Source organism: Enterobacter cloacae complex sp. P40C2 (genome assembly GCF_014930695.1).
GTDB classification, from domain to species: domain Bacteria; phylum Pseudomonadota; class Gammaproteobacteria; order Enterobacterales; family Enterobacteriaceae; genus Enterobacter; species Enterobacter pasteurii.
Genome location: NZ_JADBRP010000002.1, coordinates 115,344 through 230,686 on the forward strand (window position 1 = coordinate 115,344; position 115,343 = coordinate 230,686).

General features: G+C 56.7%; 100 protein-coding genes, 2 pseudogenes, 1 riboswitch and 1 other annotated feature (1 of these 104 only partly in view). Of the genes and pseudogenes, 35 read left to right on the plus strand and 67 right to left on the minus strand.

Going from position 1 to position 115,343, the window contains the following annotated elements:
- Positions 1-167: 167 nt before the first annotated feature.
- The 20 genes from lpxC to leuO all read right to left on the minus strand — a co-directional run bounded on the left by lpxC (position 168) and on the right by leuO (position 23,333).
- Complete coding sequence (lpxC, locus tag IM304_RS05810; protein WP_006810110.1) at positions 168-1,085, minus strand: UDP-3-O-acyl-N-acetylglucosamine deacetylase; 918 nt, start codon at positions 1,083-1,085, stop codon at positions 168-170.
- A gap of 101 nt (positions 1,086-1,186) precedes the next feature.
- A complete protein-coding gene (gene ftsZ, locus IM304_RS05815; protein ID WP_003856338.1) occupies positions 1,187-2,338 on the minus strand; it encodes a cell division protein FtsZ in 1,152 nt (383 codons plus the stop codon).
- Between the two features lie 60 nt (positions 2,339-2,398).
- Positions 2,399-3,655 (minus strand): cell division protein FtsA, encoded by a 1,257-nt coding sequence (ftsA, locus tag IM304_RS05820; RefSeq protein WP_003856340.1) that lies wholly within the window; start codon positions 3,653-3,655, stop codon positions 2,399-2,401.
- On the minus strand, positions 3,652-4,494 hold the full coding sequence (gene ftsQ, locus IM304_RS05825; RefSeq protein WP_148420081.1) for a cell division protein FtsQ: 843 nt from the start codon (positions 4,492-4,494) through the stop codon (positions 3,652-3,654). Before ftsQ ends, ftsA begins: the two co-directional genes overlap by 4 nt.
- Position 4,495: 1 nt before the next feature.
- Entirely contained in the window at positions 4,496-5,416 is a 921-nt protein-coding gene (locus IM304_RS05830; protein WP_193354734.1) for a D-alanine--D-alanine ligase, read from the minus strand.
- Positions 5,409-6,884 (minus strand): UDP-N-acetylmuramate--L-alanine ligase, encoded by a 1,476-nt coding sequence (gene murC / locus IM304_RS05835; protein ID WP_193354735.1) that lies wholly within the window; start codon positions 6,882-6,884, stop codon positions 5,409-5,411. The genes IM304_RS05830 and murC overlap by 8 nt, the downstream gene beginning before the upstream one ends.
- Before the next feature lie 59 nt (positions 6,885-6,943).
- Positions 6,944-8,008, minus strand: coding sequence for an undecaprenyldiphospho-muramoylpentapeptide beta-N-acetylglucosaminyltransferase (gene murG / locus IM304_RS05840; RefSeq protein WP_193354736.1), 1,065 nt, complete (start codon positions 8,006-8,008; stop codon positions 6,944-6,946).
- The gene (gene ftsW, locus IM304_RS05845) at positions 8,005-9,249 is read right to left on the minus strand and encodes a cell division protein FtsW (protein ID WP_148420077.1); all 1,245 of its coding nucleotides are present in this window, start codon (positions 9,247-9,249) and stop codon (positions 8,005-8,007) included. Before ftsW ends, murG begins: the two co-directional genes overlap by 4 nt.
- Positions 9,249-10,565, minus strand: a complete 1,317-nt coding sequence (gene murD / locus IM304_RS05850; RefSeq protein ID WP_148420076.1) for a UDP-N-acetylmuramoyl-L-alanine--D-glutamate ligase — start codon at positions 10,563-10,565, stop codon at positions 9,249-9,251. The genes ftsW and murD overlap by 1 nt, the downstream gene beginning before the upstream one ends.
- 2 nt (positions 10,566-10,567) lie before the next feature.
- The gene (gene mraY / locus IM304_RS05855; RefSeq protein ID WP_003856353.1) at positions 10,568-11,650 is read right to left on the minus strand and encodes a phospho-N-acetylmuramoyl-pentapeptide-transferase; all 1,083 of its coding nucleotides are present in this window, start codon (positions 11,648-11,650) and stop codon (positions 10,568-10,570) included.
- Positions 11,644-13,002, minus strand: a complete 1,359-nt coding sequence (gene murF / locus IM304_RS05860; protein ID WP_193354737.1) for a UDP-N-acetylmuramoyl-tripeptide--D-alanyl-D-alanine ligase — start codon at positions 13,000-13,002, stop codon at positions 11,644-11,646. Before murF ends, mraY begins: the two co-directional genes overlap by 7 nt.
- The gene (gene murE / locus IM304_RS05865) at positions 12,999-14,486 is read right to left on the minus strand and encodes a UDP-N-acetylmuramoyl-L-alanyl-D-glutamate--2,6-diaminopimelate ligase (protein ID WP_193354738.1); all 1,488 of its coding nucleotides are present in this window, start codon (positions 14,484-14,486) and stop codon (positions 12,999-13,001) included. The genes murF and murE overlap by 4 nt, the downstream gene beginning before the upstream one ends.
- Positions 14,473-16,239, minus strand: coding sequence for a peptidoglycan glycosyltransferase FtsI (locus IM304_RS05870; RefSeq protein ID WP_176608709.1), 1,767 nt, complete (start codon positions 16,237-16,239; stop codon positions 14,473-14,475). Before IM304_RS05870 ends, murE begins: the two co-directional genes overlap by 14 nt.
- A 15-nt stretch (positions 16,240-16,254) precedes the next feature.
- A complete protein-coding gene (gene ftsL, locus IM304_RS05875; RefSeq protein WP_148385983.1) occupies positions 16,255-16,620 on the minus strand; it encodes a cell division protein FtsL in 366 nt (121 codons plus the stop codon).
- The gene (gene rsmH, locus IM304_RS05880; protein WP_013095568.1) at positions 16,617-17,558 is read right to left on the minus strand and encodes a 16S rRNA (cytosine(1402)-N(4))-methyltransferase RsmH; all 942 of its coding nucleotides are present in this window, start codon (positions 17,556-17,558) and stop codon (positions 16,617-16,619) included. The genes ftsL and rsmH overlap by 4 nt, the downstream gene beginning before the upstream one ends.
- Positions 17,559-17,560: 2 nt before the next feature.
- Positions 17,561-18,019, minus strand: coding sequence for a division/cell wall cluster transcriptional repressor MraZ (gene mraZ, locus IM304_RS05885; RefSeq protein WP_014830641.1), 459 nt, complete (start codon positions 18,017-18,019; stop codon positions 17,561-17,563).
- A gap of 590 nt (positions 18,020-18,609) precedes the next feature.
- Positions 18,610-19,614 (minus strand): catabolite repressor/activator, encoded by a 1,005-nt coding sequence (cra, locus tag IM304_RS05890; RefSeq protein WP_013095565.1) that lies wholly within the window; start codon positions 19,612-19,614, stop codon positions 18,610-18,612.
- Between the two features lie 179 nt (positions 19,615-19,793).
- Positions 19,794-20,285: an acetolactate synthase small subunit gene (ilvN, locus tag IM304_RS05895; RefSeq protein ID WP_003856371.1), complete on the minus strand. Its 492-nt coding sequence runs from the start codon at positions 20,283-20,285 to the stop codon at positions 19,794-19,796.
- A 1-nt stretch (position 20,286) separates the two neighbouring features.
- A complete protein-coding gene (ilvI, locus tag IM304_RS05900) occupies positions 20,287-22,011 on the minus strand; it encodes an acetolactate synthase 3 large subunit (RefSeq protein ID WP_193354739.1) in 1,725 nt (574 codons plus the stop codon).
- 377 nt (positions 22,012-22,388) lie between these two features.
- Complete coding sequence (leuO, locus tag IM304_RS05905) at positions 22,389-23,333, minus strand: transcriptional regulator LeuO (RefSeq protein ID WP_193354740.1); 945 nt, start codon at positions 23,331-23,333, stop codon at positions 22,389-22,391.
- 638 nt (positions 23,334-23,971) lie between these two features.
- Between leuO and leuL the strand changes: the two genes are divergently transcribed.
- From leuL to leuD, 5 genes are all read left to right on the plus strand, one after another.
- On the plus strand, positions 23,972-24,058 hold the full coding sequence (gene leuL / locus IM304_RS22415; RefSeq protein ID WP_148420167.1) for a leu operon leader peptide: 87 nt from the start codon (positions 23,972-23,974) through the stop codon (positions 24,056-24,058).
- A gap of 91 nt (positions 24,059-24,149) precedes the next feature.
- Positions 24,150-25,721: a 2-isopropylmalate synthase gene (leuA, locus tag IM304_RS05915; RefSeq protein WP_193354742.1), complete on the plus strand. Its 1,572-nt coding sequence runs from the start codon at positions 24,150-24,152 to the stop codon at positions 25,719-25,721.
- On the plus strand, positions 25,721-26,812 hold the full coding sequence (leuB, locus tag IM304_RS05920) for a 3-isopropylmalate dehydrogenase (protein ID WP_176608713.1): 1,092 nt from the start codon (positions 25,721-25,723) through the stop codon (positions 26,810-26,812). The genes leuA and leuB overlap by 1 nt, the downstream gene beginning before the upstream one ends.
- 2 nt (positions 26,813-26,814) lie before the next feature.
- Positions 26,815-28,215 carry a 3-isopropylmalate dehydratase large subunit gene (gene leuC, locus IM304_RS05925; RefSeq protein WP_148420067.1) on the plus strand — a complete coding sequence of 467 codons (1,401 nt, stop codon included), beginning with the start codon at positions 26,815-26,817 and terminating at the stop codon, positions 28,213-28,215.
- Between the two features lie 10 nt (positions 28,216-28,225).
- A complete protein-coding gene (gene leuD / locus IM304_RS05930; protein ID WP_176608715.1) occupies positions 28,226-28,831 on the plus strand; it encodes a 3-isopropylmalate dehydratase small subunit in 606 nt (201 codons plus the stop codon).
- Between the two features lie 89 nt (positions 28,832-28,920).
- Here the strand turns inward: leuD and IM304_RS05935 are convergent, their stop codons facing one another.
- The 3 genes from IM304_RS05935 to sgrT all read right to left on the minus strand — a co-directional run bounded on the left by IM304_RS05935 (position 28,921) and on the right by sgrT (position 30,742).
- A complete protein-coding gene (locus IM304_RS05935; protein WP_063867447.1) occupies positions 28,921-29,073 on the minus strand; it encodes a Hok/Gef family protein in 153 nt (50 codons plus the stop codon).
- 217 nt (positions 29,074-29,290) lie between these two features.
- Positions 29,291-30,469: a sugar efflux transporter gene (locus IM304_RS05940; protein ID WP_193354743.1), complete on the minus strand. Its 1,179-nt coding sequence runs from the start codon at positions 30,467-30,469 to the stop codon at positions 29,291-29,293.
- 120 nt (positions 30,470-30,589) lie between these two features.
- Positions 30,590-30,742 (minus strand): glucose uptake inhibitor SgrT, encoded by a 153-nt coding sequence (gene sgrT / locus IM304_RS05945; protein WP_003856388.1) that lies wholly within the window; start codon positions 30,740-30,742, stop codon positions 30,590-30,592.
- Between the two features lie 88 nt (positions 30,743-30,830).
- Between sgrT and sgrR the strand changes: the two genes are divergently transcribed.
- The 4 genes from sgrR (at position 30,831) to thiQ (ending at position 35,909) form a co-directional block, all read left to right on the plus strand.
- Positions 30,831-32,486: an HTH-type transcriptional regulator SgrR gene (gene sgrR, locus IM304_RS05950; RefSeq protein ID WP_148420065.1), complete on the plus strand. Its 1,656-nt coding sequence runs from the start codon at positions 30,831-30,833 to the stop codon at positions 32,484-32,486.
- A gap of 36 nt (positions 32,487-32,522) precedes the next feature.
- Positions 32,523-32,623: riboswitch (TPP riboswitch) on the plus strand.
- A gap of 31 nt (positions 32,624-32,654) precedes the next feature.
- Complete coding sequence (gene thiB, locus IM304_RS05955; RefSeq protein WP_193354744.1) at positions 32,655-33,638, plus strand: thiamine ABC transporter substrate binding subunit; 984 nt, start codon at positions 32,655-32,657, stop codon at positions 33,636-33,638.
- A complete protein-coding gene (gene thiP, locus IM304_RS05960) occupies positions 33,614-35,224 on the plus strand; it encodes a thiamine/thiamine pyrophosphate ABC transporter permease ThiP (RefSeq protein WP_193354745.1) in 1,611 nt (536 codons plus the stop codon). The genes thiB and thiP overlap by 25 nt, the downstream gene beginning before the upstream one ends.
- A complete protein-coding gene (thiQ, locus tag IM304_RS05965; RefSeq protein WP_193354746.1) occupies positions 35,208-35,909 on the plus strand; it encodes a thiamine ABC transporter ATP-binding protein ThiQ in 702 nt (233 codons plus the stop codon). The genes thiP and thiQ overlap by 17 nt, the downstream gene beginning before the upstream one ends.
- A gap of 31 nt (positions 35,910-35,940) precedes the next feature.
- Here the strand turns inward: thiQ and IM304_RS05970 are convergent, their stop codons facing one another.
- Positions 35,941-36,708 carry a DedA family protein gene (locus IM304_RS05970; RefSeq protein ID WP_193354747.1) on the minus strand — a complete coding sequence of 256 codons (768 nt, stop codon included), beginning with the start codon at positions 36,706-36,708 and terminating at the stop codon, positions 35,941-35,943.
- A 128-nt stretch (positions 36,709-36,836) separates the two neighbouring features.
- A complete protein-coding gene (gene araC / locus IM304_RS05975) occupies positions 36,837-37,682 on the minus strand; it encodes an arabinose operon transcriptional regulator AraC (protein ID WP_176608722.1) in 846 nt (281 codons plus the stop codon).
- A gap of 337 nt (positions 37,683-38,019) precedes the next feature.
- On the opposite strand from araC, the gene araB reads away from it, so the two are divergent.
- The 6 genes from araB to rluA all read left to right on the plus strand — a co-directional run bounded on the left by araB (position 38,020) and on the right by rluA (position 48,122).
- Complete coding sequence (gene araB, locus IM304_RS05980; protein ID WP_193354748.1) at positions 38,020-39,729, plus strand: ribulokinase; 1,710 nt, start codon at positions 38,020-38,022, stop codon at positions 39,727-39,729.
- Positions 39,730-39,739: 10 nt separating this feature from the next.
- On the plus strand, positions 39,740-41,242 hold the full coding sequence (gene araA, locus IM304_RS05985; RefSeq protein WP_193354890.1) for an L-arabinose isomerase: 1,503 nt from the start codon (positions 39,740-39,742) through the stop codon (positions 41,240-41,242).
- Between the two features lie 47 nt (positions 41,243-41,289).
- Positions 41,290-41,985 carry an L-ribulose-5-phosphate 4-epimerase gene (gene araD, locus IM304_RS05990; protein ID WP_148420058.1) on the plus strand — a complete coding sequence of 232 codons (696 nt, stop codon included), beginning with the start codon at positions 41,290-41,292 and terminating at the stop codon, positions 41,983-41,985.
- Between the two features lie 73 nt (positions 41,986-42,058).
- Positions 42,059-44,416 carry a DNA polymerase II gene (gene polB / locus IM304_RS05995; RefSeq protein WP_193354749.1) on the plus strand — a complete coding sequence of 786 codons (2,358 nt, stop codon included), beginning with the start codon at positions 42,059-42,061 and terminating at the stop codon, positions 44,414-44,416.
- A gap of 127 nt (positions 44,417-44,543) precedes the next feature.
- On the plus strand, positions 44,544-47,450 hold the full coding sequence (gene rapA / locus IM304_RS06000) for an RNA polymerase-associated protein RapA (RefSeq protein ID WP_193354750.1): 2,907 nt from the start codon (positions 44,544-44,546) through the stop codon (positions 47,448-47,450).
- A gap of 12 nt (positions 47,451-47,462) precedes the next feature.
- Positions 47,463-48,122: a bifunctional tRNA pseudouridine(32) synthase/23S rRNA pseudouridine(746) synthase RluA gene (rluA, locus tag IM304_RS06005; RefSeq protein ID WP_193354751.1), complete on the plus strand. Its 660-nt coding sequence runs from the start codon at positions 47,463-47,465 to the stop codon at positions 48,120-48,122.
- A gap of 31 nt (positions 48,123-48,153) precedes the next feature.
- On the opposite strand, the gene djlA is transcribed toward rluA, so the two are convergent.
- Positions 48,154-48,969 (minus strand): co-chaperone DjlA, encoded by an 816-nt coding sequence (gene djlA / locus IM304_RS06010; RefSeq protein ID WP_176608728.1) that lies wholly within the window; start codon positions 48,967-48,969, stop codon positions 48,154-48,156.
- A 239-nt stretch (positions 48,970-49,208) separates the two neighbouring features.
- Between djlA and lptD the strand changes: the two genes are divergently transcribed.
- Genes lptD through apaH form a run of 6 tightly spaced genes read left to right on the plus strand, consistent with a single transcriptional unit; the run spans position 49,209 to position 55,938 of the window.
- Positions 49,209-51,560, plus strand: coding sequence for an LPS assembly protein LptD (lptD, locus tag IM304_RS06015; protein WP_193354752.1), 2,352 nt, complete (start codon positions 49,209-49,211; stop codon positions 51,558-51,560).
- A gap of 53 nt (positions 51,561-51,613) precedes the next feature.
- Positions 51,614-52,900, plus strand: coding sequence for a peptidylprolyl isomerase SurA (gene surA, locus IM304_RS06020; protein WP_148420052.1), 1,287 nt, complete (start codon positions 51,614-51,616; stop codon positions 52,898-52,900).
- Positions 52,900-53,886 carry a 4-hydroxythreonine-4-phosphate dehydrogenase PdxA gene (gene pdxA, locus IM304_RS06025; protein ID WP_370627069.1) on the plus strand — a complete coding sequence of 329 codons (987 nt, stop codon included), beginning with the start codon at positions 52,900-52,902 and terminating at the stop codon, positions 53,884-53,886. The genes surA and pdxA overlap by 1 nt, the downstream gene beginning before the upstream one ends.
- Positions 53,883-54,704 carry a 16S rRNA (adenine(1518)-N(6)/adenine(1519)-N(6))-dimethyltransferase RsmA gene (gene rsmA, locus IM304_RS06030; protein ID WP_148420050.1) on the plus strand — a complete coding sequence of 274 codons (822 nt, stop codon included), beginning with the start codon at positions 53,883-53,885 and terminating at the stop codon, positions 54,702-54,704. The genes pdxA and rsmA overlap by 4 nt, the downstream gene beginning before the upstream one ends.
- Positions 54,705-54,707: 3 nt before the next feature.
- Positions 54,708-55,085: a Co2+/Mg2+ efflux protein ApaG gene (apaG, locus tag IM304_RS06035; protein ID WP_003856425.1), complete on the plus strand. Its 378-nt coding sequence runs from the start codon at positions 54,708-54,710 to the stop codon at positions 55,083-55,085.
- A gap of 4 nt (positions 55,086-55,089) precedes the next feature.
- Positions 55,090-55,938 carry a bis(5'-nucleosyl)-tetraphosphatase (symmetrical) ApaH gene (apaH, locus tag IM304_RS06040; protein ID WP_148420049.1) on the plus strand — a complete coding sequence of 283 codons (849 nt, stop codon included), beginning with the start codon at positions 55,090-55,092 and terminating at the stop codon, positions 55,936-55,938.
- 48 nt (positions 55,939-55,986) lie between these two features.
- On the opposite strand, the gene folA is transcribed toward apaH, so the two are convergent.
- From folA to IM304_RS22225, 4 genes are all read right to left on the minus strand, one after another.
- A complete protein-coding gene (folA, locus tag IM304_RS06045; RefSeq protein WP_148420048.1) occupies positions 55,987-56,466 on the minus strand; it encodes a type 3 dihydrofolate reductase in 480 nt (159 codons plus the stop codon).
- 114 nt (positions 56,467-56,580) lie between these two features.
- Positions 56,581-58,446, minus strand: a complete 1,866-nt coding sequence (kefC, locus tag IM304_RS06050) for a glutathione-regulated potassium-efflux system protein KefC (protein ID WP_193354753.1) — start codon at positions 58,444-58,446, stop codon at positions 56,581-56,583.
- Positions 58,439-58,969 carry a glutathione-regulated potassium-efflux system oxidoreductase KefF gene (gene kefF, locus IM304_RS06055; protein WP_148420046.1) on the minus strand — a complete coding sequence of 177 codons (531 nt, stop codon included), beginning with the start codon at positions 58,967-58,969 and terminating at the stop codon, positions 58,439-58,441. Before kefF ends, kefC begins: the two co-directional genes overlap by 8 nt.
- A 356-nt stretch (positions 58,970-59,325) precedes the next feature.
- A complete protein-coding gene (locus IM304_RS22225; RefSeq protein ID WP_227009548.1) occupies positions 59,326-59,670 on the minus strand; it encodes a hypothetical protein in 345 nt (114 codons plus the stop codon).
- On the opposite strand from IM304_RS22225, the gene IM304_RS06060 reads away from it, so the two are divergent.
- Positions 59,612-62,254 (plus strand): autotransporter outer membrane beta-barrel domain-containing protein, encoded by a 2,643-nt coding sequence (locus IM304_RS06060; protein WP_227009535.1) that lies wholly within the window; start codon positions 59,612-59,614, stop codon positions 62,252-62,254. The genes IM304_RS22225 and IM304_RS06060 overlap by 59 nt on opposite strands.
- Before the next feature lie 48 nt (positions 62,255-62,302).
- Here IM304_RS06060 and IM304_RS06065 read toward each other — a convergent pair whose 3' ends face one another.
- The 6 genes and pseudogenes from IM304_RS06065 to IM304_RS06090 all read right to left on the minus strand — a co-directional run bounded on the left by IM304_RS06065 (position 62,303) and on the right by IM304_RS06090 (position 69,637).
- Positions 62,303-62,536 (minus strand): YgdI/YgdR family lipoprotein, encoded by a 234-nt coding sequence (locus tag IM304_RS06065; RefSeq protein WP_003856439.1) that lies wholly within the window; start codon positions 62,534-62,536, stop codon positions 62,303-62,305.
- A gap of 139 nt (positions 62,537-62,675) precedes the next feature.
- Positions 62,676-65,900 carry a carbamoyl-phosphate synthase large subunit gene (gene carB / locus IM304_RS06070; RefSeq protein WP_193354755.1) on the minus strand — a complete coding sequence of 1,075 codons (3,225 nt, stop codon included), beginning with the start codon at positions 65,898-65,900 and terminating at the stop codon, positions 62,676-62,678.
- A gap of 18 nt (positions 65,901-65,918) precedes the next feature.
- Complete coding sequence (carA, locus tag IM304_RS06075) at positions 65,919-67,067, minus strand: glutamine-hydrolyzing carbamoyl-phosphate synthase small subunit (RefSeq protein ID WP_148420044.1); 1,149 nt, start codon at positions 67,065-67,067, stop codon at positions 65,919-65,921.
- Between the two features lie 454 nt (positions 67,068-67,521).
- Entirely contained in the window at positions 67,522-68,343 is an 822-nt protein-coding gene (gene dapB / locus IM304_RS06080) for a 4-hydroxy-tetrahydrodipicolinate reductase (protein WP_193354756.1), read from the minus strand.
- A 122-nt stretch (positions 68,344-68,465) separates the two neighbouring features.
- Positions 68,466-68,816, minus strand: a pseudogene (locus IM304_RS06085) (glucose-6-phosphate isomerase); the annotation flags it as partial.
- A gap of 179 nt (positions 68,817-68,995) precedes the next feature.
- On the minus strand, positions 68,996-69,637 hold the full coding sequence (locus IM304_RS06090) for an alanyl-tRNA editing protein (RefSeq protein WP_193354757.1): 642 nt from the start codon (positions 69,635-69,637) through the stop codon (positions 68,996-68,998).
- Between the two features lie 92 nt (positions 69,638-69,729).
- On the opposite strand from IM304_RS06090, the gene IM304_RS06095 reads away from it, so the two are divergent.
- Positions 69,730-70,632, plus strand: a complete 903-nt coding sequence (locus tag IM304_RS06095) for a LysR family transcriptional regulator (protein ID WP_193354758.1) — start codon at positions 69,730-69,732, stop codon at positions 70,630-70,632.
- Between the two features lie 20 nt (positions 70,633-70,652).
- On the opposite strand, the gene ispH is transcribed toward IM304_RS06095, so the two are convergent.
- The 6 genes and pseudogenes from ispH to IM304_RS22230 form a co-directional block, all read right to left on the minus strand.
- The gene (gene ispH, locus IM304_RS06100; RefSeq protein WP_148420040.1) at positions 70,653-71,603 is read right to left on the minus strand and encodes a 4-hydroxy-3-methylbut-2-enyl diphosphate reductase; all 951 of its coding nucleotides are present in this window, start codon (positions 71,601-71,603) and stop codon (positions 70,653-70,655) included.
- Between the two features lies 1 nt (position 71,604).
- Positions 71,605-72,054, minus strand: coding sequence for an FKBP-type peptidyl-prolyl cis-trans isomerase (gene fkpB, locus IM304_RS06105; protein ID WP_148420039.1), 450 nt, complete (start codon positions 72,052-72,054; stop codon positions 71,605-71,607).
- Between the two features lie 96 nt (positions 72,055-72,150).
- Positions 72,151-72,651 carry a signal peptidase II gene (gene lspA / locus IM304_RS06110; protein ID WP_063867426.1) on the minus strand — a complete coding sequence of 167 codons (501 nt, stop codon included), beginning with the start codon at positions 72,649-72,651 and terminating at the stop codon, positions 72,151-72,153.
- Positions 72,651-75,467, minus strand: a complete 2,817-nt coding sequence (ileS, locus tag IM304_RS06115) for an isoleucine--tRNA ligase (RefSeq protein WP_148420038.1) — start codon at positions 75,465-75,467, stop codon at positions 72,651-72,653. Before ileS ends, lspA begins: the two co-directional genes overlap by 1 nt.
- A gap of 45 nt (positions 75,468-75,512) precedes the next feature.
- A complete protein-coding gene (ribF, locus tag IM304_RS06120) occupies positions 75,513-76,439 on the minus strand; it encodes a bifunctional riboflavin kinase/FAD synthetase (protein WP_148420037.1) in 927 nt (308 codons plus the stop codon).
- 7 nt (positions 76,440-76,446) lie between these two features.
- Positions 76,447-76,652: pseudogene (locus tag IM304_RS22230) on the minus strand (DUF2575 domain-containing protein); the annotation flags it as partial.
- A 115-nt stretch (positions 76,653-76,767) separates the two neighbouring features.
- Here IM304_RS22230 and rpsT point away from each other — a divergent pair.
- The gene (gene rpsT, locus IM304_RS06125; RefSeq protein WP_003856458.1) at positions 76,768-77,031 is read left to right on the plus strand and encodes a 30S ribosomal protein S20; all 264 of its coding nucleotides are present in this window, start codon (positions 76,768-76,770) and stop codon (positions 77,029-77,031) included.
- A gap of 58 nt (positions 77,032-77,089) precedes the next feature.
- Here the strand turns inward: rpsT and nhaR are convergent, their stop codons facing one another.
- The 4 genes from nhaR to dnaK all read right to left on the minus strand — a co-directional run bounded on the left by nhaR (position 77,090) and on the right by dnaK (position 82,542).
- Positions 77,090-77,989 (minus strand): transcriptional activator NhaR, encoded by a 900-nt coding sequence (gene nhaR / locus IM304_RS06130; protein ID WP_176608739.1) that lies wholly within the window; start codon positions 77,987-77,989, stop codon positions 77,090-77,092.
- Positions 77,990-78,046: 57 nt separating this feature from the next.
- Positions 78,047-79,222: a Na+/H+ antiporter NhaA gene (gene nhaA / locus IM304_RS06135; protein WP_193354759.1), complete on the minus strand. Its 1,176-nt coding sequence runs from the start codon at positions 79,220-79,222 to the stop codon at positions 78,047-78,049.
- Between the two features lie 173 nt (positions 79,223-79,395).
- A complete protein-coding gene (dnaJ, locus tag IM304_RS06140) occupies positions 79,396-80,541 on the minus strand; it encodes a molecular chaperone DnaJ (protein ID WP_148420034.1) in 1,146 nt (381 codons plus the stop codon).
- An 87-nt stretch (positions 80,542-80,628) separates the two neighbouring features.
- Positions 80,629-82,542 (minus strand): molecular chaperone DnaK, encoded by a 1,914-nt coding sequence (gene dnaK / locus IM304_RS06145; RefSeq protein ID WP_006810169.1) that lies wholly within the window; start codon positions 82,540-82,542, stop codon positions 80,629-80,631.
- A 295-nt stretch (positions 82,543-82,837) separates the two neighbouring features.
- Between dnaK and satP the strand changes: the two genes are divergently transcribed.
- Positions 82,838-83,404: an acetate uptake transporter gene (satP, locus tag IM304_RS06150; protein WP_148420032.1), complete on the plus strand. Its 567-nt coding sequence runs from the start codon at positions 82,838-82,840 to the stop codon at positions 83,402-83,404.
- Here satP and IM304_RS06155 read toward each other — a convergent pair.
- The 3 genes from IM304_RS06155 to tal all read right to left on the minus strand — a co-directional run bounded on the left by IM304_RS06155 (position 83,381) and on the right by tal (position 86,479).
- Positions 83,381-84,703, minus strand: a complete 1,323-nt coding sequence (locus tag IM304_RS06155; RefSeq protein WP_193354760.1) for an MFS transporter — start codon at positions 84,701-84,703, stop codon at positions 83,381-83,383. The genes satP and IM304_RS06155 overlap by 24 nt on opposite strands.
- Before the next feature lie 122 nt (positions 84,704-84,825).
- On the minus strand, positions 84,826-85,413 hold the full coding sequence (mog, locus tag IM304_RS06160; protein ID WP_176608742.1) for a molybdopterin adenylyltransferase: 588 nt from the start codon (positions 85,411-85,413) through the stop codon (positions 84,826-84,828).
- A gap of 112 nt (positions 85,414-85,525) precedes the next feature.
- Positions 85,526-86,479: a transaldolase gene (gene tal, locus IM304_RS06165; RefSeq protein ID WP_148420029.1), complete on the minus strand. Its 954-nt coding sequence runs from the start codon at positions 86,477-86,479 to the stop codon at positions 85,526-85,528.
- 262 nt (positions 86,480-86,741) lie between these two features.
- On the opposite strand from tal, the gene IM304_RS06170 reads away from it, so the two are divergent.
- Both IM304_RS06170 and yaaA read left to right on the plus strand, forming a co-directional pair.
- Complete coding sequence (locus tag IM304_RS06170; protein ID WP_193354761.1) at positions 86,742-88,172, plus strand: sodium:alanine symporter family protein; 1,431 nt, start codon at positions 86,742-86,744, stop codon at positions 88,170-88,172.
- A 66-nt stretch (positions 88,173-88,238) separates the two neighbouring features.
- Positions 88,239-89,012 carry a peroxide stress protein YaaA gene (yaaA, locus tag IM304_RS06175; protein ID WP_176608744.1) on the plus strand — a complete coding sequence of 258 codons (774 nt, stop codon included), beginning with the start codon at positions 88,239-88,241 and terminating at the stop codon, positions 89,010-89,012.
- Between the two features lie 31 nt (positions 89,013-89,043).
- Here the strand turns inward: yaaA and IM304_RS06180 are convergent, their stop codons facing one another.
- From IM304_RS06180 to yjjY, 7 genes are all read right to left on the minus strand, one after another.
- The gene (locus tag IM304_RS06180; protein ID WP_193354762.1) at positions 89,044-89,331 is read right to left on the minus strand and encodes a DUF2502 domain-containing protein; all 288 of its coding nucleotides are present in this window, start codon (positions 89,329-89,331) and stop codon (positions 89,044-89,046) included.
- Positions 89,332-89,575: 244 nt separating this feature from the next.
- Positions 89,576-90,862, minus strand: a complete 1,287-nt coding sequence (thrC, locus tag IM304_RS06185; protein WP_148420025.1) for a threonine synthase — start codon at positions 90,860-90,862, stop codon at positions 89,576-89,578.
- Between the two features lie 3 nt (positions 90,863-90,865).
- Positions 90,866-91,795, minus strand: coding sequence for a homoserine kinase (gene thrB, locus IM304_RS06190; protein WP_148420024.1), 930 nt, complete (start codon positions 91,793-91,795; stop codon positions 90,866-90,868).
- A gap of 1 nt (position 91,796) precedes the next feature.
- Complete coding sequence (gene thrA / locus IM304_RS06195) at positions 91,797-94,259, minus strand: bifunctional aspartate kinase/homoserine dehydrogenase I (RefSeq protein WP_193354763.1); 2,463 nt, start codon at positions 94,257-94,259, stop codon at positions 91,797-91,799.
- Positions 94,260-94,284: 25 nt separating this feature from the next.
- Positions 94,285-94,402 (minus strand) — a sequence feature (Thr leader region).
- On the minus strand, positions 94,341-94,409 hold the full coding sequence (gene thrL, locus IM304_RS06200) for a thr operon leader peptide (RefSeq protein ID WP_015572623.1): 69 nt from the start codon (positions 94,407-94,409) through the stop codon (positions 94,341-94,343). It overlaps the preceding feature by 62 nt.
- 211 nt (positions 94,410-94,620) lie before the next feature.
- On the minus strand, positions 94,621-95,307 hold the full coding sequence (locus IM304_RS06205) for a tRNA/rRNA methyltransferase (protein ID WP_148420022.1): 687 nt from the start codon (positions 95,305-95,307) through the stop codon (positions 94,621-94,623).
- A gap of 399 nt (positions 95,308-95,706) precedes the next feature.
- On the minus strand, positions 95,707-95,847 hold the full coding sequence (yjjY, locus tag IM304_RS06210) for a protein YjjY (protein WP_001303782.1): 141 nt from the start codon (positions 95,845-95,847) through the stop codon (positions 95,707-95,709).
- Positions 95,848-95,942: 95 nt separating this feature from the next.
- On the opposite strand from yjjY, the gene arcA reads away from it, so the two are divergent.
- Positions 95,943-96,659, plus strand: a complete 717-nt coding sequence (arcA, locus tag IM304_RS06215) for a two-component system response regulator ArcA (protein ID WP_013367683.1) — start codon at positions 95,943-95,945, stop codon at positions 96,657-96,659.
- A 49-nt stretch (positions 96,660-96,708) separates the two neighbouring features.
- Here arcA and creA read toward each other — a convergent pair whose 3' ends face one another.
- The gene (gene creA / locus IM304_RS06220; RefSeq protein WP_148420021.1) at positions 96,709-97,179 is read right to left on the minus strand and encodes a protein CreA; all 471 of its coding nucleotides are present in this window, start codon (positions 97,177-97,179) and stop codon (positions 96,709-96,711) included.
- A gap of 214 nt (positions 97,180-97,393) precedes the next feature.
- On the opposite strand from creA, the gene robA reads away from it, so the two are divergent.
- Positions 97,394-98,263 (plus strand): MDR efflux pump AcrAB transcriptional activator RobA, encoded by an 870-nt coding sequence (gene robA / locus IM304_RS06225; protein ID WP_148420020.1) that lies wholly within the window; start codon positions 97,394-97,396, stop codon positions 98,261-98,263.
- Here robA and gpmB read toward each other — a convergent pair.
- Complete coding sequence (gpmB, locus tag IM304_RS06230; protein ID WP_148420019.1) at positions 98,260-98,907, minus strand: 2,3-diphosphoglycerate-dependent phosphoglycerate mutase GpmB; 648 nt, start codon at positions 98,905-98,907, stop codon at positions 98,260-98,262. The genes robA and gpmB overlap by 4 nt on opposite strands.
- A gap of 49 nt (positions 98,908-98,956) precedes the next feature.
- Between gpmB and yjjX the strand changes: the two genes are divergently transcribed.
- Positions 98,957-99,472: an inosine/xanthosine triphosphatase gene (gene yjjX, locus IM304_RS06235; RefSeq protein ID WP_193354764.1), complete on the plus strand. Its 516-nt coding sequence runs from the start codon at positions 98,957-98,959 to the stop codon at positions 99,470-99,472.
- Here yjjX and trpR read toward each other — a convergent pair.
- Complete coding sequence (trpR, locus tag IM304_RS06240; RefSeq protein WP_176608751.1) at positions 99,463-99,792, minus strand: trp operon repressor; 330 nt, start codon at positions 99,790-99,792, stop codon at positions 99,463-99,465. The two genes, yjjX and trpR, sit on opposite strands and share 10 nt — an antisense overlap.
- Positions 99,793-99,847: 55 nt before the next feature.
- Positions 99,848-101,785, minus strand: coding sequence for a murein transglycosylase (sltY, locus tag IM304_RS06245; protein WP_176678656.1), 1,938 nt, complete (start codon positions 101,783-101,785; stop codon positions 99,848-99,850).
- A gap of 226 nt (positions 101,786-102,011) precedes the next feature.
- Between sltY and ettA the strand changes: the two genes are divergently transcribed.
- Entirely contained in the window at positions 102,012-103,679 is a 1,668-nt protein-coding gene (gene ettA / locus IM304_RS06250) for an energy-dependent translational throttle protein EttA (protein ID WP_006810191.1), read from the plus strand.
- Positions 103,680-103,769: 90 nt separating this feature from the next.
- Here ettA and IM304_RS06255 read toward each other — a convergent pair whose 3' ends face one another.
- A complete protein-coding gene (locus tag IM304_RS06255) occupies positions 103,770-104,669 on the minus strand; it encodes a LysR family transcriptional regulator (RefSeq protein WP_193354765.1) in 900 nt (299 codons plus the stop codon).
- Positions 104,670-104,777: 108 nt separating this feature from the next.
- Between IM304_RS06255 and IM304_RS06260 the strand changes: the two genes are divergently transcribed.
- A complete protein-coding gene (locus IM304_RS06260) occupies positions 104,778-105,779 on the plus strand; it encodes a zinc-binding alcohol dehydrogenase family protein (protein WP_193354766.1) in 1,002 nt (333 codons plus the stop codon).
- A gap of 116 nt (positions 105,780-105,895) precedes the next feature.
- Here IM304_RS06260 and nadR read toward each other — a convergent pair whose 3' ends face one another.
- From nadR to serB, 3 genes are read right to left on the minus strand one after another with little or no spacing between them, the layout of a single operon-like run.
- The gene (gene nadR / locus IM304_RS06265; protein WP_148421962.1) at positions 105,896-107,128 is read right to left on the minus strand and encodes a multifunctional transcriptional regulator/nicotinamide-nucleotide adenylyltransferase/ribosylnicotinamide kinase NadR; all 1,233 of its coding nucleotides are present in this window, start codon (positions 107,126-107,128) and stop codon (positions 105,896-105,898) included.
- A 35-nt stretch (positions 107,129-107,163) separates the two neighbouring features.
- On the minus strand, positions 107,164-108,549 hold the full coding sequence (gene radA / locus IM304_RS06270; protein WP_014882467.1) for a DNA repair protein RadA: 1,386 nt from the start codon (positions 108,547-108,549) through the stop codon (positions 107,164-107,166).
- A gap of 11 nt (positions 108,550-108,560) precedes the next feature.
- Entirely contained in the window at positions 108,561-109,529 is a 969-nt protein-coding gene (gene serB, locus IM304_RS06275) for a phosphoserine phosphatase (protein ID WP_148421964.1), read from the minus strand.
- A 117-nt stretch (positions 109,530-109,646) separates the two neighbouring features.
- Here serB and IM304_RS06280 point away from each other — a divergent pair, with 117 nt between their 5' ends.
- The 3 genes from IM304_RS06280 (at position 109,647) to IM304_RS06290 (ending at position 112,189) form a co-directional block, all read left to right on the plus strand.
- Entirely contained in the window at positions 109,647-110,291 is a 645-nt protein-coding gene (locus IM304_RS06280) for a YtjB family periplasmic protein (RefSeq protein WP_193354767.1), read from the plus strand.
- Between the two features lie 39 nt (positions 110,292-110,330).
- The gene (gene lplA / locus IM304_RS06285; protein WP_193354768.1) at positions 110,331-111,347 is read left to right on the plus strand and encodes a lipoate--protein ligase LplA; all 1,017 of its coding nucleotides are present in this window, start codon (positions 110,331-110,333) and stop codon (positions 111,345-111,347) included.
- Positions 111,348-111,499: 152 nt separating this feature from the next.
- Positions 111,500-112,189 carry a DUF1120 domain-containing protein gene (locus IM304_RS06290; RefSeq protein WP_176608757.1) on the plus strand — a complete coding sequence of 230 codons (690 nt, stop codon included), beginning with the start codon at positions 111,500-111,502 and terminating at the stop codon, positions 112,187-112,189.
- A gap of 52 nt (positions 112,190-112,241) precedes the next feature.
- Here the strand turns inward: IM304_RS06290 and deoD are convergent, their stop codons facing one another.
- From deoD to deoA, 3 genes are all read right to left on the minus strand, one after another.
- Positions 112,242-112,964: a purine-nucleoside phosphorylase gene (gene deoD / locus IM304_RS06295; protein ID WP_032643987.1), complete on the minus strand. Its 723-nt coding sequence runs from the start codon at positions 112,962-112,964 to the stop codon at positions 112,242-112,244.
- Between the two features lie 129 nt (positions 112,965-113,093).
- The gene (gene deoB / locus IM304_RS06300; RefSeq protein WP_148421971.1) at positions 113,094-114,317 is read right to left on the minus strand and encodes a phosphopentomutase; all 1,224 of its coding nucleotides are present in this window, start codon (positions 114,315-114,317) and stop codon (positions 113,094-113,096) included.
- Positions 114,318-114,370: 53 nt separating this feature from the next.
- On the minus strand, positions 114,371-115,343 hold the 3' portion of the coding sequence (gene deoA / locus IM304_RS06305) for a thymidine phosphorylase (protein WP_193354769.1). The gene runs 350 nt beyond the window's last position; only the last 973 of its 1,323 coding nucleotides appear in the window; its start codon lies beyond the right edge, outside the window; the stop codon is at positions 114,371-114,373.

A 115,343-nucleotide genomic window follows, 5' to 3' on the forward strand; every position in this document is an offset into this window, starting at 1 on the left:
GGTAAAAACGGTCAATAATGCAGCGAACACACCGTTATTCGGCACCCGACGCAGGCCAGGCAGAGAGGGACAAATCAAAGAAGTGCAGAAATAAAAACGACTGGCTTCCCTGGTCGGAGAGAGTACCAGGTGAACCAGTCGCTTTTCTTACGAAACGGCTTGAACCGTTACGCCAGGACCATAGTCGGTGCTTTGAACGCCAGCGGCAGTTCGGCTTCGTCTTCGAAGGTCACATATTCCCAGGCTTCCTGTTTTGCCAGGACTGCCTGCAACAGTTTGTTGTTCAGCGCATGACCGGATTTAAACGCGGTAAATGCCCCAATAATATTGTGACCACACATGAAGAGGTCGCCGATCGCGTCCAGCATTTTGTGACGAACAAACTCATCTTCAAAACGCAGGCCGTCTTCGTTCAGTACGCGATAATCGTCAACAACGATGGCACAATCGAAGCTGCCGCCCAGGCACAGGCCGCGGGACTGCAAATATTCGATATCGCGCATGAAGCCGAAAGTACGTGCTCGGCTGATCTGACGCATAAACGCATCAGCAGAGAAGTTCATCGCATAGCGCTGGGTGCTGGAATCAATCGCCGGATGGTTAAAGTCGATGGTAAAGTCCAACGAAAAACCATTGTACGGTTTGAATTCAGCCCACTTGTCGCCATCTTCGACGCGAACGGTCTCTTTAATGCGAACAAATTTCTTCGCGCAGTTCAGTTCTTCGATGCCGGCATCCAGCAACAGATAAACGAACGGAGCAGCACTTCCGTCCATGATCGGGATTTCTGGCGCATCGACTTCAACAATGATGTTGTCGATACCCAGACCCGCCAGGGCGGCGTTCAGGTGCTCTACGGTAGAAATCCGCACGTCATGCTCGTTCACCAGACAAGTACAGAGCATAGTATCACGCACAGATTTGGCATCGGCCGGAAAATCTACCGGTGGATTCAAGTCGGTGCGACGATAGATGACCCCGGTATTGGCCGGCGCAGGGCGTAACGTCAGTGTGACTTTCTTGCCGGTATGTAAACCGACACCAGTCGCCTGAACGATACGTTTAAGTGTCCTTTGTTTGATCATCGTATAATCTCGCCAAATTAACTATCCAACCGAGAGTGTATATCACTAACGGTGGGCCAGTTTAGCACAAAGAGCGCAAATCCCCAAATTCCAGCCAATTCTTAGTCAGCTTGCTTACGCAGGAACGCCGGGATGTCCAGATAATCTGGCTCTTTTGCCGTTTGTGGAGTCGGGTCGTTCACCACTTTCGCAGCTGGTTTTTGCTCCTGAGTCAGAGGCGCCATACCGTGCTGCTGGTAACGATCCATCACAGGCTGCTGAGTCTGTTTGTTGGTCACCAGAGTGATCTCAGGACGCTTGTCCATACCGATACCGGTCGCAACAACGGTCACACGCAGTTCATCGTTCATTTCCGGGTCAAGGGAAGTACCGATTACCACGGTCGCATTGTCAGAGGCGAATGCACGGATGGTGTTACCCACGGTTTCGAACTCATCCAGACGCAGGTCAAAGCCAGCGGTAATGTTGACCAGCACGCCGCGCGCACCAGACAGATCGATATCTTCCAGCAGCGGAGAAGAGATCGCCATTTCAGCGGCTTCTTCCGCACGGTCTTCACCGCTCGCCACGCCAGAGCCCATCATCGCGTAGCCCATTTCGGACATCACGGTGCGAACGTCTGCAAAGTCAACGTTCATCAGGCCAGGACGGGTAATCAGTTCGGCGATACCCTGAACCGCGCCTTTCAGCACGTCGTTTGCTGCGCCAAAAGCATCCAGCAGAGATATACCGCGACCCAGCACTTTCAGCAGCTTGTCGTTCGGGATGGTAATCAGAGAGTCCACGTGCTTAGACAGCTCGGTGATACCCTGCTCCGCGAAAGCCATACGCTTCTTGCCTTCAAAGTTGAAAGGCTTGGTCACGACGGCAACGGTCAGAATACCTAAATCTTTAGCGACTTCCGCCACAACAGGTGCTGCACCGGTACCCGTACCGCCGCCCATACCTGCTGCGATGAAGACCATGTCTGCACCGTCCAGTGCAGCGCGCAGGGCTTCACGATCTTCTTCAGCCGCATTGCGGCCCACTTCAGGGTTAGCCCCAGCGCCCAGACCTTTGGTGATGCCACCGCCAATCTGGATCGTCTGGCCAACAGCCGTTTTACGCAGTGCCTGCGCATCGGTGTTCACCGCGAAGAATTCAACACCTTCAATGCGCTCGCGCACCATATGCTCTACGGCGTTACCGCCGCCGCCACCGACGCCGATGACTTTAATCACCGCGTCGTTGGTTAATTCCATTGGTTCAAACATAGTTTCTCTCCGTTGTGCCTGTCGCCCGAGACCGCTAATTCTCTCCGGTCTCTTAAAAAATTAAAATTCTTTTCGCAACCAGGTGTTAAGTCGTTTGACCCACGACCCCACCGAGACGCGTTTTTCCACCTCTGCTTCACCACTTAAATGGGATTCTTTCCCGTAGTGCAGCAGGCCCACCGCCGTTGAATAGTACGGCTCCTGAGCATAATCCGTTAAACCGGTGATATTCAGCGGCGCACCAATACGCACCTGCGTATGGAACACGCGCTGAGCGCAGGCCGCAAGACCTTCAATTTGCGCTGCCCCGCCGGTTAATACAATCCCCGCCGCGAGATGATGTTTCACACCCTGCTGGCGAAGCTGTTCCTGTAGCTGCAAAATCTCTTCGTTGACCAGGTTGAGCAGCTCGGTATAGCGCGGCTCGATCACCTCTGCCAGCGTCTGGCGTTGCAGGCTGCGCGGCGGTCGTCCACCAACGCTCGGCACTTCAACGCTCTCATCTTTACCGACGATAGAGCCCAGCGCACAACCATGGCGCACTTTGATCGCCTCTGCATCGCTCGGTGGCGTACCAAAGGCGTAAGCGATATCGCTGGTCACGACGTTCCCGGCGTACGGGATCACTTTGGTGTGGCGCAACGCACCGCCGGTATAGACAGCCATGTCCATTGTACCACCACCAATATCGACCACACAGACGCCCAGTTCACGTTCGTCTTCGGTCAGCACGGAATAGCTCGCGGCCAGACCGGCGAAAATAAGTTGGTCAACTTTCAGGCCACAACGTTCAACGGCTTTTACAATGTTCTTCGCCATATCGTTGTGACATGTGATCAGGTGCACTTTTGCCTGCATGCGTACGCCAGACAGGCCGACCGGATTCTTGATCCCTTCCTGATAGTCGATCGCATATTCCTGCGGGATCACATGCAGTACGCGGTGCTCGTCGCGCACGCGCACGGATTTCGCCGTGTGAACCACGTTCTCAACGTCTTCCTGCGTCACTTCTTCTTCAGAAATCGGCACCATACCGATCTCGTTCTGGCAGCTAATGTGCTTACCAGAGAGGGCCAGATAGACAGAGGAAATCTGGCAATCTGCCATCAATTCAGCCTGGTCGATGGCGCGCTGAACGCATTTCACCACCGACTCAAGGTCGTTTACCCCACCTTTATCCATACCACGGGACGGGCAACTGCCCACGCCAATGATATTGACCATACCGTCGGGCAGAACTTCCCCTACTAAAGCGGCAACCTTCGCGGTGCCAATCTCCAGTCCTACTACCAATTTTCTGTCCGTCGACTTGATCATTGTTGTTCTGCCTGTACCTGTGCCTGATTCTGTTGCTGATTAGGTTCCTCGACCGGAGCCGGCTCCCAACCGACTGCTGCGCCTGAGTCATAGCGCAAATCAACGTAGCTTATCCGTTTGCCATCCGTCTGCGCCTGCTGCTGTAAAACCGGGTAAAGTTCTACAAAACGCGCCAGACGTTTCATTGTGTCGCCGCGGCCAAGGTTGAGCTTAATGCCATTCGTTAAGGTCAACTGCCAGGAGCGGCGCGCCGTCATCGCGGCATCTTTTAACGTAAAGCGGTCCTTAGCCAGCACCTTTCCCATCTCACGAAAACCCTGCAATACTTCGTTTTCGCTGCCTTCCGGGCCATACAGCATCGGTAAATTCTGCTTATTGACACGATCGCTCGGGACGCTGAACGAATTTCCGTCTACGTCAACCATGTGCTGATCATTCCAACGCGCAATGGGCACATATTCAACCAGATGAATCTTCAATTCATCAGGCCATTGCTTTCTTACACTCGCCTGTTTTATCCACGGCAGACGTTCAATCTGGCTCTGGATAATATTGACGTCCTGCGTCATAAAGGTGCCGGGCGATCCCAGCGCCAGTATTGACTGGCGAATATCATCGTTACGCGTGTAATGACGCTCCCCGGTCACAACCAGCTTCGACAGCGGCAACCGCTGCGCATCTTCCATCCAGCCCAGCACCATCCAGCCGCTGATAAACACGGTGCACAGCACCCCGAGCAGGAAGATTATCCCTGCAAGACGCGTTCCATTACTCCGGCGCGAAGAAGAATATTCTTCTTCGTCATCGCGGTTGCGCGTGTTCAATGCAGCCTGAGACATATCAGCCCGCCTGGTCCAGTATACGTACGACTAATTGCGGGAAGCTCATTCCCGCCTGACGCGCCGCCATTGGCACAAGGCTATGGCTGGTCATGCCTGGAGAAGTATTTGCTTCCAGCAGATAAAATTGCCCGTCGCCATCGAGCATCACGTCGATGCGCCCCCAGCCACGACACCCAAGAACATGCCATGCTTTAAGCACCAGAGACTGTAATTCGGCTTCACGTTCATCTTCAAGACCACTTGGACAGAAATATTGCGTCTCATCAGAGAGATACTTCGCCTCATAATCATAGAAGACTCCGGCGGGTTGGATGCGAATTGACGGTAAAATTTCTTCGCCAAGCATCGCGACGGTAAATTCCGGTCCGCTGAGCCATTTTTCAATCAGAACTTCATCATCATGTTGAAATGCCAGCGCTAAAGCGTCCGCCAAATGTGCAGCTTTATCGACTTTAGACATCCCGACGCTTGACCCTTCGCGGCTCGGCTTAACAATAACCGGCAAGCCGAGCGCGGCAATGCGGGCATTAACGCTATCCGACAGCCCTGATTCATATTCACGACGCGTCAGCGCAACCCATGGCGTAACGGGCAGGCCCGCCCCCTGCCACAGCAGTTTGCTGCGCAGTTTATCCATGGAGATAGCGGATGCCATTACGCCGCTGCCGGTGTAGGGCATGCCGATCAGATCCAGCAGCCCTTGCAGGGTACCGTCTTCGCCACCGCGACCGTGCAACGCGATAAAGGCTTTATCAAAGCCCATCGCTTTAAGCTGCGTGACGTCCACCTCTTTCGGATCGACCGGATGCGCGTCTACTCCACCCTCACGCAGGCCCGCCAGCACGGCAGCCCCGGAATTGAGAGAAACGTCGCGCTCGGCGGACGTGCCGCCAAACAGGACAGCAATCTTATCAGCCATGACGCTGGTCCTCCTGAGTTTGCGGCTTCAGTTTGATTTCAGCTAAGGTACGGGCGATTTTGCCGATATTTCCCGCGCCCTGAATCAGGATCAAATCGTTACCCGTCAGGACCGGCGCCAGAATTTCAGCCACCTGAGCCGCGTCGGAAACCAGAATAGGGTCCACTTTACCGCGTGCGCGAATGGTACGGCACAAAGAACGGCTGTCCGCCCCCGGAATCGGCGTTTCGCCTGCGGCGTAAACGTCCAGCATCAGCAGCGTATCGACCTGCGAAAGTACGTTCGCAAAATCATCATACAGATCGCGGGTACGCGTAAAGCGGTGTGGCTGGAAGATCATCACCAGATTCTTCTCCGGCCAGCCCGCGCGCGCCGCTTTGATGGTCGCATCAACTTCGGTCGGATGATGGCCATAATCGTCCACCAGCATCGCCGTGCCCGTTTTACCGTTCACCGGCTCCAGTGGGAATTCACCGAGGAAGTCGAAACGACGGCCGGTACCCTGGAAGCTTTCCAGCGCGCGCAGAATAGCGTCGTCGTCAATGCCTTCTTCCGTCGCCACCGCTACCGCCGCCGCCGCGTTCAGGGCGTTGTGACGCCCCGGAGCGTTCAGGGTGACGTGCAGCAGCTCTTTATCCTGACGCGCCAGGGTGAAATGCCCCTGCGCACCAATCTGTTTGTAATCTTCTACCCGTACGTCAGCATCTTCGCTGAAACCATAGGTGGTGATTTGACGCCCGACGCGCGGCAGCAGCTCGCGGATCACCGGATCGTCCACGCACATCACCGCGCGGCCGTAAAACGGCAGGTTGTGCAGGAAGTTAATAAAGGTCTGCTTTAAGTTCTCGAAGTCGCCCTGGTAGGTATCCATATGGTCAGCTTCGATATTGGTGACGATCGCCACCATCGGCTGCAGGTGCAGGAACGACGCGTCGCTCTCATCCGCTTCCGCAATCAGATAACGGCTGTGGCCCAGGCGCGCATGCACGCCGGCCGCTTTCACCAGACCACCGTTGACGAACGTCGGATCGAGACCCGCTTCCGCATAAATGCTGGACACCATCGCTGTCGTGGTGGTTTTACCGTGCGTGCCGGCAACCGCAATGCCGTGACGGAAGCGCATCAGCTCCGCCAGCATTTCCGCGCGGCGGATCACCGGAATGCGCGCTTCGTGCGCGGCAACGATTTCCGGGTTATCAGCGGAGATGGCGCTCGACACCACAACCACGCTTGCATCGCGCACGTTTTCCGGGCGATGGTTGAAATAGATAGTCGCCCCAAGCGACGCCAGCTGCTGCGTAACAGGGTTTGGCGCCAGATCTGACCCGCTGATCTGATAACCTTCGTTAGCTAACACTTCGGCAATACCGCCCATGCCAGCACCACCGATGCCGACAAAGTGAATGTGCCGGACGCGACGCATCTCGGGCACGATAGAACGCAGTTTTGCCAGTTGTTGTGTATTCATTCTCTAAACGCCATCGACTACTTCAAAAAAATCGTGCAGCGCAACACGCGCTGCGAGAATTATGCCCGGGCTGCCAGGCTCACTTCTTTTGCCACCCGTTCGGTTGCATCCGGGATAGCGGTCGCGCGTGCGCGTTGCGCCATCTCCAGCAATACGTTCCGATTCCAGCCCGCCAGGGTGGTGGCGACCGCCTCGGCGGTAAATTGTGGCTGCTCAAAAATCTTCGCGGCGCCCGCTTTCTCAAGCGGCAGCGCATTCCAGTACTGCTGTCTGTCTTTGTGCTGGAACGGCACGAACAGTGCAGGCAAACCGGCGGCGGCGATTTCGCTCACCGTCAGCGCGCCCGAGCGACAGACCACGACATCGGCCCACGCATAGGCTGCGGCCATGTCGTCAATAAATTCAGTGACTTTATGCTGCGGCTGCCCTTCCTGCGCATACGCGTGCTCAACGGTCTGCTGAGCGCCCTTCCCGCTCTGGTGCCAGATGGTAACGGCCTCACCCAGCTTTGCGGCAACCTGCGGCATCGTCTGATTTAAGATACGAGCCCCCTGGGAACCGCCCACTACCAGCACGCGAACCGGACCATCACGCCCCGTCATGCGGCTCTCAGGCAGCGGCAGCGACAGCACGTCGACGCGCACCGGGTTACCCACAACGTCCGCGTTGGAGAAAGCACCCGGAAATGCCTGCATCACTTTGGTGGCAATTTTTGCCAGCCATTTGTTGGTCAAACCGGCGATGCCGTTCTGCTCATGCAGAACAACGGGAATACCCAGTGACCACGCCGCCAGCCCGCCGGGGCCAGAAACGTAACCGCCCATGCCCAGAACGACGTCTGGCCTGAAGCGTTTCATGATGGCGCGCGCCTGACGCCAGGCGTTAAAAATGCGCACCGGCGCCAACAGCAGCGCTTTGATACCTTTTCCGCGCAGGCCGGAAATGCGAATAAAGTCGATCTCGATACCGTGTTTTGGCACCAGGTCGGCTTCCATGCGGTCCGCGGTTCCCAGCCAGCGTACCTGCCAGCCCTGATCCATTAAATGGTGCGCAACCGCCAGCCCCGGGAATACATGCCCACCGGTACCGCCTGCCATCACCATTAACCGCTTCGGTTGATTCATCGTGAACCTCGTGTAAACGCCTGGGCTTTTTCCAGACGCGTCTCATAATCTATGCGTAACAAAAACATGATGGCCGTCGACATGATCAGCAGACTCGAACCACCATAACTGATCAACGGCAGCGTCAGGCCCTTGGTCGGCAGCATACCCGCTGCGGCCCCAACGTTGACCAGCGCCTGGAAGCTAAACCAGATACCAATTGAGCAGGCCAGGAAACCGGAGAAGCGGTGATCGATCTCCAGCGCTTTCCGGCCAATGGACATGGCGCGGAAAGCGACGAAGAATACCATTAATAGCGCCAATACCACACCGATATAACCCAGTTCTTCCCCAATAATGGAGAAGATGAAGTCGGTATGAGCCTCGGGTAAATACTCGAGTTTTTGCACCGAGTTGCCCAGGCCCTGTCCCCAGACTTCGCCACGGCCAAACGCCATCAGCGACTGCGTCAGCTGATAGCCGCTGCCGAACGGATCTTCCCACGGGTTCCAGAAGGAGGTCACGCGGCGGATACGGTATGGCTCGGCAAGGATCAGCAGCACAACCGCGGAAATCCCCATCCCGATAATGGCGATGAACTGCCACAGCTTCGCCCCCGCCAGGAACAGCATCGCCAGCGTAGTGACAAACAGCACCACCACCGTACCAAGGTCAGGCTGCGCCAGCAGCAAAATTGCCAGCACCAGAATCACGCCCATCGGTTTTAAGAAGCCGCGCAGGTTGTTACGTACCTCATCAACTTTACGCACCAGGTAGTTAGCGAGGTAGCAGAACAGGGAAAGCTTGGTAAATTCCGCAGGCTGGATACGCAGCGGACCGAAGGCGATCCAGCGCGATGCCCCGTTAACGGAACTCCCGACAACCAGAACGATCAGCAGCATGACGATCGACGCAATGAGCATCGCGGTACTGTACCGCTGCCAGAACGACATTGGCAGACGTAAGGTGATCATCGCCAGGCAGAACGCAAGAATGATGTACAGCCCGTCGCGCTTGGCAAACAGGAACGGATCGTTAGCCAGACGCTGTCCGACAGGCATTGACGCCGAGGTCACCATGACAAAACCGATGGCCGCCAGCCCCAGCGTAAGCCAGAACAGCGTGCGGTCGTACATGATCAGGCTGTCGGAATCTTTATCCCGCGAAGCCATCACCCAGCCCTTAAGCGCCGCAAACAGCCATACCAGGATACCAAATCCCGGCAGGCGCGGCATTTTCAGGCGAGGGAGAGATAAACGCATCAGCCTAACTCCTTCGCCAGGCGGGTAAAGAGATCGCCCCGCTGTTCGAAATTCTTAAACTGATCGAGGCTGGCGCAGGCAGGCGAGAGCAGCACCATATCGCCGGGCTTCACGCGCGGGGCAATGAGGCGCATCGCCTGCTCCATGGTCTCGGTTTGCTCGGCAACCTCAGGACGCAGCGCAGCAAGCTCGCCACCATCGCGGCCAAAGCAGTACAGGCGCACGTTATCGCCATTGAGATACTGCTTCAGCGAGGAAAAGTCGGCCGATTTGCCGTCACCGCCCAGCAGCAGGTGCAGCGTGCCGTCAACGTGAAGTCCGTTCAGCGCCGCTTCGGTACTGCCCACGTTGGTAGCCTTGGAATCGTTAATCCAGCGCACGCCGTTGTGCTCCAGCGCCAGCTGGAAACGGTGCGCCAGCCCGGTAAAGGTGGTCAGCGCTTTCAGGCTTGAAGAACGTGGCAGCCCAACGGCATCCGCCAGCGCCAGCGCCGCCAGAGCATTGGTGTAGTTATGCTGGCCAGAAAGCAGCATCTCTTTCACGTTCAACACCTTCTCGCCTTTAACACGCAGCCAGGTTTCGCCCTGCTGGCGGTTCAGGTGGTAATCGCCCATGTTAATGCCAAAGCTGATGCAGCGATCGTCAGCGCCGCGCACCGGCATGGTGAGCGCATCATCAGCGTTCACCACGCAGACGCTGGCGTTTTCATAAACCCGCAGCTTGGCCGCGCGATACTGCTGCAAGCCAAACGGATATCGGTCCATATGATCTTCGGTAACGTTGAGGATCGTCGCCGCCGCGGCATGCAGGCTGGAGGTGGTTTCCAGCTGAAAGCTGGAAAGTTCCAGCACGTACAGCTCGCACCCTTTATCCAGCAGCATCAGGGCAGGCAGCCCGATGTTACCGCCCACGCCAACGTTTTTACCCGCCGCTTTCGCCATCTCCCCCACCAGGGTGGTGACGGTGCTTTTACCGTTCGACCCGGTAATCGCCACGATCGGCGCCTGCGCTTCCCGGCAAAACAGTTCGATATCGCCAACAATCTCGACGCCAGCCTCTGCCGCAGCGCTCAGCGAAGGATGCGCCAGCGCCATACCGGGGCTGGCAACAATCAAATCGGCGGCCAGCAGCCAGTCATCATTCAGACCACCCAGGTGGCGTTCAACCTGCTCCGGCAGCTTGTCCAGACCTGGCGGAGAGACGCGCGTATCCACCACGCGCGGCGTCACGCCGCGCGCAAGGAAAAAGTCTACGCAGGAGAGGCCGGTGAGGCCTAACCCGATGATAACGACTTTTTTGCCCTGGTAATCTGCCATGATTAACGTACCTTCAGCGTTGCCAGGCCAATCAGCACCAGCATCAGCGAAATAATCCAGAAGCGCACAATAACGCGCGGCTCCGGCCAGCCTTTCAGTTCATAGTGATGGTGAATCGGCGCCATTCGGAAGATGCGCTGTCCGCGCAGCTTGAAGGAACCGACCTGCAAAATCACTGACAGGGTCTCAACCACAAACACGCCACCCATGATCACCAGCAGGAACTCCTGACGCAGCAGCACGGCAATAATGCCCAGCGCGCCACCCAGCGCCAGCGAGCCGACGTCGCCCATAAAGACCTGCGCCGGATAGGTGTTAAACCACAGGAAGCCCAGACCCGCGCCGACAATCGCCGTACAGACGATCACCAGCTCACCCGCGTGACGCAGATAAGGAATGTGCAGGTAGTTAGCAAAGTTCATGTTACCGGTCGCCCACGCCACCAGCGCGAATCCACCCGCGACAAAGACGGTTGGCATGATGGCCAGGCCGTCAAGACCATCCGTCAGGTTAACGGCGTTACCGGTGCCGACAATGACAAAATAGGCCAGCAGTATGTAGAACAGCCCCAGCTGCGGCATCACGTCCTTGAAGAACGGCACCACCAGCTCGGTGGCTGGCGTATCTTTTCCTGCCAGATACAGCGCGAAGGCCACGCCCAGCGCAATCACCGACATCCAGAAATACTTCCAGCGGGCAATCAGGCCCTTCGTATCTTTACGCACGACCTTGCGATAATCATCGACAAAACCGATGATCCCGTAGCCAACCAGAACCGTCAGTACGCACCAGACGTACGGGTTAGACGGATAAGCCCACAGGAGTACGGACACCACGATTGCCGTCAGGATCATGATCCCACCCATCGTCGGCGTTCCGCGCTTGCTGAAATGTGATTCCGGACCGTCGTTGCGTACAACCTGGCCGAAAGAGAGTTTTTGCAGACGGGCGATCATGCGCGGGCCCATCCACAGCGAGATGAACAGCGCGGTCAGCAGGCTGACGATGGCGCGAAACGTCAGGTAGGAAAAGACGTTAAAGCCTGAATAATATTTGACCAAATGTTCGGCCAGCCAAACTAACATGTCCCGTTCTCCTGTAAAGCGTGCACAACCTCTTCCATGGCGGCACTACGTGAACCTTTAACTAACACAGTCACAATCTGTTTTTCTGCAATCAATGCCTTGAGGCGTTCGATCAGTGAAGCTTTATCGGCATAATGTTCGCCAACTTCACTGGCATCAGAGATGGCCTTGCTCAGCGTGCCCGCGCTCAATACCCGGTCAAGCCCGGCAGCTTTCGCCGCTTCGCCAACCTGAATATGGCAGGCTTCGCTTTCATCACCCAGCTCGGCCATGTCGCCCACAACCATCACCCGATAGCCCGGCATTTCTGAAAGCACCTGCACGGCCGCGGTCATCGAGCCGACGTTGGCGTTGTACGAGTCGTCCAGCAGCAGCTTGTTTTCCGCCAGCGGGATTGGGAACAGACGCCCCGGCACGGCCTTCAGGTTCGCAAGCCCGTTTTTAATGGCATCGTGCGGTGCACCAACCGCCATTGAGAGCGCTGCCGCAGCAAGCGCATTGGCGATGTTATGGCGACCCGGCAACGGCAGCAGCACGTCAATACCGCCAGTTGGGGTTACGAGGGTGAACTCGGTGCCACGTGACGTCACGTGAATATTGGTCGCCGAAAAATCGCTGTTTGCCGCATTCGGTGAGAAGCGCCAGGTTTTGCGTGAACCAATGATGCTCTGCCAGTTCAGCCAGTCGTTGTTATCGGCATTCATAATGGCGATGCCGTCATCCGGCAGGCCGGTATAGATCTCGCCTTTCGCTTTCGCCACGCCTTCCAGCGAGCCGAAACCTTCGAGGTGCGCAGCCGCCAGGTTATTCACCAGCGCCGCTTCCGGGCGAGTCAGGCTCACGGTCCAGGCGATTTCGCCCTGATGGTTTGCCCCTAACTCAATCACCGCATATTCATGCTCGTTGGTCAGGCGGAGTAAGGTCATCGGCACGCCGATATCGTTATTGAGGTTGCCCGCCGTATAGAGGGTGTTACCGCACTGGCTAAGGATCGCCGCCGTCATCTCTTTAACGGAGGTTTTGCCCGATGAGCCGGTGAGCGCCACTACGCGGGTCGGTACCTGCTGGCGAACCCATGCTGCCAGTTCGCCGAACGCCAGGCGCGTATCTTTAACGACAACCTGCGGCAGATCGATATCAAGCTTGCGGCTGACCAGCAGCGCGCCCGCGCCGTTCTCTTTGGCCTGCTGCGCAAAATCGTGGGCGTCAAAACGCTCGCCCTTCAGCGCCACAAACAGGCAGCCCGCCGTCACTTTACGGGTGTCCGTGGTCACGGCGTCAACGGTCAGATCGGTACCATCCAGCGCCCCCTGCAATACCGCAGCGGCCTGGCTTAACGTAATGCTAATCATGCCACTACCCCCAGCAGACGCGCTGCCGTCACGCGGTCGGAATAATCCAGACGACGATTGCCAACTATCTGATAATCTTCATGACCTTTACCCGCCAGTAGCACCACATCGTTTTCCTGCGCCTGCATAATGGCGTTAGTCACGGCTTCCGCACGGCCTTCCACCACGCGAGCGCGGCCTGCATCCAGCATTCCCGCCAGTATGTCGTTGATAATGGCACGAGGCTCTTCGGTGCGCGGGTTGTCATCGGTCACGACCGGAATATCCGCAAACTGCTCGGCAATCGCGCCCATCAGCGGACGTTTGCCCTTATCGCGATCGCCGCCGCAGCCAAACACGCACCAGAGCTTTCCGGCGCAGTGCAGACGCGCCGCTTCCAGCGCTTTTTCCAGCGCATCCGGCGTGTGGGCATAATCCACCACCACCGTCGGCTTGCCCGGCGCGCTGAACACTTCCATACGGCCACAGACCGGCTGCAGGCGCTCAGCGGTTTTCAGCAGATCCGCCATTGGATAACCCAGCGCCAGCAGCGTCGCCAGCGCCAGCAGCAGGTTGCTGACGTTAAAGGCCCCCATCAGACGGCTTTCTATTTCACCTTCGCCCCAGGTGGAAGCAAAGCGAATCGTCGCGCCGCGGTCGTGGTAGTTCACCTCGACCGCCTTCAGCCAGCGGCCATGGCAGTTCGGGTTAATGCGCTCTTCCATCGACACCGCCACCGCATCCGGCAGCTTTTCCAGCCAGCGGCGACCGACTTCGTCATCGGCGTTGATGATCGCCTGTCCGTGGTGGTGTGTGGAATAAAGCAGCCATTTCGCCGCTTCGTAGTGCTCCATATCACCGTGATAATCGAGGTGATCGCGGCTCAGGTTAGTGAATACGGAGGCAGCAAACTTCAGGGCCGCCACGCGATGCTGTACCAGACCGTGGGAAGATACTTCCATCGCCGCAAAGGTCGCCCCCTGCTCTGCAAGGCCCGCCAGCACGTGCTGCACGTCAACCGCAGAGCCGGTGGTATTTTCCGTTGGGCTGACCTTACCCAGCAGACCATTACCTACGGTACCCATCACGGCTCCGGTTTCACCCAGCAGCTGCGCCCACTGCGCCATCAGCTGAGTGGTGGTGGTTTTTCCGTTGGTCCCGGTTACGCCAATCAGCCGTAGCTGGTCGGAAGGTTCGTTGTAAAAACGCCCTGCCAGCGCGGAGAGACGCTCGTTCAACTGGCTGAGATAGATGACCGGTACGCCGTGCATTTCACGGATCTCACCGTCTGTTGCCTCATCTTTAGCCTCAGCAATAATGGCAGCAACACCTTGCGCAATCGCCTGCGGGATATAACGACGCCCGTCCGCCTGATGACCAACCACCGCGACAAAAAGATCCCCAGCAGCCGCTACGCGGCTGTCCAGTACCATCTCTCGCAGTGCTCGCGCAGGTAGCATAGGCACCCACGGAGCAAGAAGGTCGCGCAAATTACGATCTGCCACCTGTTCCCTCGCCTTGATTAATTACAAATTCACTTTTTTCGCCCGTCGCCAGCGCATCTGGTTCAATGTTCATGGTGCGCAATACGCCGCCCATGATAGCCCCGAACACAGGCGCGGAAACGGCGCCGCCGTAGTATTTACCCGCCTGTGGATCGTTGATAACGACCACCAGCGCAAAACGCGGATTGCTTGCAGGCGCAACGCCCGCGGTATAGGCAATGTATTTGTTGATATAGCGGCCATCCGGCCCCACTTTCTTCGCTGTACCGGTTTTAATGGCGATACGATAGCCTTTAATCGCGGCCTTCACGCCGCCACCGCCCGGCAGCGCGACGCTTTCCATCATATGCACGACGGTACGAACGATAGATTCCGGGAAAATACGCTCGCCAGGAACCGGTGGATCAACTTTGGTAATCGACAGCGGGCGATAAATGCCATAGCTGCCAATCGTTGCGTAGACTCGCGCTAACTGTAACGGGGTTACCATTAGCCCGTAGCCGAAAGAGAAGGTGGCCCTCTCTATGTCAGACCACCGTTGTTTTTGAGGATATAAGCCACTGCGTTCTCCGACCAACCCCAAATTGGTCGCCTTTCCCAGCCCAAAACGTGAGTAAGTTTCTACTAACGCTGAGGACGGCATCGCTAACGCCAGCTTTGAAACACCGACGTTACTCGACTTCTGTAAGACCCCGGTCAGGGTCAGTTCGCTGTAACGGGCCACGTCTTTGATTTCATGGCCGTTAATGCGGTAAGGAATCGTATTCAGAACGGTACTTTCATTGACGATGCCGCGCTGAAGCGCAGTCATCACCACCATAGGTTTTACCGTGGAGCCGGGTTCAAACACGTCGGTGATCGCCCGGTTACGCATCGCGTCTTTTGCGGTGCCGGTAAAGTTGTTCGGGTTATAGGAAGGGCTGTTGGCCATCGCCAGCACTTCGCCGGTACTGACATCCACCAGCACGGCGCTGCCGGATTCCGCCTTGTTAAAGGCCACGGCGTTGTTCAGCTCACGGTAAACCAGCGCCTGCAGGCGCTCGTCGATACTCAGGGCCAGGTTGTGCGCGGCCTGGCTGTCAGTAGAAGAGATATCTTCAATGACGCGACCATAGCGATCTTTACGTACAATGCGCTCGCCGGGCTGGCCTGTTAGCCACTTATCGAAGCTTTTCTCAACGCCTTCAATTCCCTGGCTATCCACGTTGGTAAAGCCGATGAGGTGAGCGGTTACTTCGCCGGAAGGATAGTAACGGCGTGATTCCTCACGAAGATGAATACCCGGCAGCTTCAGTTTTTTTATGTAGTCGGCCATGTCAGGGTTGACCTGACGCGCCAGATAGATAAAGCGCCCTTTCGGGTTGGCGTTAACGCGCGAAGCCAGCTGATCCAGCGGCATTTTCAACGCGTCTGAGAGCGCCTTCCAGCGGTTATCAAGGGTGATCCCTCCTGCATCGTGCAGCTCTTTCGGATCGGCCCAGATCGCCTTCACCGGCACGCTCACCGCCAGCGGACGGCCAGAACGATCGGTGATCATGCCGCGGGAGGTAGAAACTTCCTGTACGCGCAGTGAACGCATATCCCCCTGGCGCACCAGCATGTCAGGGGCGATGATTTGTAGCCACGCCACGCGACCCAGCAGGAAACCCAGCGCCAGTAAAATGCAGCCGCAAAGCAACGCAAAACGCCAACTGACAAAGTTGGCCTGTTCTTCCTGGCGTTTTGGTTTTAGCGTTTTTGCCGCTGCTTTCATGCGTCGCGTTTTCCCTTATTTTTGTACTACGATATTTTCCTGCGAAGGATCAACATGCTGTAACTGCAGTTTTTCCGTTGCGATCCGTTCAACCCGGCTGTGATCGCCGAGCGCGTTCTCTTCAAGGATCAGGTTTCGCCATTCAATATCCAGCGCATCGCGTTCCAGTACCATCTGTTCACGTTGCGCAGTTAATAAACGGGTATGGTGAGCGGTCGTAACCACCATGACTGCCGTCACAATGATGCAAATGAACAGGCAGAGTGGCAGCTTCCCAAACCGCAAAAGATCGTCGCCGATCACGCCAGGCAAGGCATGGCGCTCGTTGCTTCCTAACGATCCCTTAACTTTGCTTAGGGTCTCTGTCACTCTGCCGATCATGCGTTCGTCCTCTCTGCAATACGCAGCACTGAACTACGGGCACGTGGATTCTCTGCCACCTCTTCTTCGCCCGGCATCAACTTGCCTAATGCTCGCAACTGACGGCCACCCAGCTTCCTGAGCTGTTCTTCCGTCATCGGCAGCCCCGCCGGAACCTGAGGACCGCGGCTCTGTTCACGCATGAAGCGTTTCACGATGCGGTCTTCCAGCGAATGGAAGCTGATGATGGATAACCGCCCACCCGGGGCCAGCACGTCGAGCGAGCTTTTTAGCGCCAGCTCTATTTCCTCCAGTTCACTGTTTACCCAGATACGAACCGCCTGGAAGGTGCGGGTCGCGGGATGTTTGTGCTTATCCTTCACCGGCGTTGCCGCCGCGATCACTTCAGCCAGCTCTTTGGTGCGGGTCATTGGCTCAATGCGGTTGCGCTCAACGATGGCGCGGGCAATACGTTTGCCGAAGCGCTCTTCCCCAAAGGTTTTGATCACCCAGGCGATATCCGCTTCGTCAGCAGTTTGTAACCACTCAGCGGCAGACTGGCCGCGTGTCGGATCCATGCGCATATCCAGCGGGCCATCGCGCATAAAGGAGAAGCCGCGTTCAGCATCATCAAGCTGTGGTGAAGAGACGCCGAGATCGAGCAGAATCCCGTCGATCTTGCCGGTCAGGCCGCGCTCAGCAACGTAATCCGCGAGCGCAGAAAAAGGTCCATGCACGATGGAAAAGCGAGGGTCATCGATGGTTTGCGCAACGGCAATTGCCTGCGGGTCGCGGTCAATTGCCAGCAGGCGTCCTTCCGCTCCAAGCTGAGAGAGGATTAAACGCGAGTGACCACCGCGACCAAAAGTGCCATCAATATAGATGCCGTCCGGACGAATATTCAGGCCGTTAACGGCCTCATCCAGCAGCACCGTTGTATGTTTATAATTTTCCATCATATTTATAGAGACAAGTCCTGCAGCCGTTCCGATAATGTTGCGGAATCAGACTGCTCAGCGTCGATATCTTCCTTGACCTGTTGATACCAGGTCGTTTCGTCCCACAGTTCAAACTTGTTGAACTGCCCGACCAGCATCACTTCTTTGGTCAGACCGGCATGTTGCCGCAGCACGGGCGCAATCAGTAATCGCCCTGCGCTATCCATCTGACACTCACTGGCATGTCCCAATAACAGTCGCTGCACGCGACGTTCCTGCGGGTTCATGCTCGACAGTCGCGACAGCTTTTGCTCAATGATTTCCCATTCAGGCAAAGGGTAAAGCAGCAGGCAGGGGGAGTTGATGTCAATGGTGCAAACCAGTTGACCCGAAGCGTTCTCGATCAGCTGGTCGCGGTATCGGGTTGGTACCGATAATCGCCCTTTGCTGTCGAGATTGACTAACGTTGCTCCACGGAACATGCCAGCCTCACCCCTCCTCACCACTTTAACCCACAAATTCCCACCTGAAGGAGTTTACGGAGCGAGGGAAAAGCTTGTCAAGCCAGGACTCTCTCTATACGAACCCGGAAGTACCGTATTTACAGAGGCAGAGTGACCTGGTTAATAACTACACAACTGGCGAGGCAAAATTAACGTTATGAATATTTGTAAGAAAAAAACCGAATATGCACACGAGCGTTAAGACTCACTCAATATCATCGCAGGGAAATATAAAGTGTCAGTTTGCGACGCGGGCAGCATTTTAAGGCATATTGACCGGGGATAACAGCACCAGATTAACCGCAAGGCGATATGGATTCGTTCGCGAGCATTGCGGCCTGAAGGGGGGATCAAAAACGGCTGAATATTCATCGTCCGGCGCCTGTTTGTAACAAAACAATACAAAGATAAGCCGGTTAAAATTTATAAATGCTCTTTTTAAGGCCGAAATAGAGGCAAAAAAATAGCAGCCTATGAATCGTAGAGATAAATCCTAATTTTTATCGGGGAATTATTTTCGCAATAACCGCGCAGCAAAAGGGGCAGTTTTCACCGCCCCTGAGGAAATATTAATGGCGGCTTAAAATTCCGCGCCGGTAGAGATTACGTTTGATACGCGTAAGCCCTGGTTTCGGCTTACGGGGTTCATCAAGGCTTGCCAGAACGATCTCCAGCACCCGCTCGGCGACATCGCGGTGACGTTGGGCTACGGCCAGCACCGGACACTGCAGGAAATCGAGCAGTTCGTTATCGCCGAAGGTTGCAATCGCCAGGTCGGATGGCAGCTTGCCGTCACGACGTAACGTAACGTCCATCACCCCCTGCAACAGAGCAAACGAGGTGGTAAACAACGCCTGCGGCATCGGGTGCGTTTCCAGCCACTTCTCGAACAGCTGAGCTGCCGCTTCGCGCTCATAGCTGTTGGCATACAGATAATGAACCTCACGCGGATCGTCTTTCCAGGCGGTACGGAAGCCCTGCTCGCGCAGGAAGCTTACGGAAAGTTCAGGTAACGCACCGAGATAGAGCACCGTTTCAGCCGGGAAGGTTCGTAACTCGGCGGCGAGCATTTCAGCATCATCCTGATCGGCACCCACTACGCTTGTGAAGTGTTCACGGTCGAGCGCCCGGTCCAGCGCCACTATCGGGAACGGATCGTTCGCCCAGCGCTGGTAGAAAGGATGCTCCGGCGGTAGGGAGGTCGAGACGATAATGGCATCAACCTGACGTTGCAGCAGATGCTCAATGCAGCGCATCTCGTTGTCGGGCTGATCCTCAGAGCAGGCGATCAGCAGCTGATAGCCGCGCTGGCGAGCCTGACGTTCCAGATAGTTGGCGATGCGGGTATAGCTGGTATTCTCCAGATCCGGGATCACCAGGCCGATAGAGCGGGTGCGCCCGGCACGTAAACCTGCGGCGACAGCATTGGGATGGTAATTATGCTCACGCACGACTGCCATCACTTTTTCAACGGTCTTATCGCTGACGCGGTACTGCTTTGCTTTACCGTTAATCACATAGCTGGCCGTGGTTCTCGACACGCCGGCGAGCCGGGCGATTTCATCCAGTTTCACAATTGCCCCTCAAAAAAAGAAAAGAGTCCATGGCCCTGTCAAGGTTATGGTTAAATCTTTTAACATCTAAACGCAGAATAGCCTTCACGGCAACCGCTTTTGTCTGCGTTATCGGCGGATTACGCAAAAAAAAGCCCGGCGTTAACGACCGGGCTGAAAGAGGCGAACCTTTTGCGCAACTAACGCATGATTTTATCGCCGCGCGACAGGCCAACCACGCCAGAGCGCGCAACTTCAACAATCTTTGCCACATCCCGGACTGACGCCAGGAAGGCGTCCAGCTTATCGCTCGTACCCGCAAGCTGAACGGTATATATAGAAGGGGTGACGTCAATAATCTGCCCGCGGAAGATATCCGTGTTGCGTTTGACCTCTTCCCTGCCGTAACCGCTGGCCTGAATTTTTACCAGCATAACTTCACGTTCAACGTAAGCGCCCTGCCCCAGCTCGCTGACGCGCAACACATCCACCAGCTTGTGCAGCTGCTTTTCGATCTGCTCAAGCACTTTCGCATCGCCAACGGTCTGGATGGTCATCCGGGAGAGCGTTGGGTCATCGGTCGGAGCGACGGTCAGGCTTTCAATGTTATAGCCGCGCTGGGCAAAAAGGCCAATAACGCGCGACAGTGCGCCCGACTCATTTTCCAGTAATACAGATAATATCCGGCGCATATCAGGTTCTCTCCGTTTTGCTTAACCACATTTCATCCATGCCGCCGCCGCGAATATGCATCGGATAAACGTGTTCCGTGCCGTCAACGATAACGTCCATGAAAACGAGGCGATTATTTTTAACGTGCGCAAGCGCTTCGGCGAGCTTCGCTTCCAGCTCTGACGGTTCCGTTACCCGCATGCCAACGTGGCCGTAGGCTTCAGCCAGACGGACGAAGTCCGGAAGCGACTTCATATAAGACTGAGAGTGACGGCCGGAATAAATCATATCTTGCCACTGCTTCACCATGCCGAGATAGCCGTTATTCAGGTTCAGCACCAGCACCGGCAGCTCATATTGCAGCGCGGTAGAAAGCTCCTGGATATTCATCTGAATACTGCCATCCCCCGTAACGCAAATTACCGTTTCGTTCGGCAGGGCCAGCTTCACTCCCAGCGCAGCGGGCAGGCCAAAGCCCATCGTGCCCAACCCGCCTGAGTTGATCCAGCGACGCGGTTTATCAAACGGGTAATACAGCGCAGCAAACATCTGGTGCTGGCCCACGTCTGAGGTCACATAGGCATCGCCGTTGGTCAGACGCCAGATCGTTTCGATCACCGCCTGCGGCTTAATGCTCTCACTTTGGGTGTCGTAGTTCAGGCACTGACGGCTACGCCACTGCTCAATCTGCTGCCACCAGTCGCGTATCTCATCCAGCGGTTGGGTCGCGGTCTCTTGCGCCAGAAGATCAAGCATCTGATCCAGTACCTGCCGGGCATCCCCCACGATCGGCACATCCGCCGGTACCGTTTTGGAGATAGACGTAGGATCGATATCAATGTGCAGCACCGTCGCGTTCGGACAGTATTTCGCCAGGTTATTGGTGGTGCGATCGTCAAAACGCACCCCGACGGCAAAAATCACATCAGAATTGTGTATCGTCATGTTGGCTTCGTAGGTGCCGTGCATGCCCAGCATGCCCAGCGCCTGACGATGGGTAGCCGGAAATGCCCCCAGCCCCATCAGCGATGACGCTACAGGAAGATTAAGCTTCTCAATCAGGTCGCGTAGCTGCGTTTCACAGGCGGCATTAACGGCGCCGCCCCCGACGTAGACCACGGGTTTTTTCGCTGCCAACAGCGTTTGCAGCGCGCGCTTAATCTGGCCCTTGTGCCCTTGCGTCGTCGGATTGTAAGAGCGCATGCTGACCGACTCCGGCCACAGGTACGGCAGCTTATTCGCCGGGTTGAGAATGTCTTTCGGCAGATCGACCACTACCGGCCCGGGACGACCGCTGGCGGCCAGCCAGAAGGCTTTTTTCAGTACCCCAGGAATGTCTTCAGTCTGCTTCACCAGGAAGCTGTGCTTCACGACCGGGCGTGAAATCCCCACCATGTCGCACTCCTGAAATGCATCGTAGCCAATCAGCGACGTCGCAACCTGTCCGGAGAGAATGACCAGCGGAATGGAGTCCATATAGGCAGTCGCAATGCCGGTAATGGCATTCGTCGCCCCCGGGCCGGAAGTGACCAGCACTACCCCAACTTCACCCGTGGCGCGCGCCAGGCCGTCAGCCATGTGCACGGCAGCCTGTTCATGACGCACCAGAACATGATCAATCCCGCCCACTGTGTGCAGTGCGTCATAAATATCAAGAACCGCACCTCCGGGGTAGCCGAACACCTGCTTCACGCCCTGATCGATAAGCGATCGGACGACCATTTCCGCGCCAGACAACATCTCCATGCTTCGCCTCCAGGCTTTTGTTATAGACGGTTGCAGAATTCAATTTCCGCGCCGTCTTCTGACAGGGTAATCCCGTCTTATAATTTGCAGAGTGATTGATACCTTAACCGCTCGTTATGAGGCAGGCAATTAGCAAGCGAGAAGCGGAAAAGAGGCTTAAAAGCAGAAAAAACAGCTGCCTGGCACAAATATGGTGAATTCAACTGAAATGAAGGAAGGCGGTGATTATTCATTTTTCAAAAAGGGGATGAATCAGGAAATCATCTATTTTTGAGCCTTTTCGAACTCCTGAAAAAAATGACATCAGAACAAAATATCGTAAGCGTGAAAAACAACAGAATAAACCGCACATCCTCTTGCGGTTTATTCTCGCAGGGTTATCGACGACAGATACTAATCAGCAGCTCTTCCATCCACTGGTGTCCCTTATCCCGGCCCGCGGCTTCGTGCCATGAAAGGTAACAGGTACGGCTATTAAGCTTAAGCGGCAAAGGGAGAATTTGCAGGCTCAGCGATTCAGAGAACTCTTCCGCAAGCCAGCGCGGGGCAATCGCGACCAGCTGCGTTTGCGAGACCACGTTTAATACGCTTACCATCGCCATTCCCTGATAGGCCACGCTCGCCTGCTTATCGGCCGTGTCATACCACGGCTGACTGAATGAGGCATATCTGTCGAGGGCAACAACGGCATGCTGTTCGCTGTAAACATCACTTTCACGCAGCGGTGAATTCATGCGTGGATGTTTTTTACTGGCAACCAGCACCATTTCATCTTTGAACAAAGGAACGCAGGAAAATTCAGGACGTCGAAACTCCTCATACCCCAGAACGAACTCCGTTTCCTGATAACGAAGCTGATGTTCGGTGTTTTGATTTAATGATGATTTAAAAACGAGATGAATATTTGGCGCAATTTCTTCAACTTTATTATATATAACAGACGTCAAATAATTGTCTAACGGGCTGCACACGCAAAGGTGGAAGACACGCTCGCTGCTCAGCGGTTCAAAGCCCGATCCCGGCAGCTCATTTTGGACCAACTGTAGCGCCTGGCGGATAGAGCCGAATAGCTGGAAGGCACGCGCGGTGGGCTGAATCCCTCTTCCGTAACGCACAAATAACTCGTCGTTAAACATCACTTTAAGACGGGCTACGGCATTACTGACGGCAGGTTGAGACATCCCCAGAGATTGTGCTGCTCGCGTAATATTCTGTTCCTGCATAACTGCATCAAAAACAGTCAACAGGTTAAGATCCACCGTGCGTAACTGAGGCTTAACCCCATCATAAGACTGAGGTTGGTTAATATTATTTTCTGGCATTTCTGACTCCACTGTCACGCTAAATTCCCTTTGCCAAAGTACAGTAATAACTTCGAAAAATATGATTTACCATGCAGATACAACAAGCGAAAGAGAATTGTTTAAAATTCGGAAAATATAAAGAGTCTCCCGACAAAAGATGAGATTGTGCATCCCATTAATGAAGAGATAAAAAATGGATCAAATGATATCTAAAACTTTAGTGCAGGCATGAAAACATAAACCAGACAAATAAACAATCACCTGCCTCGTTAATAATGACTTAAGCATTATTAAACTATTAATACAAGGCGCCCTTATTTTGTTAACAAATTTCTATCATTATCGTTAACCTAAATACGCGAAACCCATTCACTAAACTTATAAATCAATGAAAGTAAACACATTTCATTTCACATCATCCCGGCATAAACAATATGTTTAATTGCTACCAATTATATTCAAATTATTCCAGAGATGAATCTCCAGTCCAATAATAGACAATTAAATCGGCCTTCCGTGTAAAAACCAGCACAATTAGCTAATGTGTTGCCGAGGCTCAGGCACGCCGTTTGGACCGATTTTACTGGCAGGGGTTGACATGGATCGCCGTATCCAGTACCACTAAAAGCATATCGCATTTACCTGGAGCACGATTCATGATTCGCACCCTTCGTTTCACCGGTCTACTACTACTAAACGCATTCACTGTGCGCGGTAGACTGGCGGGCGAAATTCAGCGTTGAATCGTCACCAGTAACACTAAAAACCCGCGCCACTGCGCGGGTTTTTTTATGCTCGTAGCAAGGCGCCCTAAGACTGACAAGGACCAAACCCATGAGCCAGCAAGTCGTTATTTTCGATACTACCTTACGTGACGGTGAACAGGCATTACAGGCGAGCCTGAGCGTTAAAGAAAAATTGCAGATTGCGCTGGCCCTCGAACGTATGGGCGTGGACGTGATGGAGGTGGGTTTTCCCGTCTCTTCGCCGGGAGATTTTGAGTCAGTACAGACCATCGCCCGCACCATCAAGAACAGCCGCGTGTGCGGCCTGGCACGCTGCGTAGAGAAAGATATCGACGTGGCCGCGGAATCGCTGAAGGTCGCTGAAGCTTTCCGTATCCATACGTTTATCGCCACCTCCCCCATGCACATTGCGACCAAGTTACGCAGTACGCTGGATGAAGTGATTGAACGTGCGGTGTACATGGTCAAGCGCGCGCGCAACTACACCGATGACGTCGAATTCTCCTGTGAAGATGCTGGCCGTACGCCGATTGAAGATCTGGCGCGCGTGGTGGAAGCCGCTATTAACGCGGGTGCCAGAACCATCAACATTCCTGACACCGTCGGCTACACCATGCCGTTTGAGTTCTCCAGGATCATTACCGGCCTGTACGACCGCGTGCCGAATATCGATAAAGCCATCATCTCCGTTCATACCCATGATGATTTGGGCCTGGCGGTAGGCAATGCCATCGCCGCCGTTCACGCCGGTGCGCGCCAGGTTGAAGGTGCGATGAACGGTATCGGCGAGCGCGCGGGCAACTGCTCGCTGGAAGAAGTGATCATGGCGATTAAAGTGCGCAAGGACATCATGAACGTGCACACCCGCATTAATCACCACGAAATCTGGCGCACCAGCCAGACCGTCAGCCAGATTTGTAATATGCCGATTCCGGCTAACAAGGCGATTGTCGGCACCGGCGCATTCGCGCACTCGTCCGGCATTCACCAGGACGGCGTGCTGAAGAACCGTGAAAACTACGAAATCATGACCCCGGAATCCATCGGCCTGAACCAGGTCCAGCTGAATCTGACCTCACGCTCCGGCCGCGCGGCGGTAAAACACCGTATGGAAGAGATGGGCTATCAGGAAAGCGACTACAACATGGATCAGCTGTACGACGCGTTCCTGAAGCTGGCCGACAAGAAAGGCCAGGTCTTCGATTACGACCTTGAGGCGCTGGCGTTCATCAACAAACAGCAGGAAGAGCCAGAGCACTTCCGCCTGGATTACTTCACCGTACAGTCAGGCTCCAGCGATATCGCAACCGCCTCCGTTAAGCTTGCCTGCGGCGATGAAGTTAAAGCGGAAGCGGCCAACGGTAACGGCCCTGTGGACGCCATCTATCAGGCGATTAACCGCGTTACCGAGTACGACGTTGAGCTGGTGAAATACGATCTGACGGCTAAAGGGCACGGTAAAAACGCCCTGGGCCAGGTTGATATCGTCGTTAACTACAGCGGCCGCCGCTTCCACGGCGTGGGTCTGGCAACGGATATCGTCGAATCCTCCGCCAAAGCGATGGTGCATGTCCTGAACAACATCTGGCGCGCCGCTGAAGTGGAAAAAGAGTTGCAACGCAAAGCTCAGAATAAAGAGAACAACAAGGAAACCGTGTGATGTCGAAGAATTACCATATTGCTGTGTTGCCGGGTGACGGTATTGGCCCGGAAGTGATGGCACAGGCGCTGAAAGTTCTGGAAGCCGTTCGTTCGCGTTTTGCGATGAAAATCACCACCAGCCACTACGACGTGGGCGGTATTGCGATTGATAACCACGGTACGCCGCTGCCAAAAGCGACCGTGGAGGGCTGCGAAAATGCCGATGCCGTGCTGTTTGGCTCCGTGGGCGGGCCAAAGTGGGAACACCTGCCGCCGGCAGAACAGCCGGAGCGCGGCGCGCTGCTGCCCCTGCGTAAACATTTTAAACTGTTCAGCAACCTGCGCCCGGCTAAGCTGTATCAGGGGCTGGAAGAGTTTTGCCCGCTGCGTGCGGACATCGCGGCCAACGGCTTCGACATTCTTTGCGTGCGTGAGCTGACCGGCGGCATCTATTTCGGCCAGCCTAAAGGTCGCGAAGGCAGCGGCCAGCATGAAAAAGCGTTTGATACCGAGGTCTATCACCGCTTCGAAATTGAACGTATCGCCCACATCGCTTTTGAGTCTGCGCGCAAGCGCCGCCGTAAAGTGACGTCCATCGATAAAGCGAACGTGCTCCAGTCGTCTATTTTGTGGCGCGAGATCGTCAGCGAAGTCGCGAAGCAGTACCCGGACGTCGAGGTATCGCACATGTACATCGACAACGCGACGATGCAGCTGATTAAGGATCCGTCTCAGTTTGACGTGCTGCTCTGCTCCAACCTGTTCGGCGATATTTTGTCTGACGAGTGCGCGATGATCACCGGCTCAATGGGCATGCTGCCGTCGGCCAGCCTGAATGACGAAGGCTTTGGCCTGTACGAACCGGCGGGCGGCTCCGCGCCGGATATCGCAGGTAAAAACATTGCCAACCCGATTGCGCAAATTTTGTCTCTGGCCCTGCTGCTGCGCTACAGCCTGGACGCAGGCGATGCAGCTGCCGCAATAGAAAACGCCATCAACCGTGCGTTAGAAGAAGGCGTCCGTACCGGTGATTTAGCACGCGGTGCGGCGGCAGTCAGTACTGATGAAATGGGCGACATCATTGCCCGCTATGTCGCTGAAGGGGTGTAACCATGGCTAAGACGTTATATGAAAAGTTGTTTGATGCGCACGTTGTCTACGAGGCGCCAAACGAAACCCCGCTGCTGTACATTGACCGTCATCTGGTGCACGAAGTGACCTCACCTCAGGCCTTCGACGGACTGCGCGCGCACAAGCGCCCGGTTCGCCAGCCGGGTAAAACCTTCGCCACGATGGACCACAACGTCTCCACTCAGACCAAAGACATCAACGCGTCCGGCGAAATGGCGCGCATCCAGATGCAGGAACTGATCAAGAACTGCAACGAGTTTGGCGTTGAGCTGTACGATTTAAACCACCCGTATCAGGGTATCGTCCACGTTATGGGCCCTGAGCAGGGCATTACCCTGCCGGGCATGACCATCGTCTGCGGCGACTCTCATACCGCGACGCACGGCGCGTTTGGTGCCCTGGCGTTCGGGATTGGTACCTCTGAAGTTGAACACGTTCTGGCGACGCAGACCCTGAAACAGGGCCGTGCAAAAACCATGAAGATTGAGGTGAAAGGCAAGGCCGCGCCGGGCATTACCGCGAAAGATATCGTGCTGGCGATTATCGGCAAAACCGGCAGCGCAGGCGGCACCGGGCACGTTGTGGAATTTTGCGGTGACGCTATCCGGGCGCTGAGCATGGAGGGTCGTATGACCCTGTGCAACATGGCCATTGAAATGGGCGCCAAAGCGGGCCTGGTTGCGCCAGATGAAACCACCTTCAGCTATGTGAAGGGTCGTTTGCATGCCCCTAAAGATCGAGATTTTGTGGATGCCGTTGAGTACTGGAAAACCCTGAAAACGGACGACGGCGCCACCTTCGATACCGTGGTGACGCTGCAGGCGGAAGACATCGCGCCGCAGGTAACCTGGGGCACTAACCCGGGCCAGGTGATCTCCGTCAACGACAGCATTCCCGATCCGGCGTCCTTCGCCGATCCGGTCGAACGCGCCAGTGCGGAAAAAGCGCTGGCCTATATGGGGCTGAAGCCAGGCGTGCCGCTGACCGACGTAAACATTGATAAAGTGTTCATCGGTTCCTGCACCAACTCCCGTATCGAAGATTTACGCGCGGCGGCAGAGATTGCCAAAGGTCGCAAAGTGGCCCCGGGCGTGCAGGCGCTGGTAGTGCCGGGTTCCGGCCCGGTGAAAGCTCAGGCGGAAGCAGAAGGCCTGGATAAGATCTTTATTGAAGCGGGCTTCGAGTGGCGCTTGCCGGGCTGCTCCATGTGTCTGGCGATGAACAACGACCGCCTGAATCCGGGCGAGCGCTGCGCTTCTACCAGCAACCGTAACTTTGAGGGCCGCCAGGGCCGCGGTGGACGTACCCATCTGGTCAGCCCGGCTATGGCCGCCGCTGCGGCTGTCACCGGCCATTTCGCCGATATTCGCAGCCTGAAATAAGGAGACAATCATGGCAGAGAAATTTACCCAACATACGGGCCGGGTTGTCCCACTGGACGCCGCAAACGTCGATACTGACGCCATCATTCCTAAACAGTTTTTGCAGAAAGTGACCCGCACGGGCTTTGGTGCGCACCTGTTCAACGACTGGCGTTTCCTCGACGATAAGGGCGAAGTGCCCAACCCCGAGTTCGTCCTGAACTTCCCGGAATACGAAGGCGCATCCATTCTGCTGGCGCGGGAAAACTTTGGCTGCGGTTCATCCCGTGAGCATGCGCCATGGGCACTGACCGACTACGGCTTTAAGGTGGTAATCGCCCCGAGCTTTGCGGATATCTTCTACGGCAACAGCTTCAACAACCAGCTGCTGCCGGTGACGCTGAGCGACGAACAGGTGGATGAGCTGTTTGCGCTGGTGCAGGCGAATCCGGGCATGGCGTTTGAAGTGGATCTGGAAGCGGAAGTGGTAAAAGCAGGTGAAAAGACCTACAGCTTCAGCATTGACGCTTTCCGTCGCCACTGTATGCTGAACGGTCTGGACAGCATTGGCCTGACGCTGCAGCACGAAGACGCTATCTCCGCCTACGAGAAGCAACAGCCTGCGTTTATGGGCTAAAGGCAATGGCCCGCAGCATGCGGGCCATTGATAAGGGTGCGTTGAGGCGTAACCACGCTGAAGAGGCGGGGAAAACCCCGCCAATACCGCTAACGTTTTGCTTCGTAAGCCAACACTGCCGCCAGCTCCGTTTTCTCCTGTCTGAAATGCAGCTCACACAGCGAGTCGCGTACCATCCAGGTGAAGATCAACAGCGTTGAACAGATCAGAAACAAACCTAACAGCAGAGTACGTTTTGGCATTCCAGCCTCCTTATTGCTTTTCGGCAATGAAGAGACTAACCTCGCAATGATGGTTGTGAAGTTGGTCTCCCCATCAGTTTTTTTGATGTGGGACTCTCCACTGTTTGCCTCTTGCGAAAGCCTGAGGCAAACAGCCTCAGGCACCCGTCACGCACTCTATGCTCCTTCGCCGCACCTGTCAGAAAGTCATTTCATTTCGTGAAGCAGCCTTCCAGAATCAGACGTCTTTCACCCTGCACGTCAGGGCCAGCGTGACGACGGATATCGCCGCAATCATCCAGTAAACCGAGGCGTGGCCATAGCTTTGCGCCAGCGCGCCCTGAATCACACCCGCAAGAATGACGCCCGTCGAGATGCTGTTGGTAAAAAGCGTGGTCGCAGAGCCCGCACGGCCGGGCATTAAATCCTGGAACCAGAGCATGCCGATCCCGGCGACAATCCCGATGAAAACGGCGTTAAACAGCTGAAGCGCCAGTAACGCCTCACGGGAATGGAAAAGGAGTAGCCCCGCGTAGAACAGCACGCCGGCCGCCACGGCGACAATCATCATCCGGCGCTTTCCGAAACGCTTAACGTAATACCCCGCCAGAATCATCGCCGGGATTTCCAGCCCGGCGGCGGTCCCCATTAAGATCCCGGCGAGCTTGTCCGGCAGGCCCAGAACGCTACTGATCCACAGCGGCATATCGATGATATACATGGTGTTGCAGGTCCACATCAGCGTGGAAGCAATAAACAGCATGCGGACGTTTTTATCCTGCCAGCCGCTCACCTGGGTTAACGGTTTATCCGTCGTTTGCTCAACCCGGGCAACAGACGGCAGCGCAAAAGCAATCAGCGCCAGGCTAACGGCAAAAATCCCCGCCGCGATGGAAAACATGGCGGTGAAGCCATAGTTTAGCGCCAGCATGAACGCCAGCGGCGGGCCGATAACCCAGGCGAGGGAGAGCTGGGCACGCATCACCGAGCTGAACATCACCACTTCACGCGCCGAGTTATCGGCATATTCCCGGGCCAGCGCGAACAGCTGCGGCATGGCGGTGTTGGCCAGCGAGGCAAGCAGTACGCCGCAGGTAATTAGCGTCAGGTAATGGCGGTTGAAGGCAAAGAGCAGCGCGTTGCCCACGGCCATGGTGCAGCAAAAGAGGATCAATTTGCGGCGATCGCCCCGGCTGTCGGATCGTTTCGCCAGCCACAGGCTGACCAGGATCCCGGCGATAGCGTTGACGGTATAAAACAGGCCGACCCAAAACGGCTGCGCGCCCACCTCACGGCTGAGAAACAGGCTCAGCGTCGGTGCCTGAAGCGCGCCGGCTACGCCCATCATGAAGGCCACCAGCATAAAAGCGGCATACACGCCGTTCAGGCGTCGCCCCATCGTCATCAACCAGAGCATGCGCAAATCCTTATGAAAGCGAATCGAAATTGGGTGAAATAGTAAACGAAAAAAGCCAGCAAAAACATTTTGCTGGCGGGTGATTAGCACCAATACTCAGTCACACATGATCGAGGCGAGTTAGCGAGAAGAGGTCGGTTTCGTAACGTCCCACTGCATCAGATCTTCCAGTATTCTCAGCCGCTGCTCTGCGCACTGGCGGGCCAGCCAGGACACTCCTTTTGTCGCTGAAAAATAGTGCTGATAAAACTGACGTGCGGTAGACCTCTTCATAATTTACCTCCTCGCTTCATCGGGAAGAATTATTGGCTTAATATAGGGATTAATAAATTGCTGATTTTTTGTCAGGAGTTCCCCTTTTATGCCGTCTGGTCGTCTGCAACAACAATTTATCCGCCTGTGGCAGTGCTGCGAGGGGCAATCGCAGGAGACCACGCTGAACGAGCTGGCAGAACTCCTCAACTGCTCTCGCCGCCACATGCGTACGCTGCTTAATACCATGCAGCAGCAGGGCTGGCTTAACTGGGAGGCCGAGGCCGGTCGCGGCAAGCGTTCACGCCTTACCTTCCTCTATACCGGGCTGGCGCTGCAGCAACAGCGGGCGGAGGATCTGCTGGAGCAGGACCGCATCGATCAGCTGGTACAGCTGGTGGGCGACAAGGCCGCCGTGCGCCAGATGCTGGTCTCGCATCTTGGGCGCAGCTTTCGCCAGGGGCGCCATATTCTGCGGGTGCTCTACTACCGTCCGATGAAAAATCTGCTGCCCGGCACGGCGCTGCGCCGCTCTGAAACCCACATGGCCCGGCAGATATTCAGCGGCCTGACGAAAATAAATGAGGAAAATGGGGAACTGGAAGCGGATATTGCCCACCACTGGCAGCAGCTGTCCCCGCTGCACTGGCGCTTCTTTTTACGCCCCGGGATCCACTTCCACCACGGACGCGAGCTGGAGATGCGTGACGTCATCGGCTCCCTGGAGCGAGCCCGCACGCTCCCGCTCTATTCGCATATCGCGCGGATCCACTCCCCGACGGCCTGGACGCTGGACATTGAGCTGTCGCAGCCGGACAAATGGCTTCCGTGGCTGCTGGGCTATGTGCCCTCGATGATCCTGCCCGGCGAGTGGGGATCGCTCAACAATTTTGCCAGCCTGCCGATTGGTACGGGCCCCTACTCCGTTTCGCGCAATAACAATAATCAGCTCAAGATCCGCGCCTTTGATGACTATTTTGGCTATCGGGCGCTGATCGACGAAGTTAACGTCTGGGTATTACCTGATCTTAACGAGGAGCTGAGCGCAGGCCTGACGCTGGAAGGGCCAACAACAAGCGAAAAGGCTTTCGAAAGTCGCCTGGAAGAGGGGTGTTATTACCTGCTCTTTGATAGCCGCAGCCATCGCGGCGCAAACCACGACGTTCGCAAGTGGATCAGCCATATTCTTGCCCCTGCTAACCTGATTTATCATGCAGAGGAGCAATACCAGACGTGGTGGTTCCCGGCCTATGGCCTGCTCCCGCGCTGGCACCATGCTCAGCCGGTGCGCAGTGAAAAACCTGCCGGGCTTGAGACTATCACCCTCAGCTACTACCGCGATCACATTGAGCACCGGTTTATCGCAAGGATCATGAGTAAGCTGCTGGCGGCCGAGGGCGTGACGCTGGCGATACAGGAAGTGGACTATGATGAATGGCACCGCGGTGACGTCGTCAGCGATATCTGGCTTAACAGCGCAAACTTCACGCTGCCGCTTGATTTCTCACTCTTTTCTCACCTGTATGAAGTGCCGCTCATTCAGCACTGCATCAACCGGGACTGGCAGCAGGACGCCGCGCGGTGGCGGGCAGGAGAAATGGATCTGGCCGCCTGGTGTCAGGAGCTGCTGGCCGGGCAGACGATCGTACCGCTGATCCACCACTGGCTGCTGATCCAGGGGCAGCGCAGCATGCGCGGCCTGCGGATGAATACCCTGGGCTGGTTTGATTTTAAATCCGCCTGGTTTGCGCCGCCGGAGCCATAACGCTTTCGTAATATTCACCAAATCATTACAATAGCGCCGTTCTCAACGGGGTGCTGCATCACTGATGTGCGCTGAGATAATACCCGTCGAACCTGATCCGGATAACGCCGGCGAAGGGATTTGAGGCTGTCTCTCAAAATCCTTTGCCACTCAACCCTGAGGTGCAAAGTGTTAAAAAACGTTCTTCCTCTGCTGGCGCTGTTTGCGCTGCCTGTTTTTGCCAAGCCCGTGCTCACGGTTTACACCTATGACTCTTTCTCCGCCGACTGGGGCCCCGGCCCGGCGGTTAAAAAAGCCTTTGAGGCCGACTGCGGCTGCGAGCTGAAGTTCGTGGCGCTGGAAGATGGCGTGTCGCTGCTTAACCGTCTGCGCATGGAAGGGAAAAACAGCAAAGCCGACGTGGTGCTCGGGCTGGATAACAACCTGCTGGAAGCCGCCACGCAAACCCGATTGTTTGCTAAAAGCGGCGTTGCGGCAGAGGCCGTTAAGGTGCCTGGCGGCTGGAAAAACGACACCTTCGTTCCCTTTGATTACGGCTACTTTGCTTTCGTCTACGACAAAAACAAGCTGAAAAACCCGCCGAAAAGCCTGAAAGAGCTGGTCGAAAGCGACCAGAAATGGCGCGTAATTTATGAAGATCCGCGTACCAGCACTCCGGGCCTTGGCCTGCTGCTGTGGATGCAAAAGGTCTACGGGGATAAAACCGCAGAAGCGTGGCAGAAGCTGGCCGCCAAAACCGTGACCGTCACCAAAGGCTGGAGCGAGGCCTACGGCCTGTTCCTGAAAGGGGAAAGCGATCTTGTACTGAGCTACACCACCTCCCCGGCCTACCACATTATTGCCGAGAAGAAAGACAATTACGCTGCCGCGAACTTTGCTGAAGGGCATTATCTGCAGGTGGAAGTGGCGGCGCGCACCGCCGCCAGCAAACAGCCGGAGCTGGCCGAAAAATTCCTGAAATTTATGGTTTCACCGGCATTCCAGAACGCCATTCCGACAGGCAACTGGATGTACCCGGTGACTGACGTTGCGCTGCCGCCGGGCTTTGAGCAGCTGAGCAAACCGCAAACCTCGCTGGAGTTTACGCCGCAGCAGGTTGCTGCCCAGCGCGCCGCATGGATAAGTGAATGGCAACGCGCCGTCAGCCGCTGATCCCCGGCTGGTTACTCCCGGGGCTGCTCGCCGCCATGCTGATGGTGGCGGTCAGCCTGGGCGCATTCCTTGCGCTGTGGTTTAACGCGCCGGAGAGCGATCTGCTCGCGCTCTGGCACGACGGCTATCTCTGGCACGTTATCCGCTTCTCCTTCTGGCAGGCGTTTCTCTCCGCGCTGCTGTCGACGATCCCGGCAATTTTTCTCGCGCGCGCCCTGTATCGGCGGCGTTTTCCCGGCAGGCAGGCCCTGCTGCGCCTGTGCGCCATGACGCTGATCCTTCCCGTGCTGGTCGCGGTGTTTGGCATCCTGAGCGTTTACGGCAGGCAGGGCTGGCTGGCATCCCTGTTCAGCCTGCTTGGCCTGGAGTGGACCTTCTCTCCCTACGGGCTGCAGGGTATTCTGCTGGCGCACGTTTTCTTCAACATGCCGATGGCAACGCGCCTCTTTTTGCAGGCCCTGGAAAACATTCCCGGCGAGCAGCGCCAGATTGCCGCCCAGCTCGGCATGCGCGGCTGGTCGTTCTTCCGCTTTGTCGAATGGCCCTGGCTTCGACGCCAGATTGCCCCGGTTGCCGCGCTGATCTTTATGCTCTGCTTCGCCAGCTTTGCGACCGTGCTCTCTCTCGGCGGCGGGCCGCAGGCCACCACGATTGAGCTGGCTATCTATCAGGCGTTAAGTTACGACTACGATCCTGGCCGCGCCGCGCTGCTGGCCCTCGTACAGATGATTTGCTGTCTGGCGCTGGTGTTATTGAGCCAGCGTCTGAGCAAAGCGATCCCCGCAGGAAGCAATAACATTACCGGCTGGCGCGATCCGCAGGACAGCCTGCACAGCCGCCTCACGGATGTAATGCTGATCGCACTGGCCCTCCTGCTTCTGCTCCCGCCGCTGCTGGCCGTCATCGCTGATGGGCTGAATAGCAATGTGCTGTCGGTATTGCAACAGCCTGTCCTGTGGCAGGCTACGTGGACCTCGTTGCGCATCGCGCTGGCAGCCGGGCTGGTCTGCGTGCTCCTGACCATGATGCTGCTCTGGAGCAGCCGCGAGCTTTATGCGCGCCACGCCCGCAAGGCCGGACACGCGCTGGAGCTGACGGGCATGCTGATTCTGGCAATGCCCGGCATCGTGCTGGCGACCGGTTTCTTTTTACTGTTTAACAGCACCATCGGCCTGCCGGAAAGCGCCGACGGGATCGTTATCTTTACCAACGCCCTCATGGCTATCCCATATGCGCTTAAGGTACTGGAAAACCCGATGCGGGATGTGAACAGCCGGTATAGCGTCCTGTGTCAGTCCCTTGGGATAGCGGGCTGGCGGCGTTTGAAGGTGGTCGAGCTACGCGCCCTGAAGCGCCCGCTCGCCCAGGCGCTGGCCTTCGCCTGCGTGCTGTCGATTGGCGATTTTGGCGCAGTGGCCCTCTTTGGCAACGAAGATTTCCGCACGCTGCCGTTCTGGCTTTATCAGCAAATTGGCTCTTACCGCAGCCAGGACGGTGCCGTCACGGCGCTGCTGCTGCTGATCCTGTGCTTTGCCTTATTTACCGTTATCGAAAAACTTCCGGGGCGTGATGCTAAAACTGACTGATGTAACCTGGCTTTACGAGCACCTGCCTATGCGCTTTACCCTCTCCGTTCGCCAGGGTGAGCGAATTGCGGTGCTTGGCCCAAGCGGCGCCGGAAAAAGTACCCTGCTCAATTTAATTGCCGGTTTCTTGCAGCCTGCCAGCGGATCGATAGCGATCGATAATCGTGATTTTACCCACGCCCCTCCGGCTAAACGTCCGGTGTCGATGCTGTTTCAGGAAAACAACCTGTTCAATCACCTCACGGTGTGGCAGAACATCGCGCTGGGGATGGATCCGGGGCTGAAGCTCAATACCGCGCAGCGGCAGAAGCTGGGAGCAATCGCTGAACAAATGGGCCTGTCCGCGCTTGTCGACAGGCTGCCCGGCGAACTCTCCGGCGGCCAGCGCCAGCGGGTGGCGCTGGCGCGTTGCCTGGTGCGCGAACGGCCGCTGCTGCTGCTCGACGAACCTTTCTCTGCGCTCGACCCGGCCCTGCGCCAGGAGATGCTCTCGCTGGTGGAGGAGGTTTGCCAGCGCCAGCAGATCGCGATGCTGATGGTCTCGCACAGCATTGAGGATGCCGCGCGCATCGCGCCGCGATCGGTGGTGATCGCGGAGGGGCGAATACTCTGGGATGGCAAAACGGAAGAGCTTCTTAGCGGGAAGGCTGGGGCGTCTTCACTGCTGGGCATTTCTGCGGTCTGATACCCTCTCCCCGTGGGAGAGGGAAAACACGCTAACGGCTCACCACCTTCAACAGGATCTCGCCGTACACCGGCATCAGCGGATGGCGAATCAATACCACCAGCGCCACCACCGCAACGCCCAGCGTCAGCGGCGCCAGCCACATCAGGCGAGCGCGCGGGAGATAGCGCGTCAGGCGATCGACGCTGGCTTTTGCGCTGCGCCACAGCCGCCAGCAGAGCCAGGCCGCCAGCCAGAGCAGCACCGCCGTTGCCAGCAGCAGCCACTTAAACTCACCGCTTTGCATACCGTCAGGAATATCAATGGCCGCGCCCGCGAGGATCCCCGGCAGGAAGTAGAACGGCGGCCAGAAGACGCAGCCGATGATGTTCGGCACCACGAATTTCGCGACGGGCAGATCCAGCATGCCGGCAACCATCGGCACCAGCGGACGCGTTGGCCCGACAAAACGCCCCACGAGGATAGTAAACACGCTGTGCTGGTGCAGGGCGTGCTCGGTCTTATCCAGCAGCGCTTTGTGTTTTTTCAAAAACGACCAGCGGTGGAGCGGCTTCTTAAAGCGCCAGCCCAGCCAGAAGGAGATCCAGTCCCCCAGAAAACAGCCGATCGTACCGGCCAGCCACGCCTGCCAGAAATTGACCTCACCGCTGCCAATCAGCGCTCCAAGTCCCGCCATCAGTACGGTGCCGGGCAGGATCAGCCCGACCAGCGCCAGCGATTCGAGAAACGCCACCAGCGCCACCGCGATGAGCGAATACATAACGGACTGGGTAATAAAATGTTCCAGCAATGCCTGCATAACTATTCCGGTCAGAAAACGAATCAGCGATTCTGCTTAGCGCCCTGCACCGCGTCAAGGCAACAATTGTCTGAATAGTTTACAGGGTGCTTTCTGAGTTCACCTGTATGTTTAGCTTTTTTTACCGATTATTCACATCCAGCGCGAAATTCACTGGGGCTGGCGCCGGTGCATTTTTTAAATACGCGGGAAAAATAGAGCTGATCTTCAAAGCCCACGTTGCGCCCAACGGTAGCAATAGGCATTCGGGTAGTGCTGAGCAGCAGTTTCGCCTGGCTGATGCGCTGATCCTCACGCCAGCTCAGCACGCTGACGCCAAGCTGCTGGCGAAACAGATGCGACAGGCGTGACGGCGACAGGCAGACGTGCTGGGCGACGCTGGCGATATCAAACTGGCTGTCGGCCAGGTGATCGCTGATGTACTGACAGGCGTCACGCACGCGGTTGTCCAGCGGCGGGTTAAGCGACTCGTTGATGGCCTCCATGCGCCGCAGCAGCACCTGCTCCAGCAGGTTAATGGCCAGCAGTTCGGCATAGCGCCCGCCCGCCTGCCCCGCCTCTATAATCTGCGCGAAAAGTTCACGGAACTGTGCCAGATGCGCTTCATCCGGACGATAAAAGCCGGTATGGGCGAAAATGGCCGGCCACGACAGCCACTCCTGCCAGTAGGCGCGCGGACGGAAATAGACCCACTGGTGATACCACTCTTTGGCGTCCGGGTGTCGGCCGTAGTGGTGGATCTCCCCAGGCGGGAACAGCAGCATATCGCCGGGACGGCAGACGAATTGCCGATCGCCGTTTTTGATCACCCCCTCCCCGCGTACGGTAAGGTTCAAAATATACCCTTTCATGCCGAGCGGTCGATCGACGTAAAAATCGAGATAACCCTCGGCCTCAATTGGCGTCAGCCCCGCCACCAGATGGGCGTTAAATGAGTAGCCCGGCAGTAAGGGATCGTTTTGCGGTTCGGCCATAGATTCAGTTCTCCCAAGGGTCCTGAAGGAAACCAATTGTCCATATCGTTAAAAGCAGTATAAAAAGGGGCCGCGAAAAGATCCAAAAAGCATCACGCTTCTTTTACGTCCGCCATGTTTCAGCCTTTTCCCCTGATTTATCTGCCGACAGGGGCAGATAAGCAGTAACAAAAGTGTCTATAAGTACGGCAGAAATGTCCACATTGAATATTTGCACGGCGTCACACTTTCCGTTGCTACAGCAATTTTATCCATAAGATTAGCGGATCCTGCCTGACGATTTTTGTCCCCAGTCTCTAATGTTCTTCCATACCTGTTTTCTGGATGGAGCAACACCATGGCAATTGCAATTGGCCTCGATTTTGGCAGCGACTCGGTTCGCGCGCTGGCAGTGGACTGTACGACTGGCCAGGAGATAGCAACCAGCGTTGAGTGGTACCCGCGCTGGCAAGAGGGGCGCTACTGCGATGCGCCGAATAACCAGTTCCGCCACCACCCGCGTGATTACATTGAATCTATGGAAGCGGCGATGAAAGCCGTGCTAGCTGAACTGACGGATGCCCAGCGGGCCGACGTGGTGGGGATTGGCGTCGACAGCACCGGTTCAACGCCGGCCCCGGTTGATGCCGAAGGCCGCGTGCTGGCGCTGCGCCCGGAGTTTGCCGACAACCCGAACGCCATGTTCGTGCTGTGGAAAGACCATACCGCCGTGGAAGAGGCGGAAGCCATCACCCGCCTGTGCCATCAGCCAGGCCACACCGACTACTCCCGCTACATCGGTGGGATTTACTCCAGCGAATGGTTCTGGGCCAAGATCCTTCACGTTACCCGCGCGGACGCTTCGGTTGCGCAGGCGGCGGCATCATGGATTGAGCTGTGCGACTGGGTGCCGGCCCTGCTCTCCGGCACCACGCGCCCGCAGGATATCCGCCGCGGCCGCTGCAGCGCCGGGCATAAATCCCTGTGGCATGAAAGCTGGGGCGGCCTGCCTCCGGCAGCGTTCTTCGACGAGCTCGACCCGATTATCAACAAGAACCTGACATATCCGCTGTTTACCGACACCTTCACCGCCGATATTCCGGTCGGCACGCTCTGCGAAGAGTGGGCAAAGCGTCTCGGCCTGCCGCAAAACGTGGCGATCTCCGGCGGCGCGTTTGACTGTCACATGGGCGCCGTGGGCGCGGGTGCGCAGCCCAATACGCTGGTGAAAGTGATCGGCACCTCTACATGCGACATTCTGACGGCGGACAAAACGACCGTTGGCGACCGCGCGGTGAAGGGCATCTGCGGCCAGGTTGACGGCAGCGTGGTGCCGGACTTCATCGGCCTCGAAGCCGGTCAGTCCGCTTTCGGCGACATCTACGCCTGGTTTGGCCGCGTGCTCGGCTGGCCGCTGGATCGCCTGGCGGCGGCGCATCCCGAGCTGAAAACCCAGATTGACGAGAGCAAAAAACAGCTTCTGCCGCAGCTCACGGAGGCCTGGGCAAAAAATCCGTCTCTCGACCATCTGCCGGTGGTGCTGGACTGGTTTAACGGTCGCCGCACGCCGTTTGCGAACCAGCGTCTGAAAGGGGTGATTACCGACCTCAACCTGGCGACCGACGCGCCGGCGCTGTTTGGTGGCCTGATTGCAGCTACCGCATTCGGGGCGCGCGCCATCATGGAGTGCTTCACCGAACAGGGCATCGACGTGAACAACGTGATGGCTCTGGGCGGTATCGCCCGTAAAAATCCGGTGATCATGCAGGCCTGCTGCGACGTGCTCAACCGTCCGCTGCAGATTGTGGCCTCCGATCAGTGCTGTGCGCTGGGCGCAGCGATTTTCGCGGCCGTAGCCGCAGGCGTTCATGCCGATATTCCGACCGCGCAACGGCATATGGCGAGCGCCGTCGAAACCACGCTCCAGCCGCGTGCCGGGCAGGCACAACGCTTCGAACAGCTTTATCAGCGCTACCAGCAATGGGCAAAAAGCGCCGAACTTCACTATCTCCCTGTCGCCGCCCCGGCCAAACGCACCGCGGACACTACGGCAACCCTGACCCATTAAGGACACGATGATGACCATTTTTAATAATTATGAAGTGTGGTTTGTGATTGGCAGCCAGCATCTGTACGGACCGGAAGCGCTACAGCAGGTGACGAAACACGCGGAGCACGTGGTTAACGCCATGAACGCCGAAGCCAAACTGCCGTGCAAACTGGTGTTAAAGCCGCTGGGGACCACCCCGGATGAAATCACCAACATCTGCCGTGACGCCAACTACGACAACAAATGCGCCGGTCTGGTGGTGTGGCTTCACACCTTCTCACCGGCCAAAATGTGGATCAACGGCCTGGCCACCCTCAACAAGCCGCTGCTGCAGTTCCACACCCAGTTCAACGCCTCCCTGCCGTGGGACAGCATCGACATGGACTTCATGAACCTGAACCAGACCGCGCACGGCGGCCGCGAATTCGGCTTCATCGGCGCGCGTATGCGTCAGCAGCATGCCGTCGTGACCGGCCACTGGCAGGACGGTCAGGCGCAGCAGCGTATCGGCGCGTGGATGCGTCAGGCGGTCTCTAAGCAGGATACCCGTCACCTTAAAGTGGTGCGTTTCGGCGACAACATGCGTGAAGTTGCCGTAACCGACGGCGACAAAGTGGCCGCGCAGATTAAGTTCGGCTTCTCCGTGAATACCTGGGCGGTGGGCGACCTGGTGCAGGTGGTGAATGACATCAGCGATGGCGACGTGAACGCGCTGGTGGACGAATACGAAAGCAGCTACCGCCTGACGCCTGCGGCACAAATCAACGGCGACAAGCGCCAGAACGTGCTGGACGCGGCGCGCATTGAGCTGGGCATGAAGCGCTTCCTGGAACAGGGCGGCTTCCACGCCTTTACCACAACCTTTGAAGATCTCCACGGCCTGAAGCAGCTACCGGGCCTGGCGGTACAACGCCTGATGCAGCAGGGCTACGGCTTTGCGGGCGAAGGCGACTGGAAAACTGCCGCTCTGCTTCGCATCATGAAGGTGATGTCGACCGGTCTGCAGGGCGGCACCTCCTTTATGGAGGACTATACCTACCACTTCGAGAACGGTAACGATCTGGTGCTCGGCTCGCACATGCTGGAAGTGTGCCCCTCCATCGCGGTTGAAGAGAAGCCGATCCTCGACGTACAGCACCTCGGCATCGGCGGCAAGGCGGACCCGGCTCGTCTGATCTTCAACACCCGTACCGGCCCGGCCATCAACGCCAGCCTGATCGACCTCGGCGATCGTTTCCGCCTGCTGGTGAACTGCGTCGATGCGGTTGAAACCCCGCACTCCCTGCCAAAACTGCCGGTCGCGAACGCCCTGTGGAAAGCACAGCCTGACCTGCCAACCGCGTCAGAAGCGTGGATCGTGGCGGGCGGCGCGCACCACACCGTCTTCAGCCACGCGCTGGATCTTAACGACATGCGTCAGTTCGCCGAGCTGCACGATATCGAGCTGACCGTTATCGATAACGATACCCGCCTGCCTGCCTTTAAGGACGCGCTGCGCTGGAACGAAGTCTATTACGGTTCAAAACGTTAAGTACGGAGAGCCCGGCGGCGCAGCGCTTGCCGGGCCTGGAGACAGCAATGCTAGAAGATCTTAAACGTCAGGTTCTCGAAGCCAACCTGGCGCTGCCAAAACATAACCTGGTGACGCTTACCTGGGGGAACGTCAGCGCCGTCGATCGCGAAAAAGGCGTGTTCGTGATCAAGCCTTCGGGCGTGGATTACACGGTGATGACCGCGGAAGATATGGTGGTGGTCAGCATCGAAACGGGCGAAGTGGTTGAAGGCAACAAAAAGCCCTCCTCCGATACGCCCACGCATCGCCTGCTGTACCAGTCATTCCCGACCATCGGCGGCATCGTGCATACCCATTCGCGTCACGCCACCATCTGGGCGCAGGCCGGCCAGTCCATTCCGGCTACCGGCACCACCCACGCGGACTACTTTTACGGCACCATTCCGTGCACGCGGCTGATGACCGACGCGGAGATCGGCGGTGAGTACGAATGGGAAACCGGCAACGTGATTGTCGAAACCTTCGAAAAACAGGGTATCGACGCGGCGCAAATGCCCGGCGTGCTGGTGCACTCCCACGGCCCGTTTGCCTGGGGCAAAAACGCGGAAGATGCGGTACATAACGCGATTGTGCTGGAAGAGGTCGCCTATATGGGGATCTTCTGTCGCCAGCTGGCGCCGCAGCTGCCGGATATGCAGCAGACCCTGCTGGATAAACACTACCTGCGCAAGCACGGCGCGAAGGCCTATTACGGGCAATAAACTGTATATAAACCCAGCATAAAAACGTTAACCAGGCTATAATCAGGCCTGGTTTGTTTTATGGGATAACGGCGTGGCACAGGCGCAAGAAGGCTTTTTACTGACCCGACACTGGCAGGACACCCCTCAGGGTACCGAGGTCGCGTTCTGGCTGGCCACGGATAACGGTCCGCTGCACGTTACCCTGCCGTCCCAGGAGTCCGTGGCGTTTATCCCTGAACACCACGTCGAGAAAGTAAAGCAGCTCCTGCACGGTGAAAACGGCTGGCGCCTTACTCCCCTTGAGCTGAAAGACTTCCACCGCCAGCCGGTTTATGGCCTCTACTGTCGCGCCCATCGCCAGCTGATGCGCTATGAAAAACTGTTCCGCGAAGCGGGCGTGACGCTCTATGAAGCCGACATCCGCCCGCCGGAACGTTTTCTGATGGAGCGGTTTATTACCGCCCCCGTCTGGGTGGACGGCGCTGAGCAGAACGGTGGTCTCGTGAACGCGCGCCTTAAACCTAACCCGCACTATCGCCCGCCGCTGAAGTGGGTCTCGCTGGATATCGAAACCACCCGCCACGGTGAACTGTACTGCATCGGCCTGGAGGGCTGCGGGCAGCGGGTTGTCTATATGCTCGGCCCGCCAAACGGCGACGCGTCTGCGCTGGATTTTCATCTGGAATACGTTACCAGCCGACCACAGCTGCTGGAGAAGCTTAACCAGTGGTTTGCCGAGCACGACCCGGACGTGCTGATCGGCTGGAATGTGGTGCAGTTTGACCTGCGCGTGCTGCAAAAGCATGCCGAGCGGTACCGCATTCCCCTGACGTTAGGTCGCGGGAACACGGAGCTGGAGTGGCGTGAGCACGGTTTCAAAAACGGCGTTTTCTTTGCGCAGGCCAGTGGCCGCCTGATAATTGACGGCATCGAGGCGCTAAAATCCGCCTTCTGGAACTTCTCCTCCTTCTCGCTGGAAGCGGTGGCGCAGGAGCTGCTCGGTGAAGGTAAATCCATCGATAACCCCTGGGACCGGATGGACGAGATCGAGCGGCGCTTTAACGAGGATAAGCCAGCGCTCGCCACCTACAACCTGAAGGACTGCGAGCTGGTAACGCAGATTTTCCACAAAACCGAGATCATGCCGTTCCTGCTGGAGCGCGCGACGGTGAACGGTCTGGCGGTCGACCGGCACGGAGGCTCGGTAGCGGCCTTTAGCCACCTCTATTTTCCACGAATGCACCGTGCGGGCTACGTCGCCCCCAACCTCGGGGACGTCCCCCCGCAGGCCAGCCCCGGCGGTTACGTGATGGACTCACGGCCCGGGCTGTATGACTCGGTTCTGGTGCTGGACTATAAAAGCCTGTACCCGTCCATTATCCGCACGTTCCTGATCGACCCGGTGGGGCTGGTAGAGGGGATGGCGCAGCCAGACGACGCCCACAGCACCGAAGGTTTTCTTGGCGCCCGTTTTTCGCGCGAGAAACACTGCCTGCCAGAGATCGTGGGAAACATCTGGCACGGCCGCGACGAGGCAAAACGCCACGGCAACAAGCCGCTCTCGCAGGCGCTGAAGATCATTATGAACGCCTTTTACGGCGTGCTGGGAACCAGCGCCTGCCGCTTCTTTGATCCTCGCCTGGCGTCATCCATCACCATGCGCGGGCACGACATCATGCGTCAAACCAAAGCGCTGATTGAGTCCCGGGGCTATGACGTCATTTACGGCGATACCGACTCCACCTTTGTCTGGCTGAAAGCCGCCCATTCGGAAGACGACGCCGCGCAAATCGGCCGCGAGCTGGTCGCCTTCGTGAACGGCTGGTGGCGTGAAAATTTGCAAAAAGAGCGGTTAACCAGCGCGTTAGAGCTGGAGTTTGAAACCCATTTCGCCCGTTTTTTAATGCCCACCATTCGCGGCACCGACCAGGGCAGCAAGAAGCGCTACGCCGGGCTCATTCAGGAGGGCGAAACGCAGCGGATGGTCTTTAAGGGGCTGGAGACGGTGCGCACCGACTGGACGCCGCTGGCGCAGCAGTTCCAGCAGTCGCTCTACCTGCGGGTATTCCGCAACGAGCCTTACCAGGATTACGTGCGCGAGACCATCGCCAGCCTGATGGCGGGGGAGCTGGACGATCGGCTGGTCTACCGCAAGCGCCTGCGCCGCCCGCTGGCGGAGTACCAGCGTAACGTGCCGCCCCACGTGCGCGCCGCGCGGCTGGCGGACGAAGAGAACGTTCGTCGGGGCCGCGCACCGCAGTATCAGAACCGGGGGAGCATCAAATACGTCTGGACAATTAACGGTCCGGAACCGGTTGATTACCAGCAGTCTCCCCTCGATTACGATCACTACCTGACGCGCCAGCTTCAGCCGGTTGCGGAGGGAATATTACCGTTCATCGACGATGACTTTGCTACACTAGTGACAGGACAACTGGGGCTATTTTGACGCGTGACGAAACCGTTGCCATCCAGTACCATAGCGCCCTTTCCATTCCCGGACCCATTTTTCGATGACCGTCTTTTTTGACGGGGTCGAACTATTGCCTGCAATTAGAGATTAGAGCCGAACAACTATGCCTTTTACACTTGGTCAACGCTGGATCAGCGATACAGAAAGCGAACTTGGATTAGGAACCGTCGTTGCCGTTGATGCGCGCATGGTTACCCTCCTTTTCCCTGCTACCGGTGAAAACCGCCTGTACGCTCGCAATGACTCCCCTGTTACCCGCGTGATGTTCAATCCGGGTGACACCGTGACCAGCCACGACGGCTGGCAACTGAAGGTTGAAGACGTAAAAGAAGAGAATGGACTGCTCGCCTACATTGGTACTCGTCTTGATACGGATGAAGCCAATGTCGTCCTGCGTGAGGTGCTGCTCGACAGCAAGCTGGTCTTCAGCAAGCCGCAGGATCGCCTGTTTGCCGGGCAAATCGACCGTATGGACCGCTTCTCCCTGCGCTACCGCGCGCGTAAGTTCCAGAGCGAACAGTACCGCATGCCGTGGAGCGGACTGCGCGGTCAGCGTACCAGCCTGATCCCCCACCAGCTGAACATCGCCCATGACGTGGGCCGTCGCCATGCGCCTCGCGTGCTGCTGGCTGACGAAGTGGGCCTGGGTAAAACCATCGAAGCAGGCATGATCCTGCACCAGCAGCTGCTCTCTGGCGCCGCCGAGCGCGTGCTGATTGTGGTTCCAGAAACGCTGCAACATCAGTGGCTGGTTGAAATGCTGCGCCGCTTCAACCTGCGCTTCTCCCTGTTCGACGATGAGCGCTATGCCGAAGCCCAGCACGACGCGGACAACCCGTTTGAAACCGAACAGCTGGTCATCTGCTCGCTGGACTTTGTGCGCCGCAGCAAGCAGCGCCTGGAGCACCTGTGCGACGCCGAATGGGATCTGATGGTGGTCGATGAAGCGCACCACCTCGTCTGGAGCGAGGACGCGCCGAGCCGTGAATACCTGGCGATTGAGCAGCTTGCCGAACGCGTGCCCGGCGTGCTGCTGCTGACCGCCACGCCGGAGCAGCTGGGGCTGGAGAGCCACTTCGCCCGTCTGCGCCTGCTCGACCCGAACCGTTTCCATGATTTCGAGCAGTTCGTTGAGGAGCAGCAAAACTACCGTCCGGTTGCGGACGCCGTCGCGCTGCTGCTGGCGGGCAATCGTCTCTCTAACGAAGAGCTCAATACTCTGAGCGACCTGATCGGCGAGCAGGACATCGAGCCGCTGCTTCAGGCTGCAAACAGCGACAGCGATGACGCAGGCTCCGCGCGTAAAGAGCTGATTGACATGCTGATGGATCGCCACGGCACCAGCCGCGTGCTGTTCAGAAATACCCGCAACGGCGTAAAAGGGTTCCCGAAACGCGAACTCCACACCATCAAGCTGCCGCTGCCGACCCAGTATCAGACGGCGATTAAGGTCTCCGGCATCATGGGTGCGCGTAAAACTCAGGAAGAGCGTGCTCGCGACATGCTTTACCCGGAGCAAATTTATCAGGAATTTGAAGGCGACACCGGCACCTGGTGGAACTTCGATCCGCGCGTGGAGTGGCTGATGGGCTACCTGACCGCGCACCGTTCCCAGAAGGTGCTGGTGATCTGCGCCAAAGCCGCCACCGCGCTGCAGCTGGAACAGGTTCTGCGCGAGCGTGAAGGTATTCGCGCAGCCGTGTTCCACGAAGGCATGTCCATTGTCGAACGCGACCGCGCTGCGGCATGGTTTGGCGAAGAAGACAGCGGCGCACAGGTTCTGCTGTGTTCCGAAATCGGCTCAGAAGGCCGTAACTTCCAGTTCGCCAGCAATCTGGTGATGTTCGATCTGCCGTTTAACCCGGATCTGCTGGAGCAGCGTATCGGGCGTCTGGATCGTATCGGCCAGGCGCACGATATTCAGATCCACGTTCCGTATCTGGAAAAAACCGCCCAGTCCGTTCTGGTTCGCTGGTACCACGAAGGTCTGGATGCGTTTGAGCATACCTGCCCGACGGGCCGCACCATTTACGATCGGGTGCATACGGATCTGATCGCTTATCTCGCCGCTCCGGAAAACACCGACGGTTTTGATGAGCTGATCAAATCCTGCCGCGAGAAGCACGACGCGCTGAAAGCACAGCTGGAACAAGGCCGCGACCGTCTGCTGGAGATCCACTCCAACGGCGGCGAAAAAGCGCAGCAGCTTGCTGAAAGCATTGAAGAGCAGGATGACGATACCAGCCTGATTAGCTTCTCCATGAACCTGTTCGACATCGTCGGCATTAACCAGGACGATCGCGGCGAGAACCTGATTGTGTTGACCCCGTCCGATCATATGCTGGTTCCGGATTTCCCGGGCCTGCCGGAAGACGGCTGCACCATCACCTTTGAGCGTGATGTGGCGCTGTCCCGCGAAGACGCACAGTTCATCACCTGGGAGCATCCGCTGATCCGCAACGGTCTGGATCTGATCCTCTCCGGCGATACCGGCAGCAGCACCATCTCCCTGCTGAAGAACAAAGCGCTGCCGGTGGGGACCCTGCTGGTGGAGCTGATCTACGTTGTGGAAGCCCAGGCGCCGAAACAGCTTCAGCTTAACCGCTTCCTGCCGCCAACGCCGGTGCGTCTGCTGCTGGATAAAAACGGTACGAATCTGGCCGGTCAGGTGGAGTTTGAAAGCTTTAACCGTCAGCTGAGTGCGGTAAACCGCCACACCGGCAGCAAGCTGGTGAATGCGGTGCAGCAGGACGTGCATGCTATTCTGCAACTGGGCGAAGCCCAGGCGGAGAAAGCGGCCAGAGCGCTGATTGACGCGGCACGCGGCGAAGCCGATGAGAAGCTCTCCGCCGAGCTGTCGCGTCTGGAAGCGCTGAAGGCGGTGAACCCGAACATTCGTGACGATGAACTGGCCGCGATTGAGAGCAACCGCCAGCAGGTGCTGGAAAGCCTGAATCAGGCGGGATGGCGTCTCGACGCCCTGCGTCTTATCGTTGTGACGCATCAGTAAGCGGAGCGCAAGATGGTAATGGAGCCCTACAATCCCCCGACGGATCCCTGGCTGGTCATTCTGTATCAGGATGAGCACATTATGGTGGTCAACAAGCCGAGCGGCCTGTTGTCCGTGCCCGGGCGCCTGGATGAGCATAAAGACAGCGTGATGACGCGTATCCAGCGTGATTATCCGCAGGCCGAGTCCGTCCATCGCCTGGATATGGCGACCAGCGGCGTGATTGTAGTGGCTCTGAATAAGCCGGCGGAACGCGAGCTGAAACGCCAGTTCCGCGAGCGTGAACCGAAAAAGCAGTACGTCGCCCGCGTGTGGGGCCATCCGGCGCAGGCGGAAGGGCTGGTGGATTTACCGCTGATTTGCGACTGGCCGAACCGGCCAAAGCAGAAGGTGTGTTATGAAACCGGCAAGGCCGCACAAACCGAGTATAAAGTGCTGGAGTACGTGCCGGATAACACCGCGCGCGTTCTCCTGAAGCCGATTACCGGGCGCTCCCACCAGCTGCGCGTGCATATGCTGGCGATGGGACACCCTATTCTGGGCGACAGATTCTATGCGCCGCCGGAAGCGCTGGCCCTCGCGCCGCGCCTGCAGCTGCATGCGCAGACGCTCACCATCACCCACCCCGCGTTTGGCAACGCGATGACGTTTAGAGCCCCGGTAGACTTCTGAAAAAATGGCCCGACGCTGTCGGGCCATTTTTTTATTTAAAACCTTTCTGCTCTTTAATCAGCTCGTAGGCTTTCTGGATTTCCTGCGCTTTCTGTTTCGCCATCTCCATCATCTCTGGCGGTAAGCCTTTCGCCACCAGCTTGTCCGGATGGTGCTCGCTCATCAGTTTACGATAGGCGCGTTTGATGGTCGTGACATCGTCAGACGGCTTCACGCCGAGCACGTTACAGGCATCTTCCAGCGTGGGACCACGCTGCGCCTGCTGCCAGCCGCCGCCGGAGGAGTGCTGCTGATATCCACCGCCAAAGTGCGCGCCGCCCTGCATCATGCGCAGGAACTGGTCGAACTGCATGCGGGATATGCCCAGCTCTTCGGCAATGACGTACAGGACGTCCCGTTCATTCGGATGCAGAGAGCCGTCCGCGAAGGCCGCCTGGATTTGAATTTCCAGAAACATCCGAATTAAATCAAAACGCCCGAAACAGATGCTACGGAACTGGCGCATTTTTTCACGCAGCGGATAGTTATCCGATTTCCCAATCCTGAACGCATTCTGTGCGGCCACGCGTGATTCGCCGTGCAGGTTCATGCGATCCATAAAGACGCTGGCAACCTGAATATCGGCCTCCGTTACGCGTCCTTTCGATTTGGTTAAGTGCCCCATCACCTCAAAGGTGGTGGAGAAAAAGAGTGACTGGCGCTCGCGCTGGTTGGCGAACCAGGCCATTTTGCGGCTGCGTGCTTTATCAAACATATGGCCGATAATGAGGCCAAGAACGACGCCCCAGAATCCGGCACCCATAATAATTGCGAACGCAACGCCGATTATTTTACCCCAATACTGCATATACTCCCCGAATGGTCATGTTCCTGGCCGACGCAACGCCATCATTACAGTGGTCGCGCCACGGTCAATTGAGGGACATCGCCTATAATTTGCATTATCATACTCGTCATTCGATAGCGAGCCTAACACTCTGGCGCGCAAACGGGCAGGATTAACGCTGGTACTGCGCTGATGAGTAAGATAGTCTCTGAGCGTTTGTAAGCCGTAGCCACTGATGACGGAACAATAAAATACAACGTATGAAAAAACGTATCCCCACCCTTCTGGCCACTATGATTGGCACCGCCCTGTATAGCCAACAGGGGCTCGCAGCCGATCTCGCCTCGCAGTGTATGCTTGGCGTTCCAAGTTACAATCGCCCACTGGTGAAAGGCGATACGAATGACTTACCCGTCACCATTAATGCCGACAGCGCGAAAGGTAATTATCCTGACAATGCGACCTTTACGGGCAATGTCGATATTAACCAGGGAAACAGCCGACTGCAGGCTGACGAAGTGCAACTGCACCAGAAGCAACCCGAAGGTGCTCAGGCGCCCGTTCGTACGGTGGATGCGCTGGGTAATGTGCACTATGACGACAATCAGGTCATCCTGAAAGGTCCGAAAGCCTGGTCAAATCTGAATACAAAAGATACCAACGTCTGGGAAGGTGATTACCAGATGGTAGGTCGTCAGGGGCGCGGTACCGCAGACCTGATGAAGCAGCGTGGTGAAAACCGCTACACCATTCTTGAGAACGGCTCGTTCACCTCCTGTTTGCCCGGGTCAAATACCTGGAGCGTGGTGGGGAGCGAAGTGATCCACGACCGTGAGGAACAGGTCGCTGAGATCTGGAACGCCCGTTTTAAACTCGGCCCGGTACCCATTTTCTATAGCCCTTACCTGCAGCTTCCCGTGGGTGACAAACGTCGTTCAGGCTTCCTGATCCCGAACGCGAAGTACAGCACGTCGAACTACTTTGAGTTCTACCTGCCGTACTACTGGAACATCGCGCCCAACATGGACGCCACGATCACGCCGCACTATATCCACAAGCGCGGCAATATCATGTGGGAGAACGAGTTCCGCTATCTGACCAAAGCGGGCGCGGGTCTGATGGAGTTCGATTATCTGCCGTCAGATAAAGTGTTCCAGGACGAGCACCCAACCGAAGGCGATAAACACCGCTGGATGTATTACTGGCGGCACGCCGGGGTGCTGAATCAGGTGTGGCGCTTCAACATTGACTACACCAAAGTCAGCGATCCGTATTACTTCAACGACTTTGACTCTAAATACGGCTCCAGTACCGATGGTTACGCCACGCAGAAATTCAGCGTGGGCTACGCCATTGAGAATTTTGACGCGACGGTGTCGACCAAGCAGTTCCAGGTGTTTGATACGCAATCGCGTAGTACCTATGGTGCAGAGCCGCAGCTGGACGTGAACTGGTACCAGAACGACGTCGGGCCTTTCGACACGCGCGTTTACGCTCAGGCGGTTCACTTCGTCAACACCAACTCGGATATGCCGGAATCAACGCGTCTGCATATTGAGCCGACGATCAACCTGCCATGGTCAAACGACTGGGCGAGCCTGAATACCGAAGCCAAGCTGATGGCAACCCATTACCAGCAGAAAAATCTGGACTGGTATAACAATCGTTATGGCACCGATCTTGAAGAATCGGTAAACCGTACGCTTCCGCAATTCAAGATGGACGGTAAGCTGATCTTCGAACGTGATATGGGCCTTCTCGCGGACGGATACACCCAGACGCTTGAGCCGCGCATGCAGTACCTGTACGTGCCTTATCGCGATCAGAGCAAAATTCAAAACTACGACTCGTCCTTCCTCCAGTCTGACTACAGCGGCCTGTTCCGCGACCGTACCTACGGCGGGCTTGACCGTATTGCATCTGCTAACCAGTTGACGACCGGCGTCACAACCCGCGTTTATGATGATGCTGCCGTTGAACGTTTTAACGTTTCTGTTGGTCAAATCTACTATTTCACCGAGTCTCGTACCGGTGATGACGACATTAACTGGGAGAAAAACGACAAAACGGGCTCACTGGTTTGGGCGGGCGACACCTACTGGCGCATGACGGATCGCTGGGGTCTGCGTGGTGGGGTTCAGTACGATACGCGACTGGACAATATCGCAACGGGCAGCGCTGCCGTTGAGTATCGCCGTGATGAAGACCGTATGTTGCAGTTGACGTATCGTTACGCCAGCCCGGAATATATCCAGGCGACACTGCCAAACTATGCGAATACAGAGCAGTACAAAGACGGGATTTCACAGGTAGGTACCGCCGCAAGCTGGCCGATTGCCGATCGTTGGTCAATCGTCGGAGCCTACTACTATGACACGAATGCCCAAAAACCTGCTGACCAGATGTTAGGTCTGCAATATAACTCCTGCTGTTACGCAGTACGTGTCGGTTACGAACGCAAACTTAACGGCTGGGATACACAAAACAGTCAGGGCAAATACGATAACGTGATTGGCTTTAACATCGAGCTGCGCGGCCTGAGTTCTAACTACGGTCTGGGCACGCAGCAGATGCTGCGCTCGAACATTCTGCCATATCGCAGTTCCTTGTAATGTGCTTGATTTACAACGTAATCCGCTTTGCGGTTAATTGAAATGGAAAAAGTATGAAGAACTGGAAAACGCTGCTACTCGGTGTCGCTATGGTTGCGAATACCAGCTTCGCGGCCCCACAGGTTGTCGATAAAGTCGCGGCCGTGGTTAACAACGGCGTCGTGCTTGAAAGTGACGTTGACGGTTTGATGAAATCTGTAAAGCTCAACTCGGGTGAAGCAGGTCAGCAACTTCCGGATGACGCTACGCTGCGCCACCAGATCCTGGAACGTCTGATCATGGATCAGATTGTCCTTCAGATGGGCCAGAAAATGGGCGTGAAGATCTCTGACGAGCAGCTCGATCAGGCGATCGCAAATATTGCTAAGCAGAACAACATTACCCTGGATCAGATGCGTAGCCGCCTGGCCTATGACGGCATCAGCTACGCCACCTACCGTAATCAGATCCGCAAAGAGATGCTGATTTCCGAAGTACGTAACAACGAAGTTCGCCGCCGCGTCACCATCCTGCCTCAGGAAGTGGATGCGCTGGCAAAACAGGTGGGTAATCAGAACGATGCCAGCACCGAGCTGAACCTGAGCCACATTCTGATCCCGCTGCCGGAAAACCCAACCTCCGATCAAGCTGCTGAGGCGGAAAGCCAGGCGCGCGCTATCGTGGAGCAGGCGCGCAACGGTGATGACTTCGGTAAGCTGGCAATCACGTATTCTGCTGACCAGCAGGCGCTGAAAGGTGGCCAGATGGGCTGGGGCCGCATTCAGGAGCTGCCATCCCTGTTTGCTCAGGCGCTGAGCACGGCGAAGAAAGGCGACATCGTCGGTCCAATCCGTTCCGGTGTTGGCTTCCACATCCTGAAGGTGAACGACCTGCGCGGCCAGAGCCAGAGCATTTCCGTCACCGAAGTTCACGCGCGTCATATCCTGCTTAAGCCATCGCCGATCATGACTGACGATCAGGCCCGTGCGAAGCTGGAGCAGATTGCAGCTGACATCAGGAGCGGTAAAACCAGCTTTGACAAGGCGGCAAAAGAGTTCTCCCAGGATCCTGGCTCAGCTAACCAGGGCGGCGATCTCGGTTGGGCGGCTGCCGATATTTACGATCCGGCTTTCCGCGACGCGTTGATGAAGCTGAATAAAGGCCAAATGAGCGCCCCTGTGCACTCCTCCTTCGGCTGGCATCTGATTGAACTGATGGATACCCGCAACGTGGATAAAACCGATGCGGCGCAGAAAGACCGCGCTTATCGCATGCTGTTTAACCGTAAGTTCTCTGAAGAAGCGGCAACCTGGATGCAGGAACAGCGCGCCAGCGCTTATGTGAAAGTGCTGAGCAACTGATGAAACCGCATCGTGTGGCGATCACCCCCGGCGAACCCGCCGGGATTGGGCCTGACCTTGTCGTCCAGCTTGCCCAGCGCAGCTGGCCGGTAGAGCTGGTTGTCTGCGCCGATGCAGCACTGTTACAGGACCGGGCAACATTGCTCGGTCTGCCCTTAACGCTTATCCCCTACGTCGAAGGCCAACAGCCTGCACCGCAGCAGGCGGGTACCCTCACCCTGCTTTCGGTTCCGCTTCGCGCCCCGGCTGTTCCCGGTGAGTTAAACCCTGAAAACGGCCACTACGTTGTCGAGACGCTGGCGCGCGCCTGCGACGGCTGTCTGAACGGTGAATTTGCCGCTCTGATCACCGGACCGGTGCACAAAGGGGTTATCAACGACGCGGGCATTCCGTTTACCGGGCATACCGAATTTTTCGAAGAGCGCTCGCACAGCCCGAAAGTGGTGATGATGCTGGCAACCGAAGAAATGCGCGTAGCCCTGGTGACGACTCACCTGCCCATCAAAGCGATTCCGGATGCCATTACGCCTGAACTTCTGCGCGAAATTATTGGGATTTTGCATCACGACTTGCAAAGCAAATTCGGCATCCCGCAGCCCCATGTCCTCGTCTGCGGCCTGAATCCGCACGCGGGCGAAGGCGGACATATGGGAACCGAAGAGATCGACACCATCATTCCGGTGCTCGAGGAAATGCGGGCGAAGGGAATGAACCTCAGCGGGCCACTGCCTGCCGACACCCTTTTCCAGCCCAAATACCTGGATAATGCCGACGCCGTGCTCGCGATGTACCACGATCAGGGCCTGCCCGTGCTAAAATACCAGGGCTTTGGCCGCGGTGTGAATATCACCCTCGGTTTACCCTTTATTCGAACGTCCGTTGACCACGGTACTGCGCTGGATCTGGCAGGCCGGGGAAAAGCGGATGTCGGCAGTTTTATTACGGCGCTTAATCTCGCCATCAAAATGATTGTTAATACTCAATGACTAATCGAGTCCATCAGGGCCACTTAGCCCGTAAACGCTTCGGGCAAAACTTTTTAAACGATCAGTTTGTGATCGACAGTATCGTCTCTGCCATTAATCCGCAGAAAGGCCAGGCCATGGTCGAAATCGGCCCGGGTCTTGCCGCGCTGACCGAGCCGGTAGGCGAACGTCTGGATGAACTGACCGTTATCGAACTCGACCGCGATCTGGCCGCGCGTCTGCAAACGCACCCTTTCCTGGGGCCAAAGCTGACGATCTATCAGCAAGATGCGATGACCATGAACTTTGGCGAACTGTCAGAAAAAATGGGCCAGCCGCTGCGCGTGTTCGGTAACCTGCCGTACAATATCTCCACCCCGCTGATGTTCCATCTGTTTAGCTATACTGATGCCATTGCCGACATGCACTTCATGTTGCAAAAAGAGGTCGTTAACCGTCTGGTTGCAGGCCCGAACAGTAAAGCGTATGGTCGTTTAAGCGTGATGGCGCAGTATTACTGCAACGTGATCCCAGTATTAGAAGTACCGCCTTCCGCGTTTACGCCACCACCAAAAGTGGATTCTGCGGTTGTGCGCCTGGTGCCGCATAAAACGATGCCGTACCCGGTGAAAGATCTGCGCGTGCTGAGCCGCATCACCACGGAAGCCTTTAACCAGCGCCGGAAAACGATTCGTAACAGCCTTGGCAATCTGTTTACCGTTGAAGTGTTAGCTGAGTTGGGCATCGACCCGGCAATGCGAGCGGAGAACATTTCCGTAGAGCAGTACTGCAAGCTGGCTAATTACATCAGCGACAATGCGCCGCCGAAGGAGAGCTAAGCCATGATTGATTCGCCCCGCGTCTGTGTTCAGGTTCAAAGCGTCTACATTGAGTCCCAATCCACACCGGATGAAGAACGTTTTGTCTTTGCTTATACCGTAACCATTCGCAACCTGGGGCGGATGCCTGTACAGCTGCTCGGGCGCTACTGGCTTATCACCAACGGCAATGGCCGTGAAATTGAAGTCCAGGGTGAAGGTGTGGTCGGTGAACAACCTCATATCGCCCCTGGCGAAGAGTATCAGTACACCAGCGGCGCGGTGATTGAGACGCCGCTGGGTACCATGCAGGGCCATTACGAAATGGTCGATGCCGACGGTAATGCCTTCCGCATTGCCATTCCTGTGTTCCGTCTCGCCGTACCTACACTTATTCATTAATCTAATGGCTACATATCTGATTGGCGACGTTCACGGTTGCTACGATGAACTGATCGCATTATTAAAGCAGGTCGACTTTACCCCGGGGCAGGACACGCTCTGGTTAACGGGCGATTTAGTGGCACGCGGTCCCGGCTCCCTCGACGTCCTTCGCTATGTTAAATCTCTGGGCGACAGCGTGCGGCTGGTGCTGGGTAACCACGATCTTCATCTGCTGGCCGTTTACGCCGGGATCAGCCGCAATAAGCCGAAAGATCGCGTTACCCCTCTGCTGGAGGCGCCGGATGCGGACGAATTGCTTAACTGGCTGCGCCGCCAGCCGCTGCTCCAGATTGATGAAGAGAAAAAGCTGGTGATGGCCCATGCCGGCATCACGCCTCAGTGGGATCTTGAGACGGCAAAAATCTGCGCGCGCGACGCTGAAGCGGTGCTGGCGAGCGACTCCTACCCGTTCTTCCTCGATGCCATGTACGGCGATATGCCGAACAACTGGAGCGAGGATCTCAGCGGTCTGGCGCGGCTGCGTTTTATCACCAACGCGTTTACGCGGATGCGCTACTGTTTCCCGAACGGACAGCTGGATATGTATTGCAAAGACACGCCGGAAAATGCGCCTGCGCCGCTTAAGCCGTGGTTTGCCATCCCGGGCCCCGTGGCTGATGAATACAGTATTGTGTTCGGGCACTGGGCATCGCTGGAGGGGAAAGGTACGCCGGAAAATATTTATGCGCTGGACACCGGATGCTGCTGGGGCGGAGATCTAACCTGCTTACGCTGGGAAGATAAACGTTATTTTGTGCAGCCGTCCAACCGACAGCTGGATCTGGGAGAAGGCGAGGCCGTGGCCTCCTGAATAACCCGCTTCCCCTCTCCCCTGGCTGGGGTGAGGGGGAACTATCGCTTAACGGCGCTCCAGAATTTCGAAGCAGTAGCTGTGTGAGTTCTGCGCATCCGCGTCGTGAAATTCGCTGAACACGGATTCCCACTCGTCCGGATCGTAATCCGGGAAATGGGTATCCCCTTCCACTTCGGCATCAATATGGGTCAGATACAGCTTCTGCGCTTTCGGCAGGAACTGCTCATACACGCGTCCGCCGCCGATCACCATGATCTCTTCGGCATCGCCGCAGGCGGCAATCGCTTCATCAACGGACTTAACCCACTGAACGCGATCGTCAGTGCCCGCCTGGCTACTGATAACGATATTCTTACGGCCCGGCAATGGACGACCAATCGACTCCCAGGTCAGGCGGCCCATCACTACCGGCTTGTTTAACGTAGTACGTTTAAACCATGCGAGATCGGCAGGCAGGTTCCACGGCATGGCGTTTTCCATACCGATAACGCGGTCTACCGCCAGCGCTGCAATCAGACTGATCATTGAAAATTTCCCGGATGCAAAAAATTGCCGCCACTATACGGAAAGCTTAATCTTTCGTCGACTGGCGGCAGGGTAAAGAATCAGAAATTTTTTAATATTGCTGGCAACTCCTCTTCACGCAGACGGTTTACTCTCCGGTTCATCGGCAGGATCGCCGGTATGCTTGCCCTCTTCCGTCCCTTGCCAGCCGTGACGCTGTACCAGCGACAGGTGATTACGATCCTCGTTAATAATCTCCGTCAGCATGGTGCTGGTGCGCTTAAATACCGCCGCACGCTCGGATGCCGTACTGCTGGCCATCGCCACCATCTCTTCCACCATGTCAGTATTAAAACGACGGAACAGATCGGCACGCTCACGCGCTTCATACGCGCCAAGCCCCAGGCTTTCCAGCGCCATGCGGCCGGACTTGAGCGCACCTTCGAAGGTTTCACGCTCTGGCGCGGCCACCCCTGCCTGGCGCAGCTGGATGTAATGATCCACATCGCGCGCGCGCGAGATGATCGTCAGATGAGGGAAGTGCTCTTTGACAAGCTCTACCAGCTGCATGCTGGTCTGCGGATCGTCGATGGCGTTAATCAGCACTTCAGCCTTTGCCGCCCCCGCCGACTCGAGCAGGTCGACGCGGGTCGCATCGCCGTAAAAGACCTTCATGTCGAATTTACGCAGCGTATCAACATGGTCGGGATCGTGATCGAGGATAACCATTTTCACACCGCTGGAGAGCAGTAAACGACCGGTAATCTGTCCGAAGCGGCCGAATCCGGCAATAATGACCCGCGGCTGCTCTTCATCGATCTCATCGGCTTCGCGCTCCTGTTCGCTGCCGGTTTTTTCCAGACGCGTCAGCAGGACCAGCAGGACCGGCGTTGCGGCCATCGACAGCGCAACCGCCAGCGTCAGCGCTTTTGCCCATTCCGGATCGAGTACGTTGGCCATCTGCGCGGCACCAAAGACCACGAACGCAAATTCACTCCCCTGCCCCAGCAGCACGGCAAACCAGCGGCGCTGCGGCTTTGGCACGTTCAACGGGCGGGCAATTAGCCACAGCATGCCCATTTTTATGACCAGGAAGCCCACCAGCAGAATGACGATCCGCAGGGGATGCGTCACCAGCGTACCGAAGTCGATCGACATCCCGACGCCGATGAAAAACAGCCCCAGCAGCAGCCCTTTAAACGGCTCGATATCGCTTTCCAGCGCATGCCGGTATTCGGAGCTAGCCAGCAACACCCCGGCGAGGAAGGCCCCCATCGCCATCGACAGCCCGGCCTCTTCCAGCAGCAGGCCAAAGCCAAACACCAGGAATAGCGCCACGGCGCTGAACACCTCGCGCAGGCCGGAGCGCGCCACAAAGCGCAGCAGCGGCCGCGTTACGTAACGCCCCAGCAGAATAACCAGCGCCAGCGCGCCGACCACCTTCAGCGCCGAAAGGGCAAAGGCCCCCATCGTCGTCGAGGCGCCGCTGGCTGCCAGCAGCGGGATCATCGCCACCAGCGGGATTGCGGCAATATCCTGGAACAGCAGCACGGAGAAGGCGCTACGGCCCATTTGCGTCACCGTCAGGTTACGCTCGTTCATTGCCTGCATGGCAATCGCCGTTGAGGAGAGCGCCAGCGTCATGCCGATAAGCTCCGCGACTTTCCACTCCATGCCCAGCAGAATGCAGAACCCGCCGAGCAGCAGACCGCAGGCCAACATTTGCAGAGCACCGCCTCCAAATACCGAGGCGCGCAGTTTCCACAGGCGCTGCGGATCGAGCTCCAGGCCAATCACGAACAGCATCAGCACAACGCCAATTTCAGCGAAATGGAGAATCGCTTCTGCATCCGTGACCAGACGAAAACCCCACGGCCCGATGACGCAGCCAGCAATCAGATAGCCGAGAACCGAGCCCAGCCCCAGGCGTACCGCCACGGGCACAATCAGCGCCGCCGCGCCGAGGTAAATCAGCGCCTGTATTAGCGTATGGCTATCCATGATGCGTCTCCTGCCACTCAAGTAAGCGTTGTTTATAATGTCGAGCCTGCGCCTGGAGCGTTTCATCGTCGCAGACAAACGTGCAGTGCATGGCAAAAGGCGGGAGCCAGTTCAGGCCACAGTAGAGGGCCGTCGCCTGTAGCGGCTGTGCCAGCACGTCAAACCCCGGAAACGCGCCGATAGAAAAATGGCTTTCACCACCGCCGGTGGTGACCGCCCACATCAGGCTTTTCCCTTTTAGCGCATTGCCGTTATGACCATACGCCCAGCCGTGAGAAAAGACTTTATCGATCCACAGCTTCAGGAGCGGGGGCACGCTGTACCACTGCATGGGATGCTGCCAGATAATCAGATCGGCTCGGGAGAGCGCCTCCTGTTCGGCGGCGACATCGATATTAAAGTCGGGATAAAGTTGATAGAGGGAACGTATCTCTACGTTATCAAGCGTCCTTACCTGCTCAAGCATCCGTTTATTCGCATGCGAATGGTGCGGATAAGGATGCGCGTAAATTATCAGAATCATGAATGGGCCTGTCTTCTTCTATTCTTGTAGCAGTGAGTGTAGACAGTTACCTTCCCGACTGAAAGGGGTTAACGAGCGCCTTAAAGCAAAACGCAATTTTTGGCAATCGACGCCGCCATGCCATTTTGCTGGCGCGAAAGTAAGAAACGATGGATTAAATAAATTCACCCCATAAAATAGAATCAATAACTCATATAATTAACCGATATTTTTAGATTGTCTTAACTCATTATTTAACAAATCAACCTGTACATAAACCCTTGAAAAATTAATAATTTTATGCTCTGTTTTTTGAGCTCACTCTTTAACGCGGTCAATATACATTTTCACCCACGTTACCTGATGTTCCTTCTCACTCAAATGGATGTGTACATGAGCAACAAATTCTTCACATTAAATAATACAACCCAAAGTCTTGGAAAGATATTTCCTGCCTTGTTGATATGCACCCCAGCAGTTGCGTTTTCTGCAACTATTGAACAATCAACGTCTGTTCCGCAAACCTTTTCAGACGATGCTGAATACGTTATCAATAAAGACGTCACAATTACCTCCGCCGGTAGTGAAGCGGCCGTGACCGTATCAGGTTTTACCGTCACCAAAGCCACTAACCAGGGGAATATTTCCGGTACCGGAAATGGCATGGATGTTAATACTGGCGCACAACGCGTCGTTATTAATAATGACAGCGGTGCGACCATTTCCTCCACGACAAAGAATGCAGTAAATATTCAGTCATTGCTCGGTGATTTTAATAATAGCGGGAGCATAATTGGCGCCGAAAATGGCATTTTTGTCAGCGAAAGCTCCTCCGCGTTAAACATTACCAATACAAGCAGTGGAGTGATTAAGGGTAAAACAGGCCTGAATTCTCAGATTGGTATTGGCATAAATAACAGCGGAACAATTATCGGAACAAACGGTGACGCCAGTACGTTTAGCGACGGCAATACCAAAATTTTAAACAGCGGCACCGTGCAGGGAACCCAGTACGGCATTCATGTAAAAAACACTGCAAAAGTCGACATCACGAATAGCGGAACCATTAGCGGTGATTCAGCCGCCATTATGTTTGCCAGCGATAAAAATAACACCCTTGTTCTTAATACTGGCTCCTCCCTCGTCGGTGACGTTATTTCCACAAATTCAACAGGGAACACCCTGACCCTGATCGGCACCGGTACGGAAGACAGTAACTTCGTTGGGCTGAATGAAGGCGAGGGCTTTGCCAGCGTCAAAATGAACGGTGAGAACTGGACGCTTACGGGCGATCTCGACATTATCGGCACCGATGATTCTCTGCAGGTGAATAGCGGTGATTTAACGCTAGCGGGTACCGTCTCTAATAGCGGTAATACCCTGGTTGCAAACGACAGCACGTTACGATTAGGCGATGGTAAACATACCGCCAGCCTTAGCGGTGGTCTGGAAAACAACGGTACCGTCATTTTCAATCAGGGCAGCGATTTCTCCTTTGCCACCAGCATGACCGGCAGCGGTAACGTAGAGAAAGTGGATTCCAACACCCTGACGCTGACGGGTAACAACAGCTACACAGGAGATACGGTCCTGCACGGCGGCACCACGCTGGTCTCCGCCGGAGCAACGCTCGGCGTCAAAGGCAGCAACGCCACCGTCACCGTGGAAAACGGTGCAACCTTTGCCACCGCAGGCGAAGTTAACAACAACGTCGCCGTTCTTACCGGCGGTACGCTGGCAGCGTGGAATGCGATTGCGGGTAACTCAACGCTAAGGGATGCCGGAGTTGATACGGTGAACGGCAACGTGACGAACGGCGGCACGCTGCTGCTCAGTGCGGACGATCGTAGCGTAGGCAATGATTTCACGATTAACGGCGACTACACCGGTTCTGACGGCAGCCAGATTGTGATGAACAGCACTCTTGGTGAAGATAACGCCCCAACCGACCACCTCACCATTACCGGCAGCAGCTTCGGTCAGTCCGGCGTACGCATTACCAATATTGGTGGTGCAGGCGCGCAAACCGTTAACGGTATGGAAATTGTAAGCGTAGGCGGCAGCTCCGAAGCCCAGCTGACCCTGGCTGCACCGGTTGTTGCCGGCGCTTATGAATACAACCTTTATCAGCACGACGACGGCAACTGGTACCTGGAATCAAAGGCGACACCTTCTGATGAGCCTTCTGACGGCGGGGATAACACCGATGGCGGTGATAATACCGATGACGGTGGTAACACTGATGGTGGCGGTAATACCGACGGCGGTGGCAATACCGATGACGGCGGAAATAACGACGGTGGCGGCAATACAGACGGCGGCGATAACAGCGACAAGGGTGACAATACCGACAACGGCGGCAGCAATGCCCCGGAAGTGATGGCGCCTGAAGTAGGGGCTTACTTAGGCAACTACCTTGCCGCACAGAGCATGTTCCTGCATAAGCGCGACGATCGCGACCAGCTTACCTTCCGCAATGAAGACGATCTGAACACCTGGATGTACGTTAAGGGCCGCTATCACGAGAACGATGCCGGTGGCGATAAGGTCAGCTACGACACCACAACCACCGTTCTGCAAGTCGGCAGCGATTTCCTGAGCAAGCCAATGGACAGCGGTATTCTGCATGCCGGCGGCATGTTCGGTGCAGGCCAGGCGAAGACCCACTCGGATGCGAAACACAACGTGCGTGACGCACAGGGTAAGGTCGATGGCTTCAACGTTGGGCTCTACGCCACCTGGCAGGAAGATCAGAAGTTACGTCTGGGCAGCTACATTGATACCTGGGCCGCCTACAGCTGGTACAACAACAAAGTGACCAGCAACCGCAACGATGAAGACTACAACAGCGAAGGTTTTGCCGCGTCTGTTGAGGTCGGCCACGCGTGGATTATCCCGTCTGAAAACGAACGTACCTGGAAGATCGAGCCGCAGGCGCAGGTGATCTACAGCTATCTCGATCAGGAAAATCACACCGATCGCGACGGCGTACGCGTAACCACGCTGGACAATGACAGCGTCTTTGGTCGTCTGGGTGTGAAATCCAGCTACTTCCAGCAGAAGGACGTTAAGGCGTGGCAGCCATACGTGGCGGTTAACTGGCTGAAAGGTGCGGGTCAGAACGACCTTGCGTTTAACGACGAGACCGTCAGCAACGATACTCCGGAAGATCGCGGTCAGTTAGAGCTGGGCGTCACCGGCAACCTGAACGAAACGACGACCATCTCCCTGCGCGCCAGCGGCGAGTGGGGTGAAAACAGCTACGCCGCTTATGGCGGTCATATCCTGTTAAACCACCGCTGGTAATCTGTCAGCATGAAGCAAAAAAGCAGTGGCATTCGCCACTGCTTTTTTTTAGTTATCCAGCTCACCCATGGATTTAACCTGGTCACGGTTAATCTGCTCAGTTTGGCCCGTTTCGGCGTTTTTGTACGACACAAGACCGGTATCATCATCCACCTGCGGCTTCCCGTCAGTGACAATGGTTTTGCCATCGGTCGTTTTGACGGCCTGATTGGACGAACAGCCCGCTACGGTGAACATTGCAGTGGCAGCCAGAACGGAAGCGATCAGTAGTTTATTTTGCATGGTGTTTTCCCCTGCTCTCAGTTGAATTTCGTTATCGACCTAACCATTTTAGGCTAACTGTCTGAAAGCGGATGAAAAACCAGAAGGTTCCGAAGATGGGAACAGAGCCCGGCAACCGAACGGTGCCGGGCAATTTGTCTTACTTGTTAATCTGGGCGTGCATTTCCTGCACCGAAATGACCTTCTCGGTGGCATCCGCATTCAGCGCCATGGCCGTTGCGAAACCGCCGTTCAGGGTGGTGTCATAGTGCACTTTGTACTGCAGCGCGCTGCGGCGAATCAGCTTGGAGTCTTCAATCGCCTGGCGGCCCGCAGTGGTGTTAATGATGTAGGTGTATTCGCCATTCTTGATGCGGTCCTGAATGTGCGGACGACCTTCATGCACCTTGTTAACCAGACGCGGGTTGATTCCCGCTTCGCCCAGCACAATCGCCGTACCGTGGGTTGCATCCAGCTCGAAGCCCTGTTTCAGCAGCTTGGCGGCCAGGTCAACCACGCGCTCTTTATCGCCTTCGCGAACGGAGAGCAGCGCACGGCCCGATTTTCTCATGGTGGAGCTACTGCCCAGCTGCGCCTTGGCGAACGCTTCTGCGAAGGTGCGGCCTACGCCCATCACTTCCCCGGTAGAGCGCATTTCTGGCCCCAGCAGCGGGTCAACGCCCGGGAATTTGTTGAACGGCAGCACCACTTCTTTCACCGAGTAGTACGGCGGGATGATTTCTTTGGTCACGCCCTGCTGAGCCAGCGTCTGGCCCGCCATCACGCGCGCCGCTACCTTAGCCAGCGGAATGCCGGTTGCTTTGGAGACGAACGGAACGGTACGCGCCGCGCGCGGGTTCACTTCAATCAGGTAGACTTCGTTGTCTTTCACCGCAAACTGGACGTTCATCAGGCCGCGAACCTGCAGCTCAAAGGCCAGCTTCTGCACCTGCTGGCGCATCACGTCCTGAATTTCCTGGCTCAGGGTGTACGCTGGCAGAGAACATGCAGAGTCACCGGAGTGAACGCCCGCCTGCTCGATATGCTCCATAATGCCGCCAATCAGCACCATTTCGCCGTCGCAGATGGCGTCAACGTCCACTTCAACCGCGTCGTCGAGGAAGCGGTCCAGCAGCACCGGCGCATCGTTGGAGACGCTTACCGCCGTCTGGAAGTAGCGGCGCAGGTCGGCTTCGTCATAGACAATTTCCATCGCGCGGCCGCCCAGCACGTAGGAAGGACGTACCACCAGCGGGTAACCAATCTCTTTCGCCTTCTCAACGGCCATTTCAATGGCCGTTACGGTGGCGTTCGCCGGCTGCTTCAGCTTCAGACGGTCAACCGCCTGCTGGAAACGCTCGCGGTCTTCCGCACGGTCAATGGCATCCGGGCTGGTGCCGATAACCGGCACGCCTGCCGCTTCCAGCGCGCGCGCCAGCTTCAGCGGAGTCTGGCCGCCGTACTGCACGATAACGCCTTTCGGCTTCTCGATGCGCACGATTTCCAGCACGTCTTCCAGGGTTACCGGCTCGAAGTAGAGGCGGTCAGACGTGTCGTAATCGGTAGACACGGTTTCCGGGTTACAGTTGACCATAATGGTCTCGTAACCGTCTTCGCGCAGCGCCAGCGAGGCGTGTACGCAGCAGTAGTCGAACTCAATGCCCTGGCCGATACGGTTTGGACCGCCGCCCAGCACCATAATTTTGTCGCGGTCGACGGAAGGGTTCGCCTCGCACTCTTCTTCATAGGTGGAGTACATGTAGGCGGTGTCGGTGGAGAACTCAGCCGCACAGGTATCCACGCGCTTGTAAACCGGGTGCAGGTCATACTGGTCGCGCAGCTTGCGGATTTCCGCTTCACGCACGCCCGCCAGCTTAGCCAGACGCGCGTCGGCGAAGCCTTTACGCTTCAGCACGCGCAGGAAGTCAGCGTCCAGGCCGTTGATGCCCAGCTCCGCGACTTTCTCTTCCAGACGCACCAGCTCTTCAATCTGCACCAGGAACCAGCGGTCGATGTTGGTCAGGTTGAATACGCCGTCGACGGACAGACCCGCGCGGAAGGCATCGGCGATGTACCAGATACGCTCTGCGCCCGCGTCTTTCAGCTCGCGGCGAATTTTGGTCAGCGCTTCCGGGTCGTCCAGGCTGACTTTCGGATCGAAGCCGGTCGCGCCCACTTCGAGGCCGCGCAGCGCTTTCTGCAGGGATTCCTGCTGCGTGCGGCCAATCGCCATTACTTCACCCACGGACTTCATCTGGGTGGTCAGACGGTCGTTCGCGCCTGCGAACTTCTCGAAGTTGAAGCGTGGAATTTTGGTCACAACGTAGTCGATGGACGGTTCGAAGGACGCAGGCGTGCGGCCACCGGTGATGTCGTTCATCAGCTCGTCGAGGGTGTAACCGACCGCCAGTTTCGCCGCCACTTTCGCAATCGGGAAACCGGTCGCTTTGGAGGCCAGCGCGGAGGAGCGGGACACGCGCGGGTTCATTTCGATAACAATCAGACGGCCGGTTTTCGGGTTCACCGAGAACTGCACGTTAGAGCCACCGGTTTCTACGCCGATTTCACGCAGTACCGCCATCGAGGCGTTACGCATGATTTGATACTCTTTGTCGGTCAGCGTTTGCGCTGGCGCAACGGTGATGGAGTCGCCGGTGTGGATCCCCATCGCATCGAAGTTTTCGATGGAGCAGACGATGATGCAGTTGTCGTTTTTATCACGCACCACCTCCATCTCGTACTCTTTCCAGCCAATCAGCGATTCATCAATCAGCAGCTCTTTGGTTGGGGAGAGATCCAGCCCGCGCTCGCAAATCTCTTCGAACTCTTCGCGGTTGTAGGCGATACCGCCGCCGGTGCCGCCCATGGTGAAGGATGGACGGATGATGCACGGATAGCCAACTTCAGCCGCAACGGCCAGCGCTTCTTCCATGTTGTGCGCGATGCCGGAACGCGCGGTGTCGAGGCCGATTTTTTTCATCGCCACGTCGAAGCGGCGGCGGTCTTCTGCTTTATCAATCGCGTCGGCGGTTGCACCAATCATGGTCACGCCGAACTCTTCCAGCACGCCCTGACGCTCCAGCTCCAGCGCACAGTTCAGCGCCGTCTGGCCGCCCATGGTCGGCAGCACCGCGTCCGGACGCTCTTTCTCAATGATTTTACGCACCACTTCCCAGTGAATTGGCTCGATGTAGGTCGCATCGGCCATTTCCGGGTCGGTCATGATGGTCGCCGGGTTAGAGTTGACCAGGATAACGCGGTAACCCTCTTCACGCAGGGCTTTACAAGCCTGCGCGCCGGAGTAGTCAAATTCACAGGCCTGGCCGATGACAATTGGGCCAGCGCCAAGGATCAGGATGCTTTTTATGTCTGTACGTTTTGGCATGGTCTTTTCGGCTCCTGATTATTTAGCAGTCTTACGGTATTGCTCGATAAGTTCGATAAAGTGATCGAACAGCGGCGCGGCGTCGTGCGGGCCCGGGCTGGCTTCCGGGTGGCCCTGGAAGCTGAACGCTGGCTTATCGGTACGATGAATACCCTGCAGGGTGCCATCGAACAGCGATTTGTGCGTTACGCGCAGGGTTGCCGGCATTGACGCTTCGTCTACGGCGAAACCGTGGTTCTGCGCGGTAATCATCACCGTGTTGTTGTCGATATCTTTAACCGGGTGGTTGCCACCGTGGTGGCCGAACTTCATCTTGAGGGTATTCGCACCGCTAGCCAGCGCCAGCAGCTGATGGCCGAGGCAGATGCCGAATACCGGAATATCGGTTTCGAGGAAGGACTTGATGGCGGCGATGGCGTAATCGCACGGTGCCGGATCGCCAGGACCGTTTGAGAGGAAAATGCCGTCCGGGTTCATCTTCAGCACGTCTTCAGCGGACGTTTGCGCCGGCACCACCGTCAGGCGGCAGCCGCGGTCAACCAGCATGCGCAGGATGTTGCGCTTGGCACCGAAATCGTAGGCCACCACGTGGAACGGCAGCTCGCTCTCTTTTTTCGCTTCCGGCAGGTCGCCTTCCAGCGTCCAGCTCCCCTGCGTCCAGCTGTAGGCTTCCGCCGTGGTCACTTCTTTCGCCAGGTCCATGCCGTTCAGGCCAGGGAAGGCTTTCGCTTTTTCCAGCGCCAGCGTCGCATCGAGGTTATCACCCGCGATGATGCAGCCGTTCTGGGCACCCTTCTCGCGCAGCAGACGCGTTAACTTACGGGTATCGATATCGGCAATCGCCACGATGTTATGGCGCTTCAGCCAGGAAGAGAGATCTTCGGTATTGCGGAAGTTGCTGGCAATCAGCGGCAGGTCGCGAATGACCAGACCCTGCGCGTGTACCTGAGAAGATTCGTCGTCAGCAGCATTGGTGCCGACATTGCCGATATGAGGATAAGTAAGAGTAACGATTTGGCGAGAATAGGAAGGATCAGTGAGGATTTCTTGATAACCGGTCATTGAAGTATTGAAAACGACTTCCCCAACCGCCGAACCCGTTGCCCCTATGGCCCGACCGATAAACTGGGTTCCGTCTTCCAGAACCAATAGCGCTGACTTAATCAAAACACCCTCCAGAGAATATTCACTCACTTTATTTGCATATTAATTCATAACCGCGTCATGAATCAATGCAAATGTGTTGCCAGCGGATTTTTGGCAAACGGCGGCATTCTGGGGATTTGCCGGGTAAAAGTCAACTCAAAACGGCTTTTTTGCTTATTCTTTTGCAGCCCTGGCTGCTGAAATACGTTTTAACGGGCAAAAAGATCATGCAAATCATTCTGGAAAACGCTTGCGCGGCAGGTTTAATGAGATTTTTGAAATGAGAGCATTAAAAAGTGGACCAGATGGTCAAAATTTACATTCATTTCACACAAAAGGGAGGGAAGATTGAAGCTTATAGCAATCATGTGATTTATTTCATACCAAAATGGTAAAATAAGAGGGCAATAAATTATTGCCCTATGCAATCAACATATTACGACTGCAATAACCACATCACGATGGGTAATAACGCTTACAAATTATTGAGATCGAGGACATCTCGCATATCAAAAAGACCGTTTTGTTTGGATTTCAGCCACAAAGCGGAGCGAACCGCACCGTTGGCAAACGTCATGCGGCTGGAGGCTTTATGGGTGATCTCCACGCGCTCGCCAATATCGGCGAACATCGCCGTATGTTCGCCGACGATATCCCCTGCACGCACGGTAGCAAAACCAATGGTACCCGGCACGCGTTCACCGGTATGGCCTTCACGGGTGTAAACCGCGCACGCTTTCAAATCTTTATCCATGGCATGAGCAATCGCTTCGCCCATCGCCAGCGCCGTGCCTGACGGGGCATCGACTTTATATCGGTGGTGCGCTTCAATAATCTCAATGTCTGTATAGTCGCCCATCACCTTCGCCGCTTTCTCCAGCAGCTTCAGCATGACGTTAACGCCTACGCTAAAGTTCGCGGCGAAGACGATCGCAATCTCGTGTGACGCATCCTGAATGGCCTGTTTACCGGCGTCGTCGAAGCCCGTGGTGCCGATGACCATGCCTTTACCGTGCTGCCGACAAAATGCCAGATGCGCTAGCGTGCCTTCCGGACGGGTAAAATCGATAAACACATCAAAATCATCCTTCACCGCGTCAAGGCTGCTCTGAACGGTTACGCCCGTCCTGCCCGTGCCGGCCAGCTCACCCGCATCGGCGCCCAGCAGGGATGAACCTTCACGCTCCAGCGCCGCGCCCAGCGCCACGCCGTCCATCTGTAGTGCCGCCTGAATCAGCTGGCGGCCCATACGTCCACCCGCGCCCGCAATGGCGACGCGGATCTGTGCATCATGCATAGTTATTCTCTTACGTTAAAATGATGTAAACCGTTTTCAGATTAACCAGCCTTCGCAAAGGGTGCCACTGAAAACGCCAATAATTAGAATTTAATGATAAACAGGGAGAGATATCAGTGAAAGACATGATCGTCAGCGAAAACCGCATGATTCCCGCACCACCAGCCGCTGTGCTGGCTGATACGGTGAACGTGCCCCTGGCTGCGAACCGGCTCATCGCCGAGCGTGCCTGCGGCGCAGGTAACCACGCCAAACAGCAGCATCCGCTTTTCGAGCTCCGGCCTGTCCGCCAGGCGCGCCACGTCCATCGCGATGGCATACACCTGCTCTGGCCCTTCGCAGTCCGGATTGCGCAGCGACGGGCGGATCTGATCCAGCGTTCGGATCTCCGGCATTGGGCCAGTGACGTCGCCTCCGTAGCTAAAGCCCAACGGCCGATGCGTGATGGTCATATCCAGCCCAACGTTAAGCATGGCTGACCTCCCGTACCTGGAGGTGACGTTCAGAGGCTAACAGGCGGTATGCGGTAAGTAGAATAATGTGAGGATTCATGTTTATCTCCGGCCCGAGGAGAACAACACGACAAGCTTACCAGATTTACCGCTTCCCCTCCTGTGAAGCCTCCCGCTCTGTCGGGTTAATCACACTCCGGCTACGCCTGCTCGTTGAGGGCGTAAGTGACCACCAGCTGTCCTTTTTTAATTTTCATCCCCGAGATCTGCATTTCACCGATTTCCGCCAGCTGGGTAACGTGCGTTCCGCCGCACGAGTAGGCCGGAAGATCGCCGAAGCGCACCGTGCGTCTGCCAGCTTCCGTTTCGGTATAACAACGCAGATTGTCGGCCTTCCAGCCGTTGATGAGGGCGATCAGGGAGCCGGCATCAGGCACTGAGGCTTGCTGCTCCCTGGCCGTAAAGGTAATCCGGCCTTCACCCGGCCAGTGGTGGGCTTTTACCGGTTGCCAGCCAAATCGCTCGCCGGCATAACCAATCAAATGGCCCGCGCTGTGCCAGCGGGAGTGACGCACGCGCGCGCTTTTATCGACCTGAATCTCCACCTCCCCTGGCGCCAGCGGTTTAGCCAGAATATGAACGAGCTGCTCCCCCCGCAGGCTCACGCCCTCCACGGCGATCCCCGCGATTAAGCCCCGATCCGCCGGCTGCCCTCCTCCCTGCGGATGGAAAAGCGTCTGATCCAGCTCGACGGCGTAGCGGCCATCAGCTTCTTCAGTGCAGCGGATCGCCTTCACCCGGGCTTCTGTCGCGTCACTGGTGTAATAAAGTCGTTCTGTCATGGTTGTTCTCCTCTGTACCCTGACAGTATATTCATCACTTACGCATAGATAATCTGTCTTTCAAACAATGCACTCTTGCCTGGTATGCACAAATGAAACCTGCACTGCTTCCCGATCTCGCCACCTTCGTTTCCATCGTTGAACACGGTAATTTTTCAACCGCGGCCCGCATTGCGGGCGCGACCCCCTCGGCGATCAGTCGCTGTGTTTCACGCCTGGAAAAGGAGATGGGATGTAAGTTACTGAACCGCACCACGCGCAAGCTGGCACTTACCGAAACCGGTAAATCCGTTTATGAACATGCGCTGGAGATGCTGGAAGCAGCACAGCAGGCATTAGATTCCGGCAGCAGTCTGCAAACCATCGCGCAGGGAAAGCTCACACTGAGCGTGCCGAAAGCGGTGGGAAGGTTTGTGATCCATCCGCTGATACCCGCCTTTCTGGAGCGCTATCCGCAAATAGACGTCTGCCTGCGCCTGGAAGATCGCTACATGGATCTGATCGATGATGGTGTCGATCTGGCCTTACGGATCACCAACTCACCTTCTCCAGGCCTGTACGGAAAACCGCTGATGCCGGTAAGCCATATTGTTTGCGCTACGCCAGAATACCTTCGTCGCGCGGGTACGCCTCAGCATCCGCAGGACCTCCTGGCGCATAGCTGTATTTCGCTCGGTGAAACCCCGGCCGATTCACGCTGGAAATTTACGCTGCAGGGGAAAACGGAGGTGGTACAGACGCACGGCCGCTACGCGGCTAACCACACGGGCGTGCGGCTGGACGCGGTTAAACGTCATGTTGGTATCGGAAGCTTACCGCTGTTTACGGCGCGTGAGGCGCTTGAAAATGGGGAAATTGTGCAGGTTCTGCCGGAGTGGAATTTCATCGGCAGCTATTCAGGTGAGCTATGGCTGCTGTGGACGCGTAACAAGCATATGCCAGCCAGAATGCGGGCTATGATTAACTATCTGAATGAAAAAATGCCAGTCACCTGATGACTGGCATTTTTTAAAGCTTATTCCACTTCACGCGCGTCGATACGCAGCTCTTTCGGGACTTCGAAGACAATATTCTCTTCCCGGCCTTCCAGCGGAACGGCTTCACCACCGCCCAGCTCCTGCAGGCGGACAATCACGTTCTGCACGAGGATATCCGGCGCGGAAGCCCCGGCGGTGACGCCAACGCAGGCCGCGTTTTTCACCCACGCTTCCTGGATGTCCGTCGCGTCGTCGATCAGGAACGCCGCCTTGCCCATCCGCTGTGCCAGTTCGGCCAGACGGTTGGAGTTAGAGGAGTTTTTCGAGCCGACCACCAGCACCACGTCGGCCTGTTCAGCCAGCGCACGCACCGCTTCCTGACGGTTAGTGGTTGCGTAGCAGATATCATCTTTACGCGGCCCGACGATTTTCGGAAAACGCTGGCGCAGCGCGTCAATCACGTCCGACGTATCATCAACCGAAAGCGTGGTCTGCGTCATGAACGACAGGCGGCCTTCGTTTTTCACGTTGAGCGTCAGGACATCTTCCGGCGATTCAACCAGGTACATCCCCCCTTCCGGGTTGCTGTACTGGCCCATCGTGCCTTCGACTTCCGGGTGACCGGCGTGACCAATCAGGATCGACTCTTCACCACGACGGCTGGCGCGCGCCACTTCCATATGCACTTTGGTCACCAGCGGACAGGTAGCGTCGAATACGGTCAGATCGCGGCTTTTGGCTTCGTTACGCACTGCCTGTGACACGCCGTGCGCGGAGAAGATCAGGATAGCGCCGTCCGGCACTTCGCTGATTTGCTCGATGAAGATCGCCCCGCGCTCGCGCAGGCTGTCGACCACGTAGCGGTTATGCACCACTTCATGACGCACGTAAATCGGCGCGCCGTAAATCTCCAGCGCGTTTTCAACAATGCTGATAGCGCGGTCTACACCGGCGCAGAAGCCGCGCGGGTTAGCCAACAGGATCTGCATTTCAGGCCTCCAGTGCCGGATCGATCTCCAGCACTTCTACATCAAAATGAACGGTACGCCCGGCAAGCGGATGGTTGAAGTCAACGGTAATCGAGTCGCCGTTGATTTCGCGGATCACGCCAGGCATTTCGCTGCCGTCCATAGCGGTGAAGAGCATAATCGCCCCGATTTCCGGTTCGCCCGCGTCCATAAACTCACGACGCGAAAAGTACTGAATCAGGTCCGGGCTTGGTACGCCGAATGCCGCATCCGGCTCCAGCGAGAACGCCTTTTTTTCACCCTCTTTCAGGCCGAGAAGCTGTTGCTCCAGCCCTTCAGAGAGGGAGGTGTCGCCCAGGCGAAACAGCGCGGGTTTACCGTTGTTGCGGGTGGACTCAGCAGTGGAGCCATCGTCCAGCTTCAGCGTGAAGTGAACGAGGAGTGCGCTGTTGCTCTGTACGGATTTAGACATGCAAATTGCTCGCTGGTTTTCGCCCGGCGGCGCTACGCTTGTCGGGTCTGCGATAACCGCAGGCCGGTGCAGGCGAAACGCCGCCGGGCAGGTTTGTTACGCCTGCTCTTTCGCCGCCGGTTTAGGCAAGAAGCCTTCCAGCACGATTAACGCCGCACCGATACAAATTGCGCTATCGGCGAGGTTAAAGGTCGCGAAGTGCCAGTTGCCGACGTAGAAGTCGATCATGTCGACCACAAAGCCGTGCCACAGGCGGTCAAACAGGTTGCCCAGTGCGCCACCAATGATCAGCGCATAGGCGATATTATTCAGCTTTTGTGTTGCCTTCGAGCGGTACATCAGCACCGCCAGCACGACGCAGATACCCATTGCGATACCTGCGAAGAACCAGCGCTGCCAGCCACCGCTGTCAGCAAGGAAACTAAACGCCGCGCCGTAGTTACGTGCATAGTGCAGGTTAAGCGACGGGAACAGCGGGACCGTATCCCCCAGAGCGAAATTCTGGAGGATCAGGAACTTGCTGCCCAGATCGATAATCAGCACCACCACAACCAGCCACAGCCAGCGCAGTCCTGTTGAACAGAGAGTTTTACTCATCAGGCAAACTTACGTTTTTCGCCGTCACCGGCGACGTTGCTTACACAGCGTCCGCAGATGTCTGCGTGTTCCGCCACCTGGCCGACATCGGTAGTGTAATGCCAGCAACGCGGGCATTTCTCACCGTCGGCTTTGCTCAGCGCGACCTTCAGTCCTTTGAGCAGTTCGCTCTGCTGAGCATCAGCAGAAGCATCGGCATAATCCGCAACTTTCGCACCGGAGGTCAACAGGACAAATCGTAATTCATCGCCCAGCGCCGTCAGTTTTGCCGCCAGCTCCGGTTCGGCGTACAGGGTCACTGCCGCTTCCAGGGAGCCGCCGACTTTCTTGTCAGCACGCGCCTGCTCGATAACCTTGTTCACTTCGCCACGCACCTTCAGCAGCTCGTCCCAGAAGGCGTCATTCATCGCTTCGGTGCTGGAGAGATCGAACAGACCTTCGTACCACTCGCCGGTGAAGACATACTTCTCGCGGTCGCCTGGCAGGTAGCCCCAGATTTCATCCGCGGTGAAGGACATGATCGGCGCCATCCAGCGCACCAGCGCTTCTGCGATATGGTACAGCGCAGACTGGCAGCTACGGCGTGCGACGCTGTCCGCTTTCGCGGTGTACTGGCGGTCTTTGATGATGTCGAGGTAGAACGAGCCCATCTCGATGGAGCAGAAGCGCATCAGGCGCTGCACCACTTCATGGAAATCGTAAGACTCATATGCCTTAACGATGTCTTCCTGCGCCGCTTTCGCGCAGCCGACCGCCCAGCGATCCAGCACCACCATCTCTTCCGGCTTCACCATGTCTTTCACCGGATCGAAACCGTTCAGGTTCGCCAGCAGGAAGCGCGCGGTATTACGGATACGACGATAGCTGTCGGCAGCACGCTTCAGGATCTCGTCAGACACCGCCATTTCGCCGGTGTAGTCGGTAGACGCCACCCACAGACGCAGAATATCTGCGCCCAGCTTGTTCATCACGTCCTGCGGAGAAACGGTGTTACCGATGGACTTGGACATCTTGCGGCCCTGGCCATCAACGGTGAAGCCGTGAGTCAGAACCTGACGGTAAGGCGCTTTGCCCTTCATGGCGGTGGAGATCATCAGGGATGACATGAACCAGCCGCGGTGTTGGTCAGACCCTTCCAGATACATGTCGGCAGCGTGACCGGCGAACTCAGGGCGCACGTCAACCACGGAGGCGTGGGTTGAACCGGAGTCAAACCATACGTCCAGGGTATCGGGCACTTTCTCGTAGTTATCCGCGTCCGCGCCCAGAATGTCGCGGGCGTCGAGATCCCACCACGCCTGAATGCCGTCGATTTCGACGCGCTTCGCTACTTCTTCCATCAGCTCCAGCGTGTTTGGATGCAGTTCCTGCGTCTCTTTATGCACGAACAGAGACATCGGCACGCCCCAGGTACGCTGACGGGAGATACACCAGTCAGGACGGTTAGCCACCATGGATTCAATACGCGCCTGACCCCAGTCCGGGATCCACTGCACGCCCTTGATCTCCTTCAGAGACTGCTCGCGCAGGCCCTTCTGATCCATGCTCACGAACCACTGTGGCGTAGCGCGGAAGATGATCGGCGACTTGTGACGCCAGCAGCACGGATAGCTGTGCTGCATTTTCTCAACGTGCAGCAGCGCGCCGCGCTCACGCAGCATCTCAACGATGATGTCGTTCGCCTTGAAGACGTTGATACCGTCCAGCGCCGGGTAAGTACCTGGCAGGTATGAACCGTCCGGACCAACCGGGTTAGCGATTTCCAGACCGTATTTCAGGCTGATGTTGTAGTCGTCAGGACCATGGCCACCGGCGGTATGTACCGCACCGGTACCCGCGTCCAGCGTGACGTGGTCGCCCAGGATCGCCGGAACGTCGAAGTCCAGGAACGGATGTTTAAAGCGCATCAGCTCCAGCGCGTCACCTTTTACTGTGCCCAGCACGGCGTAGTCGGTGATGTTCGCGCGTTTCAGCACGCTTTCAACCAGATCTTTCGCCAGAATCAGCGCACGACCTTCAACCTGCACCAGCGCGTATTCGAACTCAGCGGACAGGGAGATGGCGCGGTTCGCCGGCAGGGTCCACGGGGTGGTGGTCCAGATAACCAGAGAGATCGGGCCGTTTACGCCAGGCAGGCCGAATTTACCTTTGATCGCATCCTGATCGACCGCTTCGAAGGCCACGTCGATTGAAGGCGAGGTTTTGTCGTAATACTCAACTTCCGCTTCTGCCAGAGCAGAACGGCAGTCCACGCACCAGTGTACCGGCTTCGCACCTTTGTGCAGGTGTCCGTTACCGATGATTTTGCCCAGCGCACGGATGATGTTGGCTTCGGTTTTGAAGTCCATGGTCAGGTACGGGTGCGACCAGTCGCCCAGCACGCCCAGACGGATAAAGTCCGCGCGCTGGCCGTCAACCTGGGTGGCAGCGTATTCGCGGCACTTCGCGCGGAACTCTGCGGCGGTGAACTTCTCACCCGGCTTGCCAAACTCTTGTTCCACCTTCAGCTCGATTGGCAGACCGTGGCAGTCCCAGCCCGGAACGTAAGGCGAGTCATATCCCGCGAGTCCTTTGGACTTCACGATAATGTCTTTCAGAATCTTGTTTACAGAGTGACCAATATGAATGCTGCCATTCGCATATGGAGGGCCATCATGCAGAATGAAGGTTTTTTTGCCTTTTTTGGCTGCACGAATGATGCCGTACAGATCATCATCGGTCCAACGCGCCAGCATTCCCGGTTCGCGCTTGGCGAGATCGCCGCGCATCGGGAACCCTGTTTCCGGCAAATTCAGGGTTGATTTATAGTCACTCATCAGATTCTCGGTTCCGTATTTATCACGTAGGCAGTTAAGCCGGTTCTAAAGCCCAAAAAACTCGCGGGCCGTTAATTCATCTCGCGCGATTTGCGCCTTAAGTTCATCCAGCGAAGCGAATCGCTGCTCGTTGCGTATTTTTTTACGCAGTATCACATCTATATGGCGACCGTAGAGGTCCATTACAACGTCCAGCAGGTGTACTTCTAACTGTTGACGTACACCGGCAACCGTTGGACGTGTGCCAATGTTGGCGACACCGTAGAAAGGCTTATCGCCCAGTCCTGCCACTTCCACCGCATACACCCCTTTCACCGGGGAGACCTGACGGCGCAGCGGTATATTCGCCGTCGGGAAACCTATCGTGCGGCCCAGCGCATCGCCATGAACCACACGGCCTGAAATCGTGAACGGATGGCCCAGCAGCGTTTCTGCCGTATCCAGTTCATCATTCGCCAGCGCCTGGCGTACCGCCGTGCTGCTGACGCGAACGCCGCCCTCGCAGAAGGTCATCGTACTGGTGACGTCAAATCCGTACTCCAGGCCAGCCTTCTGTAATAACAAGAAATCGCCCTGACGACCAGCGCCAAAGCGGAAATCATCGCCCACGGCGAGAAACTGCACGCCAAGCTGTCTGACCAACAGGTCGCTGACAAAGTTTTGTGCGGTCAGTGCGGCAAAGCGACGATCGAATCGTACGCACAGGACGTAGTCCACACCTGACTCTGCCAGATAGCGTAACTTCTCGCGCAGACGGGTCAGGCGTGCGGGTGATTTTTCGCCTGCAAACAGCTCCAGCGGCTGCGGTTCGAAAATCATCACCACGACGGGCAGGCCACGCGCCTCGCCTTCTTTACGCAATCCCTGCAGCAGCGCCTGATGCCCACGATGCACGCCGTCGAAATTACCAATGGTCAGCACGCACCCGTGCGGGGCTTGACTGAGATTATGTATGCCGCGTATCAGCTTCATGACTGGCTCAAGACAGTGAAAATCGCCAAAGTATACCTTGTACAGCGGTTAAGGTTAACCGGCGATTGTTCACGCTAAACAGAAAGCCGTATGATTTCATCGCGCTGACCTTTCACAGCAAAAAAATCTGCCCGCGAACTGCGATTTTTACGCCGAAAAGCTGTATTCACGAACGACAAGCTGGTAGAATCCTGCGCCATCACTACGTAACGTAGCGTCGCCATATTAACGGCGCTTATTTGCACAAATCCATTGACAAAAGAAGGTATAGAGGGCATATTCCTCGGCCTTTGAATTGTCCACATAGATCATATTTGGGAGTTGGACCTTGGCTAATATCAAATCAGCTAAGAAACGTGCCGTTCAGTCTGAAAAGGCTCGTAAGCACAATGCAAGCCGTCGCTCTATGATGCGTACTTTCATCAAGAAAGTATACGCAGCAATCGAAGCTGGCGACAAAGCTGCAGCGCAGAACGCATTTAACGAAATGCAACCAATCGTGGATCGTCAGGCTGCTAAAGGTCTGATCCACAAAAACAAAGCAGCGCGTCATAAAGCAAACCTGACCGCGCAGATCAACAAACTGGCTTAATCGCTACTTGTTGTTGCTTGTTTGAAAGAACCCGCTTAACGCGGGTTTTTTTATGTCTTCAGAACGCCGGCGGCGTAAACAGCGACGAGTAGTCACGGTTGCAGATACGCTGCACCGCCGGATGCTGAATCATCCTTTCGGCGAATATGGCGTGATACTCCTCCATCACGTTATCCACTCTGCCAATCTCCGTAATCTTATCGTCTGAATAGAGATCGTGCGCGTACAGCGTCGGGGCAACGAAGATAGCGTTGTGCGCCTCGCCGAAGGCTTTCATCAGCGCGGCATCGTCGAACTCGCCGAGGATTTCCACGTTCAGCCCCTGCGAGTTAAACCAGTTCAGCAGCTTACGCCCGAGCATGGAGCGTCTTCCCGGCACCAGCAGGCGGCGCTCTTCCAGGCAGGCCGGGAACGGTTTTTCCGGCGGCGGATTAATGCACCAGAAACTGACGCCGCACTCGCCAATTTTCACCGAGAACAGCCCTTCCTGCTGCGTGGAGTCGATCGGGCAGTCCGAGATAATCATATCCAGCTTGTGCTGGCTCAGCTGTTCCAGCAGCATCTCGTGAGTGGATTCGAAGCAGCGCAGATGAATCTGCTCATCTTCCACTACCGCCGCATCCAGCACGCCGCTCACCAGCCGTTTTGACAGCGCATCCGCCACGCCCACGTCAAACAGCAGGTTGGACTCTTTGCGGTAGTTGACGATATCCAGCATCTCCTGGCTTAGGGTGAACATTTTGTCCGCGTAGCGGAAAACCAGCTCGCCCAGCTCGCTCGGCTCAATCCCGCGCCCTTTCCGCTTGAACAGTTTTCCCTGCAGGCGCTCTTCCAGGGCCTTGATTTGCCCGGTAATGGTCTGCGGCGTCAGGTAGAGCGCCTCAGCGGCTCCCACGACGGATCCCTGCTTGTAGACATGCCAGAAGTAGTAGAGATGGTTGTAGTTCAAATGAGACATCACGTTTTCACTCCCTGATAGCCGATCGGGAGAAGGCTTCCCTTCTCCCGGCTCCCGTTATGCCCGGACAGCCTGTCCGGACAGCTTCACCTTCAATAAGGTATAACCCACCACCGCGGCCAGTAACGACCCGATGAGAATGCCCAGCTTCGCCCAGACGATAAGCTCGGGCGCGTTTGCGCCAAACGCCAGCGTCGAGATAAAGATCGACATGGTAAATCCAATACCGCACAGCACGCCGACCGCCATAATCTGACTAAACGAGGTCCCGTTTGGCAATGACGCCAGCTTCAGCTTCAGCGCCAGCCAGCAGAACAGGCTGATCCCCAGCGGCTTGCCGATAAACAGCCCGGCAATAATACCCAGCGGCAGCACGGAGGTGAGCCCCTCCAGCGTAACCCCGCCAAGGGAAACGCCCGCGTTGGCAAACGCAAACAGCGGCAGGATCATAAAGCCAACCCACGGGTGAAGCACGTGTTCCAGCTGTCCGGCAGGCGATTTGCCGTCCTGCTCCTTCAGCGGGATAAAGAAACCAACGATGACGCCGGCCAGCGTGGCGTGCACGCCGGATTTCAGTACCGCTGTCCACAACACCATGCCCACCAGAATATAGATACCGGTGCGTCGGACGTTAAAGATGTTCATCAGCGCCAGCGCCACAATCGCCACTGCCGCCACGCTCAGCGACAGAATCGACAGCTCGCTGGTGTAGAACAGCGCGATAATCACGATAGCGCCGAGGTCATCGATAATCGCCAGCGCCATCAGGAAAATTTTGAGTGCTGCGGGGACGCGGCTTCCGAGCAAGGCCAGCACCCCAAGGGCAAACGCGATATCCGTTGCAGCCGGAATCGCCCAGCCGTCACGCGCAACCGGATCCTGCCAGGCAAACGCGAGAAACAGCAGCGCCGGCACCACCATCCCGCCAATCGCAGCGATCACCGGAAACGCCGCGCGCTGACGGCTGGCAAGCGAGCCAATCACCAGCTCACGTTTGACCTCCAGCCCCACCAGCAGGAAGAACACCGCCATCAGCGCATCGTTGATCCACAGCAGCATGTTCTTGTTAATCTCCAGCGCCCCGACCTTAAGCTCGACGGGGGTTTCCAGAAATGCGTGATAGAGATCGCGGGTCATGCCCATGTTGGCAAGCAACATGGCGGCCGCAGCAGCGATTATCAGGATAACGCCGCCGGATGCCTCACTGCTAAAAAAACGGTGTAGTAATTTCACGTTAATTCTCTCTTTTACAACAATACCTCGATAAAACCATAATATCAGCGCAAACAAATCGGTAAAAACAGATTAATATTGAAGATAAACTCAGTTTAACCGAGCATTGACGCCAGAAATAAAAAAGCCCGGAATCGCTTCCGGGCTTTAAAGGATAGTAACCAGCTGGCGGTTTAGCGGGTCAAATCGTCGAAGAATTTTTTGACACCATCGAAGAAGCTTTTGGAGCGTGGGCTGTTTTTCTCGCCCGTTGGGCCGCCAAAGCTCTCCTGAAGCTCTTTCAGCAGCTGTTTCTGCTTGTCATTCAGGCCGACCGGCGTTTCCACCACCACGCGGCATAGCAGGTCGCCCTGCGCGCCACCGCGAACGGATTTAACGCCTTTGCCGCGCATGCGGAACAGCTTGCCGGTCTGCGTTTCACCAGGCACTTTCAGGTTCACGCGCCCGTCCAGCGTCGGCACTTCGATTTCGCCGCCCAGCGCCGCCATCGCAAAGTTGATCGGCACTTCGCAGTACAGGTTGTTACCTTCACGCTCGAAAATGGCGTGCTGTTTCACCTGCACCTGAACGTACAGATCGCCTGCCGGTGCGCCGTGCTCGCCGGCTTCACCCTCGCCTGCCAGACGGATGCGGTCGCCCGTATCAACGCCTGCCGGGATCTTAACGGACAGGGTTTTGGTTTTCTCAACGCGACCGTGACCGTGACACTTGTTGCACGGATCTTTAATCAGCGTACCGCGACCATGGCAGTGTGGACAGGCCTGCTGTACCGCGAAGAAGCCCTGGCGCATCTGCACCTGACCGGAACCGTGACAGGTTGGACAGGTCTGTGGCTGAGTCCCCGCTTTCGCGCCGCTGCCGTGGCAAACATCACACTCTTCCAGCGTCGGGATACGGATCTCTTTGGTGACGCCACGAACCGCTTCTTCCAGCGTCAGCTCCATGTTGTAGCGCAGGTCTGCGCCGCGCGCCGCGCGCTGACGACCACGGCCACCGCCGAAGATGTCGCCGAACACATCACCAAAGATATCGCTGAAATCAGCGCCGCCGCCGAAGCCGCCGCCACCAAATCCACCGCCGCCCATGCCGCCCTGTTCAAAGGCTGCGTGACCGTACTGGTCATAGGCCGCACGTTTTTGTGAATCGGTCAGGACTTCGTAGGCTTCTTTAATTTCTTTAAATTTAGCTTCAGCCTCTTTATCACCCTGATTGCGGTCCGGGTGATACTTCATGGCCAGGCGCTTATATGCCTTTTTGATTTCACGCTCTTCCGCAGTTTTCGGAACGCCTAAAATCTCGTAATAGTCTTGCTTTGCCATTGGTTTTTTTAAGCCCCTTAACATGCGAGCACGGGCGTGGAGAGTTCTCCTACGCCCGTGCCGATTAATTACCCTGCATCAGGGCGATTATTTTTTATCTTTCACTTCTTCGAACTCAGCGTCGACAACGTCGTCGTCTTTCGCGTTGTTCTGGGAAGCATCAGCGCCCGCCTGCTGCTGTGCGTGCTGCTGCTGAGCGATTTCCATCAGCTTCTGAGAAACCTGTGCCAGCTCCTGCATCTTCGCTTCGATATCCGCTTTGTCTTCGCCTTTCAGAGACGTTTCCAGCGCGCTCAGTGCAGTTTCGATAGCCGTTTTGTCTTCCGCTGGCAGTTTATCGCCCGCTTCCTCAACCTGCTTACGGGTGCTGTGCAGCAGATGGTCACCCTGGTTACGGGTCTGAACCAGCTCTTCGAACTTACGGTCGGATTCCGCGTTAGCTTCGGCATCACGAACCATTTTTTCGATTTCCGCTTCGTTCAGGCCAGAAGATGCTTTGATGGTGATCTTCTGCTCTTTACCGCTGTTTTTGTCTTTCGCAGACACGTGCAGGATACCGTCAGCATCGATGTCGAAGGTCACTTCGATCTGCGGCATGCCGCGCGGTGCCGGGTTGATACCGTCCAGGTTGAACTGACCCAGAGATTTGTTATCCGCCGCACGCTTACGCTCACCCTGAATCACATGGATGGTTACCGCAGACTGGTTGTCTTCAGCGGTAGAGAACACCTGGCTGTGTTTCGTCGGGATAGTGGTGTTTTTGTTGATGAGCGGAGTCATCACACCGCCCATGGTTTCGATACCCAGGGACAGCGGGGTAACGTCCAGCAGCAGTACGTCTTTCACTTCACCCGTCAGTACACCACCCTGAACCGCAGCACCGATAGCAACCGCTTCGTCCGGGTTCACGTCTTTACGCGGCTCTTTGCCAAAGAATTCAGCTACTTTCTTCTGAACCATTGGCATACGGGTCTGACCACCTACCAGGATAACGTCCTGAATGTCAGACACGGACAGGCCAGCGTCCTGCAGTGCAACTTTCAGCGGCTCGATGGAACGATTAACCAGGTCTTCTACCAGGCTTTCCAGTTTCGCACGGGTCACTTTAATGTTCATGTGTTTCGGACCGGTCGCGTCTGCGGTGATGTACGGCAGGTTCACGTCGGTCTGCTGAGCGGAAGACAGTTCGATCTTCGCTTTCTCAGCCGCTTCTTTCAGGCGCTGCATGGCCAGCGGGTCGTTACGCAGGTCAATGCCCTGATCTTTCTTGAACTCGTCAACGAGGTAGTTGATGAGACGGGTATCGAAGTCTTCACCACCCAGGTGGGTATCACCGTTGGTTGCCAGAACTTCGAAGGTTTTTTCGCCGTCAACGTCGTCGATTTCGATAATAGAGATATCGAAAGTACCACCACCCAGGTCGTAAACCGCGATAGTACGGTTGCCAACTTCTTTATCCAGACCGTAAGCCAGTGCAGCTGCGGTTGGTTCGTTGATGATACGTTTGACTTCCAGACCTGCGATACGGCCAGCATCTTTGGTTGCCTGACGCTGAGCATCGTTGAAGTAGGCTGGAACGGTGATAACAGCTTCAGTTACCGGCTCACCCAGGTAATCTTCCGCGGTTTTCTTCATTTTTTTCAGTACTTCAGCAGAGATCTGCGGCGGTGCAGTTTTGGTGCCTTTCACATCAAGCCATGCATCGCCGTTATCTGCTGCGATGATTTTGTAAGGCATGATAGAAACGTCACGCTGAACTTCTTCGTCCTGGAAGCGGCGGCCAATCAGGCGTTTGATCGCAAACAGGGTGTTTTGCGGGTTTGTCACTGCCTGACGTTTAGCCGGCTGACCAACCAGAGTTTCACCATCCTGGGTATAAGCAATGATAGAAGGCGTGGTGCGATCGCCCTCGGCGTTCTCCAGCACACGTGCAGTAGTGCCATCCATAATCGCTACACAAGAGTTGGTAGTACCCAGGTCGATACCAATAATTTTACCCATCTAAACGTCTCCACTAAAAATTCAGTCAACATGTGGTTGTGTACCTGTAATAAGGGCAGAACGTGCTTTTTCAACTGCCCAGATTTGATTTTTTTCAGGTCCACACACTGCGGTTGCTTACAAGATGGGGTCGCAACGTCATCCATCAAGGGGGAGACATAAAAAAATTTTAATTTCACCCTGATGAGATCATAGACGGCGTCGATGCCGCCCATTATGATGCCGCGCCCCGTCAGGGAGAATTGACGCGGGTTTAACCATTTCACCATTTTGATGATGATTTTTTTGAGGACTTATGGGCAACACTAAGTTGGCTAATCCGGCTCCGCTGGGCCTGATGGGTTTTGGCATGACCACCATTCTGCTGAACCTGCACAATATCGGGATGTTCCCGATGGACGGCATTATCCTGGCGATGGGCATCTTTTACGGCGGTATCGCACAAATCTTCGCGGGCCTGCTGGAATATAAGAAAGGCAACACCTTCGGCTTAACCGCCTTCACCTCTTACGGTTCGTTCTGGCTGACCCTGGTCGCGATTCTGCTGATGCCAAAAATGGGCCTGGCGGATGCGGCAAACGCCCACTTCCTGGGCGTGTACCTGGGCCTGTGGGGCGTGTTCACCCTGTTCATGTTCTTCGGCACGTTAAAAGGCAACCGCGCGCTCCAGTTCGTCTTCCTGAGCCTGACCGTACTGTTCGCCCTGCTGGCAGTTGGCCACCTGGCGGATAACGAAGGCATCGTTCACGTTGCCGGCTGGATTGGCCTGGTGTGCGGCGCAAGCGCTATCTACCTGGCAATGGGTGAAGTGCTGAACGAGCAGTTCGGCCGCACCATTTTACCGATTGGTGAAAAACACTGATCCCTCTGTCGTGTCCGCCTCGCGGGCACGACATCCCTCTGACTGGCGCAGCCAAATCCCCAATACCAGCCCCATCAGCGATAACGCCAGCACGTACCAGGCAGGCGCCAGGGGTGACACGCCCATCAGTACCGTGACCACAATCGGCGTCAGCCCACCAAAAATGGCATACGAGACGTTATAAGAGAAAGAGATCCCGGTGAAGCGAACCTCAGGCGGAAACGCGCGCACCATCACGTACGGTACGGCGCCCACCACGCCCACGCAAAGCCCCACGATGCCGTACAGCATGAACAGCTGTTCAGGATGGCTGCCCGCAAGATGGTAGAACGCCCAGCTCGACGCGGCCAGCAGCAGGCTGCCGACAATAAAGGTCACGCTGGCCCCGAAACGATCCGCCGCCAGCCCGGCGGCCAGACAGCCAAAACAGAGCATAACGGTGGCGATACTGTTCGCCTGTAGCGTCACGGCAGGGGCGAAGCCGTACTGCTTTTGCAGCCAGACCGGCGACATTAAAATCACCACCACGATACCCGCCGACAGCAGCCAGGTCAGCAGCATCGACACCACCACCGCTTTTTTATGCCGCACCACCACCGTCTTAACCGGCAGCTCCCGGGCCAGCGCCTTGCGCTGCTGCATTTCCAGGAATATCGGCGTCTCCTGCAGCCAGCGGCGCAGATACATTGCCACCAGGCCAAACGCCCCGCCCAGCAGGAACGGAATACGCCAGCCCCAGTCGTGAACGGCCTGCTGCGTCATGCTGGTATTGATGATGGTTGCGACCACGGAGCCAAGCAGGATCCCAATCGTCAGCCCTGCGGTCAGGGTTCCGCAAGCAATACCGATGCGGCGCGCCGGGACGTGCTCGGCGACAAACACCCAGGCGCCCGGCACTTCTCCGCCAATCGCCGCCCCCTGAAGAATACGCATCAGCAGCAGCAATAGCGGGGCGATAATGCCCATTGAGTCATAGGTCGGCAGCAGGCCAATGGCCAGCGTCGGTACGGCCATCAGCAGGATACTGAGGGTAAACATCTTCTTACGCCCCACCAGATCGCCGAAGTGCGCCATCACAATACCGCCGAGCGGGCGCGCCAGGTACCCGGCGGCAAAGATGCCGAAGGTTTGCACCTGGCGCAGCCATTCCGGTATATCCGCAGGGAAGAACAGTGCTCCCACCACGGCGGCGAAGAAGACGAAGATGATGAAGTCGTAAAACTCCAGCGCGCCGCCCAGGGCGGCGAGCGTAAGGGTTTTGTAGTCCTGGCGATTCAGAGGTCGGGTGTTATGTGACATAGCGAACCATTGTGCATGTATTGTGGATTATTTTTTACAGCAATCGTAAAGAAAAAATTACTATATCGTAAATCCATTTACACGCTACTGCGGCTGGCGCTAATGTCACATTTTAGTTAACTTCAGGAGATTGTCTCGCGGCGCGCGCTTTTAGGGCGAAATGCTGCTACCACCTTGTCGTCCGTTTCCACGTACGGCCCGTCGAGCAACTGTATACAATACGGTACACTCGCGAATATGCCGTGAACAATGACGCTGCCATCCTCGGCTTTTAATCCTTCCAGCGTCTCTTTGATCGACTTCGGCTGCCCCGGCAGGTTCAGGATCAGCGCCTGCTTGCGGATCACTCCGACCTGACGGGAAAGAATTGCCGTCGGGACAAAGTGTAGACCGATCTGCCGCATCTGTTCACCGAAGCCCGGCATTTCACGATCGGCGATTGCCAGCGTTGCGTCCGGCGTCACGTCGCGGCGCGCGGGGCCGGTTCCGCCGGTCGTCAGCACGAGGTGACAGCTCATCTCATCCACCAGCTCACACAGGGTCTGCTCGATGATCGGCTGCTCGTCGGGGATCAGGCGAGTCTGGATCTCGAACGGGGTGGTCAGCGCGCTGCGCAGCCATTCTTCGAGAGCAGGGATGCCTTTATCCTGATAAACACCGCTGGAGGCGCGGTCAGAAATCGACACCAGGCCGATGCGTAAGGTATTCATATCCAATTCATCCAAAAAGTACTGATTAACGGGAATGATACACGCAGAGAGGAATTTCAGACAGAGGCGGAGGGAGAAGACGCGTGACCGGTAGCCCGGTCACGCGGAATGATTACAGCAGATCGCCGATCATTTTTTCCAGTTTTTCCTGGTCGACAGCAAACTTACGGATACCGTCCGCCAGTTTGTCTACCGCCATTGGATCCTGGTTGTGCTGCCACAGGAACTCGGATTCGGTGATGCGCTCAGGACGCGCCTTCACTTCGCCGGTGTAGGACAGCTTGCGCTCGATAGCGCCTTCGCTTTCCGCCAGCTCTTTCAGCAGCGCAGGGGCGATGGTCAGGCGGTCGCAGCCCGCCAGCTCGATGATTTCACCGACGTTACGGAAGCTTGCGCCCATAACAACGGTTTCATAGCCGTGCTGCTTGTAGTATTCGTAGATTTCAGTTACGGAAATCACGCCCGGATCTTCAGACGCCGCGTACTCTTTCTTGTCGGTGTTGGCTTTGTACCAGTCCAGAATACGGCCCACGAACGGAGAAATAAGGTATACGCCTGCTTCAGCACACGCACGCGCCTGCGCGAAGGAGAACAGCAGGGTCAGGTTACAGTTGATGCCTTCTTTTTCCAGCTGCTCAGCAGCGCGAATGCCCTGCCAGGTAGAGGCCAGTTTGATCAGGATGCGGTCGTTGCTGATGCCAGCATCGTTGTACAGTTTGATCAGACGTTTTGCTTTGGCGATAGAGGCTTCGGTATCGTAGGACAGACGTGCGTCTACTTCGGTAGAGATACGGCCAGGAACGAGTTTCAGAATTTCCAGACCGATGTTCACTGCCAGTTTGTCAGTGGCATCCACAACCTGCTGCGCGCGGTCATTGCTCTGTGCTTTCGCCCAGGTCACCGCCTCGTCGATCAGTTTGCGGTACTCAGGGATCTGCGCAGCGTTAAGGATCAGAGAAGGGTTGGTTGTGGCATCCTGCGGCTGGTACAGCTTCATTGCCGCGATATCTCCGGTGTCAGCGACGACAGTGGTGAACTGACGAAGGGAGGTCAATTTATCCGTCATGATAGTGTTTCTCTTTTAACGTTCCCTGGATAATTCACACTACCGACAGCTTGCCAGCAGCGGAAAAATGACAGGTTTACTTGTTAGGGGGATGTAACCGGTCTGCCCTGATGATAACACGAGTGAGAGGCAGCGCAACCGCAGACAGTGCGCTTAGGCAGAGTATGATAAACTCAGAATATTAACAGGCTGCTAAGTAACGGCATGCCCAATCAGTGGTAGCGCTTACATATTCACGTTGGCATCAACAAGAGGGACGTTAGTGCCTGATTTCTTTTTCTTTATCAATGAAGTTCTCTGGGGTTCGATAATGATATACCTGCTTTCAGGAGCAGGTATCTGGTTTACGTGGCGCAGCGGGCTGATTCAGTTTCGCTATATCCGCAAGTTTGGCAGAAGTCTGAAAAACAGCGTCACTCCGCAACCGGGCGGTCTGACCTCCTTTCAGGCGCTCTGTACCAGCCTCGCCGCCCGCGTCGGTAGCGGTAATCTTGCCGGCGTAGCGCTGGCAATCGGCGCCGGCGGCCCGGGCGCGGTATTCTGGATGTGGGTCACGGCCATCATCGGCATGGCCACCTCCTTTGCCGAGTGCTCGCTTGCGCAGCTCTACAAAGAAAAGGACGACAGCGGTCAGTTTCGCGGCGGCCCCGCCTGGTACATGGCTCGCGGGCTGGGAATGCGCTGGATGGGCGTCCTGTTCTCGATCTTTTTGCTGATTGCCTACGGCCTTATATTCAATACCGTACAGGCAAACTCCGTCGCCCACGCGCTGCGCTTTGCCTTCAACTGTCCCGAGTGGCTGACGGGCGGCGCGCTTGCCCTTCTCACCCTGCTGACCATTGTGACCGGGCTGAAAGGGGTTGCCCGCCTGATGCAGTGGCTGGTTCCCGTTATGGCGCTGCTGTGGGTGTCCACCAGCCTGCTGGTGTGCGCGATCCATATCGATGAGGTGCCTAACGTCATCGCCACCATCTTCAAAAGCGCGTTCGGCTGGCGCGAAGCGGCCTCCGGCGCGCTGGGCTACACCATTAGCCAGGCGCTCACGGCGGGCTTTCAGCGGGGGATGTTCTCAAACGAAGCGGGAATGGGCTCCACGCCGAACGCTGCCGCCACGGCCGCATCCTGGCCTCCACACCCCGCCGCGCAGGGCATTGTGCAGATGATTGGCGTCTTCACGGACACGATTGTTATCTGCTCTGCCAGCGCGATGATTATGCTGCTGGCCGATGCCGTTGAGCAACCGTCCGGCACGGCCGGCATTCACTGGGTACAACAGGCGCTGGCCAGCCACGTCGGCGGATGGGGCGCGGGCCTTGTCGCGCTCGTGCTGGGGCTTTTCGCCTTCAGCTCCATTGCGGTGAACTATATCTATGCCGAAAACAACCTTATCTTCCTGAACGTCAATTCCCGCCTTAGCCGCACAGCGCTTCGCGCGGGGGTGCTGGTGATGGTGATCGTCGGCTCCATGCTCAGCATGCCGATGGTCTGGCAGCTGGCGGACGTCATCATGGCGCTGATGGCCATCACCAACCTGACGGCAATTTTGCTCCTGTCGCCCGTTGTGACGCTCATCGCGCGCGATTACCTTCGCCAGCGCAAGCTCGGCGTTCCGCCCGTCTTTGACGCCTCGCGCTATCCCGAAATTGAGTCGCAACTCGCCCCCGGCACCTGGGATGATTTGCCGCGGCAATAACAGCTATCGATCAATTCAGGGCGATTTTTTGTTAAAGTCGCTCTAAATTTCCTGCAAGGACTGGATATGCTGATTCTGATTTCACCTGCAAAAACGCTCGACTACCAGAGCCCGCTCGCCACCGAGCGTTATACCCAGCCGGAACTGCTGGATTATTCACAACAGCTGATCCGCGAGGCGCGTAAGCTGTCCGCCCCGCAGATCGCCTCGCTGATGGGCATCAGCGATAAACTCGCAGACCTGAACGCCACCCGCTTCCATGAGTGGCAGCCGGACTTCACGCCGGCCAACGCCCGCCAGGCGCTGCTGGCCTTCAAAGGTGACGTGTATACCGGCCTGCAGGCAGAAACGTTTAGCGAAGCGGACTTCGATTTTGCCCAGCAGCATCTGCGCATGCTGTCCGGCCTGTACGGCGTGCTGCGCCCGCTGGATCTGATGCAGCCGTATCGTCTGGAGATGGGTATCCGCCTCGAAAACGCCAAAGGCAAGGATCTGTATCATTTCTGGGGCGATATCATCACCGGCACGCTTAACGCGGCGCTCCAGGCTCAGGGCGATAACGTGGTGATTAATCTGGCCTCCGATGAGTACTTCAAATCGGTGAAGCCGAAAAAGCTGAATGCGGACATTATCAAGCCGGTGTTCCTCGACGAGAAGAACGGCAAATTCAAAGTCATCAGCTTCTACGCCAAAAAAGCGCGCGGCCTGATGAGCCGCTACATCATTCAAAACCGCCTGACGAAGCCGGAGCAGCTTACCGGATTCAACAGCGAAGGCTATTTCTTTGATGAAGCATCGTCAGGGAAAAACGAGCTGGTGTTTAAGCGCCACGAGCAGTAAAACCAAACCCCGCCAACTGGCGGGGTTTGCATTAATGGTGTTTGCGGTCCGGCCCCGGACGACGCTCGTCATGACGGTGATGGTCGTGACGGTCGCGACGTTCATCGTGCGGACGCCAGCGGTTATCGCGCCAGTCATAGTGTGCCTTCCACCAGTCATGGTCGCGCCAGCGGCCGCCATCCCAGTAGTGCCCGCTATTGTCCCGATCGCCAATGTGCAGTTTTACCGCAGGCACGAGGGTGATCTCGGCTGCCTGTACCGCCATGGGAGCGACCAGCATCAGTGAAAGCGCGATGAGTGCAGGTTTCAGTGTAGACATCGATGACTCCTTATTCTTTTTGCCCAGCGAGGGCCGATGTAAGGAGAGTACGTGAAGGGAACGGGGGATGTTATTCTCTGCAATCCTAAACGCTAAGTGACCGCATTTATTGGGAATTTCTGCTTTTTTCCTGCTTATTTCCTCCTTAATTTCTTCACAAAAAAGCCGGGTAGCGCTGCGCTTGCCCGGCCTCTGTTCAGAGCTGATGTGGATCGGGTCAGGCGTAGCCGCCACCCAACAAAAATTATCCGCGCGTCATCATCAGCTTACGCAGCGCCGCGAAATCTGCCGGCAGCTCATGGGAGAGCAGCGGCAGGTCGGCGCGCTCGGCCAGCTCTTTTGGCAGCGGCAGCGTTTCGCCCAGAATAGCTTCCACGCTCTCTTTGAACTTGGCAGGATGCGCCGTGCCGAGGAACAGGCCATACTCCCCCGGTTGAAGACTGTCGCGCAGCGCACGGTAGGCAATCGCCGCGTGCGGCTCAGAGGTATAGCCCACCGCCTTCAGCTCGCGCATGGTCGCTTTGGTGGTTTCGTCCGTCACTGCCGCATAGCCGAGGTCGCTCAGGCGCCAGATCTTGCGGCGGAAGAGTTCTTCCACGCGCGGCCAGTTGTTTGGCTGTGACACATCCATCGCGTTGGAGAGCGTCGCCTGGGTGGCGTTTGGCGCCCACTTACCGTCCTTCAGGAAGCGCGGCACGGTGTCGTTGGCGTTGGTGGCGGCGATAAAGCGCTTCACCGGCAGACCGAGCGATTTCGCCAGCAGGCCCGCCGTCAGGTCGCCGAAGTTACCGCTTGGCACGGAAACCACCAGCTGATTGCGCGCCTCCTGCGGCAGCTGGGCCACCGCCTCGAAGTAGTAGCAGATCTGCGCCAGCAGACGGCTGATGTTGATGGAGTTGGCGGAGTTCAGCCCCAGCGCAGCCTTCAGCTCTTCATCATCGAAGGCCTGCTTCACCAGCGCCTGGCAGGCATCGAAGTCACCGTCGATCGCCACGGTTTCAATGTTGCCGCCGAGCGTGCAGAACAGTTTTTCCTGCAGCGGGCTGATTTTGCCTTTCGGATAGAGGATCACCACGCGCACGTTTTTCAGGCCGTAGAACGCATGGGCGACCGCCGCACCGGTATCGCCGGAGGTTGCGGTCAGGATGGTCACCGGTTTGTCGCCGCTGATGTGGGTCAGCATCTGCGCCATAAAGCGACCGCCGAAGTCTTTGAACGCCAGCGTAGGGCCGTGGAACAGCTCGAGACAGCCGACGTCCGGCTCCACCTGCTTAACCGGAGCCGGGAAAGCAAACGCCGCACGCACGCGCTCTTCCAGCAGCTCCTGTGGAATTTCGTCCCCGATAAACGCGGAGAGAATTTTGGTGCTGCGGGTGACAAAGTCCTGCTTCAGCAGCTCATCAATGTCGGTCAGCTGAAATTCCGGCAGGTCATGGGGGAAAAACAGCCCCTGATTTTTGCCCAGCCCCTGAGTCACCGCCTGCGCGAAGCTGACCTGCTCGTTATGATCTTTAAGGTTGTAGAGTTTCATTCGTTATCCCAGTACTCGTGCGCCAGCCGTGTCCAGACGGCAAATATGAACAAAGCCTTCCTGATTTTGCAGGTAGTGTTTAGAGAGCCAGTCCGCCACGCGCTGCGCGGTGTCTGGCTTGTCGCATAAGGCAAACAGCGTCGGGCCGGAGCCAGAGATGCCGCACGCCTGCGCGCCGATATCCATAGACGCCTGTCGCGCCTCGTTAAAGCCGGGCAGCAGCTTAGTGCGGTACGGCTCGGCAATAACGTCTTTCATCAGCTTCGCCGCCAGCTGCGGCTGACGGGTATAGCAGGCGTGGATAAAGCCCGCCAGATGACGCCCGTGGGCAATGCAGTCCTGACGACGATACTGCGCGGGCAGGATCGCGCGCGCTTCGGCGGTAGAAACTTTAATTCCCGGATAGGCCAGCACCCATAGCCACTCATCAAACCCTGGCACCTGCTGGCTGATGATGCCATTTTCTTCGATCATCAGCTGCATGCCGCCGAGGAAGCAGGGGGCGACGTTATCATAATGAATGCTGCCGGAGATGCGCCCTTCCAGCTCGCCCATCAGCGCCAGCAGGCGGCTGTTATTTAACGGCTTGCCGCAATGCTCGTTCATCGCCACCAGCGCGGCGACCACCGAGCAGGCGCTGGAGCCCAGCCCGGAGCCAATCGGCATGCTTTTTTCCAGCGTCATGGTCACCGGCACGCTTTTGCCGATCTCCTGACAGAAGCGCTCCCAGCACTGATAGACGATGTTCTCGCGCGGGTCAGACGGCAGCTTGCTGGCGAAGCGACCCACGTTATTCAGGCTGAAGCTGTCTGCCGCTTCTACCGTAACCGTATCGCCCAGCAGCGAACCATCAACCGGCGTCACCGCCGCGCCCAGCACGTCAAACCCAACGCTCATGTTAGCGCTGGAAGCCGGGGCATAAACTTTGACCATGTTAAACTCCTAACTTCCATGACAGGGTACGCAGCAGATCGGCAAACACGCCCGCCGCCGTCACATCATTCCCTGCACCATAGCCGCGAAGCACCAGCGGCAGTGGCTGATAATAATGGCTGTAAAACGCCAGCGCGTTCTCGCCGTTTTTCACCTTGTACAGCGGATCGTTGCCGTCCACTTCGGCAATCTTCACGCGGCACACGCCATCTTCCTCAATGTTGCCAACATAGCGCAATACCTTACCTTCATCACGGGCTTTCGCAACGCGAGCGGCAAAGGCGTCGTCCAACTGAGAGAGTTTCGCCATAAAGGCATCAACGTTCCCGCTGCCGTCAAACTCCGCCGGCAGTACCGGTTCAATCACAATGTCCGACAGCTCCAGCTCGCGGCCGGTTTCGCGCACCAGGATCAGCAGCTTGCGCGCCACGTCCATGCCGGAGAGATCGTCACGCGGGTCCGGCTCGGTGTAGCCCAGCTCGCGCGCGGCGCGGGTGGCCTCCGACAGGCTCATGCCTTCATCAAGCTTGCCGAAGATAAACGACAGGGAGCCGGAGAGAATGCCGGAGAATCGCTGCAGTTCGTCGCCCGCGTTCAGCAGGTTTTGCAGGTTCTCGATGACCGGCAGCCCCGCGCCCACGTTGGTGTCGTACAGGAACTTGCGGCGGGACTTGCTCGCCGCCAGGCGCAGCTGGTGATAGTAATCCATCGACGAGGTGTTGGCCTTTTTGTTCGGCGTTACCACGTGGAACCCTTCGCGCAGGAAGTCCGCGTACTGGTCGGCAACCGCCTGGCTGGAGGTACAGTCGACGATCACCGGGTTAAGCAGGTGATACTCTTTCACCAGACGGATCAGGCGGCCCAGGTTGAACGGCTCTTTTGCCTCTTCCAGCTCCGCCTGCCAGTTTTCCAGGTTAAGGCCATGAACGTTAGTCAGCAAAGCCCTGGAGTTAGCGATACCGCAGACGCGCAGATCGATATGTTTCTTCTTAAGCCACTCCTGCTGGCGCTTCACCTGCTCCAGCAGCGCGCCGCCGACGCCGCCGACGCCAACCAGGAACAGCTCGATCACCTGATCGGTGTTGAACAGCATCTGGTGAACCACGCGCACGCCGGTGGTGGCATCATCGTTATCCACAACCACGGAAATTGAACGCTCAGACGACCCCTGCGCGATCGCCACGATATTGATATTGGCCCGCGCCAGCGCGGCAAAGAATTTGGCTGAGATACCGCGCAGGGTACGCATGCCGTCGCCGACGACGGAGATCACGGCCAGGCGCTCCTGAATGGAGAGCGGCTCCAACAGCTCCTCTTTCAGCTCAAGGTAGAACTCTTCTTCCAGCGCGCGGCGGGCGCGCAGGCAGTCGCCCTGCGGCACGCAGAAGCTGATGCTGTATTCGGAAGAGGACTGGGTGATCAGCACGACGGAAATGCCTTTGCGGGACATGGCGGCAAACACGCGGGCTGCCATGCCGACCATGCCCTTCATCCCGGGGCCGGAGACGCTGAACATCGCCATATTGTTCAGGTTAGAAATGCCTTTCACCGGCAGGCCATCTTCATCCGAGCTGGCGCCAATCAGCGTGCCCGGCGCCTGCGGGTTACCGGTATTTTTAATCAGGCAAGGGATCTGGAACTGGGCAATGGGAGAGATGGTACGCGGGTGAAGCACTTTAGCGCCGAAGTAAGAAAGCTCCATCGCTTCCTGATACGACATCGACTTCAGCAGCCTGGCGTCCGGCACCTGACGCGGGTCACAGGTATAAACGCCGTCGACGTCGGTCCAGATCTCACAGCAGTCTGCGCGTAAGCAGGCCGCCAGTACGGCAGCAGAGTAATCGGAGCCGTTACGGCCCAGCACCACCAGCTCGCCCTTCTCGTTTCCGGCGGTGAAGCCCGCCATCAGGATCATATGGTCAGACGGAATTTTGCTCGCGACAATGCGGCGAGTCGACTCGGCAATGTCGACGGTGGATTCGAGGTAGTGGCCGACCGCCAGCAGTTTTTCAACGGGATCGATTACGGTCACGCCGTGTCCGCGCGCTTCCAGCACGCCCGCCATAATGGCGATAGAGAGTTTTTCCCCCCGGCAGATCAGCGCCGCGTTGATGCTGTCCGGGCACTGGCCCAGCAGGCTGATACCGTGCAGAACGTGTTTGATCTGGGCAAATTCATGTTCAACGGTGGTTTTCAGCTGCGCCAGCGGGAAGCCTGGCTGGGCGTCTGCCAGCCCCTGCAGCAGTTCTGCAAAAATACGCTCGGCGTCGCTGATGTTCGGAAGTGCATCCTGGCCACCGATGGTTTTTTCAATCATCGCCACCAGGTGGTTCGTGATTTTGGCCGGGGCAGAGAGCACGGTGGCAACCTGCCCCTGCCTGGCGTTACTTTCCAGGATATCGGCAACGCGCAGAAAACGCTCTGCATTTGCCACTGACGTACCGCCGAACTTCAACACTCGCATGGGTTCTACCTCATTTCCTTTAGCCGAAAAAAAAGCCCGCACTGTTCAGGTGCGGGCTTTTTTCTGTTTTTCCTGTACGCGTCAGCCCGCATCGTTACCTGTGGTAATGATGATGGTTGTGGTAATGGTGGTGATGCTGATGCGTTTCATGGATGTTGTGTACTCTGTCATTATTATCTGTCTGTGCTGTATTCTTTTAGGGTTAAAGGATCGGGCACCTTAAGTCAATGAATTTTTAATTCGATCACAGTTTGGGACGTTCTCACGTCCCGCTGCGCGCAGATTTATTTTCATCGGAATAACCCAGATGCAACCCCAGACATCAGCAGGATCGGCCATAATAAAAACCTATGACACTATTTTACTCGGTCAATTTTTTTTCAATATCATGCAGCAATCGGTGCAACATTGCCGTGTCGCGCTGTTCAAGTCGCCCTAAGCGCTGCTGCAGCCAGTCCACCAGTTTTTGATCGTCCGCTACGCCCAGCTGCCCAAGCAGGTTTTCCACGCGCGCGCGCAGCGCAGCCAGCTGGTTTTCATCCGTTCCCGTCACTGGCGGCTGAGAAATTTGTATTAAGGATGCTAATTGATAGCAATAGACCATGACCGCCTGCCCGAGATTTAGCGACGGATAATCCGCCACCATTGGCGCGCCCGTCAGCACGTCAGCCAGCGCCAGCTCATCGTTGGTCAGCCCGGAATCTTCGCGGCCAAAAACCAGCGCCGCTTTCTCCAGCCACTGGCTTTTCTCGCTCAGCATCGGCACCAGCTCGGCGGGCGTGGCGTAGTAATGAAACTTCGCCCGGCTGCGTGCGGTCGTGGCGACGGTAAAAGAAATATCGTGCAGCGCGTCGGCGAGCGTAGCGTAAGTGGTTATATTATCGAGAATATCCCCCGAACCGTGCGCCACCCAGCGCGCAGCAGGCTCCAGATGCGCCGTGCTGTCCACAATACGCAAATCCGTAAAACCCATGGTCTTCATGGCGCGCGCCGCAGCGCCAATATTCTCGGCTCTTGCTGGCGCCACCAGCACAATCGACAGATGCATTTATGCTCTCTTTTTAAGCAGTTAGCGGATAAAAATGTGATTCACTTCAACATATTACGCAGCACGAATTTACAAAATTGCAACACAAATCACCGAAATAGCGTTTCATAACAAATTAAAAACGCTACACTATTTTGTGACTGAACAATTAGTTAGAATGTTAACAGAACCTGATTATCCTTATGTTTTATAATGATAATGAGCCTGTGAATACTCATTCTCAATTGGATTCGTACCGTTTATCAATTAATGTCCGCAACTAGTTGGTTTATTGAAAAATTGTGACAAAGGCTAGCATTCGGCTACGATGATTTCATCAAACTGTTAACGTGCTACAATTGAACTTGATATATGTCAACGAAGCGTAGTTTTATTGGGTGTCCGGTGTCACTTAGCCTGTTATGTTGCTGTTAAAATGGTTAGGATGACAGCCGTTTTTGACACTGTCGGGTCCTGAGGAAAAGTACCCACGACCAAGCTAATGATGTTGTTGACGTTGATGGAAAGTGCATCAAGAACGCAATTACGTACTTTAGTCACGTTAGGCCGATCATGTTAATTTGCGACATGCATCAGGCAGGTCAGGGACTTTTGTACTTCCTGTTTCGATTTAGTTGGCAATTTAGGTAGCAAACATGCAGACCCCGCACATTCTTATCGTTGAAGACGAGTTGGTAACACGCAACACGTTAAAGAGCATTTTCGAAGCAGAAGGCTACGATGTCTTTGAAGCGACCGATGGCGCAGAGATGCATCAGATCCTTTCTGAAAATGATATCAACCTGGTGATTATGGATATCAACCTGCCGGGCAAAAACGGCCTTCTTCTGGCGCGCGAGCTGCGTGAACAGGCGAACGTCGCGTTGATGTTCCTGACAGGCCGTGACAACGAGGTTGATAAAATTCTTGGTCTGGAAATCGGCGCGGATGACTACATCACCAAGCCGTTCAACCCTCGCGAGTTAACCATTCGCGCACGCAACCTGCTGTCCCGTACCATGAATCTGGGCACGGTCAGCGAAGAGCGTCGTAGCGTTGAAAGCTACAAGTTCAACGGCTGGGAACTTGATATCAATAGCCGTTCGCTGATTAGCCCGAACGGTGAGCAGTATAAACTGCCGCGCAGTGAATTCCGCGCGATGCTGCACTTCTGCGAAAACCCGGGCAAAATTCAGTCCCGCGCAGAGCTGCTGAAGAAAATGACCGGCCGTGAGCTGAAGCCACACGATCGTACCGTTGACGTGACCATCCGTCGTATTCGTAAGCATTTCGAATCTACGCCTGATACGCCGGAAATCATCGCCACTATCCATGGCGAAGGTTATCGTTTCTGCGGCGATCTTCAGGAGTAATCCGGCTCGTCACGCAGTAAAAAACGGCGCTTTTAGCGCCGTTTTTTTATCAATGCCACGGCATAATCGGCACCGCGCTAATCGCGTTTTTCGGTGAGCCTTCCACCACTTTGTCCGAGTAGGCCAGATAAGCCAGGGTGTTGCGTTTCGCGTCATAAAAACGCACCACCTGCAGCTTTTTGAACACCAGCGAGGTCCTTTTCTGGAACACGACGTCGCCCTGTGCTTTGCCGTTTTTGATTTTGTCGCTTAGCTCAACCGGACCAACCTGCTGGCAGGAAATGGCCGCGTCGGAAGTGTCTTCAGCCAGCCCCAGACCGCCCTTAATGCCGCCCGTTTTCGCCCGGCTGACATAACAGGTGACGTTTTTCACGTCCGGATCGTCAAACGCCTCCACCACAATTTTGTGGTCCGGCCCAAACATTTTAAACACGGTATCCACGGAGCCAATTTGCTCCGCCTGCGCCGCGCGCCCGGCCATCAAAGCCAGTGCCGCAAAGAGTAAAGCCTTGTATTTCATATTGTTACCATTCATAAATATTACGCTAAGCGATTATTCAACAGGTGAGGCAAAAATGTAGCAAGATCACAGGATTAGAATATATTTGCGTATAAATCACCACAAAAAGCATTAATGCGCAAAAAAAACACTGAATGCTAAAACGTCAAAAAATGCTATTATCCGCTAACCTGTAATCAGGCACCTGCAGCAGTTTTAAGGATGAGGATAGTATATGGATCAGGCTGGAATTATTCGCGACCTGCTCACCTGGCTGGAAGGTCATCTCGACCAGCCTTTGTCACTGGATAATGTGGCGGCAAAAGCAGGCTATTCCAAGTGGCATCTGCAACGGATGTTCAAGGATGTCACCGGTCATGCTATCGGTGCCTATATTCGTGCCCGTCGTTTGTCAAAGTCTGCCGTCGCGCTGCGTCTGACCGCACGGCCGATTCTGGATATTGCCCTGCAATATCGCTTCGATTCGCAGCAAACCTTCACCCGCGCCTTTAAAAAACAGTTCTCGTTAACGCCGGCGCTCTATCGCCGCTCGCCCGACTGGAGCTCGTTTGGCATGCGTCCGCCGCTTCGTCTGGGCGAGTTTGCGATGCCAAAATATGAAATCGTCACCCTGCCGGAAACGCACCTGATCGGCACCACGCAGAGCTACGCCTGCTCTCTGGAGCAGATCTCCGAGTTCCGTCATCAGATGCGGGTTCAGTTCTGGCGCGAATTTTTAAGCCACGCCCCGGCTATTCCGCCGATTCTGTATGGCCTGAACGAAACGCACCCGAGTCAGGAAAAAGACGACGAGCAGGAGGTGTTTTACACCACCGCGCTCACCCCTGACATGGCAAATGGCTACATTCAGGGCGCTAAGCCTGTCGTGCTGGAAGGCGGCGAGTACGTCATGTTCTCCTACGAGGGCTTAGGAACGGGCGTTCAGGAGTTTATCCTGACCGTTTACGGGACCTGCATGCCAATGCTGAATCTGAATCGCCGTAAAGGTCAGGACATTGAGCGCTACTATCCGGCGCAGGACGCTAAGCCGGAAGAAGGCCCTATCAATCTGCGGATGGAATTCCTTATCCCGGTACGTCGTTAACGCTGCAATTCGTCCAGCGCAGGGGCATCGAGATGCGAAATGTCCCCTGCCATCTCAACCACCCAACCTGACGCCAGCCAGGCGCTTTCCTGATAGTCGATGCGGGAAATGGAGCAGTTACGCAGTCGCAGTCGGCGTTCGGCATATGCCGGCAGCCCCAGAATAGTGCTCACCAGGCAACCCAGCGCGATGCCGTGACTCACCAGCAGCGGACGGCTGCCTGCCGGAAGCTTCAGGCACTCGGCCAGCGCGGCATGCATACGCACGCTCAGCTCCTGCATGGACTCTCCCTCAGGGATACGCCCCTCTTCCGTACCGTTCACCAGCGCACGACGCCAGCCTTCTTCGGTTTCCGTCAGCGTATCGATAGGGCGTTTTTCCAGCACGCCCATGTCCAGCTCGCGCAGGCGCGGCTCGAGAGTGACGTCGCAGCCGCAGGCATCAGCGATAATGCGTGCCGTCTGCTGCGTGCGGCCTAAATCACTGGAGATAACGTGAGTGATACCCAGCGTTCTGGCGCGTTCCGCCACCTGCCACGCCTGTTGCACACCCTTGTCGGTGAGAGGACTGTCTGACTGGCCCTGAATACGTCGCTCGGCGTTCCACTGCGTTTCACCGTGGCGAACAAGGTATACCTGTAACATGCTTTTTTTCCGTTATACTGCGATGAGTTTTTTTGAATCGAGCTTAATTATGCACCATGTTGTCTCTGCTACCACCAATCCTGCCAAAATTCAGGCAATTCTAAGGGCATTTGAAGAGATCTTCGGCGAAGGATCCTGCCATATTGACGCCATCGGCGTCGAGAGCGGCGTACCGGAACAGCCGTTTGGCAGCGAGGAAACGCGCGCTGGCGCACGAAATCGCGTGGCGAATGCCAAAGCCGCCGCACCAGACGCTGACTTCTGGGTCGCGATTGAAGCGGGAATCGACGAAGGCGCAACCTTCAGCTGGGTTGTTATCGAAAGCCGCGAGCAGCGCGGTGAAGCGCGTTCAGCCACCCTGCCGCTGCCGGAAATCATTCTGAATAAAGTGCGCGAAGGCGAAGCGCTCGGGCCGGTGATGTCGCAGTACACCGGCATTGACGAGATTGGCCGTAAAGAAGGGGCAATTGGCGTCTTCACCAAAGGCGTTTTGACCCGCTCAGGCGTGTATCACCAGGCGGTAGTTTTAGCGTTGAGCCCGTTTCATAACGCGATTTATCGCTGAGCGCCCAAGAGGATCTGCTCCAGCCACTGGCGCAGCTCAACCGGCGCAGATTTCAGGCTGTTCGATCCGCGGGTGATTGTCGCAATGCCCGCGCCCAGCTCGTTTTTCAGCTCGCGCTGGCTCATTTCGCCGCGCAGCAGCTCTTCAATAATGCGTACCCGCGTGCCCAGCGCTTCGCGTTCATCGGGCGTCAGCATAAGCTGTAATAGCGGTAAATGCAGATCCTTGTCATAAGACTGGCGGAGCAACTCCACAAAACGAAGCCACTCCTGATGACGCTGTTCGGCCATTGCCGAGGAATACGGGGAATGCTGGGTCATGTTATGCTGCCTCTTGTACTCATTAACGAGTACAGCATAACACAACCCGCGCCGATCAGTAACGTCTCTGCCACTCGGCATCGCTCATCAGCGCATCTTTCTCCCCCATGAAGTGGCGATAGTAAGCGTCATAAGCCAGCACGTTCTTCACGTAGCCACGCGTTTCAGAGAACGGAATACTCTCGACGAACGCTACGGCGTCGATACGCCCTGCGCTGTTGCCAAGCCAGGTGCGCACGCGCCCCGGTCCCGCGTTGTAGGCCGCTGACGCGAAGATGCGGTTATTGCCAAACTGCTGATAGACGTACTGCAGGTAGCTGGTACCGATGTTGATGTTGGTCTCCGGGTCCAGCAGCTGCGAGGGGCTGCTGTAGCCTGGGATATTAAACATCTTCACCGTGTGCGTCGCGGTGCCCGGCATGATCTGCATCAGGCCGCTGGCGCCTACCGGAGAACGGACTTTCGGGTTCCAGGCGCTCTCCTGACGGGCAATGGCCATCGCGTAGCTTTGCGGAATATCTTTGCCGCTGGTGTAGCGCTCAAAGAGATCGCTGTAAGCCAGCGGGAAACGCTCCTCAAGGTGATCCCACAGCTTGCCGGAGATCGTCGCCTGCACGCTCAGATCCCACCAGCGGTTATCGAACGCATAGCGGGCAAGCTGCGCTTTCTCATCCGTGGTGCGGCTGGTGACCAGATTGGCCCACTCGCTGCGCGCGGTGTTATCCAGATTCCAGTACATCAGCTCGCGAACGCGCGCCATTTCAGGCCCCTGCGTCAGCGCCGGGTTCGCGGTGGCTGGCGCTTTGTCGATCTTAAGCGTGTACGTCTCGCCCAGACGCTGCGCCGCGGCCATCGGGTAGAATCCGCGCTGCTGCATCAGGGAGTGAAGGATATCTTTGGCTTCGTCTTCACGACCGCGCTCCAGCAGCAGATCCGCCTGCCAGTAGCGCCATTCGTCTTTCTCTTTGGCGTCCATCGGCAGGCGCGCCAGCCAGGTATTCAGGCCGCGGCGATCGCCCGTTCCCAGCGCCATACGCACGCGACGTTCGACCAGCGAGACAGAGTTTGAGCGCATGACCGCATCGTCACGCCAGCGGGCCTGCTCATCGGTGACGTCTGCTCCCATCAGTCGCCACGCCACAATGTCGCGCAGCTCCTGGGTTTGATCGTCATTGAGCTGTTGGGCCTGCACCAGCTGCGGGATCATCAGCCGCGCGTTTTCCACATCATCACGCGCCACGCTGGCAAAGGCGACTGCCGCCATCTGCCGGGTAAAATCGGTCGCGCCAGTGGTGCGCGCAAACGTCAGGACGGTGTTCGGATCGTTTGCCAGGCCGATAACGGCAGAAGCAATGGTCTGATAATCCGCCGGCATTTGCCCCGCCAGCACGGTGACCAGCCGCGTGTTCCCGGCCTTCATAGCCAGGCGGATGCGTTCGAGGTAGGAGAGCGGATCCTGCTGCCCCGACGCGCGCCAGGCGCTGAAAAGCGGATCGCAGGCGTTGGGCTGGCTTTTGCCCGTCAGCCACAGCTCTTTTGCGCCGGCCCACGCTTCTTCCTGCTGGCCGGTAGCCCATTTCGCGTAATAGTAATTACACTGCGCTTCCGTCGCGCCCGGCTTGTCCGGGCTGAACGCCAGCAGGCCGCGCCAGTCTTCGCGACGGGCAAGCTCGTTCACGAACCGGGACTTCAGGGTGCGCGCAGGCGGCAGGGTCGGGTTCGCCTGAATGAAGTTGTTCACGGTGACGGTTGGTTGATTCATCAGATCGTCAGTAATCTGGCGATACTCCAGATACGGATACAGCGGATAATCCTTCAGCGTCGGCATCAGCGCCTGCACGGTATCCATCTGCCTGTTGTCCCATGCCTGCTTAATCTGGGCATAGCGGCTACGTTGTTCATCCAGTGAATCGGCATGCACCGCCTGGCTTACCGCCATTACGCATACGCTGGCAGCCAGCAGACGCCAGACCACCCGTTTGGCTTTTTCCACAAGCTCTTCCTCATTGTTTTTCGTTAGTTGCAGCGTCTTGCCACGTCAAAGTCACATCAACTTATGCTAACCAGGCATCCCGCAACGCGCCACGTCATGGACACTTTTTTACCTTTCTTGCGCGTTTTAACACTCCCGACGTTCCTGGCTGGGATTAGGGCGTGAAAAAGGCTACACTTCGAGGCTGAAATTCATTCTCATCACGATAAAAGAGGCGAAGTCCAACGTGGCTCAATTCGTTTATACCATGCATCGTGTCGGCAAAGTTGTCCCGCCGAAACGTCATATTCTTAAAAATATCTCGCTGAGCTTCTTCCCGGGCGCAAAAATCGGTGTCCTGGGTCTCAACGGTGCCGGTAAGTCCACCCTGCTGCGCATCATGGCCGGCATCGATACAGACATCGAAGGTGAAGCCCGTCCGCAGCCAGGCATCAAGATCGGCTACCTGCCGCAGGAACCTCAGCTGAACCCGGAACACACCGTGCGTGAATCCGTTGAAGAAGCGGTGTCCGAAGTGGTTAACGCGCTGAAAGGCCTGGATGAAGTGTATGCCAAATACGCCGAGCCGGATGCGGACTTCGACAAGCTGGCCGCTCAGCAGGGCAAATACGAAGAGATTATCCAGGCACACGACGGTCACAACCTGAACGTGCAGCTTGAGCGCGCGGCTGATGCCCTGCGCCTGCCGGACTGGGATGCGAAAATCGCTAACCTCTCCGGTGGTGAGCGTCGCCGCGTGGCGCTGTGCCGCCTGCTGCTGGAAAAACCAGACATGCTGCTGCTCGACGAACCTACCAACCACCTGGATGCAGAGTCCGTAGCGTGGCTGGAACGCTTCCTGCACGACTTCGAAGGCACCGTGGTGGCGATCACCCACGACCGTTACTTCCTCGACAACGTGGCGGGCTGGATCCTGGAGCTGGACCGCGGTGAAGGTATTCCGTGGGAAGGCAACTACTCCTCCTGGCTGGAGCAGAAAGATCAGCGTCTGGCGCAGGAAGCGTCTCAGGAAGCGGCGCGGCGCAAGTCTATCGAGAAAGAGCTGGAGTGGGTGCGTCAGGGCGCGAAAGGCCGTCAGTCCAAGGGCAAAGCCCGTCTGGCGCGCTTTGAAGAGCTTAACAATACCGAATACCAGAAACGTAACGAAACCAACGAACTGTTTATTCCACCTGGAGCGCGTCTGGGGGATAAAGTGGTTGAAGTGACCAACCTGCGTAAGTCCTACGGCGACCGCCTGCTGATCGACGACCTGACCTTCTCCGTACCGAAGGGCGCTATCGTTGGGATCATCGGTCCGAACGGCGCGGGTAAATCAACCCTGTTCCGCATGATGTCCGGTCAGGAACAGCCTGACAGCGGCTCTATCACCCTGGGTGAGACCGTGAAGCTGGCGTCCGTTGACCAGTTCCGTGACGCGATGGACAACAGCAAAACCGTGTGGGAAGAAGTGTCCGGCGGTCTGGATATCATGCGTATCGGCAACACCGAGATGCCAAGCCGCGCCTACGTTGGCCGCTTTAACTTCAAGGGCACCGACCAGGGCAAACGCGTGGGCGAGCTGTCCGGCGGCGAGCGCGGTCGTCTGCATCTGGCGAAGCTGCTACAGGTTGGCGGTAACGTTCTGCTGCTCGATGAACCAACCAACGACCTGGACATCGAAACCTTGCGCGCGCTGGAAAACGCCCTGCTCGAGTTCCCGGGCTGTGCAATGGTTATCTCGCACGACCGCTGGTTCCTGGACCGTATCGCAACCCACATCCTGGATTACCAGGACGAAGGTAAGGTAGAGTTCTTCGAAGGTAACTTCACCGAATACGAAGAGTACAAGAAACGCACGCTGGGCGCAGACGCGCTGGAGCCGAAGCGTATTAAGTACAAGCGTATCGCGAAATAAAAGCACAACGGCAACTTCGGTTGCCGTTTTTTATGTTTGTTCCCTCTCCCCGGGTAGAGGGTCAGGGTGAGGGCATCAGGCCGCACATAATTACCTTCCCACGTAGTACCGCCTCACCTCATCAAACTGCATCGCAAACTCGATATAGCTCATCAGCGCGGGCGAATTGAGCTTACGGCTCGGATAGGCCAGCCACAGGTCGTTCCCCTCCACGCTCCACGCCGACAGCACCTTCACCAGCGCCCCCTTTTCAACCTTGTCTTCCAGCAGAAATGCGGGCAACAGCGTGATCCCCGCCCCGGCAACCGCACACTCGCGGGCGTACACCAGGTTATCGGTTAAATGCGCGTTGTCCGGCAGGTAGCGATAGTCTTCGCTCTCGCTTCGCAGCAGCCACTCAGACCAGGACCTGTGGGTAATGCAGCGATGCTCCACCAGCTGACGCGGATGGACTAACGGTTCACGACGCGCCAGATAATCGGGCGATGCCAGCATATAGCGCGGGCAGTGCCCGATCATCCGGCCAATCAGGGATGAATCCTGCGGCTTGCCGGTACGTAGCGCCACGTCAAAACCGGACTCGACCAGATCCACCACGTCGTCAGAAATTGATACATCGAGCGAAACGTCAGGGTAGCGAAGCTGAAATTCGGCATTAAGGTGTGCCAGAAGCGTTGCCCCGATCCCCGCAGGACAGGTGATCCGCAGCCGTCCGCTGGGGTTGTCGCGCAGGCGCTGGATGGCATACTCCGCCCGCTCGCTGGCCGCCAGCATCTCGCGGCAGTGCACCAGATAGTGCTCGCCGGCAAAGGTCAGGTTGATCCTGCGCGTCGTCCGATTGAGCAAGCGGATCCCCAGCTGCTGTTCAAGCTGGCTAATGCGCTGGCTGACGCTGGACTTAGGCAGCTCCGCCTTCCGGGCCGCAGCGGTAAAGCTTCCCGTCTCCGCCACCAGCGCAAACAGCGCCATATCCTGAAGCTGTTTAAACATGATTGTTCATCCTGTACGAACGCTGAGTTCTCGATTGTCCATCTTATCACGCGCGTGACCACTTAATAGACTAGTCTCAACAAAACGCATGCCATTGAGGAGCACACCATGTCCGTTAAAGCCATTGCCGTTAACCCCGCCAATCCCTCCGCTTTCATTGAAATCGCCCCGTCGATGCCGCAGCCCGGCGAGCACGATCTGCTGGTGGAAGTGAAAGCCGTCTCCGTTAACCCGGTCGATACTAAGGTGCATGCAGGCCTTGTCAAAAATGGGCTGAAAGCGCCACGTATTCTCGGGTGGGACGCCAGCGGGATCGTCAAAGCCGTTGGGGCTGGCGTCACCGGGTTCAAACCGGGGGACGAAGTGTGGTACGCGGGCGACATTACCCGTCCGGGCAGTAATACCACGCACCAGCTGATTGACGCGCGCATTGTTGGGCGTAAGCCTGCAAGCCTGGGCTGGGATGCGGCTGCCGCATTGCCGCTGACCGCGCTGACCGCCTGGGAAGGGCTGTTCGAGCGTCTGAACATTCAGGATGCCGGATCGGACAATACGCTGCTGATCGTCGGCGGTGCTGGCGGAGTGGGGTCGCTGGCGATCCCGTTCGCAAAACACGGCAGCAAGGTTAAGGTGATCGCCACCGCGTCGCGGGAAGACTCCGCCCGGTGGTGCCGCGATCGCGGAGCGGATCTGGTGGTGGATTATCGCGATCTTAAAGGTGAGCTGGCAAAGCAGGGCATTAGCTTTGTGGATTACATTTTCATTCTTAATGATACCGATGGCCACTGGGATACGGTCAGCGAACTGATTGCGCCGCAGGGGCACATTTGCTCCATCGTCGAAAATGCGCATCCGCTGAACCAGGATAAGCTGAAATCTAAGTCCGCCGCGCTGCACTGGGAATTTATGTATACCCGCAGCATGTACCAGACTGCCGATATGGCGCGTCAGGGTGAGATCTTAAACGAGGTGGCGAAGCTGGTGGATAACGGCGTGGTGACAAGTTCGCTGAGCGAAACGCTGCACGGTCTGAGCGTGGAAAGCATTACCGAGGCGCACCGCAGGGTGCTGGAAGGGCATATGCGCGGGAAGGTGGTGGTTGCGTTCTGAGTGGTTTGATTCCCCTCACCCTAACCCTCTCCCCATAGGGGAGAGGGGATGTTACGGGGCCGTCTTTACCCTCTCCCCTATGGGGAGAGGGCAGGGTGAGGGGCAAGCCTGTGAATTTACCCCTGCTCCCCCATCATCTCCTTCACCAGCTCGACGCAGCGCAGGAAACGGGTGTCGTAATCCGATGCTTCCACGTGCACAAACTCAACGTTGTTCTCGTTAAGCATCTCCACCAGCATCGTCTGGAACTCTCGCCTGTCCACCGAGCTGCCCAGGCTGCGCATGCCGTCGGCCACCCATGGCGTGTTGTTTTCCAGCAGGATCACCAGGTCGAAGCGATATTCATCAATCAGCGCCTGCACAAACGGGTGCTCGCGACCTTCGTACTTTTTACAGAACGCCTGAGTGGTGACGAAATCGGTATCGATGAACGCCACTTTGTTGGCGTACTTCACGGCGAAATCAATGTACTGGGCATGGCCGAGCGCGATTTTGTCGTAGTCGGAATACTGCAGCGCCATCTCGTCACCGCCGAGATGTGAGAAAACATAATCGCGGCCATATTCCCACGCGCTGGTGGTGTTGAAGATGTTCGCCAGCTTATTCACCAGCGTCGATTTTCCGCTCGACTCGCCGCCAAGAATGGCTACCGTACGCACGAAGAACGGCTTTACTTCGGTTGGAATGTAGTCCCAGTAGCGGAACGGGTTCTCGCGGATCTGCGCCCCGCTGATGTTCATGAAGGTACGCTTCGGATCGATAAGCACCGTCTCGATGCCCAGATGCTCGCGGAACTGCGGCGCGTCGGATTCTTCAGAGGTGTAGATCCAGTTAGGCGCAATGCCCTTCTCTTCCATAAACGCTTTGATGCCGTTACTCCACACGTCCCAGCCGTGCGGATACGGCTCCATGCCCTCCTCGTTAAAGGCATGAATGCGAATGTTTTTCTGATACTTAAAGGTCTGAAGCAGCCAGCGCAGACGATCCGGCACCGTGGGCTGCTGCGACATGGCGCTGTCTTCAAACAGCAGGCGATCGCGGGTTTCATCGTAGCCCATGATGATGTGCAGTTCGTCCACCTGGCTACAGGCGCGCTGGATCAGGTAGATATGCCCGGTATGCAGCGGGTAGAACTTACCGAACACCACGCCGATGTTCTTTTGCATGCGTGGAAATTCAAGCCCCAGAAAGCGGTGCAGCGCTTCGAGCTTTTGCGCGCTGGGGCTTTTGATTTTGGCGTTAAGCAGTTGGCTCAGGTAGCCTTTGGTCATTCCGCTGGCGTCCGCCACCTGCTGCAGCGTGCAGCCCTTCTGGCGGATTGCGGTTTTGATGTAGTCAAATGATGACATAAATTACGGTGCCTCCTGCAAAATCGAATACGTAATTATAAGTCGTCAAAGACATTTAACGCATCTGCGAGTTTCTTAACGCCAAAGACCTGCATCCCTTCCGGGATTTTTTTCGGCACGTTGGCGGCAGGAACAATCGCGCGGCGGAAGCCATGCTTTGCCGCTTCGGAGATGCGCTCCTGGCCGCTCGGCACCGGGCGGATCTCGCCGGCCAGCCCCACTTCGCCAAATACCACCAGATCCTGCGGCAGCGGCCTGTCGCGCAGGCTGGAGACCATCGCCAGCAGCAGCGCCAGATCCGCGCTGGTCTCTGAAACCTTTACGCCGCCGACCACGTTGACGAAAACGTCCTGATCCGCCATCTGCAGGCCGCCGTGGCGGTGCAGCACCGCCAGCAGGATCGCCAGACGGTTTTGCTCCAGGCCGACCGCCACGCGACGGGGGTTGCCCATCATCGAGTGATCCACCAGCGCCTGAATTTCCACGAGCAGCGGGCGCGTCCCTTCCCACAGCACCATCACGGAGCTGCCGGAGGTGACCTCATCGCCACGGCTCAGGAAGATGGCCGAAGGGTTGCTGACCTCGCGAAGCCCCTGCTCGGTCATGGCAAATACGCCCAGCTCGTTCACCGCACCAAAGCGGTTTTTATGGCTGCGCAGGGTACGGAAGCGGGAGTCCGCGTCGCCGTCGAGCATGACGGAGCAGTCAATACAGTGCTCAAGCACTTTCGGCCCCGCCAGCGAGCCGTCTTTGGTGACGTGGCCGACCATCACAATCGCCACGCCGCGGGTTTTGGCAAAGCGCGTCAGGTAGGCGGCGGTTTCGCGCACCTGCGCCACGCTGCCCGGCGAGGACTGAATGTCCGCCATGTGCATGACCTGAATGGAGTCGATCACCATCAGCTTCGGCTGCTCTTCTTCGGCGATCATGCAGATCTGCTCGATGCTGGTTTCCGAAAGCATATTCAGGTTGCCCGTCGGCAGGCCAAGACGATGGGCGCGCATCGCCACCTGCTGGAGCGATTCCTCGCCCGTGACGTAAAGGGTTTTCATCTGCTCGGCAAGCTTGCAGAGCGTTTGCAGCAGGAGCGTCGATTTACCCGCGCCCGGGTTACCGCCGATCAGAATGGCGCTGCCCGGCACTACGCCGCCGCCGAGCACGCGGTCAAACTCCTTGAACCCGGTGGAGAAGCGCGGCAGCGCTTCCAGACTGATATCGGAAAGTTTTTGTACCTTCGACACGCCTGCATTGCCCGCATAGCCGCTCAGGCGTTCGTTGCGGGCCACGCTCGGCGAAGCCGCCACACCACGCACTTCGGTGATGGTGTTCCAGGCATGACAGGCGCTGCATTGCCCCTGCCAGCGCGGATAATCCGCACCACATTCATTACAGACAAATGCGCGTTTTGGAGCTTTCGCCACGGTTTACCTCGTTATTTCTGGTTAATGCTGCCGGAGAGAATGCAGAACACCCCCATCAGATCGGCATGACGGACAGTGACTTCCGTCTTTTCATTCACTTTCGGCTTAGCATGGTAGGCAATGCCAAGACCGGCAACTTTAATCATCGGCAGATCGTTCGCGCCATCGCCGATGGCGACGGTCTGCTCGACCGGTATCTCATATTTCTGCGCCAGACGCGTCAGCGTGTTGGCTTTGTACTGCGCGTCCACGATGTCTCCGGTGACCTGTCCGGTCAGCCTGCCGTCCACGATCTCCAGCTCGTTAGCCACAACCGTGGTCAGGTGCAGTTTTTCCCGCAGATAATCCGCGAAGAAGGTAAAGCCCCCGGAGGCGATGGCCACCTTCCAGCCCAGAGACTGGAGCTTTAATACCAGCTGCGTCAGCCCGGGCATCAGCGGCAGCTCATCGCGCACCTGACGCAGAATAGTGGCGTCGGCCCCTTTGAGGGTCGCCACGCGCTGCCTCAGGCTGGCGGTGAAATCCAGCTCGCCTCGCATCGCGCGCTCGGTGACTTCAGCCACAAGCTCACCGCTCCCCGCCAGCCTGGCGATCTCGTCGATACATTCGATCTGGATGGCGGTAGAGTCCATATCCATCACCAGCAGGCCCGGCGTTTTCAGGTGCGGGATCTTGCCGAGTGGCGCAACGTCCAGCCCAGCGTCGTGCGCCAGCCGCGTGGCGCGCTGCGTCAGGGAACCCGCCAGGCGAATAACCTGGTAATCTTCCACGCACCAGGCGGCAACGATAACCATCGCCGCGCCGAGCGTGGTTTGATACTGGGTGAGACGTTGCTTATCCAGGCCGCGTCCATACAGCAGCCAGCCGCTACGGCCAGCGTGGTAATCCAGAGGCATCACCTCATCGCCACTTAACGAGAGCGGCAATCCTGGCCATAAAGAGACATCCGTTGGCAGGTCACACCAGGTAATGTTCGGCATTAAAGCTCCTGTAATTTGGTTCGCGCCGGAAGGTTCCAGAGGGAAAATAACGCATGAGGCTACCCTGTAACCATCACTTCTGGCAACATTAAGCCGTAAATTTTAAGCAGGTGGAATATGGCTCGCGCAAAACTGAAATTCCGGCTTCATCGCGCCGTGATTGTCCTGATCTGTCTCGCACTATTAGTGGCGCTGATGCAGGGGGCATCCTGGTTTAGCCAGAATCACCAACGGCAACGCAACCCGCAATTTGAAGAGCTGGCCCGCACCCTGGCGCGTCAGGTAACGCTCAATATTGCCCCGTCAATGCGTACCGAAACGCCGGACGAGAAGCGCATAGGCCAGGTATTGCGCCAGCTTACGGAAAACAGCCGCATTCTGGATGCGGGCGTGTACGATGAGCAGGGCGACCTGATCGCCCGCGCCGGTGAACATGTCGAGGTGCGCGATCGGCTGGCGCTGGACGGTAAAAAAGCCGGCGGCTATTTCAACCAGCAGATCGTCGAACCAATTCAGGGCAAGAATGGTCCGCTGGGGTATCTGCGCCTCACCCTTGATACCCACACTCTGCCTACCGAAGCCAAACAGGTGGACAATACCACCAATATTCTGCGCCTGATGCTACTCCTCTCGCTGGCAACAGGCGTGGTGCTGGCGCGCACGCTGCTCCAGGGCAAGCGCACCCGCTGGCAGCAGTCACCGTTCCTGTTGACCGCCAGCAAGTCGGTTCCCGAAGACGAAGAGAGCGAGAAGAAGGAATAGTGATAAAGTAGGCAGACGATTCGGAAAAGGAACTTTGCCATGACGACGTTACGCCTGCTTATCTCTGACTCTTACGATCCCTGGTTTAATCTCGCGGTGGAAGAGTGCATCTTCCGCCAGATGCCCGCCACGCAGCGCGTGCTGTTTCTCTGGCGCAACGCCGATACGGTGGTCATTGGCCGCGCGCAAAACCCGTGGAAAGAGTGTAATACCCGCCGCATGGAAGAGGATAACGTGCGTCTGGCGCGCCGGAGCAGCGGTGGCGGCGCGGTGTTTCACGATCTGGGAAATACCTGCTTTACCTTTATGGCAGGCAAGCCGGAGTATGACAAAACCATTTCAACATCCATCGTCCTCAACGCGTTCAATTCGCTCGGTGTCACCGCCGAGGCCTCGGGGCGTAACGATCTGGTGGTCAAAACGCCCGACGGGGATCGCAAAGTATCGGGTTCGGCCTATCGCGAAACGATGGATCGCGGCTTCCATCACGGCACCCTGCTGCTTAACGCCGATCTGAGCCGTCTGGCGAACTACCTTAATCCCGACAGGAAAAAGCTTCAGGCCAAAGGGATCACCTCGGTGCGCGGCCGCGTGGCGAATCTGGTGGAGCTACTGCCGGGGATTACGCACGAGCAGATTTGCGATGCGATCCGCGAGGCGTTCTTTGCGCACTACGGCGAGCGCGTGGAGGCGGAGGTAATCTCTCCTGATAAAACCCCGGACCTGCCCAATTTTGCTGAAACCTTTGCCCGCCAGAGCAGCTGGGAGTGGAACTTCGGCCAGGCGCCGGCGTTCTCCCATCTGCTGGACGAGCGTTTTACCTGGGGCGGCGTGGAACTGCATTTTGACGTAGAGAAAGGCCACATCACCCGCACGCAGGTATTCACGGACAGCCTTAATCCCGCGCCGTTAGAGGCGCTGGCAGCGCGTTTGCAGGGCTGTTTGTATCGGGCGGATACGCTGCAGCAGGAGTGCGATGCGTTGACAGGTGATTTTCCCGGACAGGAAACCGAATTACGGGAATTATCGGCATGGATTGCGAGGGAGGTAAAATAATTGAGAATAATAATATTCTGTAAAGGCTTTTTTAAAAAAAGCACATTTATAATGTAAATAGATTAAATAGACGGAATAGCTCAGCGCGTAAGAAAATCCTGACGCAGGGGGAACAATTAATGTTCCCTTTAATTATACGTTAAGGATGAAACGTGAAAAAAATTCTATTAGCAGCGTCTGTTATTTTAGCGATGTCGTCTGCCGCTCACGCGGCGGGAACCGCAGAATTAAAGGTTACCGGGGTATTAACCAACTCCGCGTGTACGCCCACGTTAAGCGGTGGAGGTATCGTTGATTTTGGCACGACCAATATTGGTAATATGTCTGCCACAGCGACTAACCAGCTCGGCAATAAAGATCTTTCCCTCTCCATCAGCTGCGTTGCCCCGACAAAAGTAGGCTGGAGCATTATCGACGACCGCGCGGATTCTAAACAGAACCTGATCGTCGAAAATACCGACTGGAGCGGCTCAGGTTCCGTATGGAGCAGTAATAGCCTGTTCGGCGCGGGGAAAACCGCGGGCGGCGTCAATCTGGGCGCTTATTCCGTCACGATGCAGTTGAGCAACGTCACTGCGGACGGAAAAACCACCGGTATGATTTCGGGTGCCAATTCCACAGGAAGTTATTCATGGGGCCAGATGGTGGGCGACAGCGCACCCGTTCGTAATGACGGCATAGTTTACACGGTTGCGGGTGACGCAAGCGTCGATCCGCTGGCGTTTACCAGTGCGGTATTCCCGCTGCGCGTCGCGCTGGCCGTACAGGATACGACGACGCTTGCCCTGACCGATGACACGCAGATTGACGGACAGGCAACAATCAGTCTTGTTTATCTGTAAGGTGTGAACAGTAAAAAAGAGTGTAGCCACGGCTACACTCTTTCTTTTTATATTACGCTTTGTCGCCCAGAAGAACGGATTCCAGCGCGATTTTGATCATGTCGTTGAAGGTGGTCTGACGCTCGGCAGCCGTGGTCTGCTCATGGGTACGGATGTGGTCAGACACGGTGCAGATGGTCAACGCTTTCGCGCCAAACTCAGCCGCGACGCCGTAGATACCTGCCGCTTCCATTTCCACGCCCAGGATGCCGTATTTTTCCATCACGTCGAACATCTCGCCGCCGTCTGGTGCGTAGAACAGGTCAGCAGAGAAGATGTTACCCACACGCGCCTCAACGCCCAGCGCTTTTGCCGCGTCAACCGCGTCACGCACCATGCCGAAGTCCGCAATCGCGGCGAAGTCATGATCTTTAAAACGCATACGGTTTACTTTCGAATCGGTGCAGGCACCCATACCGATAACGATATCGCGCAGCTTAACGTCCATGCGCACCGCGCCGCAGGAGCCGACGCGGATGATTTTCTTCACGCCGAAATCGGTGATCAGCTCTTTGGTGTAGATGGAGCAGGATGGGATACCCATGCCGTGGCCCATAACGGAAATTTTGCGGCCTTTATAGGTACCGGTGAAGCCCAGCATGCCGCGAACGTTGTTCACTTCACGCACGTCTTCAAGGAAGGTTTCTGCAATGTGCTTCGCGCGCAGCGGGTCGCCAGGCATCAATACGACGTCAGCGAAATCACCCATTTCTGCATTAATGTGAGGAGTTGCCATCTTCAGTTCCTTTTCATTTAAATTCTCCCTCTCCCTGTGGGAGAGGGTTGGGGTGAGGGCATCAGGCCGCACCCGTATCTCTCGCGGGAGAGGGTTGGGGTGAGGGCATCAGGCCGCACCCCTTGTCATTCAGAACATAGCCTTGCCATATTCCATGTCAGACGTGCCAAAGTATTTCGCAATGGTCTGGCCAATGTCTGCGAAGGTGTCACGGTGGCCCAGCGAACCTGGTTTCACTTTCGGGCCGTACACCAGCACCGGAATATGCTCGCGGGTGTGGTCGGTGCCGGTCCAGGTTGGGTCACAACCGTGATCCGCGGTCAGGATCAGAATGTCATCTTCACCCACCAGCTCCATCAGCTCCGGCAGGCGGCGGTCGAACAGCTCCAGACCGGCAGCGTAGCCTGCGACGTCGCGACGGTGGCCCCAGGAGGAGTCGAAGTCCACGAAGTTGGTGAAGACAATCGTGTTGTCGCCCGCTTCCTTCATCTCTTTGACGGTAGCGTCGAACAGCGCGTCCAGACCGGTCGCTTTCACTTTTTTGGTGATGCCGCAGTTTGCGTAGATGTCCGCGATTTTACCCACGGACACCACGTGACCGCCCTTCTCGTCGACCAGTTTTTGCAGCACGGTGGGTGCCGGTGGCTCAACGGCCAGGTCGTGGCGGTTGCCGGTACGCTGGAAGTTACCCGCTTTGTCGCCGATAAACGGACGCGCGATAACGCGGCCAATGTTGTAGCCGCCTTCGGTCAGCTCTTCACGGGCGATTTCGCACAGCTCGTAGAGTTTATCCAGACCAAACGTCTCTTCGTGGCAGGCAATCTGGAACACGGAGTCAGCAGAGGTGTAGAAAATCGGCTTGCCGGTTTTCATGTGCTCTTCGCCGAGCTGATCCAGAATCACGGTACCGGATGAGTGGCAGTTACCAAGGTAGCCCGGCAGGTTGGCACGCTTAACCAGCTTATCGAGCAGCTCCTGCGGGAAGCTGTTCTCGTGATCGGAGAAGTAGCCCCAGTCGAACAGCACCGGCACACCGGCGATTTCCCAGTGACCGGACGGGGTATCTTTACCGGAAGAGAGCTCGTGCGCCCAGGCGTAAGCGCCCACCACTTCCGCGTTGCCGTCCATACCGGCTGCGATTTTACCGGTAGAGCCTTCATGCGCTTTTACCAGCCCGAGGCGGGTCAGATTTGGCAGGTTCAGAGGGCCTTTACGACCGTTATCCGCTTCGCCTTTTGCACAGGCTTCCGCGATGTGACCCATGGTATCGGAACCCACGTCACCAAAACGTTCTGCATCTTCGGTTGCGCCGATGCCGAATGAGTCCAGCACCATAATAAATGCACGTTTCATAATTGTTCTCCGTACTTAGTGCTTCATAAAAATGCGATCAGATCAGTATACCGCTATTCGGTGATACGACGATAGACCGTCGGTGTGGTTTCCGGTGCTTTATCGTCAAGAGATATTGCCGCTTTCACCGCTTTCGCCGCGTCCTGCCAGCTGGCTTCGTCTTTGGCGTGGATCACCGCCAGCGGACGTTGACCGTCAACGCTGTCGCCCAGACGGGCCATATCGGTAAAGCCAACGCTGTAATCAATGGTGTCGGACGCCTGACGACGACCGCCGCCCATTGAGACCACCGCCATGCCGAGCGCGCGGGTATCCATTGCGGAGACAAAACCTTCGCTGTCCGCGTAGACCGCTTTGCTGAGCATCGCGGTTGGCAGATATTTGGCGTAGTTTTCCACGAAGTCAGTCGGGCCTTTCTGCGCCGCCACCATACGGCCAAAAATCTCCGCCGCTTTACCGTTGTCCAGAACCGCCTGAAGCTTCGCGCGGGCTTCCGTATCGTCTTTGGCAAGCTTGCCGGAGATCAGCATCTCCACGCACAGCGCCATGGTCACGTCGAACAGGCGCGGGTTGCGGTATTCACCCGTCAGGAACTGCACGGCCTCGCGCACTTCCACGGCGTTACCGGCGCTGGATGCCAGCACCTGGTTCATGTCCGTCAGCAGTGCGGTGGTGCGCACGCCCGCGCCGTTGGAGACGCCAACGATCGCTTCAGCCAGCGCTTCAGAGAGCTCGTAGGTCGGCATAAACGCGCCGCTGCCTACCTTCACGTCCATGACCAGCGCGTCCAGACCTTCCGCCAGCTTTTTGGCGAGGATAGAGGCGGTGATCAGCGGGATGGAGTCTACGGTTGCGGTAATATCGCGGGTCGCGTAGAAACGCTTGTCTGCCGGAGCAAGCGAGCTGGTCTGGCCGATAATCGCCACACCAACGTCTTTAATAATGTCGCGGAAGCGGTTGTCGTCCGGGAAGATATCGAAGCCCGGAATGGCTTCCAGTTTGTCGAGCGTACCGCCGGTATGGCCC

Excerpts from the sequence above, each read along its gene's own strand:
- lpxC (WP_006810110.1), bottom strand. The coding sequence starts at position 1,085 with ATGATCAAACAAAGGACACTTAAACGTATCGTTCAGGCGACTGGTGTC.
- ftsZ (WP_003856338.1), bottom strand. The coding sequence starts at position 2,338 with ATGTTTGAACCAATGGAATTAACCAACGACGCGGTGATTAAAGTCATC.
- ftsA (WP_003856340.1), bottom strand. The coding sequence starts at position 3,655 with ATGATCAAGTCGACGGACAGAAAATTGGTAGTAGGACTGGAGATTGGC.
- ftsQ (WP_148420081.1), bottom strand. The coding sequence starts at position 4,494 with ATGTCTCAGGCTGCATTGAACACGCGCAACCGCGATGACGAAGAAGAA.
- IM304_RS05830 (WP_193354734.1), bottom strand. The coding sequence starts at position 5,416 with ATGGCTGATAAGATTGCTGTCCTGTTTGGCGGCACGTCCGCCGAGCGC.
- murC (WP_193354735.1), bottom strand. The coding sequence starts at position 6,884 with ATGAATACACAACAACTGGCAAAACTGCGTTCTATCGTGCCCGAGATG.
- murG (WP_193354736.1), bottom strand. The coding sequence starts at position 8,008 with ATGAATCAACCGAAGCGGTTAATGGTGATGGCAGGCGGTACCGGTGGG.
- ftsW (WP_148420077.1), bottom strand. The coding sequence starts at position 9,249 with ATGCGTTTATCTCTCCCTCGCCTGAAAATGCCGCGCCTGCCGGGATTT.
- murD (WP_148420076.1), bottom strand. The coding sequence starts at position 10,565 with ATGGCAGATTACCAGGGCAAAAAAGTCGTTATCATCGGGTTAGGCCTC.
- mraY (WP_003856353.1), bottom strand. The coding sequence starts at position 11,650 with ATGTTAGTTTGGCTGGCCGAACATTTGGTCAAATATTATTCAGGCTTT.
- murF (WP_193354737.1), bottom strand. The coding sequence starts at position 13,002 with ATGATTAGCATTACGTTAAGCCAGGCCGCTGCGGTATTGCAGGGGGCG.
- IM304_RS05870 (WP_176608709.1), bottom strand. The coding sequence starts at position 16,239 with ATGAAAGCAGCGGCAAAAACGCTAAAACCAAAACGCCAGGAAGAACAG.
- ftsL (WP_148385983.1), bottom strand. The coding sequence starts at position 16,620 with ATGATCGGCAGAGTGACAGAGACCCTAAGCAAAGTTAAGGGATCGTTA.
- rsmH (WP_013095568.1), bottom strand. The coding sequence starts at position 17,558 with ATGATGGAAAATTATAAACATACAACGGTGCTGCTGGATGAGGCCGTT.
- mraZ (WP_014830641.1), bottom strand. The coding sequence starts at position 18,019 with ATGTTCCGTGGAGCAACGTTAGTCAATCTCGACAGCAAAGGGCGATTA.
- ilvN (WP_003856371.1), bottom strand. The coding sequence starts at position 20,285 with ATGCGCCGGATATTATCTGTATTACTGGAAAATGAGTCGGGCGCACTG.
- ilvI (WP_193354739.1), bottom strand. The coding sequence starts at position 22,011 with ATGGAGATGTTGTCTGGCGCGGAAATGGTCGTCCGATCGCTTATCGAT.
- leuO (WP_193354740.1), bottom strand. The coding sequence starts at position 23,333 with ATGCCAGAAAATAATATTAACCAACCTCAGTCTTATGATGGGGTTAAG.
- leuL (WP_148420167.1), top strand. The coding sequence starts at position 23,972 with ATGATTCGCACCCTTCGTTTCACCGGTCTACTACTACTAAACGCATTC.
- leuA (WP_193354742.1), top strand. The coding sequence starts at position 24,150 with ATGAGCCAGCAAGTCGTTATTTTCGATACTACCTTACGTGACGGTGAA.
- leuB (WP_176608713.1), top strand. The coding sequence starts at position 25,721 with ATGTCGAAGAATTACCATATTGCTGTGTTGCCGGGTGACGGTATTGGC.
- leuC (WP_148420067.1), top strand. The coding sequence starts at position 26,815 with ATGGCTAAGACGTTATATGAAAAGTTGTTTGATGCGCACGTTGTCTAC.
- leuD (WP_176608715.1), top strand. The coding sequence starts at position 28,226 with ATGGCAGAGAAATTTACCCAACATACGGGCCGGGTTGTCCCACTGGAC.
- IM304_RS05935 (WP_063867447.1), bottom strand. The coding sequence starts at position 29,073 with ATGCCAAAACGTACTCTGCTGTTAGGTTTGTTTCTGATCTGTTCAACG.
- IM304_RS05940 (WP_193354743.1), bottom strand. The coding sequence starts at position 30,469 with ATGCTCTGGTTGATGACGATGGGGCGACGCCTGAACGGCGTGTATGCC.
- sgrT (WP_003856388.1), bottom strand. The coding sequence starts at position 30,742 with ATGAAGAGGTCTACCGCACGTCAGTTTTATCAGCACTATTTTTCAGCG.
- sgrR (WP_148420065.1), top strand. The coding sequence starts at position 30,831 with ATGCCGTCTGGTCGTCTGCAACAACAATTTATCCGCCTGTGGCAGTGC.
- thiP (WP_193354745.1), top strand. The coding sequence starts at position 33,614 with ATGGCAACGCGCCGTCAGCCGCTGATCCCCGGCTGGTTACTCCCGGGG.
- thiQ (WP_193354746.1), top strand. The coding sequence starts at position 35,208 with ATGCTAAAACTGACTGATGTAACCTGGCTTTACGAGCACCTGCCTATG.
- IM304_RS05970 (WP_193354747.1), bottom strand. The coding sequence starts at position 36,708 with ATGCAGGCATTGCTGGAACATTTTATTACCCAGTCCGTTATGTATTCG.
- araC (WP_176608722.1), bottom strand. The coding sequence starts at position 37,682 with ATGGCCGAACCGCAAAACGATCCCTTACTGCCGGGCTACTCATTTAAC.
- araB (WP_193354748.1), top strand. The coding sequence starts at position 38,020 with ATGGCAATTGCAATTGGCCTCGATTTTGGCAGCGACTCGGTTCGCGCG.
- araA (WP_193354890.1), top strand. The coding sequence starts at position 39,740 with ATGACCATTTTTAATAATTATGAAGTGTGGTTTGTGATTGGCAGCCAG.
- araD (WP_148420058.1), top strand. The coding sequence starts at position 41,290 with ATGCTAGAAGATCTTAAACGTCAGGTTCTCGAAGCCAACCTGGCGCTG.
- rapA (WP_193354750.1), top strand. The coding sequence starts at position 44,544 with ATGCCTTTTACACTTGGTCAACGCTGGATCAGCGATACAGAAAGCGAA.
- rluA (WP_193354751.1), top strand. The coding sequence starts at position 47,463 with ATGGTAATGGAGCCCTACAATCCCCCGACGGATCCCTGGCTGGTCATT.
- djlA (WP_176608728.1), bottom strand. The coding sequence starts at position 48,969 with ATGCAGTATTGGGGTAAAATAATCGGCGTTGCGTTCGCAATTATTATG.
- lptD (WP_193354752.1), top strand. The coding sequence starts at position 49,209 with ATGAAAAAACGTATCCCCACCCTTCTGGCCACTATGATTGGCACCGCC.
- surA (WP_148420052.1), top strand. The coding sequence starts at position 51,614 with ATGAAGAACTGGAAAACGCTGCTACTCGGTGTCGCTATGGTTGCGAAT.
- pdxA (WP_370627069.1), top strand. The coding sequence starts at position 52,900 with ATGAAACCGCATCGTGTGGCGATCACCCCCGGCGAACCCGCCGGGATT.
- rsmA (WP_148420050.1), top strand. The coding sequence starts at position 53,883 with ATGACTAATCGAGTCCATCAGGGCCACTTAGCCCGTAAACGCTTCGGG.
- apaG (WP_003856425.1), top strand. The coding sequence starts at position 54,708 with ATGATTGATTCGCCCCGCGTCTGTGTTCAGGTTCAAAGCGTCTACATT.
- apaH (WP_148420049.1), top strand. The coding sequence starts at position 55,090 with ATGGCTACATATCTGATTGGCGACGTTCACGGTTGCTACGATGAACTG.
- folA (WP_148420048.1), bottom strand. The coding sequence starts at position 56,466 with ATGATCAGTCTGATTGCAGCGCTGGCGGTAGACCGCGTTATCGGTATG.
- kefC (WP_193354753.1), bottom strand. The coding sequence starts at position 58,446 with ATGGATAGCCATACGCTAATACAGGCGCTGATTTACCTCGGCGCGGCG.
- kefF (WP_148420046.1), bottom strand. The coding sequence starts at position 58,969 with ATGATTCTGATAATTTACGCGCATCCTTATCCGCACCATTCGCATGCG.
- IM304_RS06060 (WP_227009535.1), top strand. The coding sequence starts at position 59,612 with ATGGATGTTAATACTGGCGCACAACGCGTCGTTATTAATAATGACAGC.
- IM304_RS22225 (WP_227009548.1), bottom strand. The coding sequence starts at position 59,670 with ATGGTCGCACCGCTGTCATTATTAATAACGACGCGTTGTGCGCCAGTA.
- IM304_RS06065 (WP_003856439.1), bottom strand. The coding sequence starts at position 62,536 with ATGCAAAATAAACTACTGATCGCTTCCGTTCTGGCTGCCACTGCAATG.
- carB (WP_193354755.1), bottom strand. The coding sequence starts at position 65,900 with ATGCCAAAACGTACAGACATAAAAAGCATCCTGATCCTTGGCGCTGGC.
- dapB (WP_193354756.1), bottom strand. The coding sequence starts at position 68,343 with ATGCATGATGCACAGATCCGCGTCGCCATTGCGGGCGCGGGTGGACGT.
- IM304_RS06090 (WP_193354757.1), bottom strand. The coding sequence starts at position 69,637 with ATGACAGAACGACTTTATTACACCAGTGACGCGACAGAAGCCCGGGTG.
- IM304_RS06095 (WP_193354758.1), top strand. The coding sequence starts at position 69,730 with ATGAAACCTGCACTGCTTCCCGATCTCGCCACCTTCGTTTCCATCGTT.
- ispH (WP_148420040.1), bottom strand. The coding sequence starts at position 71,603 with ATGCAGATCCTGTTGGCTAACCCGCGCGGCTTCTGCGCCGGTGTAGAC.
- fkpB (WP_148420039.1), bottom strand. The coding sequence starts at position 72,054 with ATGTCTAAATCCGTACAGAGCAACAGCGCACTCCTCGTTCACTTCACG.
- lspA (WP_063867426.1), bottom strand. The coding sequence starts at position 72,651 with ATGAGTAAAACTCTCTGTTCAACAGGACTGCGCTGGCTGTGGCTGGTT.
- ileS (WP_148420038.1), bottom strand. The coding sequence starts at position 75,467 with ATGAGTGACTATAAATCAACCCTGAATTTGCCGGAAACAGGGTTCCCG.
- ribF (WP_148420037.1), bottom strand. The coding sequence starts at position 76,439 with ATGAAGCTGATACGCGGCATACATAATCTCAGTCAAGCCCCGCACGGG.
- nhaR (WP_176608739.1), bottom strand. The coding sequence starts at position 77,989 with ATGTCTCATTTGAACTACAACCATCTCTACTACTTCTGGCATGTCTAC.
- dnaJ (WP_148420034.1), bottom strand. The coding sequence starts at position 80,541 with ATGGCAAAGCAAGACTATTACGAGATTTTAGGCGTTCCGAAAACTGCG.
- dnaK (WP_006810169.1), bottom strand. The coding sequence starts at position 82,542 with ATGGGTAAAATTATTGGTATCGACCTGGGTACTACCAACTCTTGTGTA.
- satP (WP_148420032.1), top strand. The coding sequence starts at position 82,838 with ATGGGCAACACTAAGTTGGCTAATCCGGCTCCGCTGGGCCTGATGGGT.
- IM304_RS06155 (WP_193354760.1), bottom strand. The coding sequence starts at position 84,703 with ATGTCACATAACACCCGACCTCTGAATCGCCAGGACTACAAAACCCTT.
- mog (WP_176608742.1), bottom strand. The coding sequence starts at position 85,413 with ATGAATACCTTACGCATCGGCCTGGTGTCGATTTCTGACCGCGCCTCC.
- tal (WP_148420029.1), bottom strand. The coding sequence starts at position 86,479 with ATGACGGATAAATTGACCTCCCTTCGTCAGTTCACCACTGTCGTCGCT.
- yaaA (WP_176608744.1), top strand. The coding sequence starts at position 88,239 with ATGCTGATTCTGATTTCACCTGCAAAAACGCTCGACTACCAGAGCCCG.
- IM304_RS06180 (WP_193354762.1), bottom strand. The coding sequence starts at position 89,331 with ATGTCTACACTGAAACCTGCACTCATCGCGCTTTCACTGATGCTGGTC.
- thrC (WP_148420025.1), bottom strand. The coding sequence starts at position 90,862 with ATGAAACTCTACAACCTTAAAGATCATAACGAGCAGGTCAGCTTCGCG.
- thrB (WP_148420024.1), bottom strand. The coding sequence starts at position 91,795 with ATGGTCAAAGTTTATGCCCCGGCTTCCAGCGCTAACATGAGCGTTGGG.
- thrA (WP_193354763.1), bottom strand. The coding sequence starts at position 94,259 with ATGCGAGTGTTGAAGTTCGGCGGTACGTCAGTGGCAAATGCAGAGCGT.
- IM304_RS06205 (WP_148420022.1), bottom strand. The coding sequence starts at position 95,307 with ATGCATCTGTCGATTGTGCTGGTGGCGCCAGCAAGAGCCGAGAATATT.
- arcA (WP_013367683.1), top strand. The coding sequence starts at position 95,943 with ATGCAGACCCCGCACATTCTTATCGTTGAAGACGAGTTGGTAACACGC.
- creA (WP_148420021.1), bottom strand. The coding sequence starts at position 97,179 with ATGAAATACAAGGCTTTACTCTTTGCGGCACTGGCTTTGATGGCCGGG.
- robA (WP_148420020.1), top strand. The coding sequence starts at position 97,394 with ATGGATCAGGCTGGAATTATTCGCGACCTGCTCACCTGGCTGGAAGGT.
- gpmB (WP_148420019.1), bottom strand. The coding sequence starts at position 98,907 with ATGTTACAGGTATACCTTGTTCGCCACGGTGAAACGCAGTGGAACGCC.
- yjjX (WP_193354764.1), top strand. The coding sequence starts at position 98,957 with ATGCACCATGTTGTCTCTGCTACCACCAATCCTGCCAAAATTCAGGCA.
- trpR (WP_176608751.1), bottom strand. The coding sequence starts at position 99,792 with ATGACCCAGCATTCCCCGTATTCCTCGGCAATGGCCGAACAGCGTCAT.
- IM304_RS06255 (WP_193354765.1), bottom strand. The coding sequence starts at position 104,669 with ATGTTTAAACAGCTTCAGGATATGGCGCTGTTTGCGCTGGTGGCGGAG.
- IM304_RS06260 (WP_193354766.1), top strand. The coding sequence starts at position 104,778 with ATGTCCGTTAAAGCCATTGCCGTTAACCCCGCCAATCCCTCCGCTTTC.
- nadR (WP_148421962.1), bottom strand. The coding sequence starts at position 107,128 with ATGTCATCATTTGACTACATCAAAACCGCAATCCGCCAGAAGGGCTGC.
- serB (WP_148421964.1), bottom strand. The coding sequence starts at position 109,529 with ATGCCGAACATTACCTGGTGTGACCTGCCAACGGATGTCTCTTTATGG.
- IM304_RS06280 (WP_193354767.1), top strand. The coding sequence starts at position 109,647 with ATGGCTCGCGCAAAACTGAAATTCCGGCTTCATCGCGCCGTGATTGTC.
- lplA (WP_193354768.1), top strand. The coding sequence starts at position 110,331 with ATGACGACGTTACGCCTGCTTATCTCTGACTCTTACGATCCCTGGTTT.
- deoD (WP_032643987.1), bottom strand. The coding sequence starts at position 112,964 with ATGGCAACTCCTCACATTAATGCAGAAATGGGTGATTTCGCTGACGTC.
- deoB (WP_148421971.1), bottom strand. The coding sequence starts at position 114,317 with ATGAAACGTGCATTTATTATGGTGCTGGACTCATTCGGCATCGGCGCA.